At 47.0% G+C, this 115,343-nt stretch carries 112 protein-coding genes and 6 tRNA genes (2 of these 118 running past the window's edge); 94 read left to right on the forward strand and 24 right to left on the reverse strand.

Annotation, left to right across the window (positions count from 1 at the left end; translation table 11 throughout):
- From M3079_RS06275 to M3079_RS06445, 35 genes are all read left to right on the forward strand, one after another.
- Positions 1-2,044, forward strand: partial view of a translocation/assembly module TamB domain-containing protein gene (locus tag M3079_RS06275; protein WP_249078042.1) — the 3' portion only. The gene continues 2,249 nt to the left of window position 1, outside the view; the window shows 2,044 of its 4,293 coding nt (coding positions 2,250-4,293); its start codon lies beyond the left edge, outside the window; it ends in the stop codon at positions 2,042-2,044.
- A 45-nt stretch (positions 2,045-2,089) separates the two neighbouring features.
- Positions 2,090-2,725, forward strand: coding sequence for a sigma-70 family RNA polymerase sigma factor (locus tag M3079_RS06280; protein ID WP_249078045.1), 636 nt, complete (start codon positions 2,090-2,092; stop codon positions 2,723-2,725).
- 149 nt (positions 2,726-2,874) lie between these two features.
- The gene (locus M3079_RS06285) at positions 2,875-3,354 is read left to right on the forward strand and encodes a hypothetical protein (RefSeq protein WP_249078046.1); all 480 of its coding nucleotides are present in this window, start codon (positions 2,875-2,877) and stop codon (positions 3,352-3,354) included.
- Positions 3,355-3,369: 15 nt separating this feature from the next.
- Positions 3,370-5,814 carry an outer membrane protein assembly factor gene (locus M3079_RS06290; protein ID WP_249078049.1) on the forward strand — a complete coding sequence of 815 codons (2,445 nt, stop codon included), beginning with the start codon at positions 3,370-3,372 and terminating at the stop codon, positions 5,812-5,814.
- Positions 5,815-5,824: 10 nt separating this feature from the next.
- Positions 5,825-7,084, forward strand: a complete 1,260-nt coding sequence (locus tag M3079_RS06295) for a hypothetical protein (protein ID WP_249078051.1) — start codon at positions 5,825-5,827, stop codon at positions 7,082-7,084.
- Between the two features lie 74 nt (positions 7,085-7,158).
- Positions 7,159-7,644, forward strand: a complete 486-nt coding sequence (locus tag M3079_RS06300) for an OmpH family outer membrane protein (protein WP_249078053.1) — start codon at positions 7,159-7,161, stop codon at positions 7,642-7,644.
- Positions 7,645-7,702: 58 nt separating this feature from the next.
- Positions 7,703-8,617, forward strand: coding sequence for a hypothetical protein (locus M3079_RS06305; RefSeq protein ID WP_249078055.1), 915 nt, complete (start codon positions 7,703-7,705; stop codon positions 8,615-8,617).
- A 16-nt stretch (positions 8,618-8,633) separates the two neighbouring features.
- Complete coding sequence (locus tag M3079_RS06310; RefSeq protein WP_021716782.1) at positions 8,634-9,044, forward strand: OmpH family outer membrane protein; 411 nt, start codon at positions 8,634-8,636, stop codon at positions 9,042-9,044.
- Positions 9,045-9,115: 71 nt separating this feature from the next.
- Positions 9,116-10,147 carry a UDP-3-O-(3-hydroxymyristoyl)glucosamine N-acyltransferase gene (gene lpxD, locus M3079_RS06315; protein WP_349293355.1) on the forward strand — a complete coding sequence of 344 codons (1,032 nt, stop codon included), beginning with the start codon at positions 9,116-9,118 and terminating at the stop codon, positions 10,145-10,147.
- Positions 10,148-10,169: 22 nt separating this feature from the next.
- Positions 10,170-11,060, forward strand: coding sequence for a lysophospholipid acyltransferase family protein (locus M3079_RS06320; RefSeq protein WP_021716784.1), 891 nt, complete (start codon positions 10,170-10,172; stop codon positions 11,058-11,060).
- Positions 11,061-11,081: 21 nt separating this feature from the next.
- Positions 11,082-11,930 (forward strand): UDP-3-O-acyl-N-acetylglucosamine deacetylase, encoded by an 849-nt coding sequence (gene lpxC, locus M3079_RS06325; RefSeq protein ID WP_249078060.1) that lies wholly within the window; start codon positions 11,082-11,084, stop codon positions 11,928-11,930.
- Positions 11,927-12,367: a 3-hydroxyacyl-ACP dehydratase FabZ gene (gene fabZ / locus M3079_RS06330; RefSeq protein WP_021716786.1), complete on the forward strand. Its 441-nt coding sequence runs from the start codon at positions 11,927-11,929 to the stop codon at positions 12,365-12,367. The genes lpxC and fabZ overlap by 4 nt, the downstream gene beginning before the upstream one ends.
- 189 nt (positions 12,368-12,556) lie before the next feature.
- Positions 12,557-13,363 carry an acyl-ACP--UDP-N-acetylglucosamine O-acyltransferase gene (gene lpxA / locus M3079_RS06335; protein ID WP_044897016.1) on the forward strand — a complete coding sequence of 269 codons (807 nt, stop codon included), beginning with the start codon at positions 12,557-12,559 and terminating at the stop codon, positions 13,361-13,363.
- Between the two features lie 12 nt (positions 13,364-13,375).
- The gene (gene lpxI / locus M3079_RS06340) at positions 13,376-14,185 is read left to right on the forward strand and encodes a UDP-2,3-diacylglucosamine diphosphatase LpxI (RefSeq protein WP_021716788.1); all 810 of its coding nucleotides are present in this window, start codon (positions 13,376-13,378) and stop codon (positions 14,183-14,185) included.
- Between the two features lie 115 nt (positions 14,186-14,300).
- Complete coding sequence (gene lpxB, locus M3079_RS06345) at positions 14,301-15,437, forward strand: lipid-A-disaccharide synthase (RefSeq protein ID WP_249078062.1); 1,137 nt, start codon at positions 14,301-14,303, stop codon at positions 15,435-15,437.
- Complete coding sequence (msbA, locus tag M3079_RS06350; protein WP_249078064.1) at positions 15,434-17,167, forward strand: lipid A export permease/ATP-binding protein MsbA; 1,734 nt, start codon at positions 15,434-15,436, stop codon at positions 17,165-17,167. Before lpxB ends, msbA begins: the two co-directional genes overlap by 4 nt.
- A 9-nt stretch (positions 17,168-17,176) precedes the next feature.
- Positions 17,177-19,702 (forward strand): tetraacyldisaccharide 4'-kinase, encoded by a 2,526-nt coding sequence (gene lpxK, locus M3079_RS06355; protein ID WP_249078066.1) that lies wholly within the window; start codon positions 17,177-17,179, stop codon positions 19,700-19,702.
- Positions 19,702-20,439: a 3-deoxy-manno-octulosonate cytidylyltransferase gene (gene kdsB, locus M3079_RS06360; RefSeq protein WP_249078068.1), complete on the forward strand. Its 738-nt coding sequence runs from the start codon at positions 19,702-19,704 to the stop codon at positions 20,437-20,439. Before lpxK ends, kdsB begins: the two co-directional genes overlap by 1 nt.
- Positions 20,440-20,475: 36 nt before the next feature.
- Complete coding sequence (gene kdsA, locus M3079_RS06365; RefSeq protein WP_021716794.1) at positions 20,476-21,294, forward strand: 3-deoxy-8-phosphooctulonate synthase; 819 nt, start codon at positions 20,476-20,478, stop codon at positions 21,292-21,294.
- 33 nt (positions 21,295-21,327) lie between these two features.
- Entirely contained in the window at positions 21,328-22,305 is a 978-nt protein-coding gene (locus M3079_RS06370; RefSeq protein ID WP_283162450.1) for a KpsF/GutQ family sugar-phosphate isomerase, read from the forward strand.
- Complete coding sequence (locus M3079_RS06375; protein ID WP_249078070.1) at positions 22,305-22,850, forward strand: HAD hydrolase family protein; 546 nt, start codon at positions 22,305-22,307, stop codon at positions 22,848-22,850. The genes M3079_RS06370 and M3079_RS06375 overlap by 1 nt, the downstream gene beginning before the upstream one ends.
- Positions 22,850-23,755, forward strand: coding sequence for a lysophospholipid acyltransferase family protein (locus M3079_RS06380; RefSeq protein WP_249078072.1), 906 nt, complete (start codon positions 22,850-22,852; stop codon positions 23,753-23,755). The genes M3079_RS06375 and M3079_RS06380 overlap by 1 nt, the downstream gene beginning before the upstream one ends.
- Complete coding sequence (gene lptC / locus M3079_RS06385; RefSeq protein WP_021716798.1) at positions 23,745-24,290, forward strand: LPS export ABC transporter periplasmic protein LptC; 546 nt, start codon at positions 23,745-23,747, stop codon at positions 24,288-24,290. Before M3079_RS06380 ends, lptC begins: the two co-directional genes overlap by 11 nt.
- Positions 24,290-25,144, forward strand: coding sequence for an LptA/OstA family protein (locus tag M3079_RS06390; protein WP_249078074.1), 855 nt, complete (start codon positions 24,290-24,292; stop codon positions 25,142-25,144). The genes lptC and M3079_RS06390 overlap by 1 nt, the downstream gene beginning before the upstream one ends.
- Entirely contained in the window at positions 25,144-25,863 is a 720-nt protein-coding gene (gene lptB / locus M3079_RS06395; RefSeq protein WP_021716801.1) for an LPS export ABC transporter ATP-binding protein, read from the forward strand. Before M3079_RS06390 ends, lptB begins: the two co-directional genes overlap by 1 nt.
- 11 nt (positions 25,864-25,874) lie before the next feature.
- On the forward strand, positions 25,875-26,966 hold the full coding sequence (gene lptG / locus M3079_RS06400; RefSeq protein ID WP_021716802.1) for an LPS export ABC transporter permease LptG: 1,092 nt from the start codon (positions 25,875-25,877) through the stop codon (positions 26,964-26,966).
- A gap of 18 nt (positions 26,967-26,984) precedes the next feature.
- Positions 26,985-28,133 carry a DUF3084 domain-containing protein gene (locus M3079_RS06405; protein ID WP_249078075.1) on the forward strand — a complete coding sequence of 383 codons (1,149 nt, stop codon included), beginning with the start codon at positions 26,985-26,987 and terminating at the stop codon, positions 28,131-28,133.
- Positions 28,123-28,545: a RuvX/YqgF family protein gene (locus M3079_RS06410; protein WP_249078077.1), complete on the forward strand. Its 423-nt coding sequence runs from the start codon at positions 28,123-28,125 to the stop codon at positions 28,543-28,545. The genes M3079_RS06405 and M3079_RS06410 overlap by 11 nt, the downstream gene beginning before the upstream one ends.
- A gap of 75 nt (positions 28,546-28,620) precedes the next feature.
- A complete protein-coding gene (locus M3079_RS06415; RefSeq protein WP_249078079.1) occupies positions 28,621-30,117 on the forward strand; it encodes a 5'-nucleotidase C-terminal domain-containing protein in 1,497 nt (498 codons plus the stop codon).
- Positions 30,118-30,129: 12 nt separating this feature from the next.
- Complete coding sequence (locus M3079_RS06420; protein ID WP_249078081.1) at positions 30,130-30,762, forward strand: cyclodeaminase/cyclohydrolase family protein; 633 nt, start codon at positions 30,130-30,132, stop codon at positions 30,760-30,762.
- A gap of 48 nt (positions 30,763-30,810) precedes the next feature.
- A tRNA-Ser gene (locus M3079_RS06425) sits at positions 30,811-30,898 on the forward strand.
- A gap of 47 nt (positions 30,899-30,945) precedes the next feature.
- Entirely contained in the window at positions 30,946-31,593 is a 648-nt protein-coding gene (locus M3079_RS06430) for a DNA-3-methyladenine glycosylase (RefSeq protein WP_249078082.1), read from the forward strand.
- A 64-nt stretch (positions 31,594-31,657) separates the two neighbouring features.
- A tRNA-Ser gene (locus tag M3079_RS06435) sits at positions 31,658-31,748 on the forward strand.
- Positions 31,749-31,946: 198 nt separating this feature from the next.
- A complete protein-coding gene (locus M3079_RS06440) occupies positions 31,947-32,681 on the forward strand; it encodes a gamma-glutamyl-gamma-aminobutyrate hydrolase family protein (RefSeq protein ID WP_249078085.1) in 735 nt (244 codons plus the stop codon).
- A gap of 30 nt (positions 32,682-32,711) precedes the next feature.
- On the forward strand, positions 32,712-33,992 hold the full coding sequence (locus M3079_RS06445; protein WP_249078087.1) for an APC family permease: 1,281 nt from the start codon (positions 32,712-32,714) through the stop codon (positions 33,990-33,992).
- A 61-nt stretch (positions 33,993-34,053) separates the two neighbouring features.
- Here the strand turns inward: M3079_RS06445 and M3079_RS06450 are convergent.
- From M3079_RS06450 to M3079_RS06465, 4 genes are all read right to left on the reverse strand, one after another.
- A protein-coding gene (locus tag M3079_RS06450) for an IS3 family transposase (protein ID WP_249078088.1) occupies positions 34,054-35,411 on the reverse strand; the annotation gives its coding sequence in 2 pieces (ribosomal slippage) (positions 34,054-34,911 and positions 34,914-35,411; 1,356 coding nt in all).
- Between the two features lie 93 nt (positions 35,412-35,504).
- Positions 35,505-36,143 carry a hypothetical protein gene (locus M3079_RS06455; RefSeq protein WP_249078090.1) on the reverse strand — a complete coding sequence of 213 codons (639 nt, stop codon included), beginning with the start codon at positions 36,141-36,143 and terminating at the stop codon, positions 35,505-35,507.
- Positions 36,144-36,310: 167 nt separating this feature from the next.
- Entirely contained in the window at positions 36,311-36,634 is a 324-nt protein-coding gene (locus tag M3079_RS06460; RefSeq protein WP_249078092.1) for an SMR family transporter, read from the reverse strand.
- A 2-nt stretch (positions 36,635-36,636) separates the two neighbouring features.
- Positions 36,637-36,972, reverse strand: a complete 336-nt coding sequence (locus M3079_RS06465; RefSeq protein ID WP_249078094.1) for a multidrug efflux SMR transporter — start codon at positions 36,970-36,972, stop codon at positions 36,637-36,639.
- 92 nt (positions 36,973-37,064) lie between these two features.
- On the opposite strand from M3079_RS06465, the gene M3079_RS06470 reads away from it, so the two are divergent.
- The 3 genes from M3079_RS06470 (at position 37,065) to M3079_RS06480 (ending at position 40,154) form a co-directional block, all read left to right on the forward strand.
- Positions 37,065-37,898 (forward strand): MerR family transcriptional regulator, encoded by an 834-nt coding sequence (locus M3079_RS06470; protein ID WP_249078219.1) that lies wholly within the window; start codon positions 37,065-37,067, stop codon positions 37,896-37,898.
- Complete coding sequence (locus M3079_RS06475) at positions 37,876-39,468, forward strand: HAD family hydrolase (RefSeq protein WP_249078096.1); 1,593 nt, start codon at positions 37,876-37,878, stop codon at positions 39,466-39,468. The genes M3079_RS06470 and M3079_RS06475 overlap by 23 nt, the downstream gene beginning before the upstream one ends.
- A gap of 233 nt (positions 39,469-39,701) precedes the next feature.
- Complete coding sequence (locus tag M3079_RS06480; RefSeq protein WP_249078098.1) at positions 39,702-40,154, forward strand: Hsp20/alpha crystallin family protein; 453 nt, start codon at positions 39,702-39,704, stop codon at positions 40,152-40,154.
- 116 nt (positions 40,155-40,270) lie between these two features.
- Here the strand turns inward: M3079_RS06480 and M3079_RS06485 are convergent, their stop codons facing one another.
- Both M3079_RS06485 and M3079_RS06490 read right to left on the reverse strand, forming a co-directional pair.
- Positions 40,271-41,029 carry a TPM domain-containing protein gene (locus M3079_RS06485; protein ID WP_249078100.1) on the reverse strand — a complete coding sequence of 253 codons (759 nt, stop codon included), beginning with the start codon at positions 41,027-41,029 and terminating at the stop codon, positions 40,271-40,273.
- A gap of 21 nt (positions 41,030-41,050) precedes the next feature.
- A complete protein-coding gene (locus M3079_RS06490) occupies positions 41,051-41,605 on the reverse strand; it encodes a LemA family protein (RefSeq protein WP_021715714.1) in 555 nt (184 codons plus the stop codon).
- Between the two features lie 274 nt (positions 41,606-41,879).
- Between M3079_RS06490 and M3079_RS06495 the strand changes: the two genes are divergently transcribed.
- The 5 genes from M3079_RS06495 (at position 41,880) to M3079_RS06515 (ending at position 46,757) form a co-directional block, all read left to right on the forward strand.
- Positions 41,880-43,142, forward strand: coding sequence for an ABC transporter substrate-binding protein (locus M3079_RS06495; RefSeq protein WP_349293356.1), 1,263 nt, complete (start codon positions 41,880-41,882; stop codon positions 43,140-43,142).
- 70 nt (positions 43,143-43,212) lie between these two features.
- On the forward strand, positions 43,213-44,091 hold the full coding sequence (locus M3079_RS06500; RefSeq protein WP_249078104.1) for a sugar ABC transporter permease: 879 nt from the start codon (positions 43,213-43,215) through the stop codon (positions 44,089-44,091).
- Positions 44,081-44,905 carry a carbohydrate ABC transporter permease gene (locus tag M3079_RS06505; RefSeq protein ID WP_249078106.1) on the forward strand — a complete coding sequence of 275 codons (825 nt, stop codon included), beginning with the start codon at positions 44,081-44,083 and terminating at the stop codon, positions 44,903-44,905. Before M3079_RS06500 ends, M3079_RS06505 begins: the two co-directional genes overlap by 11 nt.
- On the forward strand, positions 44,905-45,990 hold the full coding sequence (locus M3079_RS06510; RefSeq protein WP_249078108.1) for an ABC transporter ATP-binding protein: 1,086 nt from the start codon (positions 44,905-44,907) through the stop codon (positions 45,988-45,990). Before M3079_RS06505 ends, M3079_RS06510 begins: the two co-directional genes overlap by 1 nt.
- Positions 45,987-46,757: a sugar phosphate isomerase/epimerase gene (locus M3079_RS06515; protein ID WP_249078110.1), complete on the forward strand. Its 771-nt coding sequence runs from the start codon at positions 45,987-45,989 to the stop codon at positions 46,755-46,757. The genes M3079_RS06510 and M3079_RS06515 overlap by 4 nt, the downstream gene beginning before the upstream one ends.
- A gap of 107 nt (positions 46,758-46,864) precedes the next feature.
- On the opposite strand, the gene M3079_RS06520 is transcribed toward M3079_RS06515, so the two are convergent.
- A complete protein-coding gene (locus M3079_RS06520) occupies positions 46,865-47,533 on the reverse strand; it encodes a hypothetical protein (RefSeq protein ID WP_249078112.1) in 669 nt (222 codons plus the stop codon).
- Here M3079_RS06520 and M3079_RS06525 point away from each other — a divergent pair.
- Positions 47,514-47,801, forward strand: coding sequence for a winged helix-turn-helix transcriptional regulator (locus tag M3079_RS06525; protein ID WP_044896734.1), 288 nt, complete (start codon positions 47,514-47,516; stop codon positions 47,799-47,801). The two genes, M3079_RS06520 and M3079_RS06525, sit on opposite strands and share 20 nt — an antisense overlap.
- 110 nt (positions 47,802-47,911) lie before the next feature.
- Here the strand turns inward: M3079_RS06525 and M3079_RS06530 are convergent, their stop codons facing one another.
- Positions 47,912-50,590 carry a cation-translocating P-type ATPase gene (locus M3079_RS06530; RefSeq protein ID WP_249078114.1) on the reverse strand — a complete coding sequence of 893 codons (2,679 nt, stop codon included), beginning with the start codon at positions 50,588-50,590 and terminating at the stop codon, positions 47,912-47,914.
- Between the two features lie 562 nt (positions 50,591-51,152).
- Here M3079_RS06530 and M3079_RS06535 point away from each other — a divergent pair.
- Both M3079_RS06535 and M3079_RS06540 read left to right on the forward strand, forming a co-directional pair.
- A complete protein-coding gene (locus M3079_RS06535) occupies positions 51,153-51,728 on the forward strand; it encodes a TMEM165/GDT1 family protein (RefSeq protein ID WP_249078116.1) in 576 nt (191 codons plus the stop codon).
- A 147-nt stretch (positions 51,729-51,875) separates the two neighbouring features.
- Positions 51,876-52,430, forward strand: coding sequence for a hypothetical protein (locus M3079_RS06540; protein WP_249078118.1), 555 nt, complete (start codon positions 51,876-51,878; stop codon positions 52,428-52,430).
- Positions 52,431-53,041: 611 nt separating this feature from the next.
- On the opposite strand, the gene M3079_RS06545 is transcribed toward M3079_RS06540, so the two are convergent.
- Positions 53,042-53,118 (reverse strand) — tRNA-Arg (locus M3079_RS06545).
- Between the two features lie 272 nt (positions 53,119-53,390).
- Here M3079_RS06545 and M3079_RS06550 point away from each other — a divergent pair.
- From M3079_RS06550 to nspC, 10 genes are all read left to right on the forward strand, one after another.
- Positions 53,391-54,779 carry a sodium:solute symporter family protein gene (locus M3079_RS06550; protein WP_021715725.1) on the forward strand — a complete coding sequence of 463 codons (1,389 nt, stop codon included), beginning with the start codon at positions 53,391-53,393 and terminating at the stop codon, positions 54,777-54,779.
- 90 nt (positions 54,780-54,869) lie between these two features.
- Positions 54,870-55,160: a nucleotidyltransferase domain-containing protein gene (locus M3079_RS06555; protein ID WP_249078120.1), complete on the forward strand. Its 291-nt coding sequence runs from the start codon at positions 54,870-54,872 to the stop codon at positions 55,158-55,160.
- The gene (locus M3079_RS06560; RefSeq protein WP_249078122.1) at positions 55,147-55,533 is read left to right on the forward strand and encodes an HI0074 family nucleotidyltransferase substrate-binding subunit; all 387 of its coding nucleotides are present in this window, start codon (positions 55,147-55,149) and stop codon (positions 55,531-55,533) included. Before M3079_RS06555 ends, M3079_RS06560 begins: the two co-directional genes overlap by 14 nt.
- Positions 55,534-56,565: 1,032 nt before the next feature.
- A complete protein-coding gene (locus M3079_RS06565) occupies positions 56,566-57,378 on the forward strand; it encodes a hypothetical protein (protein ID WP_249078124.1) in 813 nt (270 codons plus the stop codon).
- Positions 57,379-57,391: 13 nt separating this feature from the next.
- A complete protein-coding gene (locus M3079_RS06570) occupies positions 57,392-57,769 on the forward strand; it encodes a hypothetical protein (protein ID WP_021715545.1) in 378 nt (125 codons plus the stop codon).
- A gap of 433 nt (positions 57,770-58,202) precedes the next feature.
- Positions 58,203-59,672, forward strand: a complete 1,470-nt coding sequence (locus tag M3079_RS06575; protein ID WP_349293348.1) for an aminotransferase class V-fold PLP-dependent enzyme — start codon at positions 58,203-58,205, stop codon at positions 59,670-59,672.
- A 15-nt stretch (positions 59,673-59,687) separates the two neighbouring features.
- Entirely contained in the window at positions 59,688-60,542 is an 855-nt protein-coding gene (gene speE, locus M3079_RS06580) for a polyamine aminopropyltransferase (RefSeq protein WP_249078128.1), read from the forward strand.
- A 3-nt stretch (positions 60,543-60,545) separates the two neighbouring features.
- On the forward strand, positions 60,546-61,400 hold the full coding sequence (gene speB / locus M3079_RS06585) for an agmatinase (RefSeq protein WP_249078129.1): 855 nt from the start codon (positions 60,546-60,548) through the stop codon (positions 61,398-61,400).
- Positions 61,401-61,421: 21 nt separating this feature from the next.
- Positions 61,422-62,681 carry a saccharopine dehydrogenase family protein gene (locus tag M3079_RS06590; RefSeq protein WP_021715769.1) on the forward strand — a complete coding sequence of 420 codons (1,260 nt, stop codon included), beginning with the start codon at positions 61,422-61,424 and terminating at the stop codon, positions 62,679-62,681.
- Entirely contained in the window at positions 62,681-63,892 is a 1,212-nt protein-coding gene (gene nspC / locus M3079_RS06595) for a carboxynorspermidine decarboxylase (protein WP_249078131.1), read from the forward strand. The genes M3079_RS06590 and nspC overlap by 1 nt, the downstream gene beginning before the upstream one ends.
- Before the next feature lie 347 nt (positions 63,893-64,239).
- On the opposite strand, the gene lgt is transcribed toward nspC, so the two are convergent.
- Positions 64,240-65,043, reverse strand: a complete 804-nt coding sequence (gene lgt, locus M3079_RS06600; protein ID WP_249078133.1) for a prolipoprotein diacylglyceryl transferase — start codon at positions 65,041-65,043, stop codon at positions 64,240-64,242.
- A gap of 162 nt (positions 65,044-65,205) precedes the next feature.
- Here lgt and M3079_RS06605 point away from each other — a divergent pair, with 162 nt between their 5' ends.
- The 3 genes from M3079_RS06605 (at position 65,206) to M3079_RS06615 (ending at position 68,846) form a co-directional block, all read left to right on the forward strand.
- On the forward strand, positions 65,206-66,009 hold the full coding sequence (locus M3079_RS06605) for an ABC transporter ATP-binding protein (protein ID WP_021715766.1): 804 nt from the start codon (positions 65,206-65,208) through the stop codon (positions 66,007-66,009).
- Positions 66,009-67,229, forward strand: a complete 1,221-nt coding sequence (locus M3079_RS06610) for a SufD family Fe-S cluster assembly protein (RefSeq protein WP_249078135.1) — start codon at positions 66,009-66,011, stop codon at positions 67,227-67,229. Before M3079_RS06605 ends, M3079_RS06610 begins: the two co-directional genes overlap by 1 nt.
- Positions 67,230-67,358: 129 nt before the next feature.
- Positions 67,359-68,846: a DASS family sodium-coupled anion symporter gene (locus tag M3079_RS06615; protein WP_249078137.1), complete on the forward strand. Its 1,488-nt coding sequence runs from the start codon at positions 67,359-67,361 to the stop codon at positions 68,844-68,846.
- Between the two features lie 85 nt (positions 68,847-68,931).
- Here M3079_RS06615 and M3079_RS06620 read toward each other — a convergent pair whose 3' ends face one another.
- Positions 68,932-69,543 (reverse strand): protein adenylyltransferase Fic, encoded by a 612-nt coding sequence (locus M3079_RS06620; RefSeq protein ID WP_249078139.1) that lies wholly within the window; start codon positions 69,541-69,543, stop codon positions 68,932-68,934.
- 187 nt (positions 69,544-69,730) lie between these two features.
- On the opposite strand from M3079_RS06620, the gene M3079_RS06625 reads away from it, so the two are divergent.
- Genes M3079_RS06625 through M3079_RS06650 form a run of 6 tightly spaced genes read left to right on the forward strand, consistent with a single transcriptional unit; the run spans position 69,731 to position 73,468 of the window.
- Positions 69,731-70,948: a type II secretion system F family protein gene (locus M3079_RS06625; RefSeq protein WP_249078140.1), complete on the forward strand. Its 1,218-nt coding sequence runs from the start codon at positions 69,731-69,733 to the stop codon at positions 70,946-70,948.
- Between the two features lie 19 nt (positions 70,949-70,967).
- On the forward strand, positions 70,968-71,348 hold the full coding sequence (locus M3079_RS06630) for a prepilin-type N-terminal cleavage/methylation domain-containing protein (RefSeq protein ID WP_249078142.1): 381 nt from the start codon (positions 70,968-70,970) through the stop codon (positions 71,346-71,348).
- A complete protein-coding gene (locus M3079_RS06635; protein WP_249078144.1) occupies positions 71,323-71,775 on the forward strand; it encodes a hypothetical protein in 453 nt (150 codons plus the stop codon). Before M3079_RS06630 ends, M3079_RS06635 begins: the two co-directional genes overlap by 26 nt.
- Positions 71,772-72,077, forward strand: a complete 306-nt coding sequence (locus tag M3079_RS06640; RefSeq protein WP_249078145.1) for a hypothetical protein — start codon at positions 71,772-71,774, stop codon at positions 72,075-72,077. Before M3079_RS06635 ends, M3079_RS06640 begins: the two co-directional genes overlap by 4 nt.
- Complete coding sequence (locus tag M3079_RS06645) at positions 72,070-72,552, forward strand: hypothetical protein (RefSeq protein WP_249078147.1); 483 nt, start codon at positions 72,070-72,072, stop codon at positions 72,550-72,552. The genes M3079_RS06640 and M3079_RS06645 overlap by 8 nt, the downstream gene beginning before the upstream one ends.
- On the forward strand, positions 72,527-73,468 hold the full coding sequence (locus tag M3079_RS06650) for a hypothetical protein (RefSeq protein ID WP_249078149.1): 942 nt from the start codon (positions 72,527-72,529) through the stop codon (positions 73,466-73,468). Before M3079_RS06645 ends, M3079_RS06650 begins: the two co-directional genes overlap by 26 nt.
- Positions 73,469-73,526: 58 nt before the next feature.
- On the opposite strand, the gene M3079_RS06655 is transcribed toward M3079_RS06650, so the two are convergent.
- Positions 73,527-74,222, reverse strand: a complete 696-nt coding sequence (locus M3079_RS06655) for a metallophosphoesterase (RefSeq protein ID WP_249078150.1) — start codon at positions 74,220-74,222, stop codon at positions 73,527-73,529.
- A gap of 164 nt (positions 74,223-74,386) precedes the next feature.
- Between M3079_RS06655 and leuS the strand changes: the two genes are divergently transcribed.
- The 5 genes from leuS (at position 74,387) to M3079_RS06680 (ending at position 82,995) form a co-directional block, all read left to right on the forward strand.
- On the forward strand, positions 74,387-76,879 hold the full coding sequence (leuS, locus tag M3079_RS06660) for a leucine--tRNA ligase (RefSeq protein WP_249078152.1): 2,493 nt from the start codon (positions 74,387-74,389) through the stop codon (positions 76,877-76,879).
- Between the two features lie 69 nt (positions 76,880-76,948).
- Positions 76,949-77,578: a helix-hairpin-helix domain-containing protein gene (locus M3079_RS06665; RefSeq protein ID WP_249078154.1), complete on the forward strand. Its 630-nt coding sequence runs from the start codon at positions 76,949-76,951 to the stop codon at positions 77,576-77,578.
- On the forward strand, positions 77,575-79,875 hold the full coding sequence (locus M3079_RS06670; protein WP_249078156.1) for a DNA internalization-related competence protein ComEC/Rec2: 2,301 nt from the start codon (positions 77,575-77,577) through the stop codon (positions 79,873-79,875). The genes M3079_RS06665 and M3079_RS06670 overlap by 4 nt, the downstream gene beginning before the upstream one ends.
- Positions 79,876-79,884: 9 nt before the next feature.
- Entirely contained in the window at positions 79,885-80,904 is a 1,020-nt protein-coding gene (holA, locus tag M3079_RS06675) for a DNA polymerase III subunit delta (protein ID WP_249078158.1), read from the forward strand.
- 183 nt (positions 80,905-81,087) lie between these two features.
- The gene (locus M3079_RS06680; protein ID WP_249078160.1) at positions 81,088-82,995 is read left to right on the forward strand and encodes a glutamine synthetase; all 1,908 of its coding nucleotides are present in this window, start codon (positions 81,088-81,090) and stop codon (positions 82,993-82,995) included.
- A 1,301-nt stretch (positions 82,996-84,296) separates the two neighbouring features.
- Here the strand turns inward: M3079_RS06680 and M3079_RS06685 are convergent.
- Entirely contained in the window at positions 84,297-84,839 is a 543-nt protein-coding gene (locus M3079_RS06685) for an acyltransferase family protein (protein ID WP_249078162.1), read from the reverse strand.
- 167 nt (positions 84,840-85,006) lie between these two features.
- Between M3079_RS06685 and M3079_RS06690 the strand changes: the two genes are divergently transcribed.
- Both M3079_RS06690 and ade read left to right on the forward strand, forming a co-directional pair.
- Positions 85,007-85,498: a YajQ family cyclic di-GMP-binding protein gene (locus M3079_RS06690; RefSeq protein ID WP_021715748.1), complete on the forward strand. Its 492-nt coding sequence runs from the start codon at positions 85,007-85,009 to the stop codon at positions 85,496-85,498.
- 4 nt (positions 85,499-85,502) lie between these two features.
- Positions 85,503-87,224 (forward strand): adenine deaminase, encoded by a 1,722-nt coding sequence (gene ade / locus M3079_RS06695; RefSeq protein ID WP_249078164.1) that lies wholly within the window; start codon positions 85,503-85,505, stop codon positions 87,222-87,224.
- A gap of 47 nt (positions 87,225-87,271) precedes the next feature.
- On the opposite strand, the gene M3079_RS06700 is transcribed toward ade, so the two are convergent.
- Entirely contained in the window at positions 87,272-88,663 is a 1,392-nt protein-coding gene (locus tag M3079_RS06700) for an NAD(P)-dependent oxidoreductase (protein ID WP_249078165.1), read from the reverse strand.
- A gap of 232 nt (positions 88,664-88,895) precedes the next feature.
- Here M3079_RS06700 and M3079_RS06705 point away from each other — a divergent pair, with 232 nt between their 5' ends.
- Positions 88,896-89,342, forward strand: coding sequence for a hypothetical protein (locus tag M3079_RS06705; RefSeq protein WP_249078167.1), 447 nt, complete (start codon positions 88,896-88,898; stop codon positions 89,340-89,342).
- 54 nt (positions 89,343-89,396) lie between these two features.
- On the opposite strand, the gene M3079_RS06710 is transcribed toward M3079_RS06705, so the two are convergent.
- Positions 89,397-90,953, reverse strand: coding sequence for an ABC-F family ATP-binding cassette domain-containing protein (locus tag M3079_RS06710; RefSeq protein ID WP_249078169.1), 1,557 nt, complete (start codon positions 90,951-90,953; stop codon positions 89,397-89,399).
- 121 nt (positions 90,954-91,074) lie between these two features.
- On the opposite strand from M3079_RS06710, the gene M3079_RS06715 reads away from it, so the two are divergent.
- The 4 genes from M3079_RS06715 (at position 91,075) to M3079_RS06730 (ending at position 91,858) form a co-directional block, all read left to right on the forward strand.
- Entirely contained in the window at positions 91,075-91,542 is a 468-nt protein-coding gene (locus tag M3079_RS06715) for a YhcH/YjgK/YiaL family protein (RefSeq protein ID WP_249078172.1), read from the forward strand.
- An 83-nt stretch (positions 91,543-91,625) separates the two neighbouring features.
- Positions 91,626-91,701: transfer RNA gene (locus tag M3079_RS06720), tRNA-Asn, on the forward strand.
- A 3-nt stretch (positions 91,702-91,704) separates the two neighbouring features.
- A tRNA-Glu gene (locus tag M3079_RS06725) sits at positions 91,705-91,779 on the forward strand.
- Positions 91,780-91,782: 3 nt separating this feature from the next.
- Positions 91,783-91,858, forward strand: a tRNA-Val gene (locus M3079_RS06730).
- Between the two features lie 102 nt (positions 91,859-91,960).
- Here the strand turns inward: M3079_RS06730 and M3079_RS06735 are convergent.
- A complete protein-coding gene (locus M3079_RS06735; protein WP_249078174.1) occupies positions 91,961-92,656 on the reverse strand; it encodes a metal-dependent hydrolase in 696 nt (231 codons plus the stop codon).
- A 172-nt stretch (positions 92,657-92,828) separates the two neighbouring features.
- Here M3079_RS06735 and M3079_RS06740 point away from each other — a divergent pair, with 172 nt between their 5' ends.
- The 8 genes from M3079_RS06740 (at position 92,829) to M3079_RS06775 (ending at position 99,083) form a co-directional block, all read left to right on the forward strand.
- Complete coding sequence (locus M3079_RS06740; RefSeq protein ID WP_249078175.1) at positions 92,829-93,809, forward strand: glucosaminidase domain-containing protein; 981 nt, start codon at positions 92,829-92,831, stop codon at positions 93,807-93,809.
- Positions 93,810-93,813: 4 nt separating this feature from the next.
- Complete coding sequence (gene trmL, locus M3079_RS06745) at positions 93,814-94,278, forward strand: tRNA (uridine(34)/cytosine(34)/5-carboxymethylaminomethyluridine(34)-2'-O)-methyltransferase TrmL (RefSeq protein ID WP_249078177.1); 465 nt, start codon at positions 93,814-93,816, stop codon at positions 94,276-94,278.
- 10 nt (positions 94,279-94,288) lie between these two features.
- A complete protein-coding gene (gene queD, locus M3079_RS06750; protein ID WP_249078179.1) occupies positions 94,289-94,648 on the forward strand; it encodes a 6-carboxytetrahydropterin synthase QueD in 360 nt (119 codons plus the stop codon).
- Complete coding sequence (folE2, locus tag M3079_RS06755) at positions 94,648-95,418, forward strand: GTP cyclohydrolase FolE2 (RefSeq protein WP_249078181.1); 771 nt, start codon at positions 94,648-94,650, stop codon at positions 95,416-95,418. The genes queD and folE2 overlap by 1 nt, the downstream gene beginning before the upstream one ends.
- A complete protein-coding gene (folP, locus tag M3079_RS06760) occupies positions 95,415-96,599 on the forward strand; it encodes a dihydropteroate synthase (RefSeq protein ID WP_249078182.1) in 1,185 nt (394 codons plus the stop codon). The genes folE2 and folP overlap by 4 nt, the downstream gene beginning before the upstream one ends.
- The gene (gene folK, locus M3079_RS06765) at positions 96,590-97,072 is read left to right on the forward strand and encodes a 2-amino-4-hydroxy-6-hydroxymethyldihydropteridine diphosphokinase (protein ID WP_249078184.1); all 483 of its coding nucleotides are present in this window, start codon (positions 96,590-96,592) and stop codon (positions 97,070-97,072) included. Before folP ends, folK begins: the two co-directional genes overlap by 10 nt.
- Positions 97,062-98,288: a peptidase T gene (gene pepT, locus M3079_RS06770; RefSeq protein ID WP_249078186.1), complete on the forward strand. Its 1,227-nt coding sequence runs from the start codon at positions 97,062-97,064 to the stop codon at positions 98,286-98,288. The genes folK and pepT overlap by 11 nt, the downstream gene beginning before the upstream one ends.
- A gap of 312 nt (positions 98,289-98,600) precedes the next feature.
- Positions 98,601-99,083, forward strand: a complete 483-nt coding sequence (locus M3079_RS06775) for a flavodoxin (RefSeq protein ID WP_249078189.1) — start codon at positions 98,601-98,603, stop codon at positions 99,081-99,083.
- A 103-nt stretch (positions 99,084-99,186) separates the two neighbouring features.
- Here the strand turns inward: M3079_RS06775 and M3079_RS06780 are convergent, their stop codons facing one another.
- Genes M3079_RS06780 through M3079_RS06790 form a run of 3 tightly spaced genes read right to left on the reverse strand, consistent with a single transcriptional unit; the run spans position 99,187 to position 101,143 of the window.
- Complete coding sequence (locus M3079_RS06780) at positions 99,187-99,924, reverse strand: pentapeptide repeat-containing protein (protein WP_249078191.1); 738 nt, start codon at positions 99,922-99,924, stop codon at positions 99,187-99,189.
- 8 nt (positions 99,925-99,932) lie between these two features.
- Positions 99,933-100,628 carry an HAD family hydrolase gene (locus tag M3079_RS06785; RefSeq protein WP_249078192.1) on the reverse strand — a complete coding sequence of 232 codons (696 nt, stop codon included), beginning with the start codon at positions 100,626-100,628 and terminating at the stop codon, positions 99,933-99,935.
- Positions 100,629-100,681: 53 nt separating this feature from the next.
- Positions 100,682-101,143, reverse strand: coding sequence for an S-adenosylmethionine decarboxylase (locus M3079_RS06790; protein ID WP_021716037.1), 462 nt, complete (start codon positions 101,141-101,143; stop codon positions 100,682-100,684).
- A 165-nt stretch (positions 101,144-101,308) separates the two neighbouring features.
- Here M3079_RS06790 and M3079_RS06795 point away from each other — a divergent pair, with 165 nt between their 5' ends.
- Together M3079_RS06795 and M3079_RS06800 are read left to right on the forward strand one after the other, a co-directional pair.
- Positions 101,309-103,516, forward strand: coding sequence for an ATP-dependent RecD-like DNA helicase (locus M3079_RS06795; protein WP_249078194.1), 2,208 nt, complete (start codon positions 101,309-101,311; stop codon positions 103,514-103,516).
- A 15-nt stretch (positions 103,517-103,531) separates the two neighbouring features.
- Positions 103,532-104,188, forward strand: a complete 657-nt coding sequence (locus tag M3079_RS06800) for a ComF family protein (RefSeq protein WP_249078196.1) — start codon at positions 103,532-103,534, stop codon at positions 104,186-104,188.
- 267 nt (positions 104,189-104,455) lie between these two features.
- Here the strand turns inward: M3079_RS06800 and M3079_RS06805 are convergent, their stop codons facing one another.
- The 4 genes from M3079_RS06805 to M3079_RS06820 form a co-directional block, all read right to left on the reverse strand.
- Entirely contained in the window at positions 104,456-105,655 is a 1,200-nt protein-coding gene (locus M3079_RS06805) for a hypothetical protein (RefSeq protein WP_021715540.1), read from the reverse strand.
- A gap of 8 nt (positions 105,656-105,663) precedes the next feature.
- Positions 105,664-107,127, reverse strand: coding sequence for an MBOAT family O-acyltransferase (locus M3079_RS06810; RefSeq protein ID WP_249078198.1), 1,464 nt, complete (start codon positions 107,125-107,127; stop codon positions 105,664-105,666).
- 170 nt (positions 107,128-107,297) lie between these two features.
- A complete protein-coding gene (locus M3079_RS06815; RefSeq protein ID WP_249078200.1) occupies positions 107,298-107,906 on the reverse strand; it encodes a recombinase family protein in 609 nt (202 codons plus the stop codon).
- A 129-nt stretch (positions 107,907-108,035) separates the two neighbouring features.
- Complete coding sequence (locus M3079_RS06820; RefSeq protein ID WP_249078202.1) at positions 108,036-109,673, reverse strand: DUF4127 family protein; 1,638 nt, start codon at positions 109,671-109,673, stop codon at positions 108,036-108,038.
- A gap of 61 nt (positions 109,674-109,734) precedes the next feature.
- Here M3079_RS06820 and rsmD point away from each other — a divergent pair, with 61 nt between their 5' ends.
- The 3 genes from rsmD (at position 109,735) to M3079_RS06835 (ending at position 111,522) form a co-directional block, all read left to right on the forward strand.
- Positions 109,735-110,292 carry a 16S rRNA (guanine(966)-N(2))-methyltransferase RsmD gene (gene rsmD, locus M3079_RS06825; RefSeq protein WP_249078204.1) on the forward strand — a complete coding sequence of 186 codons (558 nt, stop codon included), beginning with the start codon at positions 109,735-109,737 and terminating at the stop codon, positions 110,290-110,292.
- A gap of 123 nt (positions 110,293-110,415) precedes the next feature.
- Positions 110,416-110,910, forward strand: a complete 495-nt coding sequence (coaD, locus tag M3079_RS06830) for a pantetheine-phosphate adenylyltransferase (protein ID WP_021715535.1) — start codon at positions 110,416-110,418, stop codon at positions 110,908-110,910.
- Positions 110,911-110,925: 15 nt separating this feature from the next.
- Positions 110,926-111,522, forward strand: coding sequence for a hypothetical protein (locus tag M3079_RS06835; protein WP_021715534.1), 597 nt, complete (start codon positions 110,926-110,928; stop codon positions 111,520-111,522).
- Positions 111,523-111,575: 53 nt separating this feature from the next.
- On the opposite strand, the gene M3079_RS06840 is transcribed toward M3079_RS06835, so the two are convergent.
- Positions 111,576-112,808: a nucleotidyltransferase family protein gene (locus tag M3079_RS06840; protein WP_249078207.1), complete on the reverse strand. Its 1,233-nt coding sequence runs from the start codon at positions 112,806-112,808 to the stop codon at positions 111,576-111,578.
- A gap of 107 nt (positions 112,809-112,915) precedes the next feature.
- On the opposite strand from M3079_RS06840, the gene M3079_RS06845 reads away from it, so the two are divergent.
- From M3079_RS06845 to fapR, 4 genes are all read left to right on the forward strand, one after another.
- Positions 112,916-114,124 carry an acetate kinase gene (locus M3079_RS06845; RefSeq protein WP_349293349.1) on the forward strand — a complete coding sequence of 403 codons (1,209 nt, stop codon included), beginning with the start codon at positions 112,916-112,918 and terminating at the stop codon, positions 114,122-114,124.
- Between the two features lie 69 nt (positions 114,125-114,193).
- A complete protein-coding gene (locus M3079_RS06850) occupies positions 114,194-114,697 on the forward strand; it encodes a DUF177 domain-containing protein (RefSeq protein WP_021715531.1) in 504 nt (167 codons plus the stop codon).
- Between the two features lie 34 nt (positions 114,698-114,731).
- On the forward strand, positions 114,732-114,914 hold the full coding sequence (rpmF, locus tag M3079_RS06855) for a 50S ribosomal protein L32 (protein ID WP_021715530.1): 183 nt from the start codon (positions 114,732-114,734) through the stop codon (positions 114,912-114,914).
- Between the two features lie 193 nt (positions 114,915-115,107).
- A protein-coding gene (gene fapR / locus M3079_RS06860) for a transcription factor FapR (RefSeq protein WP_021715529.1) crosses the window boundary here: on the forward strand, positions 115,108-115,343 show its beginning. The gene runs 355 nt beyond the window's last position; only the first 236 of its 591 coding nucleotides appear in the window; it begins with the start codon at positions 115,108-115,110; the stop codon falls past the right edge of the window.

The following is a 115,343-nucleotide window of genomic DNA, read 5'->3' on the forward strand; positions in this document are numbered from 1 at the left end:
CAGGTTTGCAGCCGAGCTTTCTCTGGATGCCGTTGAACGCACATTAACAGGCAATGTCGATTTTATTTACGGCAATTTGCGCTCTATTTTAAAAATGGCACGCGTGGAACTTGATATTGACGGGTTGGCAGACGGTCACCTGAAGATTAACCCGCGCGGCAGGGGCAGCGGCATTTTTGCCGACATGCGTGTTTACGAGATAAAAGTTAAAGATTTGAGCTATGATTCCATGCGCTTTAAAGGACGCCTGCAAAACGGAATTTTAAGTTTTGACGAACTGAAACTTACCGAAAGCGCTCCGGAAACAAACGGCAAAGCGGTCGTGGAAGAAACTCCTGGTTCCGTAAATGCCGGCGGCTGGGTAAACCTGCATACGCATGAACTTAATATCAGCGCTTCGGCGCAGCATGCAAACCCGGCTATAATTACGGCTTTGATGGATGCCCCGGTAAAATTAAACGGCAAAGTTGATATGTCGCTTGCTTTGAACGGCAGTTTGGAAAATCCGCAGGGCAATGCGGATATAGACCTTGTTGACGGAGATGTTGAAGGCATCGGCTTTGATGCCCTGACGGCGAAACTGAGCCTTGCCAACGATACGCTGCGCCTTGAAAACGCCCAGCTGAACAAAGATATTTATAAATTAAGCGCCAGCGGCGATATACCGCTTGATTTGCTGCGCAGCACAGAGCAGCGCCGCAATCCGGCAGCATCCATGAATATCAAGGTTAACCTTGATAATGCGCGCCTTGGGCTGCTGCACCTTTTAACCCCGATGGTTGAGTGGGGCGTTGGCGAAACCCTTGGGCAGATAACTCTGGCCGGTACGCTGGAAGAACCGCTTGTTTACGGCGAAGTAACTCTTCACGGCGGTTCAATGAAACTGAAGGATGCGTATACGGTATTTGACAATATTAATCTTGACGTTGACTTTACCGGCAACGACATTCAGCTGAATGAATTTTCGGTGCAGATGGGCAAAGGCACGGTAACAGCTTCCGGCAACTACGCCCTGCGCGCACAGGAAGATAAAACCTATATCATCAACGCCGTCTTTAAAGATGCGGAAATCGCTTCGGAAATTTTCTCGGGGCGTATTAACGGCACGGCGGGTATTATTCCGCAGCGCTATTTTATCCGCACCGATACGGAAGAAGGCATCCGCCGCGGCGGCATTGGCTACCGCCCGCATATTCAGGCAGATATCCGTCTGGACGACGTGCTTGTCAATATGCCTACGATACCGGAACTTTCAGAAGGCAGCAGCAACTACGGGCTGGATGTTAAGGTAACACTTGGACCGGATATTCACCTTTACAACAAATATTTGTACGATTTGTGGCTTTCCGGAGGATTGCATGTTACCGGCAGTACAGTGTATACTAATATAGACGGCAACGTTAAGGTGGATAAGGGAACCATAACCTATCTGCGCACGCCGTTTGAAATTCACAATGCTTCGGTGGCATGGCCGGTGCCCGGCGATGTGCTGCCGACAGTAAATCTCGATGCTACTACGCGCTTCAGGCGCTATGATATTTTCCTGCGCGTTACGGGGCCGCTTGAGCAGATGGAAATGATTCTGCGCAGTGACCCGGCGCTGACCAAAGACCAGATTATAAAAATGCTGACTTTGCAGCGCGAAGTAACCGGCACAAACCAGGGCGTAACGCAGGATGACTTCCAGAACCTGATGACGGTAGGCCTGGAAATGACGGTGCTGGGCGACGTGGAAGAAATCTTTAAGGAAACGCTTGGGCTCAATGAATTTATGATTTATTCCGGACGCCTGCGCACGGGGCACAGCCTTGGGCGTGAAGAAGGCGAGCTTACCGAGGATGAAAAAGACCAGTATAATATTCTGGTAAGCAAGTATCTGACGGATAATCTGCTTGTCGGCTATACGGTAAGTTCCGACAGCGAACATGAAAGCATTTTTGCCCAGTATGATATTTCGCGCCATATGAGCATTAACTATGAACGCAACAAAGATTACGATACCACCGAAGACTGGTATGGCGTTGAATATAAAGTTACTTTTTAAGTAAATTTTAAGAATGTTTAATTAATATTTAAGGAAGGTATGCCCATGCTGAAAGAATATCTGGCAGAGCTGCAGAAAACACCGCTGCTTTCCCGTGAGGAAGAAACGGAGCTTTGGCAGCTCTATGCCGGAGGTGACCAAGAGGCGTATAATAAATTGATGACGTCTTACCAGCCGCTGGTGTTTAAAACGGCGGCCGGGTTTAAGCTGCCCGAGCAGCAGACGATGGAGCTTGTGCAGGAGGGCATGCTTGGGCTTTTGGAGGCTGCGGAGCGCTATGATTATAAACGCGGCATTGCCTTCAGCGTATTTGCCGTGCACCGCATCCGTGGCAGAATGCTTGATTTTCTGCATGTGGAGGACGGCGCGAGAAGTTTTTCGCTGGACGATACCAATGCGGCAGGCATTGCCTGGGCTGATGTGCTGGCTGCTTCCGGCAGGACGCCGTTTGAAGAAGCCGAGCTGAATATGATTACAGACAGGGTGGCTCAGGCTTTGCAGCGTCTGCCCGCCAAGGAACAGCAGGTGCTGACGGGCATTTATCTGGAAGACCGCAGCGCTGCCGATATGGCAGACAGCATCCATGTAAGCCTCGGGCATATTTACCGTTTGCAGAAGCAGGGGGTAAAACGCATCCGCGGCATGCTGTCGCATTTTATGGCCGATTTAAAAAGAAGCTAATTGGAGAAAACAGGTATTTTTGTGCTTTTTTTAGGTTATTATTGATTTTAACGGCGGAATATGGGAAAATATAATAAATTTTGCCCTGATAAAATTTCCTGAAAAAACAGATTATATATTTATCAGTCTGTGCAGAAAGGAGTTTAGCGGTGGGAAAAGATATTTACGAAAATATAGATGATGTAAAATGCAGTCTGGACAATGCCCAGCGCAGCTTCCGCAAAAACAACGGCCTGCGCGGGGAACTTGATTTGATGCTGGCAGAGGCGTCCATCCGCTATCTGCGTGAAAAACGCGGCTTTGCCAGCGTATGGAACAGGCAGAAGCTGGCAGCGGCTTTGGCAGTGCTTTTGGTACTGGCAGGTTACGGCGGCTGGTGGTATGCAGGCATTACGCATGACGGAGAGGAAAAAACTCAGGTTATGCAGAGCGCTGCGGTGCAGCAGGCTGAACCGCAGATGCAGCAGACAGACAAGACAGATAAAACCCGGCAGGAGGATGCTGTTAAGGCAGCGGAACCTGCTGAGTCAAATATAAAAAACAATACAAATTATAAAAATTATTTAGCTGAAACAGATATGCAGCAGCTTGTCAGAACAGGCAGGCAGGTTCTGCAGGATGCTGATTAGTTAGGGAGGATTTGAATGAACAAGAGAAAATATGCACAGTTGTCCTTGAGTCTGGCAGCCATGCTGATGGCTGCGCCTGTGTGGGCTACAGAACAGAATCAGTCCGCAGCGGATGTAGTTGCCAATCAGACTATGACCATTGGCGGCAAGGAGCAGATTGTCAGCCAGAAAGCGCTGGAACAGGCAAGAAAAGCACAGGAAGAATCAGGCAAATCTTTCCCTAAAAAGGGTAAGGACGGCAAATATACTTATTATATGCATAACAATCCTTCGGAAGATATTTCTGACCCGAATTATAAAAGCGACGGTACTAAAAAATCCGGCGGCAGGATTGTAGAAATTGTTCCCGGCAAAGGCGTTGTACGTGAAGGCGGCAGCGGTATCGAAAAAGAAGATGCAGCAAAGGGCAGTGAAACTTCTGCGGCCGAGAATGCACAGAAGGGGGCAGCTTCCGAGCCTTATGAAAGCGGTGCCCAGGCAGTAACCGGTGAAACTGCTACAAGTAATGAAACTGACGGCCAGATTACCGCGGGAGAGAGCCAGCCCGCTGAAGTTAAGGAACCGATGGTGCGTGAAGCAGACGGCAGCCTGCGCCCAATGACAATGGAAGAACGCCAGAAATGGGAAGCCGAGCAGGAACAGCAGCGTACGGCACAGGAGGCAATGCAGCAAAACGCACAGACCAATGCCATGGCGCAGGAACCTGTTTTGAATATGCCTGTTGCCCAGCAGAGACGTGCCAGTGAACCGGCAGCGCCGTATATTGGACAGCTGGTAACGAAGATTTCTGTAAAAGGCAACAAAATTACCAAAGCTGAAGATATCGAAGCAGTTGTTACCACGAAGCCAGGGATGCAGTTAACTCAGGAAGGCCTTGCCAAAGATTTGCATGCAATTTACGGTTTGGGCTGGTATTATGATTTGCAGCCGGAATTTACCAAAGTTCCGGAAGGCGTTCAGCTTACCTACCATGTACTGGAAAACCCTGTTTATAAAAAGCTGGAAGTAGAAGGCAATACCAAAATTTCCACTTCCGAAATCGAAAAAATTCTCGATTTGCCGAAAGACCAGATAATTAATATTAAAGACGTTAATGTCAAAGTGCAGCGCCTTGAAGCAGAATACAACAAGCAGGGCTATATTCTGGCGCGCGTGGCTGATATCCGCATGCTGCCTGACGGCACTTTGCTTTTGCTGGTAAATGAAGGCATTGTTGAAGACTTTAAGGTTAAGGGCAACGTAAAAACCAAAGATTACGTTATTACCCGTGAAATGAAGCTGAAAAAAGGCGAGCCGTTTAACGCCAAGGATGCCCGCCGCAGCATGCAGCGCATTTATAACCTTGGTTATTTTGAAGACGTAAATATTAAACTTAACCCGGGCCAGGAACCTAACGCTGTGGAAATTGAAATTACCGTTGTGGAAATGAACACCGGTACTTTCGGTATCGGCGCAGGCTACAGCAATGCTGACGGCTTTATCGGCATGGTTTCCGTCGGCGACAGAAACTTCCGCGGCACCGGCGACAGCGTTAATGTACGCTGGGAGTTCGGCGGCGTAGATAACAAGAACTACGAATTTACCTATGTAAAACCGTGGATTGACGATAAGGAAACCAAGGCAAGCATTGTATTGTATGATGTTACCAACGAATATGCAGACTATGATATCGACGCCAACGAAATTGCGCGTTATGATAAAAAGCGCCGCGGCCAGGAACTTACTTTCAGCCGCAGAACTGATAATGAATTCATCAGCAACTATGTAACACTGAAAAACCGCGATGATATTTATAAAGGAACGGCAGACGGTTACGAACATGACCGTGACCAGTATTATGAACCTTGGTTTGAAGACAGGACTCATCACTGGAAAGATTATTACCCTGAAGACTATAAAAAACGCCGTGAAGAAAACTTCGGCCTGACACGCAGTATTACCGTTGGACGTGTATTCGATTCGCGTGATAACATTTATGACCCGCACGAAGGCAAACGTATCGGCTACAGCGTAGAATGGGCCGGCCTTGGCGGCGATTTTGACTTCACTAAATTTACCGGCGACTGGCGTTATTACTACCGTGCCGGCGGTGAAAATGTCTGGGCACTGAACCTTGGTGCAGGCTGGGCTGACGGCGATATGCCTTTGAGCCAGCGCTTCTCGATGGGCGGCAATGACGGCCTGCGCGGTTACGAAGACGACCAGTTCCGCGGCAACAGTATGTTGAAGGCTACGCTGGAATACCGCTTCCCGATTATCAAAAAAGTACAGGGCGTACTCTTTACCGATAACGGTTATGCCTGGGATAAACGTTTTGAAGACGATTTTGACCTTGGCCTTATTAAAAACAGTGTTGGTGTCGGCATGCGCATTAACTCCCCGCTGGGCCCTGTTAAGCTTGACTATGGCTGGGGCGATGACGGCGGCAGGTTCCACTTTAGCTTTGGCGGCCAGTTCTGATTAACAAGTTATGTGGTTAATAAAGCTTTTGGTGTGCTACCTGTGTATGGCTGCACTGCCTGCCTTTGCTGAGCCGGTAGAGCATGTTGATGTGCAGATTACCGATAATGGGGCGACAAGCCGGGTACTGCTTGACAGAATGGGTAAAAGCATGCAGGTTGTGGCCGAGCAGCTTTTTGTTGATAAGGACAGTGTTAATATTAATGCCGCGCGCGGCGATTATGAACGCCTGCTGGCGGAAGTAGGCGACAGAGTGCTGACAGGCTATCAGATGCAGAGCGTTTCCGTTAATGCCGGTGCCGTAACAAACATTAATATTCAGGTTGCGCCGTGGAGCGCGGCCGTGGATGATGTTTTTGTGGATCTGCAGTTTTCCGGCGTTGAGCCTGGAACAGCAGAGTGGCTGCAGCAGCGCCTGCCGCAGCTTAAAAGCAGAATTGAAAGCATATTAATGGGTTCTTCCGTTGATGCTTCGGACTGGGCGGGCGGCATTCTGCGCCGTATGGTGCGCAGCGAAGTGGAAAAAGAACTGCCGGAATTTAAGGCTGCCGTTGATGTGGTGCGTGAAGACAGCCGTACCGTTGTGCAGGTGGTAATTTATCCTGTCGGACAGCTGGTGCAGGACATAAATTATTCCATGGAATCGCAGTCAATACCCAATTTGCTGCTGCTTGATTTAAAGCAGCGTTATGCCCAGAAGGCCGAAGCGCTGCGCGGACTGCCTGTTGATTTTGTGAAAAAGCACCAGATGGAACTGGAAAATTTGCTGTTAACGGATTTGAAGAATGAAAAATCCGTGCAGAGGCATAATCTGGAGCCTTCGGTAAAACTTGTGCCTGCCAGTACGCTGGGCGTGGAAATCGGTATGGGCTCGGACAAATACAAAATCTGGTTTGAAGGCTACGGCGATATCGGCCGTAATGACGACAATATTTCCGGGCGTGCGCATATCGGCAAGTTCATTTCCGAGCAGGATGAAATTTTTGGCGAAGCAGGCGTTACGCTTGACGAAGTGGACTGGGATTTTTCCGCAGGCTATGCGCGCCACTGGGGCAAGGCAACGCTGAGTTACATGCGGCGAGGGCCGGACGGGCAGAATGTTTACCGCGGCGAGTACGATTTTACCAATAAGTGGCGGCTGCGCACGGAATATTTTTCCGGTACGGATACTATGGAAATAGCTGTCCGTTACAGAATTCACGAATTTTTGAGCGCCGAATACGTTTATTCCAACGACAAACCCTATTTCCGCATTGTGGGAAATTTATAGGCATTAGTTGAAAGATAAACGCAGGGCTGATATAATTAAAAATATAATTAAATTTGAAAGCAGGGATATTTATTATGATGCAGCAATTACGCAATCCTAAAAACGTAAAAATGATTTCCTTATTTGTTGCCGCAATCTTTGTTCTCAGCTGCTTTGCAGTAACATTGCAGCAGGGCGCTTTTACAAGCATTGCTTCTGCGGCGGCTTCCGAATCCGCAATCGGTGTGGTTAACTACCAGATGCTTCTGGCACAGTCCCCGGATATTGCCGGTGTGCAGGATGCCATGAAACAGGAAGTTGCTGCCCAGCAGAAAAATTTTGATGAAAAAAGCAAGGATATGAACGATACCGAAAAGCAGCGTTATTACCAGCAGCTGCAGGAAGTAATCGCCAACAAGGAAAAAGAGCTGATGGAACCTGTGTTCCAGAAAATTGAAGCAGCCATTAAAAAAGTTGCCGATAAAAAAGGCCTGGCGGTTGTAGTTGAAAAAAATACCGTAGTTTATGGCGGTCTCGATATTACTGACGAAGTGGCAAAAACCTTGCAAAGCGGAAAATAATTTTACGGGACCCGGCAGGGTCCTGTTTGCTGTGGGGCTATGAAAGGAAGATAGTATTATGCGCCAGCTGCAAATTTTATTACTGATATTCATAGCCGTTGTTTGCCTTAGTGCCTGCGGAAATATTCCCGGTTCCGGCGAAAAGATAGCCTATATTAACTGGGAAGAAGCTGTTAAGGCGCATCCGCGCCACGAAGCGCTGAAGCAGGGGCAGGCCGAATATGACAAGCTGCTTGCTTACCGTGACCAGCAGGCCGATATTGCCCATAAGCAAATAAGCGGGCTGGCTTTATTGCAGAAGATAAAACAGAACAGCAAAAGCAGTTATTATGAAGCAGATTACCGTACTTCGCTTTATGCAAAGCAGGCCGAAGAACAGCATGCTTTTAAAGCCGTTCTGCAAAAAGCTGCTGACGAGGCGGATGAAATTCTTGCGTCTGAGCGTGAAAGTATTGAAAACGATTATCAGCTGAGGCTGTTTAACCTGCGGCTGCGCCTTGATACCGTGCGGATGAAGCCGGAGGACCGCAAGCAGGTGGAAGCGGAGCTGAAAAGCGTACGTACCGAAATGCTGGATAAGCTGGAAGAAGTAAACCGTAGGCGCAATGAAATTATTGCCGGAAAAACCGCGCCGGCGCGTGAAGCCATGCAGCAGCGCATAGCGGAATATGCTTCCGGGCTGCGCAGTGAGCTGCACGGAAAGCTGCAGGACGACATTGCCAAAGACGATAAGGATTTGCAGCAGGGGCCGGAGGCTTTCAGCAAGGTGCTGGCTGTAATTGACGGCAGGCTTGATAAGATTAAAGAAGGCAATGATAAAATTGCCTCGGAAATAAGCCATGATATTGAAAGCAGGGTAACGCGCCTTGCCAAGGAACGCGGTTATACCATTGTTTTTAATAAAGTTAAAGTAAATGTAAAAGCAGACGATATTACCGCTGAGGTAATAAAAGAACTGAAGAAATCAAAATAACAGGAGCGGATAAAAGATGAAAAAACAAATTATTGCCGGTTTACTGGCTGCAACAGCTTTGTTGTCTTTTGGCTGCAGCGGCCGTAATGCGGAATTCGGCGTTGTTGACATGCACGCCGTTGAAAGCAAGGCTGCGGTTGTAAAAACCGTGCAGGAAGAAGTAACTACCAAAGGCAAAGCACTGCAGGATGAAATGAACACTGCCCTGGAAGGCAAAACCGGGGACGAACGCAAAAAAGTGCTGGAGGATTATACTTCCAGAATGAATGTTATCCGTTCTGAAGCGCAGAATAAATTAAAAGCCAGCCTTGATACCGCATTAAACGAAGTTGCCAAAGAAAAGGGACTTGGCGCAGTACTGATTAAAGACGCAGTGCCGCAGGGCGGCGTTGATGTTACGGAAGACGTAATTGCCAAAATGAAATAAAAAATCTGTAACCTGGCGGGCGGCACGGCCGTCCGCTTTTTAAATAAGCTGGTTATACAGGAGGCTGTATGATGGAAAAAACTGTCCGTGAATTAGCAGAATTTTTGCATGGCAAACTGGAAAACGACGCACCTGAATTAAAGGTTACCGGTGTTAACGGCCTTGTTGAAGCAGGTGCCAACGATATTTCCTTTGCCGTTCCGCCGCATGTGGAACATTGCCATTTAAGCAAGGCAGGTGTTATGGTGCTCGGGTTTGATGACCCTGTGCTTCCCGATAACCGCCCGGTAATCAGGGTGGAAAATCCGCGTGCCGCTTTTGCCGCTCTTTTGGAATTGTTCCGCCACAGGGCTGAAGTAGAACGTGTTGTAAGCGACAAAGCATATATTGCCCCCGGCGCGAAAATAGGCAAAGATGTTGCGATTATGCCGTTTGCCTACATTGATGAGGGTGCTGAAATCGGTGATGGCACCGTTATTTACCCGCATGTATATGTCGGCAGAAACGTAAAGGTCGGCGCAGGTTGCCTGTTCTATCCAAGCTCCACTATCCGCGAGGGCTGCGTGCTTGGCAATAAGGTTGTTTTGCAGTCCGGCGCTGTAATTGGCGGCGACGGCTTCGGCTATATTACCGATAAAAAGACCGGCAAACACAGCTTTGTTCTGCAGGCAGGCAATGTTGTGCTGGAGGACGAGGTTGAAATCGGCAGCAATTCCTGTATTGACAGGGCTACCGCAGGCAGCACGGTTGTAGGCGCCGGTACCAAAATTGATAACCTTGTACATCTTGGCCATAACGACGTATTGGGCAAAAACTGCCTCGTTGTTGCGCATGTCGGCATCAGCGGCAGCGTAACCGCCGGCGATAACTGCGTTTTTGCAGGTCAGGTAGGCACCGTAGGCCATATCACTATCGGCAACAACTGCCAGTTTGCAGGCAGAACGGGCATTACCCACAACATTCCCGATAATTCCGTTTGTGCCGGTTTCCCGGCGCAGCCGTACAAAGAATGGCTGAAACAGGAAGCAAGCCTGCGCAAGGTTGGCGATTTGCTGAAAAAAGTAAAAGAGCTTGAAAAGGCTTTGGCAGAGTTAAAGAAATAAGATTTTGCAGGACGTGTTGTAAGTGATTGCTTATTATATAGTTAAATTTTTCAGCTGGCTGATGTGCGTATCGCCTAAATTTGTACGCAATGGCGTGGCGCATTTTCTGGGCAGCGTTGCGGTTATGGCAACGCCTGAATGGAGGCTTAAAATGGCCGCTGCCAACGTGCATGAATGTCTTGGCGTTGACGAAGCACGTGCCAGGCAGATTGCCGAGGACAGCCTGCACCGCTTCGGCAGGATGATTGTTGAGGTTATGCGGTTTCCGTTATTGAAGCCGGATAATATCGACAAGCTCGTAACCGTTGACGGGCTGGAATATCTTGAAAAAGCCTATAAAGAAGGCAAGGGCGTAATCATGGCCACCGGGCATTTCGGCAACTGGGAGCTTTTGGGCGCGACGGTGGCACTGCACGGTTATCCGATGCTTTCCATCACTCGCAAGCAGAACAACAGCCAGATGGACCGTTTTATAAACGAATACCGAGAAATGGTTGGGCAGAAGGTGGCCTATAACCGCGGCAAAAGCGGGCTTTTGGCCATCAGCCGCATGCTGAAGGAAAAACATTTGCTCGGAGTGCTGTTTGATCAGGACACCAATGATGACGGCGTGGAAATAGAGCTTTTCGGCAAAAAATGCATTACTCCGTACGGCCCGGCGGCTTTGTCGCGTTTATACGGTTCGCCGATACTGCCGATTTTTATGCACAATAATCCGGATGGAACTTTGCGCGCCAAGATTTATCCGCCGCTTTACACGCCGCGCACCAAAGATAAGGAAAAAGATTTTTACGATGTTACCAAAGAACTGATTACGGTGCTGGAACACGAAATAATAGAAAACCCGCCGATGTGGTTCTGGGTGCATGACCGTTGGAAAGACGGACGGCAGCGTTTTGCCGGTAAAAAATAAACATCAGACAGGAGGAAAAGTATGCCGAATCAGGAATATCAGCAGACTTTGGCCCAAAAAGTATCTTATACGGGCGTTGGGCTGCACTCCGGCAAGGAAGTGCTGATGACGCTCTGCCCGGCAGAAGTAAACACAGGCATCGTTTTTGTGAGGACGGATTTGCCGGAACGCCCGGAAATACCGGCAATGGCAGAAAACGTAACTTCTACTTTAAAGGCCACAACTTTAAGCGCCAACGGCGCGGAAGTTTTTACGGTTGAACATTTAATGGCGGCACTGGCTGCCATGCAGATTGACAACTGCCGCATTGAAATGAATTCGCCGGAGCCGCCGGTAACAGACGGCAGCGCCGCAGTGTTCTGCGATTTGATTTTGCAGGCAGGGCGCGTTAAGCAGGATGCTGTGCGCAGGGTTTACGCCGTGCCTAAGTCTTTTGCCGTTTACGAAGGCGATAAATATATTACCATACAGCCATATGACGGATACCGCATTTCCTTTGTTTCCATTAATCCGCATCCGAAGCTGGGAACTCAGTATTTTGATATCGAGCTGACAGAGGAAAGCTTCTTGAAGGAAATTGCCCGTGCCCGTACAGTCGGCTTTATGCATGAAATCAAGCAGCTGCAGGCAATGGGGCTTGGCCTCGGCGGCAGCATTGAAAACGTAGTTATTTTTGATGAAGACAAGGTTTTGACGCCGATGCGTTTTGAGGACGAATTAATCCGCCATAAAATACTTGACGTTGTCGGTGATTTGTATTTGCTCGGCGCGCTGAAGGGGCATGTCATAGCCGTTAAGTCAGGGCATGCGTTTAATTCGGGGTTGGCAAAACAAATCAGGGCCTATCAGTTAAAGGAGGAAGAAAAATGACCGTATTAGAAGCAAGCGAAATTCAGAAAATTATTCCCCACCGTTACCCCATGCTTTTGGTTGACCGCATTATTGAACTGGAACCAATGAAACGTGCAGTGGGAATTAAGAATATTACCATGAATGAAATGCAGTTTCTTGGCCACTTCCCCGGCGATCCGATTATGCCCGGCGTTTTGATGATTGAAGCCATGGCCCAGGTTGGCGGCGTAGCACTGCTTTATCCTGAAGAAAACCGCGGCAAAATTGCCGTGTTCGGCAAAATTGACAATGTGCGCTTCCGCAAACAGATTATTCCCGGCGACCAGGTAATTACCGAAGCGATTATTACCAAAATCCGCGGCAACATGGGCGTTTGCGAATGTAAGGGCAGGGTTGACGGCAAGGTTGCCTGCGAATGTGAATGTACCTTTGCGATTATGGACGCTAAAAAATAATTTAATAAAATACGTTGTATTTGCTGAAAAATTAAAGAAAAACGGCGTATTTTGCAGTTAACCGCTTATAAAAGCTGATTTTGGAAAGTGAAAAAAAGATTTGATTTGCGAATATATAATAGTAAGTTGCAAATCGTTTATAAGAATTTGCAGATTAAAATGAGCGGTTAATTTTGAGGAGTGAATATGATGAATTCGGTAATAATGCCTGTACATAAAATCCATCCGACGGCGATTGTGCATCCGAACGCGGTAATAGGCAAAAACGTGGAAATCGGCGCTTATGCCATTGTCGGCGATGACGTTGTAATTGGCGACGGCTGCAAACTTTATCCGCATGCCGTTATCCATGAACATACTACGGTAGGCAAAAACTGTACCTTCTTCCCCGGCTGTTCCATCGGCGCAGTGCCGCAGGACCTGAAATTTGCCGGTGAACACAGCTCCACCATTATCGGTGACGGCTGCATTTTCCGTGAATGCACCACGGTAAACCGTGCAACCGGCGAAGGCAACAAAACAATTATCGGCAATAATCTTTTAATGATGGCTTATACCCACGTTGCACATAACTGTATTGTAGGCAACAATGTTATTATGTCTAATGTTGCAACTCTGGCAGGGCATGTAACGGTTGAAGACCGTGCCGTTATCGGCGGTCTTGCTGCCGTGCATCAGTTCTGCAAAATCGGCCGCAGTGCTATGATTGGCGGGCAGGCACATGTAAATCAGGACGTGCCGCCGTTTATGATTGTATCCGGCCAGCCGGCTTATGTATTCGGTCTGAACAGCGTTGGCCTGGCACGTGCCGGTATTCCGCAGGCTGAGCGCAGCCAGCTGAAAAAGGCCTTCCGCATTCTTTACCGCAGCGGGCTTTCTTTGCAGGAAGCAATCGCAACCATGGAACAGGAGCTTGACAGCTGCGAACCGGTTGAACATTTAATGCGTTTCCTGCGTACGGCAGAGCGCGGTATTTTGAGAACCCCGAAAAATTAAGGTGGTGGCTTGATGGAAACTGAAACCCTGGGGCTGCTTTCCGGTATCGGGCATTTGCCTGTTGATGTTGCAAAATCTGCCAAAGAACGCGGCTGCCGTATAGTTGCTATCGGCGTTGTACCGGATATTGACCCGGAACTGCCGGAGGTTGCCGATGTTTACTACGATATTCATATCGGAAAAATTGGCAAGATTATTTCTACTTTAAAAAAGAATAATGTTAAAATCGTAACCATGATTGGCAAGGTTACAAAGGAAATTTTGTATAAAAAAGGCGCTATCATTCCGGATATGCGTGCTTTAAAAATACTTTCTTCCGTGCCCGACCGTAAGGACGATACCATAATGAACGCTATCGTGAAAGAACTGGAAAGCGAAGAAATTTTTGTTATGGACCAGACTTACCTGATTAAGCCGCTGATGCCCGGACCGGGAGTGCTGACCAAACGCCAGCCTACGCCGGAAGAACTGGCCGATATGGATTTTGGCTACAAAATGGCAAAAGAAATTGGCAGGCTTGATATTGGGCAGACGGTTGTTGTAAAAAACATGGCTGTTATGGCTGTGGAAGCAATAGAAGGCACTGATGCCTGCATTTTGCGCGGCGGCAAACTCGGCAAGGACGCCGTTGTTGCCAAAACAGCCAAACCTGCGCAGGACGACCGCTTTGACGTGCCGGGCGTAGGCACCAAAACAATTCAGTCCATGATTGAATCGGGCTGCAAGGCTTTGGTTATTGAGGCAGGGCATACGCTTTTAACCGAGCGCGAAAAGGTAGTTGCCCTTGCTGATGAACATGGCATTACGATTGTTGCAAAATAATTGAAAAATTATTGAGAAAAACGCAAGGCTGGACTTAAAGTCCGGCCTTTTTGTGTTATAATATATAATGAATTGGTATGCAATAAAGTAAAACAGATAGAAGAAAGGAACCGTTATGGCCAAGATACTTATTTCTGCCGGTGAGGCTTCCGGCGATGTGCACGCTGCTGCCGTAACAAAGGCACTGAAAAAAATAGACCCTTCCTGCGAAGTGTTCGGCATGGGCGGCGACTGCCTGCGTGAAGCCGGCGGCGAGGTTTTGTTTGATATAAAAGAACATGGCGTAATGGGTTTTATAGAAGTTGTGAAAAAACTGCCGGCACTTTTCAAGCTGCGCAGTGATTTTGGCAGGGTAATGGATGAACGCAGGCCGGACTGCCTGGTTACGGTTGATTACCCTGGGTTTAACATGAAGCTTGCAAAGCTTGCAAAAGACAAGGGTATTCCCGTTGTTTCGTATATACCGCCTTCTGCGTGGGCCTGGAACAAAGGGCGCGCGCCAAAAGTGGCAAAGCTGGTTACCAAAATAGCTTCTATTTTTCCGTTTGAGTACGATGTTTATAAAGAAGCAGGGGCCGATGTGGAATTTGTCGGCCATCCGCTGATAGATATAGTAAAGCCGGAACTTGACAGAAAGCAGGCTCTGGATTTTGCTGGCAAACAAAGCGGCCGCAGGCTTATTTTGCTTCTGCCGGGCAGCCGTTTAATGGAAATACAGAAAATGCTGCCGACGCTTCTTGACGCGGCAAAGTTAATTTCTGAAAAAGAGCCCGATATTGATTTTGCCATGCCGAGAGCTTCTACAATACCTAAAGAAATGCTGGAGGGCATGATTGAAAAAAGCGGCCTGAAAGTAAAAATTGTGGAAGGGCATATTTACGATGTAATGAGTGTTGCAGACTTGGCGCTCGCCACCAGCGGAACGGTAACTCTTGAGGCTGCGCTGTGCGGGCTGGGCTGCGTTATTGTGTATAAAACTTCTCCCATATCGGCATTTATTGCCCGCAGGGTTATTAACATACCTGATATCGGACTGCCGAACATTGTGGCAGGCAGGCATATTTTGCCGGAGTTATTACAGGAGGACTTTACGCCTGAAAAAACGGCGCAGGAAGCACTGCATCTTTTGGAACCTGAACGCAATGCGCAGATGAAACAGGATTTAGAGTACGTAAGAGAAAGATTGGGCGCCCCCGGTGCGGTAAACCGAGTTGCGGAACTTGTGCTCCGCGTAGCCAAGGAGAAAAAATGAATTTATATTTAAGGCTTTTAAAATACATACGCCCGTACATGCACCGCCTGATGATGGCTATTTTGTGCACTGTAATGGCATCGGCTTGCAATTTGTACCTGCCGTGGATTATTAAAGATGTGGTAGATAAGGTTCTGGTGCAGAAAGATACTTTTATGCTGTACGTAATAGCTATCAGTATAGTAGTAATCTTCATTATCCGCGGATTGTTCTTTTATGGGCAAAGCTATTTGATGAGTTGGGTAGGACAGAAGGTTGTTATTGATATACGTGGTGAAATTTTCCGCAAATTACAGCGTTTGAGCCTGGCTTTTTATGATAAAAATAAAACCGGAACTATTATGAGTTATGTTACCAACGACGTTGCCGCTTTGCAGACGGCAATGGTAGAAAAAGCTGTAGAGCTTGTAACGGAAGGGCTGGTGCTTATCGGCAGTATCGTAGCTATGCTGTGGCTGGACTGGAAACTGACGCTGTTTACCTTCTGTACATTCCCGGTTGTTTTGTGGTTTATGGATTATTTTGGCAAGAAAATCCGTAAAAACGGCGGTGAAATTCAGGAGTGCACGGCAGAACTGACTTCCGTTTTGCAGGAAACCGTATCTTCGGCGCGGGTTATTAAATCTTTTGTGCGCGAAGACTACGAAATTGACAGATTTGATAACCAAAATAAAGAAAACTTTTATGCCAATATGAAAAATATCAAGCTGAACGCTTTGCTTACACCGACAGTTGAATTTGTTGCTGCCGTTGGAGTAACCATTGTTATGTGGTACGGCGGGCGCAGCGTTATTGACGGCGATATTACGGCAGGTGCATTGGTAGCGTTTTTGGTTTATGCAGTTAATATTGCCAACCCTATCAAGCGCCTTACAAAAGTAGCGGCAAGTATTCAAAAAGCACTTGCTGCCGGCGACCGTGTTTTTGGCATACTTGATTTGCCGGAAGCTATTAAGGAAATACCCAATGCCAAAGTTCTGCCGCCTGTTAATGGCAAGGTTGAGTTTGATAATGTAAAATTCTCCTACAATCCGCAGGAAGAAGTGCTGGACGGTTTGTCCTTTACCGTTAACCCCGGTGAGGTAATTGCGATAGTCGGTCCTTCCGGCGCAGGCAAATCTACCATTGCCAGCCTGCTGCCCCGTTTTTATGATGTTACCGGCGGCGATATCCGCATAGACGGATACAGCATTAAAGATGTAACGCTTGATTCCCTGCGCGGGCAGGTTGGCATAGTGCCGCAGGAAACCATGCTTTTTAACGGCAGCGTTTATGATAACATTTTGTACGGGCGGCTTGATGCAACGCCCGACGAGGTAAAAGCCGCTGCCAAAGCGGCTAATGCCGATGAATTTATCAGCCAGCTGCCGCAGGGTTATGCAACCATGCTCGGCGACCGCGGCGTGAATATTTCCGGCGGCCAGCGCCAGCGCATTTCTATTGCCCGGGCAATACTTAAAAATCCGCGCATTTTAATTCTGGATGAAGCGACATCCGCACTTGATACGGAAAGCGAACGCGTTGTACAGGATGCCCTTGACCGTTTGATGATAGGGCGTACCTCCTTTGTAATTGCACACCGCCTTTCGACTATTAAAAATGCCGATAAGATTCTGGTGCTTGAACATGGCGCGCTTGTGGAAGCAGGCACGCATGATGAACTGATTGCCAAAAACGGGCTGTATGCCCATCTTTATCAAATCCAGTACCGCAGCAAGGAAACGAAATGAGGGTAGCCGATGTATATAATTTATAACTTACTGATGATTGGCGCATTTTTCCTCGTAATGCCGTATTTTATCTACCGTTCGATATGTGAAAAAGGCTTTACACGCAGGATGCGCCAGAGCCTTGGCGGTATCCGCGATGAAGAAATTGAAGCCGTTGCGCTTAAGGGCTGTATTTGGATTCACGGTGCGTCCGTTGGCGAAATTGTAGCAACCAGCCCGCTGGTAAAGGAAATCCGCAAGGCAATGCCGGAAATTCCGATTCTGGTTTCGGCAGTTACGGTTGGCGGTTATGATATGGCACGCCAGATTATTCCGGAAGCAGATGCCATTATTTATTTCCCGCTGGATTTGCCTTTTGTGTCTGAATCCGTTGTAAAACGAATCCGCCCGCGCATTTTTATGCCGGTAGAAACAGAACTGTGGCCTAATCTTCTGCGCGCACTGCGTGAACGCAATATTCCGGTAATGATGGTTAACGGCCGTATTTCCGAAAAATCGGTAAAAACCTACCGCTATTTGTACGGCATTTGGGATGATATGCTGAATACTGTAAGCCGCTTCTGCATGCAGTCCAGTATTGACGCCGATTATATCCGCCATTTGGGCGCAGACCCCAGCAAAATTTATGTAACTGGCAACACCAAGTTTGACCAGACCTATGCGGAAGTTACGCAGCAGGATTTGGATAATTATAAAAAAGAACTGGGCATCGAAGGGGCGTATCCGGTTATTGTGGCCGGTTCTACGCATCCTACCGAAGAAAAAGCCATGCTGGAGGCTTTTAAAACCATTAAGGAAACTTATCCCGAGGCGCGTCTTGTTATTGCTCCGCGCAAGCCGGAACGCACTAACGAAATTGTGCGCCTGGTTGGGCATTTCGGTTATGAAGTTGGGCTCCGTTCCAAGCTTTTGAAAATTGATGGCGTACGTCCGCAGTACCCGGTACTTTTGATTGATACCATCGGTGAACTGGGACGCATTTATTCCGTCGGCGATGTGGTATTTGTGGGCGGTTCTTTAATTAACCACGGCGGCCATAACGTACTTGAGCCTGCCGCTCATGCCAAACCTATTCTGGTTGGCCCGAGTATGCAGAACTTTAAAGATTCCTATTCGCTTTTGAGCAAGGTTGGCGCCTGCAAAATGGTGAGCGGTATACCCGAGCTTACCAAAGAACTGCTGGATATTATAAACGATGATAAACGCCGTGCCAAAATGGGCGCAGCGTCTTTGCAGGTTATTAAGGAAAACCGCGGTGCTGCCGTGCGCAGTATTGAATATCTTGAAGATTTGCTGCGCATTACTACTGTTCCGGCAACTATTATGTCGCGTTACCCGACCAATATCCGCAATCTTAATGATGAGGGCGGCATCAGCATGAGCCACTCCGATTATATCATCCAGTATGTGTACCAGATGGCGCACGGCACGGAAACGCCTTTTATGGGCAGCGTGCTTTTAGTGGTGCTGCGTTTCTTCTCTTATTTGTACGAATTTGGCGTTTGCAGCAAATTGTGGCTATATAACGTGGGCTTTTTTAAACAGACAAAACTTGATTGCTGCGTAATTTCCATCGGCAATATTACCGTTGGCGGCACGGGCAAAACCCCTACCGCGCAGAAAGTTGCGGCAATGATTAAAAGCATGGGCTATAATGTTGTTATCTTAAACCGTGGCTACCGCTCTCACTGGGATAAAGAGCTGGGCGTGGTAAGTGACGGCAAGAAGATTTTCATGACGGCTTATGAGGCAGGCGATGAAGCTTACCTGATGGCGAAAACCCTGCCCGGCATTCCCGTTATTATCGGTAAAAACCGTGCCGTTACCGGCCAGTTTGCCGTAGATAAAATGAAGGCCGAAGTAATTATCATGGACGACGGCTATCAGCACTGGCATTTGTACCGCGACCTTGATGTAGTGCTGGTAGATACTTACAATATGTTTGGCAACGGCTGCCTGCTGCCGCGCGGCACACTGCGCGAACCGCTGAAGCATCTGGACAGGGCAGGGCTCTTTTTGCTCACCAAAACCGACCAGAGCTCGCAGTTCAGCCGTATTAACCTCCGCAAAAACCTTGCAAAATATAACGACCGTGCCCCGGTTATCGAAAGTATCCATCACCCGAAAAACTTTGTCGAAATTGCCGACTGGTACAAGGGCATTCATGAAAATACGCTGGAACTTTCCGAACTGGAGGGCAAAAAAGTTATGGTCTTTTCCGCTATCGGCAACCCGTCCTCTTTCGAGCAGACCCTTGCCGGCATTGGCTTGGAAATCCTCGAAGCCATCCGTTACCCGGACCATCACGATTACGGTATGCTGGAAATGCAGTACATCAGCGAGCGCGCGGCCAGCAAAGAAGCGGTGGCGCTTATTACAACCGGTAAAGACGCGGTTAAAATTCCGACCGAATTTATTTATTTCAACAGGGATTTGCCGCTGTACATATTAAACATGGATATTATGATTACCGAAGGGCAGGACTTGTTTGAAAAAGCAATTGTCAATGCCATTAAAAAGGAGACGAAGAAGTAATGAAGGTTTTATGTGTAATTCCGGCCCGCTATGCTTCCACCAGGCTGCCGGGCAAGCCGCTTGCGTTGATTGCCGGTAAGCCGATGATTCAGCATACTTATATGCGCGCCTGCGAAGCGGAAGAACCGGATGATGTAATTGTAGCAACGGATAACGAAAAAGTTTATGATACCGTTACAGGCTTCGGCGGCAAGGCCGTAATGACTTCGCCGGACCATCCGAGCGGAACTGACCGCCTGGCGGAAGTTGCCATGCAGTATCCTGATGTTGATGTAATTATTAACGTGCAGGGCGATGAGCCGATGATTGACCCGGATATTATTGACCGTCTGGCCAAAGCCTTTGAAGGCAATGACGATTTAAAAATGGCAACCATGAAGGTGCCGATGAAGGAAAGCGAATACAACGACCCGGCTGCCGTAAAAGTTGTAACGGATGACAACGGTTATGCGCTGTATTTTTCGCGCAGCCTGATTCCTTATCCGCGCAACGATATTGAAGGCATGCGCGTTTATAAACATGTTGGCGTTTATGCTTACCGCCGTGACTTTTTACTGCAGTACGCAGCGCTTGAACCTACCATGCTTGAAAAGGTGGAAGGGCTTGAACAGCTGCGCGCGCTGGAAAACGGCTATAAAATAAAAGTGCTTGAAAGCGATTTTCAGGGTATCGGCATTGATACTCCCGAAGATTTGGAAGCAATCAACAAGCTCTTTGCGGCAAAAAACAATAAATAACTAAAAAATAACTATCAGTAAATAAAGGAGGCAGACATGAATATAGTAACAGTTGGCAATTATAAAGTTGGGCAGGGCTGCCCCATGCTGCTTATGGCAGGTCCCTGCGTACTGGAAGGCTATGAACGCAGCCTGATGATTGGCCAGCGTGCCAAAGCAATTGCAGATAAACTCGGCATGCCCTATGTTTTTAAGGCATCTTTCGATAAAGCAAACCGTTCTTCCTATAATTCTTTCCGCGGGCCGGGATTAAAAGAAGGTTTGGCCATTCTGGCCCAGATTAAAAAAGATTTGGGTGTACCCATTGTAACGGATATTCACGAACCTGCGCAGGCAGAACCCGTTGCGGAAGTTGCTGATATTTTGCAGATTCCGGCATTTTTGTGCCGCCAGACTGACCTTGTTTACCAGGCTGCAAAAACCGGCAGAACCGTTAACGTAAAAAAAGGCCAGTTCCTTGCCCCGTGGGATATGAAAAACGTTATCAAAAAAATTGAAGAAGCCGGCAACCACAACATTATGCTTACAGAGCGCGGCGCAAGTTTCGGCTATAACACTCTGGTGACGGATATGCGCGGGCTTGCCATTATGCGCGAACTCGGTTATCCGGTTGTAATGGACGCAACCCACAGCGTGCAGATTCCCGGCGGGCAGGGTACTTCCTCCGGCGGCCAGAGCCAGTATGTGCCGCATATGGCAAGGGCTGCTGCCGCAGTAGGCATCGACGCTTTGTTCCTTGAAGTACACGATAACCCGGCTGAAGCTCTTTCGGACGGGCCGAACATGGTAAAACTGGATAATTTGGAAGCACTCTTGAAAGACGTGCTGGCCATAGATAAAATTGTACGCGGCTGATTGGCTGCCTGCATTTAAAGGAGTGATTTCCTGATGGAAGATGTAATGCTGGAACAGGCGCGGCAGGTTCTGCGTATGGAAGCGGAAGCCGTGCTGGAACAGGTTGAACGCATAGACGAACATTTTAAAGCAGCGGTTGAAATGATTATGGCCTGCCCCGGCCGCACCGTTATTACCGGCATGGGCAAATCGGGCATTATCGGGCGCAAAATGGCAGCAACGCTTGCCAGCACCGGTACGCCTTCTTTTTACCTGCACCCGGCAGAAGGAATTCACGGCGACCTGGGCATGGTAACCGAAGGCGACGTTGTTATTGCGCTTTCCAACAGCGGTGAAACCGGCGAAGTGCTGCATATACTGCCTTCGCTGCGCAGAATAGGTGCTAAATTAATTGCTATGGTGGGCAATCCCAATTCCACTTTGGCCAAAAATTCTGATATCGTTTTAAATGTCGGTGTCACGAGAGAAGCCTGCCCGCTCGGGCTTGCGCCTACTTCAAGCACAACCGCGGCGCTTGCTTACGGCGATGCGCTTGCACTGGCGCTGCTTTCAAAACGCAAATTTACGGCCAGCCAGTTTGCGGTATTCCATCCGGGAGGCTCTCTGGGGCGCAAATTGCTTCTTACTGTTGAAGATATTATGCACAGCGGCACGGAAAACCCGCTTGTTAAGGCAGATATCAGCGTGCAGGACGCACTTTTTGTTATTACCGACAAGGGCCTTGGCGCTGTTTCCGTCGTTGATGACGACAACAAAATGCTGGGCGTGCTGACAGACGGCGATATCCGCCGCGGACTCAGCAAAGGCGTGGACTTTTTAAAACGCCCGGTAACGGAACTTATGACGGCCAGCCCGAAAACCATTACCAAAGAAAAACTGGCTGCACAGGCTTTGCATATCATGGAAAGCAACCGTCCGAAACCGATTACGGTACTGCCGGTTGTAGATACTGAAAACCATGTTATCGGGCTTTTGCATATGACTGACCTTGTACGTCAGGGCGTGGTATAATGGAAAGAAACGTAAAAAATGCCTCCAAAATAAAACTGCTGGCCCTTGATGTGGACGGCGTACTGACGGACGGCAGCCTGAATATCGGCGCGGAAGGCGAACTTTTTAAAGCCTTCAACGCGCGCGACGGGCTTGGGCTGAGCTGCCTTCTGCGCAGCGGTGTGCGTGTGGCAATTATTACCGGCCGCAAAAGCGCCATTATTCACCGCCGGGCGGAAGAACTGGGCATTACAGAGCTTTATGAAGGCATTAAAGATAAAAGAAAAATACTGGCAGACCTTGCCGCAGCAGGAGGGCTTGAGCAGGATGAAATTGCCTATATGGGCGACGATTTGAACGACCTGCCTGCACTTTTATATGCCGGGCTAGCCTGTGCCCCGGCAGACGCAGCGCCGGAGGTAATTTCTGCCAGCAGCTTTGTTGCCGCAAATAACGGCGGGCGCGGAGCGGTGCGCGAAGCGGCCGAACTTATTTTAAAGGCACAGGGCAAATGGAATGAAATTGTAAATGCTTATATGAAGCAGGGACAGGGAGATTCACAATAATGTGGCTTTACTATTTATTAAAAAGCATGAGCTGGATAATCAGCCACCTGCCCTATAAGCTGGTTGTAAAAATCGGCCTGGGGCTTGGCAGGCTTTATTACATAATTGCCAAAAAACAGCGCATAAGGGCGGAAGAAACAATAAAAGAACGCCTCGGCTATTCGGACGAACAGGCGAAAGCAACCATTCGCAGCCTGTTTATCAAGCTGGGCGCAACTTTTATGGAAATTATGTATATGCCGGCATTAAATAAAAACAATATCCGCGGGCTGGTAACCTTTGACCGCCCAGATGTTTTATGGGAAGCACTCGGCGAAGGCAAAGGCGTTGTAATGCTGGCCTGCCATATGGATAACTGGGAATGGCTGGGTGCGGCGCTGGCGTTATCGGGCTTTCCGCTGAGCGCGGTGGAAAAACCGCAGCCGAACCATATTTACAGCGATTTTATGAACGAACTGCGCAAGGGCGTAGGGCAGGAAATTTTTTCGCGCGGTACCAGTGAAATTCTGGGCTGTGCCCGCGCCATGAAGAAAAAACGCATGTTGGGGCTTATTGCCGACCAGGACGGCGGCTATGACGGTATTTTTGTTCCGTTCCTCGGCAAAATGGCTTCAACGCCGACCGGGCCTGCTTATTTTTCCAGAAAGTTTAACGCGCCGATTGTGCCGATATTTATTGTGCGCAAGGAAGGCAATTACGGGCATCTGGCGATTGTTAAAGACCCCATTTACTACGAAGACACCGGCGACCGCAAGGCCGATGATTATAACGTAACTTTGAAAATGACGCAGATTGTTGAAGAAGTTATAAAAGAATACCCGGATAACTGGCTGTGGTTCCAGCACCGTTGGAATACCCCGTACACACCGCCGGAAGAAAAGGAGCTGAAGCAAGGTGAAAAATAAGGGGCTTTTGCTGATTGCAGGCGGCATTGCCATTGCAGCAGCAATAATTGCCTGGCTGATGTTTGGCGGCGAGGCGCCGAAGAACCCGGAAAATACCGCTTCCAATGCGGTAAGCGCAGTAGTAAAAAATACTACCGTCAGCCGCGAGCAGGACGGCAGACGCCTGTGGGAGTTTTCGGTTGAAGCGCTGGAAAGCATTTCCGGCAGCGGCGAAGCTGTAATGAAAGGCGTTAAGGGCAAAATTTACCGCGAGGATGGTTCTGTAATTGACGTTACGGCCGGCGGCGGCAAAATTAATAACGACGATAAGAACTTTGCTCTCGACCGCGGCGTAAAAGCAACGCTTTCTACCGGCGGGGAGATAACTGCCGAAGAAATCAGCTGGAACCAGAAGGACGATATTATTACGGCCACCGGCAAAGTAAAGGTTGTTAAAGATGAACATACGGCTTTGGCCGATAAAATTGTTACCAGCAGTAAATTTGACCATTTTAAATTAAGCGGACATGCCGAAGTACAGAAAGGGGAACTGTAATGATGAAAATAAAATCAGTAGCGGCGCTGGCAGCGGCTTTTATGCTGTTAGGTTCATCTGCTTTATATGTGCCGGCATTTGCGGCTCAGGGCAGTGGTTTTAATGTTAAAGCCGACGAAATTGAATATGATATGACCAGCGGCAACGGTACTGCCAAAGGCAATGTGGTAATTTTGCATGACGGCGGCAAGGCTACGGCCGCAGCTGCGGAATTTAACAGCAAAACCATGAGCGGCAAACTTACCGGCGGCGTTGTTGCCGATAAAGACGATGCCCATATTACCTGCGCAACCTTTGTAATGCATAATGAAGATTTTGTTTCCGCAGTAGGCGAAGCATCCGTTACCAAAGAAGATAAAACGCTTACGGCAGAGCAGATTGACTATCACAGCGATGCTGAATACGCTGAAACCATCGGCTCCTGGGGCCAGTTGACTTCTACCGATGGCAGTGTGCTTACGGCAGCGCAGATTACCTATAACGGCAAAACCGGCCTTGCAGAAGCTACCGGCAATGTCGATATCGTAAGCCCGCCGCGTAATTTAACCGCAAAGGCGGATAAAGCAATTTACGACACCAATAACGACGGCAAAGTAGAACTTATCGGCAATGCAACCGCAACGCAGGACGGCAATACCGTTTCCGGCAACCGACTGATTATGAATAATGCAGGCAATGCCGCAGCAGGACAGCGTGCCGAAGCATTTGGCAATATTAAGATTGTGTATGTTCCCGAAAAGCAGCCAGCACAGGCTGAGGCAAATACTGCCGCAGCAGGCAGCGAAGGAACGCAGACAGAAGCTGCAGCCCAGAACGCAGCAGCAGAAACCACCGGACAAGTGGAGGCAGCATAGTGGTAATTGAAACAGCTAATCTTGTAAAAGAATATGCGGACAGACGCGTTGTAAACAATGTCAGCATCCGTGTGGAGCAGGGCAGCATTGTTGGTTTGCTCGGCCCTAACGGCGCCGGCAAAACTACTACCTTTTATATGATAGTAGGCATCATCAAGCCGGATTCCGGCACGGTAACGCTGGACGGGCAGGATATTTCCGGCCTGCCGATGTATATGCGCGCGCGCGCCGGTATCGGTTATCTGCCGCAGGAGGCTTCCATTTTCCGTAAAATGACAGTGGAAGAAAATATTCTTGCCATTTTGGAAGCCAACAATGTGCCGGAAAAAGCGCGCTATGAAAAAATGAACGCACTTGTTGAAGAATTCCATATCGACCATATCCGCAAAAACAAAGGCACGGAACTTTCCGGCGGTGAACGCCGCCGCGTGGAAATTGCCCGCGCTTTGGCAACAGACCCGGCGTTCATTCTGCTGGATGAGCCTTTTGCCGGTATCGACCCGATTGCCGTTGCCGATATTCAGAATATGATTGCCCATCTTGCGCAGCGCGGCATCGGTATTCTGATTACCGACCATAACGTGCGCGAAACGCTGAGCATTGTTGATAAAGCATACATCCTTGCCAATGGTGAAATACTGCTGCACGGCGACAGCGAGACCATTGCCAACGACCCGGTAGCGCGCAAATACTACCTTGGTGAAAACTTTAGCATGTAGGGGGGAAGAAGATGCGTTTACGTTTGTTAGACAGATATGTACTGAGCGAATTGCTGTATCCGTTCATCTTCGGTATAGCCTCCTTCTCAAGTATTTTTATCGCCAGTTCCATGCTGTACCGCATTACGCAGTACATGACCAAATACGGCGCCAGCTGGGACAGTGTGGCATGGCTGTTCTTTTACAGCCTGCCGGAAGTAATTAACTACACTTTCCCGATGTCGATGCTTCTGGCATCACTTATGGCGTTCGGCAAATTGTCCGGCTCAAGTGAAATTATCGCCATGAAATCCGGCGGCATCAGCTATTACCGCATTGTAGCGCCGGTGCTGATAGTGGCGTTTATTGTCAGCATGTTCTCGGTTGTATGGGCCGAAAAAGTTGTGCCTGCTTCCAAAGTGCAGTACACACGCGTTTTGGAATACCAGATTAAAAAGAACACCAAGCCGAAAACGCAGGACAATGTTATCATTAAAACCATGAGCGGCGACACTCAGCGTTTAACTTACGCCCGCCGCTTTGAAGAAGAATCCGGCAGAATGATGGACATTACCATCGAGGAATTTGACAACCATAAACTGGCACGCATCCAGACTGCCAAAGAGGGCCGCTGGGAAAACGGTTCCTGGCGTTTGATTGACGGCACGGTGTATTCCGTGCATGATGAGGCAGGCCTGCAAAGCACTGCCAAATTTGATGAGCAGATAATTCCTCTGGATATTGCCCCGGAACAAATTTCCTGGGAACAGAAAGAGCCGGAAGAAATGACCATCCGCGAACTGCGCGAATACATACACATGCTGGAAATGCAGGACCAGCCGACTGCGCGTCACTGGTGCGAAATTTACATGCGTATCTTTATACCTATGGCCAGCTTCTTCTTTGCCATGATAGGCGCGCCGCTGGGAACGCAGAAACAGCGCACAAGTTCGTCCATCGGCCTGGGGCTGAGCATTATAGTTATTTTTATTTACTACGCGATTATGACCTTTACAACGGGTCTTGGCAAAGGCGGGGCAATGAATCCTTTTCTGGCCTGCGCACTGCCGAACATTATTTGCCTGATGGTAGGTATTTATCTTTTACGGCAGAAAAATGCGTAAAACCAATGGGGTGAGTTTATGTTTGGGTTGCGCCTGATAATTATTCTGGCTGTTGTCGGCGGCCTGATTGCATTTATTGGCGATAAACTGGGCAGTAAAATAGGTAAGAAAAAATTGTCTGTTTTCGGGCTGAGGCCGTACTATACCTCGGTGCTGATGACGGTAATTACCGGCGTGCTGATTGCGGCGACGACCATTATCGTGATGGCAATATCTTCGGACAGCGCCAGGACGGCAATGTTTGGCATGGAACGTTTGCAGGACGAACTGAGCAGCCTGAACAGGGAAAAGGCCATAGCGGCGGAAGAAATGGATAAAGCCCGTGCTGCCCTTGCTGACCGCAACAGGGAAATACAGGACCTTGACGGAGAAATTGAGGCCATTAATGCCGAAAAAGCACATCTCCAGAATGAGGTTAACAGCAGCCGCGAAGAGCTTGGGCGTGCCCGTGCGGAAGTAAACAGCCTTTCGGAATCGAAGGCAACACTTGAAAAAGAAGTTAATTCGCTGGAGGCTACTACCGAACGCCTGCGCCGCGGCATTGTTGCCATGCGTGAGGGCGACGTTGTATACCGCAGCGGCGAAGTAATTTATGCAGGAGTTTTAAGCAGCAAGCTTGCCGATGCTGAAAATACCAAACAGCTTGAAATGTTCCTGAGCGCGGCTAACGAAGCGGCCATGCAGCGCATGGGCATCCGCAGCGAAGAACCGGTAGGCGTTTTATGGCTGCCTAATGAACTTATCCAGGCGGCTTTAAAAGAAATTCAGGCGGCAGACGGCAATGTGTTTGTAAGGCTGCGCGCCGTGGCAAACATTATAGCCGGTGAGCCTGCAATCTGCACTATTGAACTGGTGCATAACGAATGTGTATATAAAAACAACGAGCTGATTTACAGCAAAGTTATAGATGTAAGCGGCATTAAATACGGTTTGGACCGTGAAATTTTGATGTTCCTGAATTCCGTTAACCATACGGCTGTAAGTGCCGGCGTAATGCCCGACCCGCTTACCGGCAAGGTAGGCAACCTTGATGCGGGAACTATGGTGCAGACCGGCGAAAAAATGGCGGCGCTTGGCGGCAAAGTTATGCTTAAGGCTTATGCCCGCGGCGATATTTATACCTCCGGCCCGGTGCTGCTGCGTTTAGAGGTTGAAGATGCTGAATAACGGTTTTTTGCTTGGCATAGACCCCGGCAGCTTTAAAACCGGCGTGGCGCAGGTAACGCCGCAGGGCGAAGTTTTAAACGCAGAATGGGTGGAAACAAAAAAACTTGCGGAAGCACTGAACCTGCTTTGCAGCGATAAAGGGCTGCCGCAGGCGGTAATTATCGGCAACGGTACCAATACGCAGCCGGTGCATAAAGTGCTGGCGCAGATTTTTACTGCCGTGCCGGTAATAGAAATTGACGAAAAACACAGTACGGAACAGGCACGTACTTTGTACTGGCAGCTTAACAAGCCGCACGGTTGGCGTGCGCTGCTGCCGGAAGGGCTGCGTGTGCCGCCGGAACCGCTGGACGGTTATGCAGCGGCAGTGCTTGTAAAAAGATATCTGGAGCAAAATAAAAGCAGGGATTAACGCCCTGCTTTTTTTGCAGGTATTTTGCCAAGCGGCAGCGAATAATGCAGGCAGAATTATTTTGTTGGTGATATTATGAAACGGCTTATAAATTTATTTTTTGTAATGCTGCTGTGCTGTGCGGCCTTTTTGGCAGAGGCTGCGCCGATACAGATAGATATTTACAGCGTTAACGATTTGCACGGCAGGCTGCGTGCCGCAGAAAATGCGCCCGGCGCTGCGCGTTTGGCTGCTGCGCTTAATTTACTTACGGCAGCCAATCCCAAAGGCACGCTTATTGTTGGCGGCGGTGATATGCTGTCCGGCAGCATCGACGCAGACAGCTTTGACGGTTTGAACGCTGTGGAAGCCATGAATATTATGAGGTTTGCCGCAAATTGTGCAGGCAACCATGCTTTCGATTATAATTTCCCGGCTATTGTGCGTCAGGCCAAAGCCGCTGATTTTCCGCTTTTGGCGGCTAATATTACAGATGCAAACGGCAATATTCCCGCACCGTTTGCGCCGTATGCCGTGGTTAAACGCAATGGCATAAAAACAGGCATTATAGGCGTGCTTGACGAGCAGGCGTTTAAAAAAGTAAAGCCTGACCATGTGGCAGGGCTGAAACTTACCTCTCCGGCAGAAGCGGCAAATAAATATGCCGCGCAACTCCGCAGAAACGGAGTGCAGGTAGTTGTGCTTTTGGCGCATATCGGTGGGCAGATGGAAAACGGCATGCTGACAGGCGCAATAGTGCCTGTTCTGGATAACCTGAAAGGCATTGACGCTGTGGCGTCAGGCGACAGCCATACAGTGTTTGCCTGCTCTTATAAGGGCATTCCGGCAGTGCAGGCAGGTGAATACGGCAGGCAAATAGGGCATATAAAGCTGTTTTATGATGCGGATGCCGGCAAAATTACACAAGCTGAGGCCAATGTTTATGAAACCGGCGCTTTAACACAAGAACGCGACAGCAAAGCAGCAGCTTTTTTACAGCCGTATTTTGAACGCGTCGATGCTGTTTACAGCAAGGTGCTGGCTTATAATACGCAGTATCTTGCTAACGAAAAGTACGGTGAATCGCCGCTGGCTGATTATTTTATGGATTTAATTAACAGCGAACTGCAAACGGACATAACTCTTTATAACGGCGGGGCAATCCGCTCCAATCTGCCTGCGGGCAATGTTACGCTGAGAGAGCTGAAACAGATTTTTCCGTTTAACAATACCTTATATGTTTTGAGGCTGCGCGGCAGCGATATTTTAAAAGCTTTGGAGCACGGGCTGGGCAGTAAGGAAATTGCCAGGGTGCGTTTTGCCGGGCTTACCGTAACGGCAGATTTAACTGCGCCGGAAGGGGAAAGGTTAATATCTGCGCAGTTAGCAGACGGCAGTATACTGAACCATGAGAGATATTACAGCGCTGCTGTTAATGATTTTCTGCTTTCCGGCGGAGACGGTTATACATCTGTAAAAGGGGCGGAAATTATCCGCGAAAGCGGCAAGGACCTTGATGTTTTAAGCACGGCGCTGAAAAAGGCATGGCAAATAAATTTTGATTATAATAATAAGCGTTTGATTTTAAAGTAACGGGAGGTTAATATGGAAAATTTAAGCACTATAACTTGCGGAACTTTTTTGGAAGAACTGGCGTCAAAAGCGCCGACACCGGGCGGCGGTGCGGCTTCGGCACTTTGCGGGGCTGTTGCGGCGGCGCTTACGGCCATGCTTGCCAATTTAACTGTGGGCAAAGCAGGCAGCGAAGAAAATGAGCAGCAAACTGCACAGATTATTGTCGCTGCCGGTAAACTGCGTGAAGAATTGACGGCGCTTGCAGATGATGATGCGGCTGTATTCGGCAAATTTATGGCAGCGTATAAAATGCCCAAAACAACGGATGAAGAAAAAGCGGCGCGTACGGCTGCAATACAGCAGGCTGCGGTTGCGGCGGCTGATGTTCCCATGCAGATTGCCGAAAAGAGTATGGAGGTACTGCTCTTGGCCCGCAGAATTATTGTAATCGGCAACCCCAATGCCATCAGCGACGGAACGGTATCGGCTATTGTGGCAAGAGCAGCGCTGCGCAGCGCCTTGTATAACGTAAAAATTAACCTTGGGCTTATTAAAGACGCCGCTTATGTGGAGCAGGCAGCGGCCAAAATGCAGACGCTGGAGGCCAAAGCACTGGAAACAGAAGCCTTTGTGCTGGCGCGCACTGATGAAATTTTAAAGTAATGACGCTTGACTGATAAGCACATTTATCATATAATAAAAAATTAGCAGGGAGAGGTGGTCGAGTGGTTTAAGGCTCTGGTCTTGAAAACCAGCGAGGTGCAAGCCTCCGTGGGTTCGAATCCCACCCTCTCCGCCACGATTTTACCGCGCCTTTTAAGGCGCGTTTTTTATTATGGGAGCGCTATGCTTTATTTTGAATACGGCGAAAAAGAACTGAATTATTTAAAAAAGAAAGACAAGCGTCTGGCTGCCGTTATCGAAAAAGCCGGGGTCATTCAAAGAGAATTATACCCCGATATTTTCGTATCGCTTGTTAATTCCATTGCGGGACAGCAAATATCGCGCCACGCCAAAGCAAGCGTATGGCGGCGCTTTACGGAATTGCTGGGCGGTGTTGTTACGCCGCAGGCAATTGACGCAGTAACGGAGGAACAGCTGCGCAGCTGCGGGTTATCCGGGCGCAAGGCTGTGTATATTAAACAACTGGCGCAAAAAGTGCTTAATGGCGAAATTGATTTTGGCGCTTTTGCGGCTATGGCTGATGAAGAAGTTATTGCAGAACTGGTAAAACTGGATGGCATCGGCAAATGGACGGCGGAGATGCAGCTGATTTTTTCGCTGGGGCGCAAAAATATATTGAGTTTTGGCGATGCAGCCATTCAGAACGGGCTTAAAAGGCTGTACGGGCATAAAAAAATAACCCCGGCGCTGGCAGAAAAGTACCATAAACGTTACAGCCCGTATGCTTCGGTAGCCAGTTTTTACCTGTGGGCGCTGTCCAACGGCGATGTGGAATACGAGCGGCCGTGCAGAAACGCAGAAAAAATTTAAAATTGTTGCTTTAAATACTTGCCAAACAGCAAAACATAGTGTATACTAATTAAGTAAGTCAATTGGAGTGGTACTCAAGTGGCTGAAGAGGACGGTTTGCTAAATCGTTAGGGGGGGCAACTCCCGCCAGGGTTCAAATCCCTGCCACTCCGCCAGTTAAAAATTAAGACCCTTTAGGCAGATGCCCGAAGGGTCTTTTATTTTTGTAGTAAATTTTTATAAAATATGTGCAGTGAGCAGAACTTTAGTTAAAAATTTTTAACTATTAAATTCAATTTTTTATAATTTTGCGGTATAATAGTTTCTGCTGTAATTATTGTTTCAGCAAAATGTTTTAATTTCAGGAGGTTTATATGTCTAAATTACGTATTGCCATTACTGCCGATACTTACCCGTACGCCAGTGATGTAACTAACCTTGTGCGCGCGCCGTTTACCGCACGCGGGCTGGTTGATATTATTAACGAGCTGGGCGCGCTGCCCATTGTGCTGCCGGATGTTCCGGGTGCTAAAGGCGAAGATTATGCAGAAATGTTTGACGCGCTGATTATTCCCGGCGGGCCGGATGCCGACCCTTCGTTTTTCGGCGAAGAACCATGGATGCATATCGGTATGACCAATTACAAACGCGATGTGTTCGAAGCAGAAATTTTTAAAGCCTTTTACAAGGCAGGCAAGCCTATTTTCGGCATCTGCCGCGGCTGCCAGTTTATTAATATTATGATGGGCGGCAGCGTATATCAGGATTTGGCAACGCAGAACCCTGATGCTTATATCCGCCATTCGCAGGGTGCAAACGGCTGCTATCCTACTCACTACGTAACGGTGGAAGAAGGCAGCTGCCTGTATGAAGCGCTGGGCGGCAAAGCGTATGTAAATTCCCGCCATCATCAGGGCATTAAAAAAGTTGGCGAAGGCTTAAAAGTTACGGCCAAAGCTCCGGACGGAGTTATTGAAGCAATTGAAAGCGCCGAAGGCAGCCAGATTGTTGCCGTACAGTGGCATCCGGAAAATATGTGGCAGGAGCACCCGGAAATGCGCAGAATTTTTGCCGGTTTTATCGACAGGGTTGCCGCATCTAAAAAATAAAGTTTAATTTAAAATAAGGGAGAAGTTACTATGAGTAAAGGTAAAATGGGCTTTTGGACGATAGTGCTTTTCGGTATTAACAGCATTATCGGCTCGGGCATTTTTCTTTTGCCTAACAACGCCATGAGCATTATCGGCCCGGCAAGCCTTGGCGTACTTTTGTTTGATATGCTGCTGGTATTGGCAATGACTTTTTGCTTTGCCGAAGCCAGCGGTCTGTTTAAAGATAACGGCGGTCCGTACATTTATGCCAAAGAGGCTTTTGGCAATTTTATCGGCTACGAGGTTGGCTTTTTAACGTGGATTACCCGCATTATTGCATTTTCTACCATGGGTGTTGGCTTTGCTACTGCTTTGGGCGGCATTATGCCGGAGTTAAGCACGCCGCTAATGAAAAACATTATTGTAACCGTAATTTTTGCACTGCTGGCAGTTATGAACCTGTTTGGCGTGCAGCTGTTTAAGGTTATCCAGAATATGGCAACCGTTGCCAAAATTCTGCCGTTTGTATTGTTCATCGGCATGGGCGTTTTCTTTATCGACAGCGCCAATTTTACGCCGCTGTTCCCCGGCGGTGAATACACTCCCGGCAGCTTCGGCACGGCGGCTGTAATGCTGTTCTTTACTTTTACGGGCTTTGAAAGTATCGCCGTTGCCGCTTCCGAAATGGAAAACCCGCAAAAGAATTTGCCGAAAGCCATTTTGGTTGTTATCTGTATTGTAGCAGCAATTTATTTTATGCTTCTGGCCTGCGCTATCGGCATAATGGGTTATGACCTTGCCAATACAACGGTTCCCGTGCAGGAAGCTTTCGGGCGTATTGCAGGCAGTTTCGGTGTGGGCATTGTTGCTTCCGGCACGCTGGTTTCTATCGGCGCGCTGTGCATTAGTTCGTCTTTTGTTACTCCGTACAGCTGCCTTGCTTTGGCAGAAAAAGGCATGCTGCCTGCCGCTATGACGAAGCGCAACCGCTTTAACGCTCCTTACTGGTGCATAATTGCTTCTACCGTTATCGCGCTTTTAATTGCCTATACCGGCAGCTTTACATTCCTTGCTTCCATCAGCGTGGTATCGCGTTTTTCGCAGTATATTCCAACCTGCCTTTCCATACCGGTATTCCGCAAAAAAATGCCGGATGTGCCGCGTGCGTTTAAAATTCCGTTTGGCCCTGTTATTCCGGTTATTGCCGTGCTTACCAGTTTATGGCTTCTGGCACAGGCTAAGCCCCAGCAGCTGATTATGGGCCTTGGCGCAGCCGTAATTGCCGTGCCGTTCTATTACTTTGTTTATAAAAACAAAAAAGAAGAATAAAAACCAAAAACAAAAGGAGAAGGTTTTAAGTGATATGCACCCAAAAAGTTGGACAAAATAATTAAGCTGTTCTTAAGGACTTGGTTCGGTATTCTACCGGGCTGAGTCCTTTTAACTTTGCCTTTATCCTCCGGTTATTGTAATAATCTATATATTCATCTAACTTCTCTTTAAAATCTTCTATTGACTTAAACTTCTCAAAATAGAATAATTCTGACTTCAGCAGCCCAAAGAAATTCTCTATTACGGCATTATCCAAACAGTTTCCTTTCCTTGACATGCTTTGGATTATGCCATTTTCTTTTAATATCTTTCGATATGCCTTATGCTGATATTGCCATCCCTGGTCACTATGCAGTATTAAGCTGTCTGTTTTTCCTATACGCGTGACAGCTTCTTTTACCATATCCGTTACCTGTTTTAATACAGGACGCTCTGAAACTTTATAGCTTATTATCTCACCGTTATACAGGTCTATAATCGGCGACAGGTACAACTTCCTGCCAAATAACGAAAACTCTGTTATATCTGTTGACCATTTCTTATTTGGCTTGTCTGCCTTGAAATTTCTTTGCAGAATATTAGGCGCAGCTTTCCCATGTTCACCTCTATATGATTTATATTTCTTTAATCTTACTTTGCAGGTTAGACCGGTTTGCTTCATCAGCTTCATTACTACCTTATGGTTTACTTTAAAACCTTTTCTTCTAATCTCTAAGGTTACGCGCCTGTAGCCGTACCTGCCTTTGTTATCTGTGCAGATACGTTTTATTGCTTCTTTCAGCTCACTATACTTATCGCCTTGATTTATGCTTTTCATAGCGGCATAGTAAGTGCTTTTAGCCATGCCTGTATATTCCAATAACTTTTTCAGAGGATATTCTGCCCTTAATTCAGAGATTATTAACGCTGTCTTTTGCGTCTTTCTTCTTCCTCTTCCTGCTGAATCAAGGCGTTGTACTTTTTTAAGAAGGCGTTCTCCATTTTAAGAAAAGCATTTTCTGCTTCCAGCTGTTCAAGATAAGTAGGTTCAGGTTTCTGTTTGCGCTTTTTAGGTTTATATTTCATTGACGGCCTGCCTTTCTTTTTAGGCAGCAGTCCTGATTTACCGTAGGCAAGGTATTGTTTTTCCCATTGATGGATAGTTGAATTATTGGGGATAGCAAAAAGGGCTGCCGTTTCCTTTAATGATAACCCATGCTGCCAGCGGTGCTCAAGGACTTTTTGTTTAAAATCTGGGGAATATGAACGGTTTTTATGAAGGAGCTGGTTAAAGCCGCCGTGTTTGTAGTGGGCGAGCCAGTCACGTAAGGGACGGCTGTCTGGTATTGCCAATATTCTGCAAACATATTTTATGGCATTACCGTCTAAAACCATTTGTACTGCTTTAATTTTAAATTCGTCTGAGTATTTAGTCATGAAAAAACTGCACCTCCAAAAGTTTTTGTCTAACTTTTAGGGTGCAGTTCATTATCCGATGGTTTTTTATAATAATTTATTTACAACTTTATATCAAGGTCTTAGTTTTTCCATTTCCAAACGTACCTGGTACATCTGGTCTTCGGTAATGCCAAGCTGCGTGGCAACGGCGTCCCAATCAGTTGCGGGCGGGTTGTGCATTTCAACAATCTGCGCTGGGGTGCTGCTGCAATATTTAGCCATCAGCACTGCGTGGGCAACGTCGCCCATGCCAAAGTTCTGTTCAAACAGCGGCAGGCTTACGGCGGTGTCAACGCCAAGCACGGTGCTTAAATATTCGGCATCGTTTTTATCGTGCGCGGCTTTAATGTCGTTAGGGGTCAGCCCCAGCATATATTCAACGCGCGGCCATCTGTTGTATTCGGTTTTCAAATCAAGTACGGCGCCCATGTCCTTGCCGGTGGCATAGCTTAAAAAGGCGGCGTGGCGCAGTTCTTTAAAGCCCCAGCCCTGGTTGTAAAATTTTTTCACGGTGCTTTCGGCTACGCCAAAGCGCGCGCTGATGGAATCAATTTCGTTATCAATGCGTACCTGATGCGGCACAAGCCCTTCGCGTGCAGCAGGGCGCGGCGGCAGCGGTTTTGCTTCGGCGGTGCTGCTTAAAATATCGGTAGTAAAAGGTGCAGCAACAAGGCCAAAGGCGAGTGCGAGAGTTAATAAGGATTTTTTCATACGTTACCACCCTTTCGTAATCAATAATAATTCTATATTACTCATTGTATCATAGTTTTATGCGTTTTGCATTAAGTAAGTTTAAAATTTTATATGAAAATTATAAAAAAAGCCCCCAAAGCTTAAACTTTGAGGGCAACTGCTCTGGCAGAGCAGAGAGGGGGTTGTTATACCATTTTTAAAAGCACGATGCCGCTGATCATGGTGGCAATGCCTGCAAAACCGAGCGGTTTAATCCGCAGGCCGAAAAAGGCTTTATCCACGCAAGTGGTTAATAGTATGCCCAGTGCGCCCCAGACGGCGTAAGCTATGCTTAAGTCCAGCGTTACCAGCGCTTGTGCCATAAGCAAAAAGGCAACGCCGATAAGGGCAAGCGAAGCAAACCCGTATTTTTTGTTGTGGAAACCATTTGATTTTTTAAGAAAAATATTAGCGATAACGTCAGTTGCAACAGCAAGCAATAAGTATATAATGCCGGTTGTATAAGCCATTTTTATTCACTCCCAGTGCGGGCTGTGCCGTTTTTAACCATTGTCAGCCCTATTAGTATAATTGCAAAAGCAAAAAGCTTTTGCGGCGGCATTGCTTCGTTAAAAATAATCCAGGCAATAAAGGCGGTGCCCATAAGGCCAATGCCTTCCCAAACTGCGTAGGCAACGCTGATGGGTATTTTTTTTACTGCCTTGCTGAGGCAGAAGTACGAAAAGCCCATTAATAAAAGCATTACCGGATAACCGATAAGCCATTCGTGCATAACGGAAAACTTCATAAAAGTTGTGCCTGTAACTTCCAGTGCAATGGCCGCAAACAGCATATAAACATGTTTCATGATAATTCACCCTTTCACTTGCAGCAAAGTAATTTTGCCGCTATAATAATAGTAAAGTATGGTGCAGCACCATAGTCAAGGGGGTTTTAAAAATTTCGCAGAGGCTTTTAAAAACGGGCGAATTTGCCGCCTTTTGCAATACAACCAAAGATACTTTATTCCATTATGATGATATTGGGCTTTTAAAACCGGTAAAAACAGCGGCGAACGGTTACCGCTATTATTCGCTGAACCAGATTTATATGTTTGACCTTATAACTACTTTAAAAGAAGTGGGGCTTTCGCTGGAAGAAATAAAAAATTACATGGATGAGCGCGATGCCGATGCCTTTATGGAGCTTTTAAAAGAGCAGGACAAGCTGCTGAAGCAGAAAATTGAGGTGCTGACGCGCCGCCGCCGCCTTTTGCGCAATACATTAAAAATGACAAAAGAAGCGTTTGATGTGCAGGAAAATACCATAAGCATTGAAGACGCCGGAGAAGAATATTTTATAATTAGCGACAGACCAAAAAATAACAGTGAAAAAGAATTATTTGCTGTTGTTTCGCGTTTATGGGATTACTGTACAAAGCATAATGCGTATGATGATTTTGTTACTGGGGAGATAATTCCTTACGAAAATATTGTAAACGGCAGTTTTGCTACGGGATGGTTCTCCTCGCGGGTTGATAAAAAAGCAAAAAGCCGCTATTTGCACGTTAAACCGGCAGGATGCTATGCCGTTAAATATATACGTTCATCATACTATGCCTTGCAGGAGGAATACCGCAAGTTTTGCTGCGAGCTGCATGAACTTGGCTATGAACCAAACGGCAGTATTTATCAGAATGATATAACCAATTATTTATCGGAGCGTTATGCCGATGATTATTTAATGAAAATAGAGGTAAGTGTTAAACGGCATGATGAAAATGGCTGCAAATAAAAATTTAACCAAAAAAGAACTTTATATTTGCCTTTTGCTGACGCTGGCCTTATGCGTTTTGGCTGCCGTGCCGCTTTTTGTAACGCTTACGGACTGGCGTTATAAGGCAGCCTTGGCGGCGGTGCAGTTTGTTTTGCTGCTGCCGCTTGTTTATTATTCGCAGCTTGTTTTGCAAAGCGGCAGAAAAACTTTGTTCGGCGGCGTACCGGCAATGGAAGGGCTGGTATTTGTTTGCTGCGTGATTGGAATAATCAGCAGTGTAATTGTAAGCGTAAATGCGGTACATGGATTTATCAGTGCCGCAGCGGCAGGTTTTGCACCGCTTGCCGTTTTACTGTTTACTGTTTTGGTAAATTGTTATTTTAAGCAAAACCGTTTAATTTTTAGTGACGCGGAGCCTGATGACAGCATTACAGCCGATAAAACAGCGGCGTTTGTCCTGCCAGCAGTATTTGCCCTTGCACTTGCAGCGGCGTTAAGCTGGTGGTTTTACGGGCTTGGCGCGGCTGCTTCGTGGCAGGTTTTAAGCAGCGTGCTTATGGCAGCCGGGGCAGGTGCGTTTATGCTGGGTAATACTCTGCCGTATTATTTTGCCTTGCAGAATGCGCAAAACAAAAATTATTCGTTTGAAAACAAAAAAACATTAAATAACAGCCGCAAAATAAGCATGGCAGTTTTTGATGAAAGTTTTGCCGGTGGCAGCGGAGTGGAAATAACAGATATTATTACGGCAGCTGTCAGTGAAGCGCAGCTTTTGGCGTTGGCGGCATCCGTTGCGGAAACTGCCGGGCATCCGCTGCGCAAAGTATTGAAAAATGCGGCAGCTGGGCTTAACCTGCCTGTATGCAGCGGCGTTGTAATGCTGCGGGGCGGCATTGCGGCTCAGTGCAGCCGTAAAAATATCCGCATGGGCACATTGGCGTTTGTGCGTACTGTGGCGGATGTTCCTGCTGCTTTTGCCAAATATGAAGCAGAGCTGCAAAAACAGGGCAAAACTGCCTATTATTTAACCTGCGGCAGAAACTTGCAGGGGATTATAGCGGTTGGAGAGAAAGTCAATACCAATCTTGCCCCGGCGTTGCAGAGCCTGCAAAAACTCGGCGTGCGCACGGTTATGTTCAGCAGCGGCACTAAGCACAGGGCAGAATACATCGGCAGTAAGGCTGGTTTTGATAAAACCGTGGCGGAACTTAGTGCGGAACACCAGAAAGAACTTGCCGAAACCTTTTGCAGAACCGGGGAATTTGTTGCCGTAATTAAGCGTTGCGATGACGGCACAGCCTTGCGGGCAGATATTTACAGCCCCGGTGCCGTTAAAGAAGGCAGCGTTGTTTTTAATGATGGCAATGCGGAAAACCTGGCAGAGGCGATAAAGCTGAGTAGAAGGCTGCAAAAAATGTGCAGGCAAAATGAAAAAGCTGCTCTTTGGGCAGCCGTGTTATGGGCTTTTGGCGCTGCCTGCGGATGGCTGCTGTTGTTTAAAACAGCACTGCCGGGCGTTGTGCTTGCGGCCATGCTTGTAATACAGGCAGCTGCTATATGGCTAAACAGCCGGAGGCTGCAAAAATGAATAGTAAGAAACTGCTGTAAAGAAATTTACGGCAGTTTTTTAATTATAAATAAAAAAAGATAAAAAATTTTTTAAAATTTTAGCACTCATCTATTGACGGTGCTAACAACAAGTGGTATATTATATTCAGAACGAAGGAAGGCCCCGATAAGGGGCGGAACCCTTAAGTTCAGAAGCGACAGCCTTTAAAGCTGCTGATATAAATTGCAAGTTTTGAAAGGAAGTCTTTTATTATGATGTTACCTACCATTTTTGGAGAAAACTTATTTGATGATTTTATGGACGATGCTTTTGAAAGAAACTTCTTCGGCGGCAGAAACCCGTTGTATGGCAAACACAGCAAAAACCTTATGAAAACTGATGTTAAAGAAACCGAAACAGGTTATGAACTTGATATTGACCTGCCGGGCTTTAAAAAAGATGAAATCAGCGCTCATCTGGAAGACGGTTATCTTACCGTTTCGGCTGCTAAAGGCGTTGATAAAGACGAAAAAGATAACAAAGGCCGTTATATCCGCCGTGAACGTTACAGCGGCAGCATGACAAGAAGCTTCTATGTTGGTAACGCCGTTACCGAAGAAGATATTAAAGCTAAATACGAAGACGGTATTTTGAGCCTGAGCATTCCTAAAAAAGACCCGAAAGCCGTTGAAGCTAAAAAGTATATCGCCATTGAAGGCAAATAAGTTGATAGCTTAAATTAAAAGCTGCGGCACGATTTGTGCCGCAGCTTTTTTGCTGTTTAAACTAAAAACGCACCATGTTTTTACATGGTGCGTTTACTTTTTACTTATTTATTTACTTACCATCTTCTGGAGGAGCCGCCGCCACCGCCGCTGCCGCCTCCAAAACCTCCTCCGCCGCCGAAGCCGCCGCCTCCTCCGCGCCGGAAGATTGATAGAATCAGCATTTGGGTAATAAAGCCGCCCAAAAATACGTTATCTATTACGAGAAGCAGCACTATGCCGATGCCGATTGCAAGTTCTGCCCACAGCGGCAGGCTGTCATTCTGCTTCGGTGTCGGTGGGGTATAGCTTACTCCCTCCAGCTTAACATTGTATTCTTTGGCAACTGTCGCTGCAGTTGCGGCATAGCCGTTAACAATGCCTTTATCGTACTGTCCCTGTTTAAAGTAGGGCAGCATGGTATCGTCCTGCAAGCGTCCGGTAAGCCCGTCAGGCAGTGCGCCTTCCAGTCCGTACCCAACTTCAATACGGCTTTGCCTGTCCTGTGTGGCAACAACTATCAGCACGCCGTTATTTTTATCACGGCTGCCGATGCCCCAGCCGCGCAGCACTTTAAGCGCATAGCTTTCAATGGGCTCGCCGTCAAGCGTAGGCACAGTCAGCACGGCAACCTGTGCCGTTGTTTTGCTGTCAAGCTCACGGCCGATAGAATAAATTATTTTTTCGGAAGCCGGTGAAATAACATCAGCGTAGTCCTGCACATATATATTGCTGCCTGCCTGCGGTTTAGGCGGTATTTCCGCTGCTTCCAGCCCTGCTGCGGCATAAAGGGTTTGTGCCAGTACCAGAAGCAGAAGTAAAAAATGCTTAATCATGGTTTAAATCCTTAACGCATTTTAAAATTGTACCTGCGGCACTGCTTTGGCGCTTTCGGGCACTTCAAAGTAATCGCGCTGGCTGAAGCCCAAAATGCCTGCATACAATACGGTTGGGAACTGTTTGATGCTGGCGTTGAATTCCTGCACGGCGTTGTTGTAATCCTGGCGGGATACGGCAATGCGGTTTTCGGTGCCTGCCAGTTCATCCTGCAGCTGCGTAAAGTTGGCATTGGCCTTAAGCTGCGGATAGTTTTCGGCTACCATTAACAGGCGGCTCAGTGCGCCGGAAAGTTCGCCGTCAGCCTGGCTTGCTTCCTGCACGGTTTTGGCTCCGCCAAGTTTGGCGCGCGCGTCGGCAACAGCTTTAAACACATCGCTTTCGTGTGCAGCATAACCTTTAACGGTATTAACAAGGTTGGGGATTAAATCGTTGCGGCGCTGCAGCTGGTTTTCAATCTGCGACCATTTGCCGTTGATGTTTTCATTCATGCCTACAAGGTTGTTGTAACCGCTCATTACAAGCCCGAAAATAACGAGCAGTGCGGCGATAACAATCATTAAGTTTTTATTCATTGTGTAAGTTAACCTCCTTAATTATATTAACTATATTTTAACGAAAACTCTGTGCCGGTGTCAACTTTATCATAGCGGCGGAGTGTGAATTTATTGTGTAGAAAATTTTACATAATTAACAATTTCTTAATGAAATTTAAAGTTTTTTAACCAATACTTAACCTGATGAACACATTGCATTTTAAATTTTAATGTTAAAATGAAGAAAATCAAAATCACGGAGGTTCTAATAATGAGTTTAAAGAAAAAAATTGCCGGTGTTCTGCTGGCAACCATGTGTACCGCATTCTTTGCCGGCTGCGGCGGCGATAACAAATCTGCCGACAGTACCAGCGGCAAAAAAGTACAAATTGAATATTGGCATGTAGCGTCTGAAAGCTTCGGCGGCCAGACCGTTAAAGAACTTGTAAAAGATTTTAACGAAAAACATCCCGATATTGAAGTAGTTGAAAAATACAACCCTGATATGTATAAAGGTCTTACCCAAAACCTGCAGGCAGCCATTGCTTCCGGCAAAAATCCGGACGTAGTGCAGATGGGCTGGTCCTACCTTAACTATGCTGCCGAAAACCTGAAATACCAGGACATCAACCAATCCTTTGAAAGCGCCAAAGACCCGAACTTCTTAAAAGACAACTTCCTGCCTAACGTACTGGCGCTGGCGCAGACCGACGACGGCAAACAGATTGGCGTGCCGTACTCCATCAGTGTGCCGGTGCTGTACTACAACCCGGAAATTTTTAAAGCAGCAGGGCTTGACCCCGCTAACCCGCCCAAAACCTGGGACGAAGTTAAAGCGGCTGCGAAACAGATTAAAGACAACACCGGCAACATGGGCTTCTTTATGCAGGAATATGCCGATAACTGGACTCAGCAGGCTATCATCGAATCCAACGGCGGCAGCATGCTGAAGAAAGAAAACGGCAAAACCTTGGCAGGCTTCGATACCCCGGAAGCTGCCGAAGCATATCAGCTGCTGGCTGACATGGTACAGGAAGGCACCGGCCTGCATGCTACCAACGAAGAAGGCTTCCAGGCTTATCTCAGCGGCAAGCTCGGCATGGTTTGCACAACTATCGGCAAACGCGCCAACTTTGAAAAGAGCGCTAAGTTTGAAGTAATGGCTGCTCCGTTCCCGAAATTTGAAGGCAAAGAGCTGAAAGTTCCGGCAGGCGGCAACTTCTTGATGATTTTCAGCAACGACGATGCTAAAAAAGCAGCAGCCGTTGAATTCATTAAATATCTGGAATCTCCGGAAGCACTGCTGAAATGGAGTACCGGCACCGGTTACCTGCCGCCGCGTAAAGGCGTAGAAAACGACCCCAACGGCTTCAAGAAACTGGTTGACACCAACAAAAACGTGCAGGTTGCACTTTCCTTAATGCCTAACCTTGTACCTTGGGCAAGCTTCCCCGGCGCTAACGGCTTACAGGCTGAACAGCTTCTCATCGACGCCCGCGACATTATCCTGAGCGGCAAAGAAAGCGCTGCACAGGCTCTGCACGAAACCGCAGAAAAAATTAACAGCCTGATGTAATAAGGGCTGATGAACTTTCAGGCTGCTGCTTGCTGCGGCAGCCTGATTTTTAACTAAAGGAGAAATTAAGATGGAAAAGAATAAATGGCACGCGTTTTTGTTTCTGCTGCCAAGCATCTTCTTTTTTGTAGTATTTTCATACTGGCCGCTGCTGCAAAACCTGTATTTAAGCTTTTTCAGCTGGAATATGGTCAGCCCAAACATGACGTTTGTCGGTATCGAAAACTACACCGCCGTGCTGGGCAGCGAGGAGCTTATCAAAATACTTGCCAACACTGTTGTGTTTGTAGCCATCATGCTGGTGCTGAATTTTGTGCTGCCATACCTGTTTTCGTTTGTGCTGGGGCACTTAATTGAACGCGGCAAGGGCTTTTACCGTTCAACCCTTTTCATGCCGGCAACGCTTTCACTGGCAGTTGCCAGTATTTTGTTCCTGTGGATTTACAACCCGCTGGCTGGCCCGTTAAGCATTGTGCTTTCGTGGTTCGACTTGGAATCGCCGCGATGGTTTAAGGAAAACTGGCTGGTAATTTTTGCTATCTGCACCATCATCGGCTGGAAGGTTTTCGGTTACAACCTGATTGTAATGCTGGCCGCCATGCTGGCAGTGCCGAAAGAAATGATTGAAGCAGCCAAACTTGAAAACGCCAGCAACTGGCAGATTTTTAAACAGATTATCGTGCCGATGACGTCTTCCACCGCTATTTACGTATTTACAATAACTGTGGTGTTCGGCTTGCAGTATGTGCTGGTGCCGGTAAACATGCTTACGCAGGGCGGGCCGGACCAGGGCAGCTCCAACCTTGTGTACATCATTTACCAGTATGCGTTTGTATTCTTCCAGACCGGCAAATCCGCAGCCTTTGCCATAATTACGATGATTTGCTATATCGCGTTCCTGCTGTTTAGGACCAAATATTTAGAGAAGAAGGTATATTATGAAAACTGATAAAAAAGAATTAATGTGGCATATCCCGCTTTTAATTGCAGTTTTTATTCAGCTGTGGCCGATAGTTTTTATGATATCCACTTCTTTAAAGGATATGGACCAGATTTTCCAGGCTACGCTGAACCCGCTGCCGTTTCCTCCTACTTTTGACAATTACACAACGGTGCTGGAGGACTTCCCACTTTTAACCTACATCTACAACACCTTCATCATCGCCGCGGGCACAACCGCGATGAAGGTTATAACAAGCGTCCTGGCGGCGTTTGCCTTTATCTACTACGATTTTAAATACAAAGAAACGATTTTTAACAGCATGCTGCTGACGTTCTTCATCCCAGTAACGGTGCTGATTATGCCTAACTACCTGCTGATGAGCAAGCTGAACCTGTTAAACCACCCGCTGGGTGTAATGCTGCCCGCTTTCGCGGATGGCATGGGCATTTTCCTGATGCGCCAGACGATGCGCGGCATACCGAAGGCGCTGCTGGAGGCGGCCATCCTTGACGGCGCCAAGCCGTTTGTCATCCTGCGCCGCGTTATTCTGCCGCTGATTAAACCTTCCGTTATCGCGGTGGCGATTCTGTTCTTCATCAACTCGTGGAACGAATACTTCTGGCCGCTTTTGGTTTTGCAGGACAAAGATATGTACACCCTGCCGCTGGCTTTGCAGATGTTTATCAGCGCCGAGGGCGGCAGCGAATGGGGCATTGCTATGGCGGTTGCCGTGCTGACAAGCCTGCCGCCGTTGATTCTGTACGTGTTCTGCCAGAAGTTCATCCTTAATACATTTATGCAATCGGGGGTTAAAGGTTAATGAATAGCATAGTTTTTAAAGACGTCTGCAAATCCTACGGCGACGCTAAAATCGTTAAATCGTTAAATCTTGAAATTAATGAAGGCGAAAGGCTTATCCTGCTCGGGCCTTCCGGCTGCGGCAAAAGTACAACCCTGCGCATGATTGCGGGTTTGGAAGAAATTACCAGCGGCGAGCTGATTATGGGCGGCAGGGTTATTAATGACGTGCCTCCCGGAGAGCGCAACGTGGCGATGGTTTTCCAGAGCTACGCGCTGTTCCCGCATCTTTCCGTTTGGGATAATATTGCCTTCGGCCTGAAAATCCAGAAATTAGGCGAGGACGAAATTAAAAGACGTACCATGGAAGCGCTGAAAATTCTGAACTTGCAGGGCTATGAAAACCGCAAGCCGAAAGACCTTTCCGGCGGCCAGAAGCAGCGTGTTGCTTTGTGCAGGGCGCTGGTAAAACAATCGCCTTACTTCCTTCTGGACGAACCTCTTTCCAACCTTGACGCGCAGCTGCGCCAGCAGGCAAGGACTGAGCTTGTCCGTATCCACGAAATTTACAAACCGACCATGATTTACGTAACGCATGACCAGATTGAAGCTATGACCGTTGCCAACCGCATCGTCGTTATGCGCGATGGTATTTTGCAGCAGGCAGCTACGCCGGACGTTATTTACCACCATCCGGCCAACACCTTCGTTGCAGGCTTCATCGGCTCGCCCGCGATGAACATCATCAGCGGCTATTACAGCAGCGGCAAGCTGAAAATCGGCGACGTGGTAAGCGATGTGCCCGAATTGTGGCAGAAACTGCTGGAAGGCCATACTGATGTGCTTATCGGCATCAGGCCGGAGCATTTAAAGCCTGCGGCTGACGGCAAAATTAAGGGCTGCGTAAGCTACCAGGAAAACACCGGTAACCAGCGTACCGTGACCGTTAATGTCAATGGCGAAACGGTGTTTGTAACGCTGCCGGGCACTGGCGCGGAAATTAGTGGCAACATCGGCCTTGATTTTAACTGGGACGAGGTAAGCCTGTTTAACGCAGAAACCAAAGAAAATATCGGTTATGTACAAAAGGGTGAGATTGTAAGATGAAATTTTCGGTAAGCGATTTGCCTTTCGGCAGCTTTAGCAAAGCCTTTTTAAAGGACTTGCCGATGCAGTATGATATTGAAATTTTTTATGAGTTCGGCACCGACCATTACTGGGATTATGTGCTGAAGGATTTGAAGGAAAAGGACGGCATGACCCGCCGCTTCAGCATCCACGGGCCGTGCGTGGCGGTAAACCTTGCCGACCCGAATGATACGGCATATCTGGAAGTGTACGAAAAAACTTTTGCCTATGCTGCCAAAATTAATGCGGCTTTTGTTGTTGTACACAGCAACGAAGCATGGCATTTTGCCGGAGAAAAACTGGCCGTTCAGGAGCTTGTGTGCAGCCGCATTGAAAAACTGCTGCAGCTGGCAGGCAAATACGGCGTAACTGTTGCTTTGGAAAACGTGGGCCTGCGTACAACCGGCACGCTCTTGTTTGAATATGAGGAATATCTTGGCTTGTTTAAACGCTTTCCCAATGCTGCTGCACTGCTTGATACAGGGCATGCGCATGTTAACGGCTGGAAATTAAGCGATGTTCTGCGCGATTTGAATAAAAAATTAGTTGGCGTACATATTCACGATAATGACGGTACGGCAGACGCTCATTTGCCGGTTGGCTGCGGCAATATAGACTGGAACGATTACTTTGCAGCGCTTAAGGAATACGCGCCGCAGGCCGTGCAGGTATGCGAATATGCTGCTATTAACCAGTATGCCATGGTAACGGAAAGTTTGGCAAAACTGGAAAAAGCAGTGAAATAAATAAACTTGTAATATTTGGTAAAGCCTTACACAGTTAAGTAATAAGACTTAAAAAACAGCGGACAGGATTAACCTGCCCGCTTGTTTTGCGTTAATACCGTTTTTAGTCATTTATACAAAAAGCCTGCTGTCATATCAAGGTAGTTTTCGCCGTCATAATCAGGGAAGGCAGCTTTCATATTTGCTTTAAATTCATCGGCGGTTTTGCTCTGCTGCATAATTTCTTTGGTTTTGTTAAGGTAGGCAATTTTTTCGGCAACGGCATCCTGCCCTTCCGGCCCGCCGTGCGAGGTTAAAATCATTTCGTAGCCTGCTGCCTGATATTCCTTTAACATTTGCAGAAAGGCTTCAATATGTGCCGCACTGGTTAAAATGGAGTGGGTTGTTTTGCCAAGCATGTGTGTGTAAATAACGTTCAGCGAAGGAATTGCCAGGTCGTAGCTTTCGCCACGGTCAATAACTTCAAAATCTACACCGGCAAGTTGTACTTTGCCGCTTACGGTATCGGTAATTGCCGCCGTATCGTCTCCGCCGTGAAAATCAGCCCCGAAAGCTGCAAACAGGCCTTGCGTGGTTGCACCGGTGCTGCCGGAAACAATGAATTTTTGCGCGCCTTCCGTGCCGTAAACGTTCATGCCTTTAATATAGCTTGCTCCTGCAGGATGGCAGACGATAAAGATATCGTTCATGGGTTTGCCGAGCGATTCAACATAATCTTTCCAGGCATCAAGCCCGGCCTGCCCGGTAGCTACCACGGTGGCTTTAATTGGCAGCAAATGGAAGCTTTTGATTATGCGCAACCTGCAAATGCGTACCTGGCGTTTTAACGAACTTAAAAAAGATTTGGAGGGAATCAGCCAGAAGGTACTTACCGACAGCCTGCGCTCAATGGAAAAGGACGGCATTGTTGTGCGCACGGTTTATGCGGAAGTGCCTCCGCGCGTGGAATATTCTCTGAGCGAGCTGGGCAAATCCATGCATCCCATTATAGACGCTATGGCGGATTGGGGCAGGGCCTATCAGCAAATGGTTAACAAACAGTAAAACTGTGCTATATAAATAAAACCCGCACGGCAAAAAAAGCAGTGCGGGTTTTGCATAATAAAAGCGGTATGGCGTTTGCCATACCGCTTTAAGTTTTTGTTAATCAGCCATTAGGCTTGATGACGCATTTTGCGCTGAATGAATTTTACGATTTCTACAATAGGAATTACGGAGAATGCCATACCCATTGCAACTACGTATTCTTCAAAGGAGATATGCTGGAATTTGAACATATCGGAGATAACCGGCATGTAAACGATACCGGTGCTGAGTACCCAGCTGAATACCATGGAGCCGTACAGATATACGTTATGGCCTTGTACGGAGAAGATGGAAGCGTGCTGAGTACGCATGTTGAAGGAGTGGAAGATTTCAGCCATTGCCAGGGTAATGAACGCCATGGTCATACCGTCAAGGCTGTCAACAATTTCCCAACGCCCGGATTCCAGATAATGGCCTACGAAGTAGGATACCAGCGTTACGCCTGCCAGCATAATGCCCTGGTATGCGCAGTCGAAGCCCATGCCGCCGGCAAAGATGCCTTCGTTGGAGGAACGCGGTTTGCGTTTCATAATATCGGCTTCGCCTTTTTCCATGCCCAGTGCCAGTGCCGGGAATGCGTCGGTAATAAGGTTAATCCACAGAAGGTGAATCGGCAGCAGGATGGTAAAGCCCATCATGGTCGATACGAAAATACTGATAACCTCGGAAAGGTTGGAAGAAAGCAGGAACTGAATGGATTTACGGATGTTGTCGTAAATGCGGCGGCCTTCTTCAACCGCTGCAACGATGGTTGCAAAGTTATCATCGGCAAGTACCATATCGGCAACGTTTTTGGTAACGTCGGTGCCGGTAATGCCCATGCCGATACCGATATCGGCGTTTTTAATGGAAGGAGCGTCGTTTACGCCGTCGCCGGTCATGGCGGTTACTTTGCCGCGTGCCTGCCATGCTTTTACGATACGAACCTTATGTTCAGGCTGTACACGTGCATATACGGAGTATTTTTCAACAGCGCCGCCGTTGAATTCAGCTTCGCTGATTTCGTTAAGCTGTGCGCCGGTAATTGCCTGCGAAGCATCTTCAACGATACCGAGCTGTTTAGCAATGGCAACTGCTGTGTCGATATGGTCGCCGGTAATCATAACCGGGCGGATGCCTGCGCTGTGGCATTCTTTAATAGCGTCTACAACTTCGGGGCGAACCGGGTCAATCATGCCGGTAATGCCAACGAAGATTAAATCATGTTCCAGTGCTTCCGGGCTGAAGTCCGTAGGCGGTTTTTCATATTCGCGTTTAGCGCAGGCAAGTACGCGCAGTGCGTTGTTTGCCATGCGGCGGATATGGCTCTGGATAAGTTCGCGTTTGTTGTCGGTCAGCGGTTTGATAACGCTGTTTTCATCAAGGTAATGGGTGCAGAGGTTCAATACTTCGCCCGGTGCGCCTTTGGTGAACTGAACGTAATCACATACGCCCGGCAGTTTTAAGTATTCTTTATTCAGGCGTTCGTGAACCGTACTCATCATTTTTCTTACGGAGTCGAACGGAGCTTCGCCGATACGCGGATATTCCGGAACGAGTTTGTTTTTCGGGTTGCCTACGGTGTAGGAGTAGGTAACGAGCGCTGCTTCGGTAGGCTCGCCGGTAACGTTGCCGTTATCGTCAATTTCGGCGTCGCAGCACAGGCTCATGGCTTTAGCCAGATACGGACGGTCTTTGGTGAAATGGAAATGGTCAACAACCGTCATTTTGTTCTGCGTTAAAGTACCGGTTTTATCGGAGCAGATAATTTCCGTGCAGCCGAGGGTTTCTACCGCGGTGAGCTTACGGATTACTGCATGGCGTTTGGACATTTTGGTAACGCCTATGGAAAGTACAATGGTAACAACGGCTGCCAGGCCTTCAGGAATAGCTGCAACAGCAAGGCTTACTGCAACCATGAAGGATTCCTGTACCAGACGGGTGTCGATAGCGTCGGCGCGCCATACGCTGAAAGCAAAGATAAATGCGCAGATGCCCAGTACCATGTAGGTAAGGATTTTACTGAGCTGGCTCAGTTTTTTCTGAAGCGGGGTTTCGCCTTCGCTTGCTTCTGTAATAGCGGTTGCGATTTTGCCCATTTCGGTGTCCATGCCGGTGCCAACAACAACAGCCTTGCCGCGGCCGTATACAACGGCGGTGCCGTTATAAAGCATGTTTTTGCGGTCGCCCAGCGGAACGTCTTTCTGGTCGCCAAGTGCAAGGGTATCAACCTTTTTGTTTACAGGCACGGATTCGCCGGTGAGGGCTGCTTCTTCAACCTTCAGGCTTGCACATTCAATAATGCGCGAATCGGCAGGAACAGCGTCGCCTGCTTCAAGAGCGATAACGTCACCGGGAACGAGGTCCTCGCTTTTTACGGTAACAAGGTTGCCGTCGCGGTAAACTTTAGAAGTTGCGGCGGACATTTCTTTCAGTGCTTCAATGGCTTTTTCGGCTTTGCTTTCCTGAATAACGCCGAGCACCGAGTTTAAAATAACAACGAACATGATGATAAATACGTCAACCGGGGATTCACCGGACAGATAGTTGGTGATGCCCGATACAACGGCTGCTACCATCAAAATAATCAGCATCGGATCAGACAGCTGCTCTAAAAAGCGCTGCAGCAGGGTAACTTTCTTCCCTTCGGCAAGTTTGTTTTTGCCGTACTTTTGCAGTCTTGCTTCGGCCTCCTGTGCTGAAAGACCGTGTGGGTCTGAAGAAACTTCTTTAAAAGTGTTTTCCACAGATTCCAGATAGAATTTCATTCATTTTGCCTCCCTTAAAATTTTTTGAAGATCTGCGCAAGTTCATAGCTTTATGGCATTTACGCATGAGTCTCGTTAATTAAGGCAAACCAGGCAAATTGCTTCCGTGTTTGTTGAGATGCCCCGCCTTCATAGGACGGTAACTACTCCCTCATCATTCAGTCATACAGCTATATATAACTTTGAAAAAAGTATATCATTTTTTTAAGAAAATATCAATAATTATCTATGTTTTGGTAGTTGTTTTGTTTTTCTCCTGTGTACATTTTATAAATTAGTGCTTGACAAAAAGAAGCGCTTCTGTTAAAATTTTCTACATTCCTAAAGGGGAGTAGTTCCCGGCAATAAGTCAACATACTAGCCGCCCAGCGGTTTGGCTTATTCTTTAGCAATCAAGCTAAAAACGAGACCTTTAGTACAGATGGCATAAGTCTGTACTAAAGTGCCTCGTTTTTTTATTTTTTATAGATATATTTTTATGAGGGATGTGGTATACAGGCAGATACGCCATAGCGCTGACTATTTATTAATAATATGTATGAAATTTAGGAGGGTATTTTTCATGACAGCGTTTATGACAGCATGTATTTTTGTAGTATTGGCGGAGATGGGCGATAAAACCCAGCTTCTGGCAATGGCGTTTGCCACAAAGTATAACTGGAAAACAGTTATGGCAGGCGTTTTTGCGGCAACTGTTTTTAACCATCTTTTTGCGGTAGCGGTAGGTTCTTACTTAACCGAGTTTGTACCGATGAGCACAATTCAGCTGGCCGCTTCTGTTTCGTTTATTATTTTCGGTTTGTGGACCATCCGCGGCGATAAACTTGAAGGCGAGGACAAGGAGCGTGGCATGAGCCCGTTCTGGACTGTTGCGGTTGCCTTTTTCCTGGCGGAGATGGGCGATAAAACCCAGCTGGCAACTGTTGCACTGGCAGCGCAGTTCCAAAGCCTGATTCCGGTTTGGCTGGGCACCACTACCGGCATGATGATTGCCGACGGCATCGGCGTTATTGTTGGCAACGTGCTTGGCAAACGTATTCCGGAGCGTACCGTTAAATGGGCTGCGGCAACGATTTTCATTTTGTTCGGCCTCGTAGGCATTTACGACTGGTACACCGGCGGCAGCCTTATGGGCTGATTGCGGGCGGTATATAAGTAAATAAAAACAAAATCCCGGTTCAGCGCCGGGATTTTTTATTTGCAGGAACAAAATAATTGATAATTGTTTTTTTTGAGTTTGCCTTATAATTAAAAGTAGATAACATATATTTAAGGAGGCGGTTTTATGAAGAAATTATTAATGCTGGCAATTGTTCTGGTAATGTTTGCAATTGTTGGCTGCGGCGGAGGCAGCAGCAAAAATATGTTTACCGAGCAGGGCGAACTTGTGCGCATTATGGACGAGCTGAAAAACAAAGACGGCTTTAAAGGGAATGACCTGCTGGTATTTCAGGATATTTCTTTAATGTATGTAGATGAAGAAGCAGTTGGCAACACTATTGACATCTATATTGTAAAACCCGGCACGGAAGATGTTGATAATTATAAATACAGCAATGGTAAGTGGGAAGGCCCTAACCCTGTGCAGCTTACCGGTGACGGTCGTATGGAAGATAACGTAACGCCTATGAGCAAAATAGATTTTTCCAAAGTTCCTGATATGTATAAACAGCTTGAAGCCAAAGCCAAGGACGTTGAAGGCGGTAAAGTAAGCAACCTTCTTGTTTATATTTTAGGCAGGGACGGCATGTATGCAAGCTGGGGCGTTGAAGGAACGCGCGAAAAATACAATGCTGATTTTGATTTGAACGGTAAATTAACCAGTTACGAAAAACAATAACTGTTAATATTGTGTAACGATAAAAGGACGGTAAGCGTAAGCTGCCGTCCTTTTATAATAAGATTTTATTTTGTGAAGTTATGTTGTTAACCGCCAAGAACGGTATATGCTGATGCGGCTCTGCAAAAATGCTGCGGTTGCATCGATTCCGTCCGGGCGTGGCACAGAACTCTCGTACATAGGCATTTTGATTTTAGCCGCCGCAGTTTTTGTCTATCGCCTTGCAGCATATACTGTTCTTGGCTTTTATATTGTTCTGCTGTAAAGCATAAAAAAGATCACTGGGTGAAGTTTTGAAAATTTAAAGACAAAACAACGGCGGCTTCATGTTATTAGTAAACTTCATGCGCCAAACCGCTACGAAGTCGTGTTTGCGCACGGTGAAGCCGTTGCATTTTGCTAAATTTGAAAAACTTTATCCAGTGATCTTTTTGGTCAAGTATGCTAAGTTTTTTATAATAAATGTAGGATTACAAATTTTGCTCATTGTTCAATCGCAAAATTAGCATAACTTCGCTGACACAATTATTGCCTTCGCTGCTGCTTGGCACTAATTGGCGGCTCAGTAAAAATAAAAAAACACCGCATATTCTGCGGTGCTGATTTTTAATTGGTGGCCCCGGCAGGATTCGAACCTGCGACCTTTTGATTCGTAGTCAAACGCTCTATCCAACTGAGCTACGGAGTCACATTTGTCATCGCTCTCGCTGCTGACAAATGATATTATACTGGTTATTGGCGGAACTGTCAAGCATAAATTTAAAAATTTTTTAAAATTTTTTTAGCGGCGGCAGCATGGCTGTTTTGTGTACATTATTTTACTGTTTACAAAAGACGGCAGGTATTTTTATGCATAAATTAACACAGCCTGCTGCATATTCTATTGACTTTAGTGCATACTTTGCATAAAATTAAAATGTTACAATTATTTTGAAAGCTGTAATAAGGGGAGGATTTTAAATGTCAGTTTCATTAGCAATATTAATATTGTATATTGCGGCTCTTTTTGCAATCAGCTGGTATGCTAAAAAACGCAGCGAAGGCGAAGCGGAAAACTATGCCCTTGCCGGGCGCAAGCTCAACACGCCGCTGATTGCCGTAACCATTATCGGCCTTGCCGTTGGCGGCGCTTCAACCATCGGCGTTTCGGAACATGCCTTCCGCGTTGGCCTTTCCGCCGGATGGTACACCATTGCCTGGGCGCTTGGCGCCATTGTAATGGGCATGTTCATGGCAAAAAAATACCGCGAACAGAACATTACCACCATTTCGGAACTTATTGAACGCCATCACGACATGAAAGCTGTTGTGCTGGGCGTATTCTGCCAGATTGTCATTCAGCTGGTTATTATTTCGCTGCAATACATTGCGGGCGGCAGCATTCTGCACGCCATTATGCCGGATGTATTTGACTTTAAAAGCGGCATGATAGTAAGCGCCATAGTATTCATCGGCATTACTTTCATCGGCGGCATGTGGTCTGCTTCTCTTTCCAATGTTATGAACATTGTATTAATTTACGTTGGCATTTTAATTGCAACGGTAGTGCAGTTTTACCGCGTCGGCGGAATGGAAGGGCTGGCTGCATCGCTGCCTGCCGGTGTGCCCTGGTTCAGCTTTACGGAAGGCGTTGGCATGGTAACCATTACCAGCTGGGTAGTAACCTTAATTACCGTAAACCTTTCCTTGCAGAGCATTTTGCAGATTTCGCTCGGCGCTAAAGACGCAGAAACGGCTAAAAAAGGCTTTGTGTGGGGCGGCATTATCATGCTGCCGGTAGGCGTTTTGGCGGCGTTCCTCGGCATTTGCGCCAAGGCAATGTACCCGGATGCTCAGGCTGCGCTTGCACTGCCCGAGGTTATTGTAAGCTTGCAGCCGCTTCTTGCCGGTATTACCCTTGCGGCGCTGTGGGCAGCCGATGTTTCCACCGCGTGCAACCTGCTTTTATCTGCCGGTACGCTGTTCAGCAACGATATTTACAAACGCTTCATTAACCCTGCGGCAGACGGCAGCAGGCAAATTTTAATGACGCGCCTGTGCGTAATGCTTACCGGTTTAATGACACTCGGCCTTGCCATGACGGTATCGAGCATTTTGGGCACTATTATGATAGGCCTGAGCCTGACGGCGGCGTTTACGGTAATTGTTATCGTGGCGCTGTTTTTCCCGCAGCACAGCTGCAAAGAAGCAGGCTTCTGGACACTGCTTGCCGGTTTTGTAATGCTTATTTTGTGGCAGTTCTTCCCGGCAGTGCGCATTCTGCCCAACATCATTTACATGGAGTGGCTGGTGTGCATTATCGCTTATGCGCTTGTGGCTGTTATTAAGCCCGGCAAAAAAGCGGCGTAAAACTGTTTAACGGCGGCGGGGCCTACCCGCTGCTTTTTTATTTCTGCGGCGTATGGTATACTAATATCAGAAATTTTTTGGGAGGCTGCTATGAAAAATACCGGCATCAATCCTGTTGTAATAAAAGAAATACGCCAGATGGCACAGCAGTGCGGGCTTGTGCGGGTAATTCTTTTCGGCTCCCGCGCGCGCGGAGATTTTACCAAAGTAAGTGATATTGACCTTGCCGTTACGGGCGGCAACACTGCGCGGTTTGCGTTGGATATTGAAGAAACGTCAACGCTTTTGTGCTTTGATGTTGTTGATTTGGATAAACCGGTACAGAAAGAACTTCGGCAGGCCATTGCTGATGAAGGGATAGTGTTGTATGAAAAAGTATGAAAATTTTAAAGCCGCACTGAAAAACCTTAAAGATATTTATGATTACGAAGAACCGTACAATAATGTTGTGCTTACGGGGCTGGCGGCATTATACGAAATTTGCTTTGAACAATCATGGAAAGCAATGAAAGAACTGCTTGTAAACGAAGGCGTTAGCGAAGCGGCAACAGGTTCGCCCAAAAGTATTTTAAAAGCAGCCTATAAGGCCGGGCTGATTGATAATGAACAGCTGTGGCTGGAAGCTCTTGCCACTCGCAACAATGTGGCGCACGCTTATAACAGCGCCATTGCCCTGCAAATAGTGCGCGATGCCAGGGAAAAATATTACGATATGTTCTGCCGTTTGGACGAAGTGCTGGCAGGCAGAATTTAATCAGCAACGCAAAAATTTATAGACACATAAAAAACGCATCCGTGCCCGTTAAAGGATTGGATGCGTTTTTTTATGTATAAAGTTTTCGTGAAATTTTACATTAAAAGATTTTTTTGATGGTTTGTGTTTTTGAATTTAGGTTATTATATTTTTATTTACTTTTTTATTCATGTTACTTTTAATTTTGTTTTCGTCTTTGATTATACGTTATCAATTTTTATTTCTTTTTATTATTCATCTTCATTCTTTTGAATGAGCAAAAGAACGAAGCAAGAAAACTCACGCGGCTGAAAAAATTTAAACGCGGCACACCGAAAGCAATAAAATTTTCCGCGGAACTCGCTTCGCTCAAACACCGGTAAAATTTTATCGCTTTTCAGTAAATACCGCTAAATTTTTAATGCCGCGCTCTGGCGTAAATCGTACTTTTTAATTGCTTAATTTAGTATATTTTGACATTATGCCGTACTTCTCAAATGCTTATTATAAAAAATATAAAAAATGGAACTTATAATTTTTTACTCTTAAAGCCTGCGGCAACATTGCTGTTGTTCATAACAATTTGCCCAAAGTACGAATTTGGGCGGAGCGCGACTTTCAAAAAAACAGGCGAAAACTTAAAGTAAAAAGGCACTTGCAGCATTTGCCGGAGGGTGTTTGAGCGAAGCGAGTTTCCGCAGGCGCTGCAAGTGGCAAACTGATTTGATACTGAGCCGTTAAGTTTTTTGAGGAGCGAAGGCTTTGGGCTGAGTCGCCAATTAGTGCCGAGTTATAGCGAAGGCAATAATTGTGTCAGCGAAGCTACGCAAATTTTGCGATTGAATAAGGAGCTAAATTTACGTTACCTTAATATTTTGGCCTACAAAAAGTAATATGAATAAAACCGTAAATCAAAATATAATAACGTAAATACAAAGACGTAACGTAAACAAAAATTAAAAGATAAAAGTAAAATTTTCGCCGCCAGGCAGGTAATAGCAAATTTTTGCCTAAATAAATAAGTACATTATATTGCATTGGCAGGTGTTTGAAATGGCCAAACAAAGTAACCAGAAAGCAAAATTATTATATTTACAAAAATTTTTAACGGAAGAAACGGATGCACAGCACGGCATTACCATTGCCGGGCTTGTTGACAGGCTTGCAGAAGCAGGCATTGCCGCAGAGCGCAAAAGCCTTTATGACGATATTGAGGTGCTGCGCGCATTCGGCCTGCAAATTGAAACCGTGCGCGGGCGTGCCAACAGTTATAAATTAACCGGCCGCGTATTACAGGCGCAGGAGGTTGTTAAAACCGGTTTGGCATTAAAAGCCGCGGGCGTGGAAGGCGCCGAAGCAATTATTGAAAGTTTGTGCGGCTTGCTGAGCAAATATGACGCAGAAAGCGTTAAAAACGAACTTGCTGTCGCCGTTATGCCGCAGCAGGATAACTCCACCGGCGCAGAAGCGCAGGAAGCACCGGCAGAAGTGCTGCCCGAAACCGTACCCGAAGCAGTGACGGCAGAAAACGTAAAAGAAGCTGCGCAGCCGGAAAATGACAAAGCGGAAGAAAAATCTGCACCGGAAGCGAAAAAAGCAGCTGCCGCTAAAGACGCCAGCGCCGCCGAAACCATTGAGCTGAAATGCGCTGCGGACTTGCAGGACGCTGTGCTGTCTTACCTGGGCGCAGGGGCTAAAATTGTAAAAGTAAAAAGCAGCGGCGTTGTTATAAAAGCAAAAACCGTAATTAACGAAGATTTTTATGCGCAGCTTATTAAATGGGGGGGCGTAAAATTAAGCGAGCCTTCGGAACGCCGCAAAGAATTTAAAAAATACTGCAAGAAAATCATCAGCCAGTATAAATAACGGAGAGTGAAAAATGGAATTTATTGAACCGGACCGCAGTAATTATATTGTATCGGCGCATAAGCCCAATGACGAAGGCGTGCGCGACATAGGCTTTGTTAAGGGCACGTTTTTGGACGGCAGGCCGTACAGGCTGGAATGCTGGTGCATGGACGAGCTTATTATGGCAAGTGTTTTTTTTGACGAGCGTTATTTGACGGCGTGGAAGCGCCTTGATTTTGCGCTGCTTTTGGAGCTGGAAGGCGTTTTGCAGTTTAAGGACGGGCCTTATTTGCAGGCAGGGCGCATGAAGGACGGCAAGGGGCGCGGCATTTGGGCCGTTACCGTTATGCTTAAAGATGATGATGGGCTGCACGCCGAAGTTTTAACGCCCGTGCAGCGTTACAGGTAGCTTAGCAATTACAGGCAATAATTTTCTTGTTTTAATTGACAAGTTAATATACTACAATTCTTACAATTTGAAAGGAAAGTTAAAAGAGTCTTTTCAAAGCGATTATTACGGACCACTCTTTAAGAGTTAAGGCCATACGGACAGCCGGGTCCACTGCCGATTGACTGCTTTGGGCAGTCCTATTGATTGAGTTAAAAGCTCGAATTTTATAAGTTGGTTATCCATAACTGAAATGCGCCAGTGCGCAAACTTGTGAAACGGTCAATACGAGTAGTAAAAGTATAATTGCTATATAGACTCTGACTTAATCCGAAAGCATATACGCCTTTTTTGCCTTTATACTTGTTGGCAGAAGGGCTTGAATTTTGGCTGAGAACGCAAGTTGTGCATTAGCACGGCTTGCGTTTTTTTGTTTTGCGTAACCGCCGGGAGGGTGAAAAGATTGAGGAATAAACGTAACGGTTTAGACCAGAGCCGCGCGCCGATTTACGAAGCGCTGGAGAACTTCCGCCGGATGAGGGTGGTGCCCTTTGATGTGCCGGGGCATAAGCGCGGGCGCGGCAACCCGGAGCTGACGGCGTTTTTGGGGCAGGCCTGCGTGGGCGTGGACGTGAACAGCATGAAGCCGCTGGATAACCTGTGCCATCCGGTTTCTGTTATCCGCGAGGCGGAGGAGCTGGCGGCGGATGCTTTTGGCGCAGCGCACGCCTTTTTAATGGTAGGCGGCACTACAAGCTCGGTGCAGAGCATGGTGCTCTCTTCCTGCAAACGCGGGGATGAAATTATTTTGCCGCGCAACGTGCATAAAAGCGTTATTAACGCGCTGGTGCTGTGCGGCGCGGTGCCGGTGTACGTTAACCCGGAGGTAGACCAGCGCTTGGGCATATCGCTCGGCATGAAGCGCGAACAGGTAGCCAAAGCGATTGCCGAACATCCCAAAGCCGTTGCGGTTTTGGTGAACAACCCAACTTATTACGGCATTTGCAGCGATTTGCGCGCTATTGTAAAAATGGCGCACGACGCCGGTATGCTGTGTTTGGTGGATGAAGCGCACGGCACGCATTTTTATTTCGGCAGCGGCCTGCCGGTATCGGCCATGGAAGCCGGTGCGGATATGGCGTCGGTATCCATGCACAAAAGCGGCGGCAGCCTTACGCAGTCCAGCCTGCTGCTGACGGGGCCGAACATTCACGCCGGTTATGTACGGCAGATTATTAACCTTACACAGACCACTTCGGGCAGCTACCTTTTAATGTCCAGCCTTGACATCAGCCGCCGCAACTTAGCTTTGCGCGGACGCAAGGTGTTTCACCAGGTGGCGGATATGGCGGAATACGCCCGCCGCGAGATTAACGCCGTGGGCGGCTATTATGCTTTTGGGCGCGAGCTGATGAACGGCAATTCCGTATTTGATTTTGACACCACCAAGCTGAGCGTGCATACGCTGGATATTGGGCTGGCGGGCATTGAAGTGTATGACATTCTGCGCGACGAGTATGACATACAAATTGAGTTCGGCGACATCGGCAACATTTTGGCTTATCTTTCCATGGGTGACAGGCCGCAGGAGCTGGAACGCCTGGTGAGCGCGCTGGCGGAGATACGCCGCCGCTACCAAAAGGACGCCACCGGCATGCTGACGCAGGAATACATTGAGCCGGAGGTTGTTACCAGCCCGCAGGAAGCGTTTTACGCGCCGAAAATCAGCGTGCCGCTGGCAGAAAGCGAAGGGCGCGTGTGCAGCGAATTTGTAATGTGCTATCCGCCGGGTATACCTATTTTGGCGCCGGGCGAGCGCATTACCGGCGAAATTTTGGAACATATCGGCTATGCCAAGGAAAAAGGCTGCAGCATGACGGGTTCAGAAGACCCGGATTTAACACGGATTAACGTGCTGGAATAAAGGAGGCGGCAAAAAATGGAAATGTGGTTCAGTGAGTTTCATACCCCGGACGTAAAGCACAGTATTAGGGTTAACAGGCATTTATATTCCAAACAGAGCGATTACCAGCGCATAGACATTTTTGAAACGCCGGAGTTTGGGCGCGTGCTGACCCTTGACGGCAACGTGATGCTGACTGAAAGGGACGAATTTATTTACGATGAGATGATTACCCATGTGCCGATGGCGGTGCATCAGGGCATTAAAGATATTTTGGTTATCGGCGCGGGCGACGGCGGCGTTGTGCGCGAGCTGACGCGCTACGACCGTGTGCGCCGCATTGACTTGGTGGAGATGGACCCACAGGTGGTGGAAGCCTGCCGTACCTATCTGCCCAGCAATGCCTGCCGCATGGATGACCGCCGCGTGCATATTTATTTCGGCAACGCGCTGAAATTTATCCGCCGCTGCGAGGAAGAATACGATTTGATTATTGTGGATTCCACCGACCCGTTCGGGCCTTCGGAAGGGCTGTTTACGCGTGAGTTTTACGGCAGTTGCTTTAACGCGCTGCGCGAGGACGGCATTATGGTGAACCAGCAGGGCAGTCCGTTTTATGCGGAGGACGCTGCGGCTATGCAGCGCAGCCATAAACGCATTGCCAGCACCTTCCCCATCAGCAAGGTGTACCAGGCGCATATCCCTACTTATGCCGCCGGTTACTGGCTGTTTGGCTTTGCCAGCAAAAAATACCACCCCATGGACGATTTGGACAGCGAGGCGTGGAACGCTTTGAATATGCACACCCGTTACTACACTACGCGGCTGCATAAAGGGGCGTTTTGCCTGCCCGCATTTTTGGAAGAAATGCTGAAAGAAGTGGAGGACTGAGCCATGAAGCCTAATGTGGATAATTTTATCGGCTGTGACAGCGATTATGCCGCTGCGAAAATAGTGCTGTACGGCGCACCTTTCGATTCTACCACCAGCTTCCGCCCCGGGGCGCGCTTTGGCCCGGCGTCGATGCGGCACGAAAGCTTTGGACTGGAAACTTACAGCCCTTACCAGGATGCCGATTTAACGGACTGCGCCGTGTTTGACAGCGGCGATATGGAGCTGTGCTTCGGCAGTTCGGAAGCCGCTTTGGCGGATATTGAAGCGCGCGCGGCAGAGATTTTGGCGGACGGAAAGCTGCCGCTGCTGTTGGGCGGCGAGCACCTTGTAACGCTGGGCGCTGTGCGTGCCGCCGTAAAAAAATATCCTAACCTGCATATCATCCATTTTGATGCGCATGCCGATTTGCGCGACAATTACCTCGGCGCAAAATTAAGCCATGCCTGTGTTATCCGCCGCTGCCACGAGCTTGTGGGCGATGGGCGCATCCATCAGTTCTGCATCCGCAGCGGCGAACGCGAAGAATTTGCCTTTGCCAAAGAACATACCCAAATGCAGAAATTTACTTTTGACGGGCTGGAAGAAACCGTGGCGCAGCTTAAGGCTGACGGCACGCCCGTGTATTTTACGATAGATTTGGATTGCCTTGACCCTGCCGTTTTTGCGGGCACCGGCACGCCGGAAGCTGGCGGCGTAAGTTTTGTACAGCTGTTGGCTGCACTGCGCTGCGTGTGTACGGCCAACGTAATCGGCGCGGACGTAAACGAGCTGGCACCGATGCTGGACGCCAGCGGCGTATCGACCGCTACGGCCTGCAAAGTTTTGAGGGAATTGCTTTTAGCATTGCATAAATAAAATTTAAAGGAGAGTTGTAAAATGAGTAAAGTTCTTGTTATCGGTTGCGGCGGCGTTGCTACCGTTGCCATCCACAAATGCTGCCAGGTGAGCGAAATTTTTACGGAGCTGTGCATTGCCAGCCGTACCAAAGCCAAATGCGATAAGCTCGCGGCAGAACTGCAAGGCAAAACCGCCACCAAAATTACCACAGCGCAGGTGGATGCCGACGATGTTGAACAGCTGAAAGCGCTGATTAATGAATACAAACCCGACCTTGTAATGAACATTGCCTTGCCGTACCAGGATTTAACGGTTATGGATGCATGCCTAGCCTGCGGCGTAAATTATATGGATACCGCCAACTACGAACCGGAAAACACCGATGACCCCGAATGGCGCGCCGTTTACGAAAAACGCTGCAAAGAAGCAGGCTTCAGCGCCTATTTTGATTACAGCTGGCAATGGGCATACCGCAAAAAATTTGAAGAAGCGGGCCTTACCGCGCTGTTGGGCTGCGGTTTTGACCCGGGCGTAACGCAGGCTTACTGCGCTTATGCCAAAAAACACGAGTTCGACACCATCGATACTATTGATATTTTGGACTGCAACGGCGGCGACCACGGTTATGCCTTCGCCACCAACTTCAACCCCGAGGTTAACCTGCGCGAAGTATCTGCCCCTGGCAGCTATTGGGAAAACGGCAAATGGGTAGAAATTCCTGCTATGAGCATTAAGCGCGAATATGATTTTGACCAGGTTGGGCATAAGGATATGTACCTTCTGCACCACGAAGAAATTGAAAGCCTGGCGCTGAACATTCCCGAAGTAAAACGCATCCGCTTCTTTATGACCTTTGGGCAGAGCTACCTTGACCATATGCGCTGCCTGGAAAACGTAGGCATGCTTTCTACAACGCCGGTAATGTTTGAAGGGCACGAAATTGTGCCGATTAAATTTTTGAAAGCCCTGCTGCCCGACCCGGCAAGCCTTGGCCCTCGTACTAAGGGCAAAACCAATATCGGCTGCATTTTTACCGGCAAAAAAGACGGCAAAGATAAAACCTACTATATTTACAACGTGTGCGACCACGAAGAATGCTACAAAGAAGTCGGCAGCCAGGCAGTAAGCTACACCACCGGCGTACCTGCTATGTGCGGCGCAATGATGCTGCTGACCGGCAAATGGAACAAACCCGGCGTGTACACCGTGGAAGAGTTTGACCCGGACCCGTTCCTGGACGCGCTGGATAAATACGGCCTGCCCAGAAGCGAAAGCTATGCCCCGGTGCTGGTAGACTGATGGGCGTTTTAACTAAAGACAGCCGCCCGCAGTTTGCCGGGCTGCGCGGTAAGCTGCCGCAGGAAGTTTTTGGCAGCCTGCCCACGCCCTGTTATATTTTGGACGAAGTGATGCTGAAGCACAACGGCGAAATTTTGGCGGGCGTGGCGGCGCGTACGGGCTGTAAAATTTTGCTGGCGCAGAAGGCGTTCAGCAACTACGATTTATACCCGGTGCTTGCGTCTTACCTTGCCGGTACGGAAGCCAGTGGTTTGTACGAGGCACGCCTTGGCGCGGAAGAAATGCCCGGCAAGGAAGTACACGTTTTTTGCGACGCTTACCGTGAGGACGAGTTTTACGAACTGTTAAAATACGCGGGGCATATCGTGTTTAATTCTCCGCGCCAGCTGGCAAAATACGGCGCCGCTGCCAAACAGGCGGGCAAAAGCGTGGGCCTGCGCATTAACCCGGAATGCTCTACGCAGGAAGGGCACGCCATTTACGACCCCTGCGCTCCCGGCAGCCGCATGGGCACCACCCGCGCGCAGTGGGATGAGCAAATGACGCCGGAGCTTGCGGCGATGCTGGATGGCTTGCATTTCCACACGCTGTGCGAGCAGGATGCCGGTGACTTGGAAATAACTTTACAAGCCGTTGAACAGCGTTTCGGCGATGTGCTGCCCAAAATGCAGTGGCTTAATTTTGGCGGCGGGCACCATATTACCCGCCCCGGTTATAACATCAGCCTGCTGGAACGATGCATTAATTATGCGCAGCAAAAATGGGGTGTAACCGTGTACTTGGAACCTGGCGAAGCCTGCGCTTTAAACGCCGGTTACTTGGCAACGCGCGTACTGGATATAATCAAAAACGGCAGCACCAATATCGCGATACTTGATACCAGTGCTGCCTGCCACATGCCCGATGTTTTAGAAATGCCCTACCGTCCGCCGCTGTACGGCGCAGGCGACGCCGCAGAAAAAAGTTATACCTGCCGTTTGGGCAGCCAAACCTGCCTTGCGGGAGATGTTATCGGCGATTACAGCTTTGACGCGCCGCTTGGCGAAGGCGATATGCTTTTGTTTGGCGATATGGCAATTTACACTACCTGCAAAAACAATACCTTTAACGGCATGCCGCTGCCTGCCATTTATTCATATACGGCATCAGGGCAGCTTAAGCTGATTAAAAAATTTAACTATAACGATTTTAAAAACCGCTTGGGCAGATAATTGAATAACGGCAAAAGAAAACCTCCGCAAAAATTTTCTGCGGAGGTTTTTGCGTACCGGCATTTTTAAACGGCTGTGGTAAAATGCTGCGGCCTAATAAAAAAAGCTGCGCTCCGGCGGCATTTTAACGTAAAGAGAAACAGCGCTTGCAGGGGATTAGTGCAAGCGCCGCTCTCTAGGAAAGCTGTTTATGATGAATTTGATGGGAAGGGTTTAGCAAGTTCTCACTTGCTATGGCTTTATTATACAAAATATATTTGACATAAAAAGGGCAAGAATTTGAACAGTTTGTGAACATATAAAAATTTTTAATCATTCGTCATTTATAATAAGTTTAATATTTTTTATTATTTTTTTGATGCAGTTTTGGAAGCGGCTGTTTGCTTTTTATCCTTTACGCCGCAGTAAATAAAGGCGGCAAGCGCAATTAAAAAGAATATCAAGCTTGTTGCCTGCGCCGATTTTAAGCCGAACAGGAACGGTTCCACGTAGTCGCCGCGCAGCATTTCCAGCCCAAAGCGCACGGCGGAATACAGCATAACATACAGGCACATAACCTGCCCTCTGGCGTGGCCGCAGGCGCGGAAGATTAATAAAAGGGCAAAAATGACAACGTCCAGCTGGCCTTCCCAAACTTCCGCAGGCCAAAGCGGCTGGCTGCCGTAGGTTTTGTGTGCCAGCGTGCCAACGGGGTACAAAATGCCGAAGTTGCCGCCGGTAGGGGTGCCGAAGGCATCGCCGTTCAGCAGGTTTGCCATGCGCCCAACCGCCTGCCCTATAAGAATGGAGGGCGTAACGATATCGGCAAAGGCAACCCAGTCGATATTACGGCGCTTGCAGTACCAAATGCCGGTAAGCACGCCTGCAATAATGCCGCCCTGCACTGCCATGCCGCCCTGCCATACAAAGGGAATTTCCAGCAGGTGGTGCTGGTAGTAATCCCAGTCGAAAAAAAACACATCCCACAGGCGCGCGCCGATAAGTCCGGCAAAGCCGCCGTAAATGCCGATATCAAGAACGTGCTGGTGCCAGCGTCCGTCCTGCTTGGCTAAAAAGTAGGCCACGCCCGTTGCCAGAAAAATGCTCATACATAAAACAAGCCCGTACATACGGATTGGGAAATCGCCGATGTAAAAAAGATATTGATGCATAGTTACCTCCTGCTTATAATAAAAGCGTTGTTATTATTGTAGCACATGTATAAATAAATGGCTATGGAGAAATTCCTACAAAAAAAGTATGGAATTAATTTAGAAGCTGTGTTATAATGATAACGCAATCAAAGCAAATCCTGAAGAAAGAAGGTAAATTAAGTGTTAAAAATAGAGCATTTGTCCGTGGCTGTACGCGGGCGTAAAATACTTAACGATATTAATTTGCATATTAAACCCGGCGAAGTCCATGTGCTGTTCGGGCCTAACGGCACCGGCAAATCCACCCTTATAGGTGCGATTATGGGCTTTAACCGTTACGAAATTTTAGAAGGTAAAATTTATTTTAAAGGGCAGGACATTACAGATATGAGCTGCGACGAAAGGGCAAGGCTCGGCGTTGGCGTAATGATTCAGCGCCCGCCGACGATTCGCGGGCTTTCGCTGCGCAAAATGGTGGAAATTTGCGGCGCAACCAGTGAAGAAGCCGAAACAATGGCTAAATGGATGGGGCTGGATAATTTCCTCGACCGCAGCGTTAACGACGGCTTCAGCGGCGGTGAGTTAAAACGCTGCGAGCTTTTGCAGCTGATGGCGCAGAACCCCGACCTGCTTTTGCTGGATGAACCGGAAAGCGGCGTTGACCTGGAAAACATTGCCCTTGTCGGCAAAGCCGTAAACTATATTCTGCATACCGAACCGTGCGGCGGCGCGGGCTGCGATAAGCCGTGCTGCATTAAAAACCAGGGCTGGGAAAACTGCAATCCGCTGGAAAGCAAACGCAGCGGGCTGATTATTACCCATTCCGGCCATATTTTAAAATATGTGCCTGCCAGCCATGCGCATATTCTTTATGAAGGAAAAATGACCTGTGCCTGCGGTGACCCGCTGGACGTACTGAACTGCATTGGGCAGGCAGGTTATGAAACCTGTGTGAAACGCGGCAAATGCGAGGTGAAAAAATAATGGATAATAAAAAACTTACTGCTGCACTTGAGAAAAAAGCCGTTTACGGCAATGACATAGATTTAAACTCTTACAGCGACAGCGATAAGGGCAGCCTTAAAAGCGTGGATGACCTTTCGGAAGCAACGCGCGGGCGCCTGGAATACGTTGGCATTGAAACCGGCGCGGCGGAAGAAGAAAGCCGCAGCGCTTCGTTTGTGCAGCTTGATAACAATGCTGTGGAAATTAAAGTAAAAAAACAAACTCCGCTGGAACTGATGAGCACCGGCAAAGCTGCCGAAAAATATCCGGAGCTGGTGGAAAAATACTGGTGGAAGGCTGTGCAGCCCGATACCGATAAATATACAGCAAGAACCGCCCTTGAAAAAGAGCAGGGTTATTTTATACGTGTAAAGGCGGGCGAAAAAATTACCACGCCGCTGCAGGCCTGCATGTGCATCAGCCATGACCAGCAGCTGCAGCATGTACACAATGTTATTATTGTTGAGGACGGCGCGGAACTGAGCATTATTTCCGGCTGTACTTCGGCACATGAAGTTGAAAACGGCATGCATATCGGCATCAGCGAAATGTATATCGGCAAAAACGCCAAGCTGAGCTTTACCATGATTCACAGCTGGGGCGAGAACGTTGTGGTGCGCCCGCGTACTGTTGCCATGGTGGAAGAAGGCGGCCAGTATATCTCCAACTATGTTTTAATTGAAAAAGCAAAGGATGTACAGATGTACCCGACCGTTAACTTAAACGGCAAAAATGCCGTTGCACGCCTGAACTCCATTTTGGTTGCGCCGGAAGGCTCGCACCTTGATATTGGCGGCAGGGTTGTGCTTAACGCGGACGGCTGCCGTGCCGAATCTATTACCCGCACCATTTCTACCGGCGGCGAAGTTATTAACCGCGGCTGCATGATTGGCAAGGTTGAAGGCGTGCGTGCCCATCTGGAATGCGACGGCCTGATGCTGAGCAATAAAGGTTATATTCTGGCAATTCCGGAGCTTGACGCACAGACCGGCAACGCCGAAATGAGCCACGAAGCTGCCGTTGGCCGCATTAACCCCGAAGAAATTGAGTACCTTATGGCGCGCGGCATGAGCGAGGACGATGCTACGGCAACCATTGTGCGCGGCTTCCTGAACGTTAATATTGAAGGCCTGCCCGACAGCCTTGCCAAAAAAATTCATACAACACTGGACAGCTTTAAATATAACAAAGGAATGTAACAATACTTACAATAAAAACTATTGTCCTTCTGGCGTGTAAGTGTTATAATTTATTTAAGCAAAGAGGCTTGCGTTTTAATGCGCAGGCCTCTTTTTTATTTTAATTTTTGTTTGAGGGGATGTGTTTTTATGAGAAAGGAAACTGCTTTAAAACAGGCTCAGCCGGGTTTTATAAAACGCTTTGGGTTTTATATTGCGCTTGCTGTTCTGGCTGTTATTGTGCTTCTTCCCACGCCGGAAGGCCTGTCTGTAGCAGGGCACAGGATGATTGGGGTTATGGTGTTTTCTGTAATTGTGTGGGCAACAACGGCTATTTCGTACCCTGTAAGCGCGGGCGTGATAATGGTTTTAATTGCCCTTCTGGTTGGGTTTGCGCCTAACGAGGCAACCGGCAGGCTGTATGGCACAAGTGCCGGGCTCGGCATGGCGCTGAAAGGGTTTTCGTCAACGGCCTTCTGCCTTGTGGCGGCGGCTATGTTTCTGGCGGCGGCCATGACCAAAACCGGGCTTGATAAACGTATTGCCCTGATGATACTTTCCAAAGTAGGGGCCAAAGCAAACCGCGTTTTGCTGGGCGTTATTTTGTGCGGCTTTATTTTAAGCTTTTTTGTGCCGAGCACAACGGCGCGCGTTGCCTGCCTTGTCCCCATTGTTATGGGAATGATTAAAGCCTTCGGTGTACCGCTGAAAAGCCGTTTTGCAGGCATGTTGATGATTACCGTGGCGCAGGTTGACAGCGTATGGAATGTAGGCATAAAAACCGCGGCGGCGCAGAACATGGTTGCTGTAAACTTCATCAGCCAGACGCTTGGCGTTGATATTTCGTGGCTGGACTGGTTTATTGCCGCTGCCCCGTTTGCCGTGCTGATGTCGGCCGCGCTTTATAAGCTGATGCTGCACATTATGCCGCCTGAAATTGATGAAATTGCCGGCGGGCAGGCTACGGTAACACGCCTGCTGAAAGAAATGGGAAAAATAAGCGCCGATGAATTAAAGCTTTTGGTAATTTCGCTGTGTTTGCTGTTCTTCTGGACTACTGAAAAAGTTTTGCACAGCATAGATACTTCTACCAGTACCATGGTGGCGATAACACTTTTAATGCTGCCAAAAATCGGCGTAATGCACTGGAACGAAACCGTAAATAAAATTAACTGGGGCACGGTTGTGCTGTTTGGCGTGGGCATTTCGCTCGGCAGCGCGCTGCTTTCCACAAAAGCTGCAACCTGGCTTGCCAACCAGATAGTTTCTATCTTTGCGCTGGAAAGTTCTACCACTTTAATGGTGCTGGCTATAATGACCGTTTTTCTTATCGTCATCCACATGGGCTTTGCCAGTGCCACCGGCCTTGCATCGGCCATTATACCGATAATAATTTCCGTACTGCAGCAGCTTAAAACGCCGGGCGTTAACGTAGTAGGCATGACGATGATTTTGCAGTACGTTGTAAGCTTCGGCTTTATACTGCCTGTAAATGCACCGCAGAACATGATTGCTTACGGCACCGATACTTTTGAAGTTAACGACTTTGTAAAATCGGGCATACCGCTTACGCTTATAGCTTTTGCGCTGATAATGCTTTTAGGCGCGACATACTGGAAATGGATGGGTTTGGTGTAAAAAGCAGCTCTGGCTACAAATTAGTTAAAACAGGATAATAAAAATAAAATCTCCGGTTTGGCATATTGCTTTCCGGAGATTTTGTTTATTTATTTAAGTTTTCAGTTTTATAAGTATTATAACCTTCGTAGTTATAGCTGGCGTCGATACCTTTCATATAAACGTCTCGGTCATTAATTTTATCAGTCAGGGCAGATTTTAACAGCAGTTTTATTTCAGTATCTTTTATGGGGCTGCGTTCCATGGCGAGCAAATAATCTTCTTTGTCAATTTTGCTCCAGTCAATTACAAGTTGCAGCTCTGTTTTTAAAATATGGTCCAGCCATATCCGCGTGCTGCGCCCGTTGCCTTCGCGGAAGGGATGGGCAACATTCATTTCCACATATTTGGCGATAATTTCATCAAAAGTATTTTGCGGCATTTTGCTGATGCTTTCAAGTGCATCCGAAAGGTACAGCGCCGGTACAAAACGGAAGCTGCCTTTGGCAATATTTACTGTGCGTATCTGCCCTGCAAAATCGTAAATGTCTTCAAACAAAAATTTGTGAATGACTGCAAGCGCAGAAAAGGTGCCTGCTTCAAGGCCGTTTAAAAAGCCGGTTTCAAAAAGCAGCAGTGCCTTGCGTTTGGTAATTTTTTCTTCTTCGTTTGCAAGCTGCAAGGAATTGGAAATGCCAAGTTTATTATCAAGAGTCATTGTAGTTCTCCGTAGTTTATTTTTGTTTCTATTATAAAACGGCGTACGGCTAAAAGTAAATAAAAATTGCAGCTGATAATAAGCAGCACGGAAAAGTAAAGTCACAAATTTTTCACAAATAAAAACAGAATTTGTGGGAAAACTTTCTGCACCGGCGAATATCAATTACCCGGAAAGGGGTGCAGCGGTGCAGCAGTACAAGTGGAAAGCGGTAGATTCTTCCGGCGTGAGCCGCAGCGGAGTTTACAGTGCTGCCAGCGAATTTGAGGCAGCGGCTTTTGTGCGCAGTAATTATGGTTATTTAACCCTTTTACAGGCGGAAAAGCCTGCAAGTGCCCGGGTAAAAAAGCAGGGGTTGTTTAAGTTTAGCAAAACTAAAAACGGTTTAAGCGATGAAGAAAAAACGGTGTTTTTCAGCCAGCTGGCATTGATGCTTAACAGCGGGCTGCCGCTTTTAAAGTCGCTTAGCGTATTGGCAGAGCGCCTGCCGCCAAAAACGGCGCAGCTTTGCCTTGGCATTGAGCGCGATTTAAAAAAGGGCACGAGTTTTGCAGGCTGCATAAAAAACAGGCAGGAGGTATGGGGCGCACTGCCTGCGGCGGTGGCCGAAGCAGGTGAAAACGGCGGCATTTTATGCGAAATGCTGGAAGAACTGGCAGAATATTATAAATTGCAGGTGCAGATGAAGCGTTTTCTTAAAAATATATCTTTGTATCCGCTCTTTCTTTTTTCAGCTTCATTGGCAACGGCAGTTTTATTTATTGTGCAGGTTCTGCCGCTGTTTAAAGATTTGTATGCTTCAATGAATGCCCAGCTTCCGCCGTATTTAAAGCTGCTTTTTGCCGTGCAGGAATTTTTAGCCGCCAACATGCCGGCAGCGTGCGTATTACTGTCTGTTGTTTTGGTAATTGCGGCGGCGCGGCGCAGGTGGCTGCTTGAACTTGTGTTTAAAATACCGTTTTTTAAAGCGCAAAAAGAACTGTATCTGGAAATCCGCTTTAACAAAGTGCTGGCGCTGCTTCTGCACGGCGGCATACCTCTGCCGCAGGCGGCGCAGATTGCAGGTTCGGCGTTGGGGGATGCCGGGCTGTGCCGCAGGGCGGAAGTTTTTGCCGCTGACGTGCTGCGCGGCGTAAACCCGGCAGAGGCGGCATTAAAGGCAAAACCTTTATTTGGCAGTTTAAGTGCGGAATTTATCGGCGTGGGGGCCGAAACGGGACGCCTGCCGGAAATGTTAATGCGTGCCGCAGAAATTTTGCAGTACCGTTTTGACGATACACTGAAAAATTTAAAAACAGTGCTGGAGCCGCTGCTTTTAACAGTGGCGGCCGGGGTTGTTTCAGCTGTTATTCTGGCTGTGGCTGCACCAATGTTTTCCTTATCGGGCGCGCTGCCCGGATTTTGATTATGGAAGGGGTTATAATTTGCTTAAAAAATTACGCGGCAATGCCGGGTTTACTTTATTGGAAGTTTTGGCGGTGGTGGCTTTGTTAGGCGTTTTGGGCGCCATGCTTTTGCCGTCGCTTGACAGCGCTGCCGGACGCGCTAAAAACGCCCGCCTTGAAAGCGACCTGGCAACAATTGATAACGCTATTTTGCTTTATAAAATGGATAAAGGCACCTGCCCGAGCGCTTTAAGCGACCTGGTGGATGAATACATTGCCAAAGGCAAGAAGTTTGAGGATGCCACCGGAACGGAGCTGGTGTACACTCCTTCTGGCGACAAGCTGACCTATACTTTGAAAGGCAAAAATGCGGACGGTGAACCGGTAACGTCCGATGGCAGCAGTGACGCTGAAGAATAAGGGCTTCGGGCTGGCAGAGTTTTTGGCAGCGGTAGGGCTTACGGCAATGGCTGCTGCTTTTTTGGTGCCTGCTTACGGCGGCGTGCAGAAGTATCTACTGAAAATGCAGGCAGAGCGCGCCGCCCAATGCCTTGCCGGTGATATTGCAGCTTTGCAGCAATATTCTTTTTACGATATGAGCGGCAAAAGCCGTTTGGAAATGGACGCCGATAAAGGCGGCTACCGTATTTATTACGGCGGCAAGCTTGCCGTTTTAAGAAAGCTTGAAAATGGGCTATATTTTGACCAGCATTTTAACGCGCTGAAATTTTCCGGCGAAGGAGCGCCTTCGGCAGCCAATAACTATATTATTAAATGCCGCCAGGATAGAACCATCAGCAAATGGCTGCAGGTACAGCCTGTTACCGGAAGGGTTGTGTTTAAATGAAGGGCAGCAAAGGCTATTTGCTGGCGGAAGTTTTAGTGTGCCTGGCAGCGGCAGTAATTATCTGCCTAAGCGCGGTTGGCGCATATACAAGCGGCATAAAGTTAATGGTGCAGCGCAACGCGGCAGCAGATGCGTTTAATGCGGCAGCTGGTGCTTATGATGAAAACGCTTTGCGGCAGGCAGGGCTTGCCGTTGAAAAAACTGAGTTTTACTGCCCCGGCCTTACAGGGCCGTTTTATTATGTAACGGTTAAAAACAGCAGCGGGAAAATACTGGCAAGCGTGGTAACCGGCGGTGAATAACAAGGGCTATTTACTTGCGGAAACCTGTGCGGCACTTGCCGCTGCCGGTATTTGCGCCGTTATTTTTTATAACGGGCTTTCTGCCTTTGCTGTTTCGTGGCAAAATTTAAAAAGCGACTTGCTTTTATATCGTGCCGCACGTTACAGCCAGAGTTTTATTGAACACGAACTGCTTTTAAACAGCAGCAGGTTAAAAATAACAACGGGCAGCAATGATAAAATTGTTTGCACTGAAGTGTACGGCAACAGGCAGGTAACTTTTTACCGCAGCGGCGGTGCGCTGGCACGCGAAATTAAATATAATTCCACGCGCGGCGTAAACCCGCTTTCTCTGGCGGAGGTTACTTTGCAGTCCATAAAAGCGGAGCAGCTTGCCGCAGATAAAATTAAGGTAACTTTGGAATTTAAAGATAATGCAAGCGGACGCAGCAAAAAATTTACGGAAGTTTATGTTTTGGCAAATGGCAGTTTTTAATAAAATTTTGAAGGATTGCCGCGGCAGCATAGGCACAGCAGTGCTGGCAGGTATTTTGTGTGCGGCGGTATGCCTGCATGCGGCGGCGTACTGGGTGCGCCAGGAAGCGGAAGAAAACAGCAGGCGCATTTTGCGACGCCAGCTGCAATTTGCGGTGCAGGCACTTGCAAAAGCCGGTTTTGAAAACGGCAGCCTGCCTGAAGGCGGAATTAATTTGCCGCCGCAAAAGCTGTACCCCGGCAATTACACGCTTAAAGCAGGAATATTTGAAGAAAACACTTCCGGCGGCATAAAAAAATACACCATACAGGCAGAAGCAGGCGGCGAAACTTTTGCTTTGCAGCAGCTTCAAATAGCTTTGCATCAGCAAATTGCGGAACTTGGTAAACGTTATACGCTTGCTGCGGGTAAAAGTTTGCAGGGCGCGGAAAATCTGCCGGAAGGCATTGCTTATGCCGGTGAACTTGGTGAAATTTTACAAAGCCTTGATGTGAAAAATTTTGCCGCATTTAAGGAAATGGATTTCCCTAGCAAAAGCACATTTGAAGAATACGGGCTTGGCGGTGCGCTGTATTATGATGACGGCAATTACAGCAAAAGCATTGCGTCAAGTTCCAAAAACATCAGAGGCGAAGGCGTGCTTGTTTCCAAAATGAGCATTTTTATTGCTGACAGCACCCAAATGCCGGATTTTTGCGTTATTATCAGCGACGGGCAGATTGAAATAGGCAAAAATGCCGTGCTCGGCAAAGCGCTGCTGCTTTCAAAATACGATATTACCGTTAAAAGTGGTGCTTCCATAAACGGCATCGCCCTTTGCGACGGCAGGCTGATTGTTGAGGACGGAGTTACGTTTATGCGTGATGAAAGTGTTTTGCAGCCTTTTATAACGGCATACCGCTTAAAACAGCAATAAAAAATCCGCACCCGTATGAGTGCGGAATAAGGTTTAAGATAAAATTTTATGGCGGCTCTTACGGCAGTACAAGCTGTGGCATAAAGTTCTGCGTATCGCAGCTTACAAGCTTATAAGTTACGCCGCGGGTTTCGCCTTCAAAAATATTGCCTGCGTCCTGCCCGTGGATATGCCCGAAAACGCAGTGCTTAACGCCGTATTTGGAAAAAAGTTCCGTAAATATGGTTTCTTCGTCCGCTTTATACAGCGGCGGGTAATGCAGGGCGGCAACAAATTTGTTAAAGCCTGCGTTTTTGGCGGCGGCAAGCGAATTTTCCAGCCTTATGCCTTCGCGCTGGTAAATGTGCCTGTCATCATCCGTAAACGCTTCCGACGACGGCAGAATCCAGCCGCGCGAACCGCACACTGCAACATCGCCGCAGGGAAAAAAGTTGTTCTGTAAAAACATAAATTTGCTTTCCGTGGCCTGCTGCATTTTTTTCAGCGAAGTCCACCAGTAATCGTGGTTGCCGCGCAGAATTATTTTTTGCCCCGGCAGGGCAGCAATGCGGTTTAAATCCTGCATGGCAGCCTCCAGCGACATGGCCCACGAGGTGTCGCCGCAGATAATTACGGTATCTGTTTCTGTAATTTTAGTAAGCCAGTTACGGCGTATTTTTTCAAAATGGTTTTCCCAGTTCGGGCTGAAAACCTCCATTGGTTTGGCAGGCGGTTCGCCCGATAAATGAAAGTCACCGATAGCAAAAAGGCTCATGCTGTCTCCTTCTTATGTAAAATCTTCTTTGATTGTATCATATTTTTTACACTTTGGCGATATTAATGCAGGTGCAGAGTATTTATAATTGACTTTAAATCCTGTAAGCTATATAATTTTAAGGGTATTATCTATAAATAGCTTTATTTGCGAGGTTGAAAAATATGATTCAGGAAAAGTATAATCCCCATGAGATTGAAGCCAAATGGCAAGCTTATTGGGAAGAACACAAAACTTTTAAAACAGAGATGGACAGCAGCCGTCCGAAATCTTATGTGCTGGAAATGTTCCCGTATCCTTCCGGCAATCTGCACATGGGCCATGTCCGCAACTATTCTATTGGCGACGTTGTAGCCCGTTTCCGTACCATGAACGGTTTTAACGTGCTGCACCCCATGGGCTGGGATTCCTTCGGTATGCCGGCGGAAAACGCCGCTATTAAACACGGCATTCCGCCGAAAAAATGGACGATGGAAAACATTGCCAATATGACGCGCCAGCAGAAACGCCTCGGCCTTTCTTACGACTGGGACCGCGAAGTAACTACCTGTAAACCCGATTATTATAAATGGACCCAATGGTTCTTTGAACTGTTCTACAAACGCGGCCTGGCTGTTAAAAAGAAATCGGCCGTTAACTGGTGCAACACCTGCAACACCGTACTTGCCAACGAACAGGTTATTGACGGCAAATGCTGGCGCTGCGACCACGAAGTAGTAAAAAAAGACCTGGAACAGTGGTTCTTTAAAATTACCGATTACGCAGACGAGCTTTTAAAAGACCTTGACCTTCTTGAAGGCTGGCCGGAACGCGTTAAAACCATGCAGCGCAACTGGATTGGCCGTAGCGAAGGTTTGGAATTCAGCTTTGATTTTCCGGAAATCGGCGAACGCATTCCTGTTTATACCACCCGCCCGGATACGATTTACGGCGTTACCTATGTTGTACTTGCCGCAGAGCATCCGCTGGTTGAAAAACTGTGCGTAAACAACCCGAAAGCCGAAGAAATTAAAGCTTTCTGCGACCGTGTAAGAAACCAGTCCGATATTGAACGTACTTCCAGTGAATCTGAAAAAGAGGGCCTGTTTACCGGCTGCTACTGCATCCATCCGCTTACCGGCAAAAAAGTGCAGGTTTGGATTACCAACTATGTACTTTACGATTACGGTACCGGCGCGGTTATGGGCGTACCTACCCATGATGCCCGCGACTGGATGTTTGCGGATAAATACGGCCTTGAGAAAATTGTTGTAATTAACCCCAAGGATAAAGAGCTTAAATTAGAAGATATGACCGACGCCTATGAAGAAAAGGAAGGCGTGCTTGTTAATTCCGGCGAGTTCAGCGGTATGGAGCTGCATGCCGGTATGGAAGCAATTAAAGACAAGATTGAAGCAATGGGCATCGGCAAACGCCGTGTAAATTACCGCCTGCGCGACTGGTTAATCAGCCGCCAGCGTTACTGGGGCGCACCGATTCCGGTTATTTACTGCCCGGACTGCGGGGAAGTGCTTGTGCCGGAAGACCAGCTGCCGGTTATGCTGCCGGAAGATGTTAAGTTTGACGCCGGCGCCGTATCCCCGCTGGCAACTTCCGAAAGCTTCGTAAACTGCACCTGCCCGAAATGCGGCAAGCCTGCAAGACGCGAAACCGATACCATGGACACCTTCCTGTGCTCCTCCTGGTATTACCTGCGCTATACCGACCCGAAAAACGATAAAGCACCGTTTGCGAAAGACAAAGTAAATTACTGGTCTCCTGTTGACCAGTATATCGGCGGTATCGAGCATGCAATTCTGCATCTTTTGTATTCCCGCTTCTTTATGAAAGTTCTGCACGATGCAGGCCTTGTAGATTATAAAGAACCGTTTACCAACCTCCTGACTCAGGGCATGGTTATTAAAGACGGCGCCAAAATGAGTAAATCTCTCGGCAACGTTGTTTCGCCGGAAGAAATTATCGGCAAATACGGCGCAGATACGGCAAGGCTGTTTATTATGTTTGCCGCACCGCCCGAAAGAGAACTTGAGTGGAGCGACCAGGGCGTTGAAGGCTCCTTCCGCTTCCTGGGCAGGGTATGGCGTATAGTTTATCATTATCAGGATCTGCTGGCAGAAAAGGTTACGCAGTATAACCCGGCAGAACTGAGCGAAGCAGGCAAAGAACTGCGCCGCGTACTGCATACCAGCATTAAAAAGGTAACGGATGACATTGAGCAGCGCTTTAACTTTAACACTGCCATCAGTGCTATGATGGAACTGGTTAATGCCTTGTATGCTTATAAAGAAGCAGAAAAAACTCCGCATGCCGGCCTTATTTACGAAGTTGTTTCCAACCTGCTGAAATTGCTCTCTCCGTTCGTTCCGCATATTACGGAAGAACTGTGGCACGGCGTAATTTCCGAAGAAGGCAGCATCCACGAAGAAAAATGGCCTAAATATGATGAAGCAGCCATGAAAGTGGATAATATTGAAATTGCTTTGCAGGTTAACGGCAAACTTAAAGGGCGTCTCGTTGTTCCTGCCGCTGCTTCCAAAGACGAGCTGGAAAAACTTGCCCTTGCCGAACCGCATATTGCAGAAACTGTTGACACTTCCAAAATTGTTAAAGTTGTCTGCGTACCGGGCCGTCTGGTTAATATCGTTGTAAAACCGTAACAGGTTAAATTTATAAAAACTCCTTTGATTTAATCCGGGGAGTTTTTTATTTTGTCAGGAGTTGAACAGATGGCACAACTGAATAAAAAAATAATGGCCGTTGCCGTGGCAGTGGTTTTTTGCTTGCTGGCTGCTTTTTGGCCGCATGAGCGTGAAGCTGATGTTTTAAAAATTGAACAGCAGGCCGTAACGGCAAGCGAAAAAGAAGAAGCGAAAATAACGGTTTACGTAAGCGGCGCTGTGGCAAACCCGGGCCTGCACGAAATTGCGCCCGGAAGCAGAGCCGTGGAGGCTATTGCCGCCGCAGGCGGAATGACGGAAGAAGCCAATAAGGACAAAGTAAACCTTGCAAAAATCTGTAAGGACGGTATGCAGGTTAATGTGCCCCGCCTGAGCGCAAAAGAACGGCGCAGGCTTGCCGCTGCAAATACATCTGCAAGCGGTGCGGAAGCGCCAGAGCAGAGTGGCGCTTCTTACAATGCTGCGCAGGAAAGCGAAGCCGCTTTAACCGGCAAGGTGAATTTAAACACTGCTACGGCGGAAGAACTGGAAACACTGCCGGGCGTTGGCGCGGTAACGGCGCAGCGCATTGTGGAATACCGCTCTGCCCACGGCTTTGCCAGAATTGAGGACCTTATGAACGTAAAGGGCATAGGGCAGGCAAAGTTTAAGAAAATGCAGCCCTGGCTTGATTTATGAAAACATGGTTTGCGGCAGCAGCCGCGCTTTTTGCAGCCGGTGATTACGCCGGTATTTTAATGCCGCAGTATTTTAGTGTTTATGCCGCGCTGGCAGTAGTTTTTGCAGTGCTTATGGCAGCGGCGGCAAAATTTAAGCCGCAAACTTACGGTGCGGCCATATTAGCCCTTATATTTTTTACCTTGTGCGGCATGGCGGCAGGCAGTAAGGCTATGCAGCCGCACACTGCGGATATTAAAAATTATATCGGGCAAAAGGTAACGGTGTACGGCAAGATTGATTTGCTGACGCTGAAAAAACAGGAAAAAGGCACCGGGTTTATACTTGAGTGTACTGCGCTGCAAACAGGCAGCGGTAATTTGCATAAAACTCGCGGCAATATACGCGTGTTTGTGCAGAATGCCAAAGTTAAAAATTTTACGGCTGGCAGCATTGCCGTTACCGGCACATTAAAAAGCCTTAACGGTTTTGCCAATCCCGGCAGCTTTAACAGCGAAAACTGGAATTTACAGCAGGGCTTACAAGGCAGAATGTCTGTAAAACAGGCGGCTTTGCAGGTTATGGGTGAAGCTGATATCAGTGATAAATTCTTTTTATTTGCACTGGGACTGCAGCATAAAATAACAGATACGGTTGACGGCGAAGCAGGGGCAGTGCTGTGCGGCATGGCGCTCGGCGGTTATGACGGTTTAAGCGAAGCAACTCGCGAAGCATTTTCCGTAACCGGCCTGGCTCATATATTGTCGGTATCGGGCACGCACATGGCGCTGGTGGCAGGCTTTTTAATTTTAATTATCGGCAGGCGCGGCAAAGCGCAGATAATAACAGTGCTGCTTTTGTTATTTTTGTATGCGCTGTTATGCGGCGGCAGCGCACCGGTATGGCGGTCATTCATTATGAGTGCGGTTGCACTTGCCGGTGCCGGTACTTACAAAAAAGCGCAAAGCGGCAATATTTTTTGTGCGGCGGCAGTGCTGCTTTTAATATATAACCCGTTATGGCTGTTTGATGCCGGGTTTCAGCTTTCGTTTGCGGCAACCGGCGGGCTGATATTTATTTACCCGCAGCTTAAGGAGCGGCTGCAATTTTTAAAACCCGTGCTTGTGCGCGAAGGGTTTGCCATTACGCTTGCGGCGCAGCTTGCCTCTCTGCCGCTTTTATTATGGCATTTTAACCAGCTTTCGCTTGTAACTTTTGCCGCTAATATTCTGCTTGTGCCTGCTATGGAAATTTTGGTAATAGCCGCGCTTGCCGGGTTGTGCTTGCCTTTTGCCGGTACATATTTAATTTATGCTGCCGGAATTTTCATGCAGCCCCTGCTTAACGCCGTCAGTTTCCTCGCGGTGCTGCCTGCGGCGGCAGTTAATGTTCCGCACTTGCCTGCGGCGTGCTTTGTGCTGTATTACATAATGCTTGCCATACTGTTTAATAGTAACTGGTTCAGCAAAACGGAGCGCAGGTATACAGCTGCAATTTGTTCGGCCGGAATAATTGTTTTGGCGGTATACAAAATTTTTACGCCGCAGCCGTTTACCGCGCATTTTATGGATGTGGGGCAGGGGGACGCCGCTTTGGTGCAGACAACGGACGGGCATAATATTATTGTTGACTGCGGCGGTTTGCAGGGAAACTTTGATACCGGCAGCCGCATTATTGTGCCGTATCTGCGTTATCTCGGCGTGGAGGAGATTGACCTTTTGGCACTCAGCCACGGGCACCATGACCACGCCGGGGGAGCGGCAGGGCTTGCACGCCTTGTAAAAGTTGATAAGCTCCTGCTGCCGCAGGAAAAACCTTCGGAAGATGTACAAAAACTGCTGCATTATATTAAGCCGCAAGATATTTTAGAAGCGGCGGAGGGCAGTGTATATACGCTTGGCAAGTGCCGCATTGAAGTTCTGGCGTCAGGAAAATCCGAAGGCGGAGGCAACGAAAGCAGCGTAATTATGCGCATAGCCGAACCCGCAGGCAGCATTTTGTTTACCGGCGACGCCGATGAAAACATAGAATTTGCGGCAGCTGGCAAAATAAAACCGGCCGATGTTTTAAAAGTTGCCCATCACGGCAGCAATTATTCTTCGTCGCCGCTGTTTTTAAAACAGGCCAAACCGCGGCTTGCGGTAATTTCCGTTGGTGCGGATAACCGTTACGGGCACCCGGGGCGTGATGCCGTGCAGCGTTTGCAGGCCGCCGGGGCCAAGGTGCTGCGCACGGATAAACTGGGCGCGGTAAAAGTATGTTTTGACGAAGGACGCCTGCAATGGTATAGTTATAGGTACGACAAAGAATTTTTTTAAGGTGATTTTATGGAACTGGCACCGGAAAAACTGATAGAAATGCTGGAAAAAGGCGAAAGCCTGCCCAACGTTATTTTAATGTACGGCGAAGAAAACTATTACCGCAGCAAAGCCGCAGCCTGCATAAAAAAATATGTTTTTGGCAGCGCGGCGGATGAAGATATGGAAATCAGCGTTTTCGACCGCGATACGGATTTAAAAAGGCTTAATGCCGCTGTTAACACTTATCCGTTCTTTGGCGGTAGCAGCCTCGTCATCATCAGCGACGATAAAATTTTTGCCGCTGAAAAAAAACAGAAAGAAAATCTGGAAGTAATTTTGGCGAACATACCGGAGTTCTGCCATGTGTTTATCAGCGTAAGCAAAATAGATAAGCGCGGCCGCCTTTATAAAATGCTGGCGGCAGAAGGCGCTGCCTGCGAATGTAAACCGCTGAAGCCGTACCAGCTTAAGCCGTGGCTTGACGCCGAAGCCAAAAAACGCGGCTGCCGTTTTGAATATGATGCGGAACAGACGGTGATGGAATATCTTTCTGCGGCCGATACCGCACCGCTGCTTTTGCTTGAGCAGGAAATAGAAAAGCTGTACGTTTACGGCGGTAAACGGCGCATCTGGACAAAAGCCGATGTTGAAGCTGTATTTTCTTCCCTGCCGGAAGTTTCGCGCTTTGCGCTTTTAAATGCCATTGCCCAAAAGAACCTGCCCGAAGCACTGGAGCTTTTGCAGAACGAAAAGAAACACGGCGGCAGTGCGATAGCCGTCAGCGGTTTGATTGCCTTTCAGGTACGCCGCCTGGCGCAGGTTAAAGAACTGGCGGCGCAGGGAATGAATCAGCAAACGGCGGCTTCCGCTTTAAAAATGTCGCCCTATGCCGTAAAAAAATTAATGGAGCAGTGCCGCAATTTTACTGCGCACGGCTTATCGGAATTTATGCTGGCGCTGGCAGATTTTAACGCCAATATCCGCTACGGCGGCAGGCAGTTTGAAATGCTGGAGGAAATACTCATCCGTTTTTTGGGCAAGCGTTAAAATTTTTACAAAACCGGAAAGATTTTACTGGACGCGGAGAAGATTATTTGTTATAATACAAACGTGGTCAATGGAGACCCTGCTATTTGTATGCCCAAGTAGCAGGGTCTTTTGTATTTTATTTTTGTTTTAATTATTTTAATTAAATGAAAGGAGCGCGGCGCAAAGCCGCAGGTGACCGAAATGATGAACCCCGATATGCTTTATGTTATCAGCCCCGAAGAACAGAACAGAGAAACACTGACCGAGATTTTAACAGCGCACCCGGAAATTAAATTCGTTTCCTTTATGGGTGTGGATTTTGCAGGCAACGATACCGACGAAAAAGTGCCTATCAGCCTGTTTTTGAAAGATATTGACGGCTTTCTGGAAGGCATGGCTGCCCAGACCGACGGCAGCTCCGTTGTGCTTACCGGCATTGCTACTTTAAATAACGCCCGCGTCGATATGAAAATCGACAGCAGCGTAAACTGGTATATTGACTATAACTACGAACATTTCGATTCCGCAACCGGCAGAATGGTTGGCACGCTGCGTATTCCGTGCTTCCTTGTACACAATAACGTACGCGTTGACTCCCGCTCTATTCTGCACGATACGCTGGATTATGTTGAAAAAGAATTGCTGGAGCTCTTTAAAAAGCATCCTCAGGTTGCAGGTTTGGAACATATCAGCGGTGAAGACATTGAAAAAATTATTTTCACCTGCGCAACCGAACTGGAATTCTGGGTAAAATCCCCGCGTGAAGATGCTCCGATTGAAGCATTAAGCTCCTCGCAGATGATGCAGGAACAATACTGGCAGCGCTGCCGCGGCAACGTGCGCACCGCCTTGGAACAAACCGTGGAAATGCTGGAAGCCTACGGCCTTGGGCCTGAAATGGGACATAAGGAATGCGGCGGCGTACGCGGGCAGATTGACGACAACGGCCATATGACCCACGTTATGGAACAGCTGGAAGTAGACTGGAAATACAGCTACGGCGTACAAACTGCCGATAACGAACTTCTGGCGCGCATTATCGTTAAAGAAATTTTCCGCCTGAACGGCCTTGAAGTTTCCTTCCAGGCAAAACCCGTTCCGGGCGTTGCCGGCAGCGGCGAACATACCCACGTTGGCATTGCCGCCAAAATGAAAAACGGCAAAGTTGTTAACCTGTTCGCACCGAAAGATATGCACACAGAATTCCTCTCTGCCGTTGGTTACGGTTCCATGATGGGGCTTTTGAAAAACTACGAAGTAATCAACCCCTTCATTTCTTCCACCATCGACTCTCTGAACCGTTTGAAACCCGGCTTTGAAGCACCTGTCTGCATTGTAACTTCGCTCGGCCTCAGCCCGGAAGTCCCTTCCCGTAACCGTACCATTCTGGCAGGCTTAATCCGCGACATCGACAGCCCGATGGCAACCCGTATTGAAATGCGTTCCCCGAACCCGTATACCAATACCTACCTTGCCATTGCAGCTTTCTATATCTCCATGCTGGACGGCATTAAAGCCTGCGTGGAATCCGGCAAAACGCTTAAGGAAATGGAAAACGAGCTGTCCAAAAAAGCGGGCGACGAAGGCTTCTACCTTGAAAAAGACAGAGAATACCGCAGCGAGCATGACGTATTTGAAGACTACAACGAAGAAGAACGCGCCCACCTGTTTGGCAAACCGCCCGCAACCGTTTGGGAAAACATGTGCGCCATTAAAAACTATCCGGAAAAAATTGCCGTGCTTACCACCGGCAATATTCTTAAAAAAGAATTTATCGAATCCTTCGCCAAAGGCGCTTTGATCCGTTGGCAGACGGAACTTCTGAACAGAATTATTCCTGAATATCATAAGGAAATCTGCCTGATGAAAAAACTGCATGACGACGATAACCATACCACGCATGATGCGGCAATGTGGGAAAAAATCGCCGCAATGCGCAACACCATGGCTAAAGACGTTACCGAGCAGCCGAGCCTGTTTACCATGACCCGCGAAGCATTTGCAAGAGGCGACTTTGACGCAGCTTCCAATTTGCAGCTGGAAATGGCAGAAATTATGCAGAAACTGAAAGCTCAGTACAACGAATATCAGCACAACATTATCGACTAATGGCCAAATGAGGGAAGGCTGTTTAAACCCCCGGTACTTTATGTATCGGGGGTTAGTTTATGCGATTGACAGGACATAAAAATATAGTGGAATAATAACACAGATAAATAGTTCTGTATGGCTAGAGTGGAAACTCTGGTGGCACCGTAGACGGGGACATTTCCCCGTCATATTTATTTTGAAGACTTTATGAGTATATTAAGTATTTTTATTGATAAGTCGGGAGATTTTGGCGAAAAGACAGACTAAAAATCATATTATCTTGTTACAGATGATGCTCTTTTTAATTGCACTTTTAAAGATAATTGTTTTCATACTGGTCCTATTATAAGGCATGAAGAGGCATATAAAAATTTAATGATAGATTAACGCAGAAAATATTATATTGCTTAAGAAGTTTTATGTTGGCTTGCAAATTAAAGCAGCATACCTTTGTAATAGAAAAGTATATATTCGGAACGAAAATGGAATTATTCACTTTATTGGCAAGAGAGTTTTCTAAGTTTATTAGAGATAATTTAGAATGGCTGCAAAGTTATGATGAAATTATAGTTTACTATAATAATGGATAAATTAAGTTAAGTATCATTTTAAATGCCATTTTTAATACTCTTTTATTTAATGTTAAATTTAGAAACGCTAAACCGGCAGAATATAAATTACTGTAAGTTGCCGATTTTATTTGTAGCATTGAACTTTTGAAGTTGAAATATGATGATAAACATTTATCAAAATCTGAAGAAATGTTCTTTTATAAGCCGCAGGAATTGAAAAAGAGTTTTATAAAGCCAGTTATAAAGTTAATCGTATAAAAACAAACCATAGGCACTTATCATCAGTGCCTATGGTTTGTTATCTAGCAGATTATTTTGATGGAAAAAGAGTTTTTAAAGTATTTAAAGGAGCAAATGGGAAATTTAATAATGCGTTTTTACTGCAAAGTTTTCCGATTATGATGGGGATAGTAAGACTTAATATTAAACCGATTATTGCAAATAATGGAAAATTTTCAAGATTATGTCTTATAAAAAGCATTCTTGTTCCTGCCACTAAAAAATCATGTGTTACGTAAATATGGAGTGAGTAGAAACCAAATAGATTAAATAATTTAAGCTGTTTATAACTTGTAAAAATATAATAACAGATTATTATTGCGGCATTTGATAGTATAAAATCTTTAATTATTTGTATTTCAGAAGACAATATTATTTGATTTATATATAAATAAATGTTGATTAAAGTAATTGCAGTGCAAGGTATCAAAATATATTTATTTAGTTTTTTATAATTTCCCGAGTTAATTAAGTACCCCCCAATGCAAAGAAATACGCAAAATAAACAGCTGAAGTTACAATCCCTAAATTTGGAAGCAGAAATTTTGAACTACAAGAAATGACTGCTAAGGGTAAAAGAGCTTTAATATCTATTTGTTTTATTTTAGTTATTGAGTAAAATAAGTACATTAACATTAAAGCATAAAGATACCAATATATAAATGTTGGATTATAAATGTTAGTCAATAATGTTTGAAAAGTTACAGGATAATTAATAGAATTTCCTGCAAAATATTTCATTAACCATGTAATAATTGTCCAAAAAGCATACATTAAAGCTAAGTCTAAAACTTTTACTTTGTATTTGTTATAACTTTTGGTTAAATAAAACAAAAAACCACTTGCAGAAAAGAATAACGGCATATGAAACGAATATATAAAATTATGAATTGCTAATATCATATCTTTATTATCAATATTATCAATAAATGCATGTGAAGCTAATGCGCCTCCGGTACAATGTCCTAAAACTACTGTAAATATTGCAAATCCTTTAATGCATCTATCCATTCAATTCTATTAACCATTTTAACACCCCAATAAGTTAGTATACATTGCTAATTATAACATAAGTAATTACTTTTTTATAGATTATGCATTATAAAAGCAAAAAGGTGCCAAATTGAACATGTTATGATAAAATATAAGCACAATACAAGAATGGAGTGATTATATAAATGGCTAAAGACAGTTCTTTTGACGTTGTTTCTCAGGTGGATATGCAGGAGATGGACAACGCAGTTAACCAGACCAAAAAGGAGATTGCCCAGCGTTACGATTTCCGCGGCAGCGACGCCAGCATTGAGCTGGAAGAAAAATGCATTAAACTTGCCGCCGAAGACGAGTACAAACTGAATGCGATTATCGACATTCTGCGTGCGCGTATGGCTAAACGCGGCATTCCGCTGCGCTGCCTGGAACTGGGCAAGGTTGAGCCTGCCACCAAAGGCACTGTAAGGCAGACTCTGAACATTTTGCAGGGTATTCCCAAAGAAAAGGCCAAAGCTATTATTGCCGCCGTTAAAGCTACCAAATTAAAAGTAACTGCACAGATGCAGGATGACCAGGTCAGAATCAGCGGCGCTAAAAAAGATGATTTGCAGGCCGTAATACAAACTTTAAAAGCGGGAGATTTCGGCGTAGATTTGCAGTTTATTAACATGAGGTAAGATTATGCGTGACGCAGAATTTGAACAAAGGCTGCTGCGTGTTGCCCGCGGGCTGGAAAAGGCTGACCTTGTTTTAAAGGGCGGCAATGTGTTTAACAGCTTTACCGGCGAGTGGGAAACGGCCGATGTTGCCGTGTGCGGCAGCGTGATTGCCGGTATCGGCAGCTACAAGGGTGCGGAAGAATACAACATGGCGGGCAAATATTTAACGCCGGGCTTTCTGGACGCGCATATGCACATTGAAAGCACAATGCTTGCTCCGCGTGAGCTGGCGCGCCTGCTGCTGTTAAACGGCGTTACCGGCATTTTTGCCGACCCGCACGAAATTGCCAACGTGCTTGGCACGGAGGGTTTGCAGTGGATGCTTGCGGAAACGGAAGATATGCCGCTTGATGTATTCTTTATGCTGCCCTCGTGCGTACCGGCAACGGGCATGGAAACAAGCGGAGCAGTGTTGGAAGCAGATGCTTTGCAGCCGTTTTTAAGCCATCCGCGTGTGCTTGGTTTGGGCGAGATGATGAATTACCCCGGCGTTTTGTACGGCGATGAGGGCGTAATGAAAAAAATGGCGCTGGTGCGCGGCGGCATTTGCGACGGGCACGGGCCTGGCATCAGCGGCAGCGATTTAAACGCCTACCTTGCTGCCGGTGTAACAAGCGACCACGAGGCTACAACCTGGCAGGAGGGCATTGAAAAAATATGCCGCGGCTGCTATTTAATGCTGCGTGAGGCAAGCGGCGCGCACAACCTGCTGGAACTTTTGCAGTGCGTTACACCGCTAAACAGCCGCCGCTGCTGCATGGCAACGGACGACCGCCATTTGGATGAACTGGTAACGCAGGGCAGCATTAACTATATGCTGGAAATTGGCGTTACGCACGGCTACCCGGCAGAAATGCTTTTGCAGATGGCAACCTTAAACACGGCCGAACGTTTCCGCCTGCATTACAGGGGCGCTTTGGCGCCGGGGTATCTGGCAGATATTAACGTGCTGACTAATTTACAGGACTTTACGCCGCAATTTGTATTTAAAAACGGCAAAAAAGTTGTACAGAACGGCAAATTGCTGTGGGAGAGCGAGCCTTATCTTAAACCCGCCGCTGCGGGAACAAACATTAAGGATTTGGACAGCAGCAGGCTGAAAATCATGGCAGAGCCTGATAAAAATATTAAGGTTATCCGCATTGTGCCGGAGCAGATTTTAACCGAAGCGCGGCTGGAAAAGCCTTTGTGCATTAACGGCGAGGCTGTAAGCGATACTTCGCGTGATATTTTAAAGCTGGCAGTGTTTGAGCGCCACCATGCAACAGGCAATGTTGGGCTTGGCTTTGTACAGGGGCTTAAATTAAAACGCGGGGCAGTTGCTTCTACCGTTGCACACGATTCGCACAATTTAATTGTGGCGGGCACTAACGATGCCGATATGCTTACGGCTGCCGCAGCGCTGCGCAAAGAAGGAGGCGGCATTGCCGTGGCGCTGGACGGCGAGATAAAAGCCATTTTGCCGCTGCCGTTTGCAGGACTGATGAGCGGCCAGCGCATGGAATTTGTTAACAGGCGCTTAAAGCAGCTGCGCTACTGGACGGCGGAGCTTGGCGTGCCGGAAGGGCTGAATGTGTTTATGGTACTTTCGTTCCTGGCATTACCGGTTATACCGCATCTGCGCTTAACCGATAAAGGCCTTGCTGATGTAGATAAATTTGCCTTAACCGGTTTATGGGCATAAAAAAATACCACATTGGGCGCTAACGCTCAATGTGGTTAATTTTTTGCTTATTTTAAGTTTTCGGGTACTTCTTCACATTCGGCCAGCAGCTTTTTTGCGTCGATATACTGCGCAATGCCTGCCGCAACTTTTTTAGATTCCTTCATGGCAAGTACTACGGTAGCAGGGCCGTGTACCACATCGCCGCTGCTGAATACGCCTGCACGTGTTGTCATGCCGTAGGGGCGCTCACGCGTAATAACAAAGCCGCGGTCATCAACCTGAATGCCTTTGGTGGTAGAAACAATTCTTGCCGCCGGGCGCTGGCCGATAGCCAGAATTACGCAGTCGCACGGCAGGGCAACCTGTCCGCCTTCTTCAATAAACTGCCCGTCTTCCGTTTTAACAATGTTCTGTACCAAAAGCCCTGCAAGTTCAGTTTCATCGCTTTCGGAAGCTTTCTGGCGCATGGCGTTAAGCGCGCGCATTTGTTTTTTGTTAAGGTAGGCAATGGGCTGCTGCAAAAAGTTAAACTGCACGCCTTCTTTAACGGCTGCTTCGTATTCGGAGGGGAAGCAGGAAATCTCGGCTTCCGTTTTATGGTAAACAACCGTAACATTTTTAGCGCCGCGGCGGATTGCCGTGCGTGCGGCGTCCATAGCCACGTTGCCTGCGCCGATAACGATAACGTTATCGCCGACATGCAGCAATGTTTCGCTTTCGTCCAGTTTGCCGCTGTCGGAAAGAACAACCATGCGCAGGAAGTAGGTGGCGGTTAAAATGCCGGTAAGTTCTTTGCCGGGAATGTTGAGTGTACGCGGCAGGGAAGTGCCGGTGCCCATGAATATTGCATCATAGCCCATATTAAACAAATCGTCAACGGTGTAATCGGGGCCGATGAGGGTATTTGTTTTAATTTCCACGCCAAGGTGCAGCAGTTCTTTAATTTCACGGCGCACTACGTCTTTGTTCAGGCGGAATTCCGGAATGCCGAACAGTAAAATGCCGCCGGGTTCGGACTGGCCTTCAAAAATGGTAACGGCAAAATTCATTTTGGCAAGGTCGCCTGCAACGGTAAGGCCTGCCGGGCCGCTGCCGATAACGGCTACTTTACCGCGTTTGCCGGTAGAAGGCGGCAGCGGTTTTAAATTGTTTTCGTGGGCAAAATCGGCAATGAACATTTCCAAACTGCCGATTTCAATGCCGTGTTTGTTTTTGGCCAGAACACAGTGCGCTTCACACTGGCGTTCATGCGGGCATACCCTGCCGCAAATGGCAGGCAGGTTGCTGCGCTCGGAGATAATTTCGTAGGCAAGCCCGATGTTGCCTTCGCTTAAAGCGCGGATAAATTGCGGAATATTGTTTTCTATCGGGCAGCCCGTGCGGCAAAGCGGACGGGCACAGTTTAAACAGCGCCTTGCTTCGTTGATTGCTTCGGAAGTGGTCATGCGCCTGCTCATTAGTCTTCACCTCGTATTATTTGCGTTAAAAACCCGTAAACGGATATTTTGGATGGTTTTACAATCAGTTGCTAATTTATTTTAGCATAGGATATAGCAAAAGTGCAAACAACTTTACAAAATAAAAGCACAAAAATTATATTAAAGCGGGCATAAAAAATGCTGTGCATATTGAATTTGGCGCGTGGATAAAGTACAATAAAAGATATTAAGTGATATGGAGGTAAAAACTATGTCCGAAGTTTTGGCAACTGCTGAATTTTCCAGCGTTATTCATAATAACGAAGTCTGCGAAGAAATTGTAAAATGGGGCAACAAAAACGGCTATCCGCTTACCAAAGCAAAGCTTTATAATTCGCTTGGCGGCGCTTATGTTGGTTTTGCACCCGGCTATTTAATTAAAGCTACGCGCCGTCCGCCAGTACCAGGCGGCTGGGATGTTACCGTTGAAACCTATGATGCCGAAACACGCATCATTCCGCTTAACGTTAACAAAGAAACCGGCGAAGCCAACCGCTTTATTTTAAAAATGATTGAAGAATACAAAAAAGAAGGCCTTACCATGGAAATGGAAGAAAAATGGTATGAATCTTACGGTACTTACCTGCGCGATTTAAAAGTTACGGGCCATCCGATTTTGATTAACTCCTTTGAAGACTTCATCGAAAACATGAGATAAAAAATTAACCGGAGTAATTAAGGTTACTCCGGTTTTTCTTTGCCGTTTTTAGTTTTAAATTATTTTTGTGGTCCAGTCCTCAATGTTCCAGACGCTTGTAACCCAGTCTTCGTAAAACTCCGGCTCGTGCGATACTAAAAGCACGCTGCCCTTAAAATCAATCAGCGCGCGTTTAAGCTCGGCTTTGGCGTCAACATCGAGGTGGTTGGTAGGTTCGTCCAGCACCAGCCAGTTAACGTTTTTCAGCATCAGCTTGCACAGGCGTACTTTGGCAGCTTCGCCGCCGCTTAAAACAAATACTTTGCTGGTAATGTGTTCGTTGGTCAGCCCGCAGGCGGCAAGGGCGGCACGTACTTCGTAATTGGTCATGCCGGGGTACTCGTTCCAAACATCTTCCAGCGCGGTGTTTTCGTTCTTTTCGCGTTCTTCCTGCTCAAAATAGCCGGGTTCCAAAAACTGCCCCAGTTCTATTTTGCCGCTGATGGGCGGAATAATGCCCAAAATGGTTTTTAAAAGCGTGGTTTTGCCAAGACCGTTTACGCCGCGGATGGCGATTTTCTGTCCGCATTCGATTTTAAAGCTGACAGGGCGGGTAAGCGGCGTGTCATAGCCAAGCACCAAATCTTCGGCAACGGCAAGGTAACGGCTCGGTGTACGTGCTTCCTTAAACTGAAAATGAGCTTTGGGTTTTTCGCGCGGCTTTTCAATCATTTCCATTTTGTCCAGTTTTTTCTGGCGGCTTTTTGCCATGTTGGTTGTGGCTACGCGCGCCTTGTTGCGGGCAATAAAGTCTTCCAGCTTGGCAACTTCCTGCTGCTGGCGTTCATAAGCCGCTTCTTTCTGTGCTTTGTAAATGGCGTACATTTCCTGGAATTTGTCGTAGTTGCCGGTGTAACGGGTAAGCTCGCAGTTTTCCAGGTGGTAAATAACATTAACTACTTTATTTAAAAAGCTGATGTCGTGGCTGATTAAAATAAAGGCGTTTTCGTAGTTCTGCAAAAATTTTGTCAGCCATTCAATATGTTCAACGTCAAGATAGTTGGTAGGTTCGTCCAAAAGCAGAATGGAAGAATTTTGCAGAAGAAGCTTGGTTAAAAGCACTTTGCTGCGCTGCCCGCCGCTGAGTTCCGCTACGTCACGGTCGAGCCCTATGCTGCCAAGCCCAAGCCCGTTGGCGGTTTCTTCAATTTTGCTGTCCAGCGAATAAAAACCGCCGTGTTCCAGCTCGGTTTGTATTTCACCGACGGTTTCCATCATTTTGTCCATTTCTTCGGGAGTCGCGTCGCCCATTTTTTCGTACAGCTCCAGCATTTCGGCTTCCATTTTATACATGCCGTCAAAAGCGGTGCGCAGCACTTCGCGGATAGTCATGCCCTTTTGCAGCGTGCTCTGCTGGTCAAGGTAGCCCACGGTTACTTTGCCGGGCCATTCCACTTTGCCTTCATCCGGCAGCGTATGGCCGGTAACAATGTTTAAAAAGGTAGATTTGCCTTCGCCGTTGGCGCCGACAAGACCTACATGCTCGCCGCGCATTAATTTAAAAGACACATTCTCCAGAATCTGGCGGCCGCCAAAAGAATGTGATACGTTGGTAACATTTAAATAGCTCACGGTTTCGTCCTTTCTTTAAATAGCGATATGCACAATTTTATAATAAAAGCAGGCTTTTTGCAAAGGATTTTTAGTGCCGGCGCAGAATATAACAAATATTTAACGAAAGAAGGTTGAGAAGATGATATTTGGACATAAAAACGATATTGAAAAACTGCTTCCTTATGTAGGCGAAGACCTCCGCAAAGCGCTGGAATATCTGGCAGCTACTGATTTCAGCAAAGTTGCGGATGGCAGATATGTGCTGGACGGCGAAAAAATGTATGCCAATGTTGAAAACTACACCACGGCAGACCGCAGCACCAAAAAGCCGGAAGCGCACAACAAATATATAGATGTGCAGTACCTTGGCAAAGGAACGGAAAAGATTTATTTTGCGCCGCGCACTGCTGATGTAAAAATAGTTGAGGATTATGCAGAGAAACGCGACCTGCTGTTTTTTGAAAACATTGAAGAAAATGACTATGTTGTTTTAAACGCAGGCGACTTTGCAGTGCTGTTTCCGTGGGAGCTGCACCGCCCCGGCTGCAATGTGGAAAATGAGCCTTCGGCAGTGCAGAAAATAGTTGTAAAAATTGCTGTAAAATAATTTTAAAAAATTTTTAAAAAAAGTGTTGACAAGAACGCATTAAAAACGTATAATAGCATATGTGGTCAGCACCACAGTGAAATTCCCCGATAGTTCAGCCGGTAGAACACCTGACTGTTAATCAGGGCGTCGTAGGTTCGAGTCCTACTCGGGGAGCCACCTGGCCGGTTGGTCAAGCGGTTAAGACACCGCCCTTTCACGGCGGTATCGGGGGTTCGATTCCCCCACCGGTCACCATTCGGGCGCTTAGCTCAGCTGGGAGAGCGTCTGCCTTACAAGCAGAATGTCAGCGGTTCGATCCCGTTAGCGCCCACCATGTAAAATCAGCAGTCTTCAAACGAAGGCTGCTTTTTTTATTTCTGCATACTAAAAAACGCCAAAGCAGCTGCTTTGGCGTTTTGCCCATCAATATTAAACTTTATTCCAGTTCAATGCTTTCGCCGGGTTTTACAATCAGTACTTTGGCGCTGCCGTCAGCTTCCACTTTGGCTTTGTAGGCTTCGGGGTCCTGGGCAATCAGCGGCCAGGTGTTGTAATGGATAGGAATAACGTATTTTGCTTTTAAAAATTCTGCGGCAATGGCAGCATCGGCGGGGCCCATGGTAAAGTTGTCGCCGATAGGCAGTACGGCGTAATCAAACGGGTCAAGGCGCTGCAAAAGCTGCATATCGCTGTAAAGCGCGGTGTCGCCGGCAAAGTACAGTTTGGTGCCGTAAAAATCTACAATAAAGCCGCAGGCATGGCCGCCTGCTACGCCGCTGCCGTGGAAGGCAGGCGTAATGCGTACATGGCCAAAATCAAATTTATGGGTGCCGCCAAGGTGCATACCGTGTGCTTTAACACCGGCTTCACCGGCAAGGCCGCAAACTTCTGCGGTAGAAATTACCGTGGCATCGCAGGCTTTGGCAATTTCAAAAGCGCTGCCGATATGGTCGAAATGTGCATGGGAAATTAAAATATATTCTACATTCAGGCCCTTTAAGGCTTCGGTGTCGCCCGGTTTAAATTTGGGGCATCCTTCCAGATACGGGTCGAAAATAATGTTGTGGCCTTCGTGGCACAGCATAAAGCAGGCATGGTTAATATACTTAAAAGTGGTTGACAAAGTAATCATCTCCTTTTTCATATGCTTGTTTTTATTATAACACATCTCTTTTAATTATAGTAATTGTGAATTGTAATGAAACAAAAGTAAAACGCCTTTACAGTTTGCCCGTGCATGATGTAAAATTTATTTGTATATTTGCAGTTAATTAAAATTTTTAATACAGGCAAGGAGAATGAATGTGAAATTAAAAAAACGTACCATGACAGCGGTTGCCATTGCATGCTTAACGGCTTTTGCAGCCAATGCCCAGGCCTCGCCGCGTGCCGTAACAGTTCCTAAAAACGCCAAAAGCACGGTTGCAACGGCAGCGGCTAAAATAATAAAAAACAATTTAAAAAAGGGCAAGTCTGCCAAAGCAGATGATAAAACCATTTCTTCAAAAAGCGTTACAATGCCAAACGCAGCGGCTAAAAAAACTACTGCGGCCCAGCGGGCAAGAAAACCGGCGGCAAAAGTAAACATGGCGGGGCTGCCTAAGGATTATAAAAAAATAGGTATTTTTGGCGAGGCCAAAGCAACGCAGGAGCAGGCTGCCGCACTTATTTACCTTAATAATACCGACCCGCAGCTGAACTGCTCCGTTGATGAGCTGGTTGATTTGTACTGGACTGAGGCCGGGCGCGAAGGCGTGCGTGAAGACATTGCGCTGGCGCAGGCCATTATTGAAACCGGCTTTTTCAGCTTTACCGGCGATGTAAAACCGGAACAGAATAATTATTGCGGGCTTGGCACAACCGGCGGCGGTGTGGAAGGCGAATATTTTGACGAGCCGGAAATCGGCGTGCGCGCGCACATTCAGCATTTGCTTGCCTATACTACCAAAAAGCACCCTTCAACAGATATTGTTGACCCGCGTTATGAACTGGCACATGCCATCCGTATGGAACGCGGCATAGTTGACAAATGGTCGGGCCTTAACGGCACCTGGGCTATGGGCAGCCAGTACTGCGAAAAAATTATGCGTATTTACCAGAGCATGCTTACTTTAAGCGATAAGGATTTAAAAGAAGCGGAAAAAGCCAAGGCCGAATATCTGAAAAATTATATGGGCAGCCATAAAGACGAGGACAAGAAAGACAAGAAGGATAAGGAAACCAAGCCGGAACGCAAGCTGACGATGCGTGAACGCGTAGAAAAGATTTTGAGAGAAGGAAGGTGATTTAATGCATATCGTATTGGTTGAGCCGGAAATACCGGGCAATACAGGCAATATTGCGCGCCTGTGCGCAGCTACGGGCTGCCATCTGCACCTGGTGCGCCCGCTCGGTTTTTCTGTTGAAGATAAATATTTAAAACGTGCCGGGCTGGATTACTGGCATTTGGTTGATATTCATTATTATGACAGCGTATACGAAGTTTTGGAAAAATATAAGGACAACCCGCGTTATTTACTGACGACGAAGGCTCACAAGCGTTATACGGATGTGCAGTACGCGCCGGACAGCCTGCTTATTTTTGGCAAAGAAACGGCAGGGCTGCCGGAAAAACTGCGCAATGAGTACGCTGACTGCTGCGTGCGCATACCGATGATTGCCGAAGCAAGAAGCCTGAACCTTTCCAATTCGGTAGCGGTTGTGGCATATGAGGCTTTGCGCCAGCAGCCTGATTTTGGCGGGCTGATTGTTTAACGGAGGATATATGATAGTTTTAAAAGAATTTGAATTTGACGCGGCGCATTACCTGCCGGAATATAACGGCAAGTGCGAAAGGCTGCACGGACATACTTATAAACTGGTGGTTAAGGTACAGGGCACGCCCGACCATGAAGGTATGGTTATTGACTTTATCCGCCTTAAAAACATTGTAAAAGAAAACGTGCTGGTGCATCTGGACCATGCCTGCATTAATGATATTCTGCCGCAGCCCTCGGCAGAAAACATCAGCATATGGGTATGGAACAAACTGAAAGATTTGCTGCACGGCGATAATTATAATTTATATGAAGTTGAAGTTTGGGAAACCAAAACAAGCGGCTGCATTTACAGGGGTGATTTATAATGAAAGATGTACAGTCTCAAACTGATATGCGCCGCATACCTCTTAAGCATGTAGGCATCAAAAATCTGCGCTGGCCCGTTATTTTAAAGGATAAAGAGCAGGGCGAGCAGCACAGCGTGGCAACCATCAGCCTGGCGGTGGATTTGCCGCACGAAATACGCGGAACGCATATGAGCCGCTTTGTGGAATGCATGCAGACTGTTGGCGCCATCAGCCCCACAGGGCTTGAAGAAGTGCTTGACAAGCTGAAAGAGCATTTGCAGGCAGAAAAAGCCTTTATTCAAATGGAATTTCCGTATTTTATTTATAAAACTTCGCCGGTAACGGGGCAGCGCGCGCCGATGGATTTAAACTGCGTGCTGACGGCAGAAAAGAAAGACGAGTTTAAACTGCGCATTATGGCAGAAGTGCCGGTGCAGACTTTATGCCCGTGCAGCAAGGAAATAAGCGACTACGGCGCGCATAACCAGCGTGCGCTGGCGCGGATTGAAATTGAAGCTGACGGCCTTGTCTGGATTGAAGAGTTGGCAGAAATGGCAGATGCAGGGGCAAGCGCGCCCGTGTACAGCCTTTTAAAACGCCCGGACGAAAAATTTGTAACAGAAAAGGCTTACGATAACCCGCGTTTTGTTGAAGATGCCGTGCGTGAAATTGCTTTGCGCCTGGAGGCTGACAAACGCATTAAATGGTATGAAGTAACGGTAGAAAGCATTGAGAGCATCCACAACCATAATGCTTTTGCCTGCGTGGAGAAAGGCTGGCAGGCATGATTATTAAACTTAACGAACATAACCTTGTACATGAAATTGCCGCGCTGGGGGTGCATCCTGCCAGCGTTGGCATTTTTACGTCCAAAAGCAGAATTATTCCCTTAAAAATTACGGCGGTGCGTACACCGGCTGCCAATATTTTAAAGCAGGAAATGCTGGCTGCCGGCGGCGACTGTGCTGTTCCGGCAAACTGCATTTTAAACAATACGGAGCGCATGGATGTTGTTTTGCTTGGTACGGTTAAGCATTACCGCATTCTGGCGCGCAAGCTGGCGCAGATGAACTTTTTCGGGCTGGCAGCGCTGCAAAAGGAACTGCAAACTTTTCTTGCCGGGCAGCAGCCTGTAACAGTTTTGTCGGACGGCAGAAAAATTACTTACGAAAAAATGCGCATTATGGGCATTTTAAATGTAACGCCCGATTCGTTTTACAGCGGTTCGCGCTTAAGCGGCGAAGATGCTGTATTGCAAAAGGCGGAGCAAATGCTGAATGACGGCGCGGAAATTTTGGATATAGGCGGCGAAAGTACGCGCCCGGGCAGTGATGCAGTAACCGAAGAAGAAGAAGTGCGCCGCGTTGTGCCTGCAATAACGGCAATAAAAAAACGCTTTCCGCACAGCATTGTTTCCATTGATACGTATCATGCGCTTACGGCGCAGGAAGCCGTTAACGCCGGAGCCGATATTATTAACGACGTTACGGCGCTGACCGGTGATGAGCGGATGGCGGAAGTTGCGGCTGCTGCCAAGGTGCCGGTAATTTTAATGCATATGCGCGGCACGCCTAAAAACATGCAGCAGCAGTGTGAATATACCAATGTTGTAACGGAAGTGGCGGCTTATTTAAAACAGCGCGCAGAAGAACTTTCGGAGCTTGGCATAGACGCCGGTAAAATTATTTTAGACCCCGGCATCGGCTTTGCCAAAAATACGGAGCAGAACCTTGCGCTGCTGCAAGGTCTGAACGCTCTTACGGGGCTTGGCTATCCGGTACTTTTAGCGGCTTCGCGCAAAACAGTTATCGGCGAAACGCTGGGCGGGCTGCCGCCGCAGGAAAGGCTTGAAGGAACGATTGCTTTAAGCTGCCAGGCCGTGTATGCCGGTGCGCAAATGGTGCGCGTGCACGACGTTAAGGAAAACGTGCGCACTGTGCGGATGCTGGAGGCGGTTTTATGCAGGTAACAGCGTATGTGGCATTGGGTACAAACCTTGGCAGTTTAAGGGAAAACATTGACGGAGCATTAATGCGCCTGCGCGAAAAGGGCTTGCAGATAACAAAGGTTTCTTCGTATATCGATACCGACCCTTATGGCGTTACCGACCAGCCGCGCTTTTTAAATGCGGTATGCGAAGTGCGGACGGAGCTTTTGCCGCGGCAGCTGCTTGAAATGCTGCTGCAAACCGAACTGGAAATGGGCAGGGTGCGCCTGCGCCGCTGGGGTGAGCGCATTATAGATTTGGATCTGATTTTTTACGGCATCGAAATTATTAACGAACCCGATTTAACCGTGCCGCATCCCGATATGCAGAACCGTGATTTTGTGCTGCGCCCGCTGGCAGAAATTGCGCCGGACAAAGTACATCCGCTTCTGCATAAAACTATCAGCCAATTATGGCAGGAATATTTGGAAAAGAAGGATACAAATGAAGTATGAATTTAATGCGGAACACCTTGTAAAAAGGTTTACTGCGTATGCGAAAATCAATACCGCTTCCGATGAAAGAAGCGCGCAGCTGCCAAGCAGCGAAGGCCAATGGCAGCTTGCGGAGCATTTAAAAAACGAGCTTACGGAACTCGGCCTTGCCAATGTGCAGGTAACGGATAAATGCTATGTGCTGGCGGAACTGCCTGCCAATACAGAAGAAGCAGCGCCTGTTATCGGGCTGATTGCCCATATGGACACCAGCAGCGAGGCAAGCGGCGAAAACGTACAGGTTACCCTGCACAAAGCGTGGGACGGCAGCGATATGCAGCTTGCGCCCGGCTGCGTACTGAGCGTAAAAGAGTTTCCGGAAATGGCGGCATACCGCGGGCAGGATATTTTAACAGCCGGCGGCACAACCTTGCTTGGCGCGGACGACAAGGCCGGTATTACGGCAATAGTAAGTGCCTGTGAATATCTTTTGCAGCACCCGGAAATTAAGCATGGCAAAGTTTTGCTGGCCTTTACTCCGGATGAAGAAATAGGCTGCGGTACGGACGGTTTTCCGTTAGCTGATTTTAAGGCTGATTTTGCCTATACTGTGGACGGCGGCGCGTTGGGTGAACTTAATTACGAAACCTTTAACGCCTGCAATGCCAAAGTAATTTTTAACGGCGTATCCGTACATCCCGGCAGCGCCAAAAACAAAATGCGTAATGCCGTAACTATGGCCGCGGAATGGCAGCTTGCCCTGCCGCAGGGAGAAAAACCGGAATATACAGACGGTTACGAAGGTTTTTACCACTGCCTGCGCATTGAAGGCGGCACCGACCGCGTGGAACTGGATATGATTTTGCGCGACCACGATAAGAACATTCTGGCAAAACGCAAACAGCTTTTGCTGGATTTGGCAGAGTTTATGAATAACAAATATGGTGCCGGCAGCGTGGAATGCAGCTTGCAGGATATGTACTGCAACATGAAGGAATATATAACGCCGGTGTTTGAAATTGTTGAGCGTGCCGAAAACGCCATGCGCGAAGCCGGTATTGAACCGCAGCTTGTGCCTGTGCGCGGCGGTACGGATGGCTCGCGTTTATCTGAAATGGGGCTGCCCTGCCCCAATATTTTTACCGGCGGGCATAATTTCCACGGGCGCTACGAATATCTGCCGGTGCCTTCGCTTGTAAAATGCACCGAAGTTTTGCTGAATATTGTAAAGCTGTAATGCTTACACCTAAAAATCAGGACGGCTGCTTTATTTGAGCAGCTGCCCTGATTTTTTATTATACCTAAAAGTAATGAAGTATCAGGTTTTATAACTATTTGTTGTTTTAACTGCACAGAATTATAATAAAACTAACAGGAATAAAATTTTATAATGCTGCGGCGGTACAGGATAGTGTTATAATTAAATGTGTGGATGGGATTGCAAAAACACATGGCGCAAAATACGGCACAGGCTGCCGGGGCTGAACATGTATGGTCTGCCGGAGAGCAGAAAATATAAATTTAAATTTATTGAGAAAGAGGGATAATTATGCAGAAAGTATTAGTTGCTTATTTTTCGTGCAGCGGTGTAACAAAAAAGCTGGCGCAAACGCTGGCAGACGTTGTTAAAGGCGATTTGTATGAAATTACGCCCGCGCAGCCCTACACGGCGGCAGATTTAAACTGGCAGGACAAAAATTCGCGCAGCTCGGTAGAAATGAGAGATAAATCTTCGCGCCCTGCCATCAGCGGCAGCGTAAAAGATTTTGCGCAGTATGACACCGTTTTTGTGGGCTTTCCGATTTGGTGGTATGTTGCGCCGACAATTATTAATACCTTTTTGGAAAGCGAAGATTTTTCCGGCAAAACCGTTATTCCGTTTGCAACAAGCGGCGGCAGCGGCGTAGGCGATACGGATAAATTTCTGCATCCTTCCTGTTCCGAACAAACGGCATGGCGTCCGGCAAAACGCTTTGCAGGCAGCACAGGCGCGGCAGAGCTGCAAAAATGGGTGGAAGGCTTAAAACTATAAGCATTTAAAAATTAAAATCAACAAAACAAAAACTCCGCAGTTTAATGCTGCGGAGTTTTGCTGTATATACGTAGTTTATGTTGTTATGCTTTGATTGTGCTGTTTAAAATTTGGCGTTATCCTTAAAGGCACGGCCAAAATCAGTAAGTGTTAAATCGGCGTAGCTGAAATCGGCATCGTCAAGCATGGCACGGTCGAGCCGGGCGCCGTTAAGCTGCGCGTGCTGCAAATTGCTGCGCGAAAGGTTGGCAGAGGTTAAATCGGCATTGGTGAGCACGGCGTTTTGCATTTTGGCATTGTATAAATTGGCGTGTGTTAAAACAGCGCTAGTTAAATCTGTTTTATACAGCCAGCTGTAAGACATTCCGGCGTAGCTGAAGTCAGCATTCTGCGCATTTGCTTTGTCCAGGGTTGCTTCCTGCAATTTGGCATAGGCAAAGCTTGCATAGTTTAAATCTGCGCCGCGCAGGCCTGTGCGGTACAGTACGGCGTTATTTAAAACGGCTTTGTCCAGCTTGTTTCCGTTTAGGTTGGCATAGCTTAAATCCGCGCCGCTTAAATTGGCTTTGGTTAAAGTGCAGTTTTTAAATACTGCCCTGTGCATGTTTGCGTTTTGTAAGTCTGCGCCGCTTAAATCGGTGTCTGCCAAGCGCGCGCCGTTAAGGCTGGCACCGCGCAGGTTAATGCCGTTAAGGTTAAGCCCGCTTAAATCCGCGCCGCTTAAATCCGCACCGGGGCAGCTGATGCCGCTCTGCACCTGCTGCACGTCGTTTGCGTTGTAGGCAAATGCCGCTGCCGGTAAGGCAAGGCAGCAAATAAATGTTAATAAAAATTTTTTCATAATTCCTCTCAGGCTTCGTTAAAAAGTTGAACCAGTTTCTGCGGTTCGTCAGGCAGTTTATCGATAATTTTCCACGGTTCGTGCTCCGCAAGCTGCTCTTTGGTGTATGTGGAGCCCGCCAGCACGGCAAGGCAGCGCGCCCCTATGGCTTTGGCGCAGATAATGTCATTGGGCGTATCGCCGATAAGAAAAATATCGCTGCCGCTGATTTCTTCTTCCGGATGCATTACCTGCAAACGGCGCAGGGCGATTTTGGCAAGTTCGCTGCGGTCTTCGCTCAGTTCGCCGCAGACGGCGTAGTGGCTGTCGAAGTATTTGTCGATTCCGTACCGCTGCAATTTTAAATAAGCACCGGTAGTGGTGTTGCCGGTTAAAAGGCAGGTTTTAAATCCCTCAAGGCCTTCAAAATAAGCCAGCGTTGCGGTTACATTAGGCATTAAATGCCCCTGGCGTTCTTTTAAAAATTTTGGCAGCAGGCGGTGGTAGTTAATTAAAATGTTTGCGGCATCAAAAGTGCGGCAGCGCCCTTTAATATCAATACAAATTTGTTTGATAATCTGTGAATCCGTTGCGCCTGCCAGCGGATGCGAAAACTGGAAATTTTCGACGCCGAACAGTTCCCTGATTGCCGCGCGCAGCGCATCTGCCCCTGCAAGTCCTGTCAGAAGCAGCGTGCCGTCAATATCCCAAAAAATATATTTCATAAAATCCTCCGTTTAAATGCAGGGTAAAAGAAAAAGCTGCCTTTTGGCAGCGTTTAAATTGATTTAGGACGCATCATCAGTTTAGATAATTTTTTGCCAAGGGTTTTGGCTTTGCGTATGATTTTTGTATGCGATTTGCGGCGCGGTTTCATATCGCTTTCGTTGCCGAAATCGCCGCGTTCCAGATAAGTGATTTTGGATTTGTCGGGATTGAAGTATTTGCGCATAAAGCGTGCCAGCCCGTCGGGGTCGGCTTCTTTAAAGCAGGTAAAAATATCAATCGTGGCAAAGCCCATATCCGGATAAACGTGCATGGTAATATGCCCCTGCTTGCAGTGCGCAAACACGGAATATTCGTCAATGCCGTCCTCGTCGTTTACATAAACGCCGCTCGGCTCCATGCCGAAACGCGCTGCGGCACTGCTGAGCATGTGCTCGATGCCGATAACGTCATCCAAAAGTATATCGCTGCAATTATACATATCAATGGCAATTTGTGTGCCGATGGATTTCAAAGCGGAACCTCCTGCCTTTTTGGAAAAAGGCTAAAACGTATTTAATTAATTATAGCTAATTTTAAACCTGTTGTCAAAAAATAATAGCCTGCGCGGCCGAGGTTTATTAACTTAAAAAAACATGCTATAATTAACTGAACATTTGTTTTGTACGGTGGTGAGCATTTGGAACAGCTGCAGGGAACACTGGAAAATGTTATATATCAGAGCGGCGACGGTAGCTTTTGCGTGCTGCGCGTTAAAGCGGCAGCCGGTTTGGCAACGGTTACCTATAAAGGCATGGCGCCCTATATGGGCGAAAACATTGCCATGGAAGGCGAATGGTGCGAGCATGTGCGTTTTGGGCGCCAGTTTCGGGCCGATACTTTGCGCGTAGTTAAGCCTTCCACCACGGATGGCATTGAGCGCTTTTTGGCATCCGGCGCGGTTAAGGGCATTGGCAGAACCATGGCGGCGCGTATTGTGGAGCATTTTGGCAGCCGCACGCTGACAGTTATGGAAAGCGAGCCGGAAAGGCTGACGGAAGTTGCAGGCATAGGCCGCAAAAAGGCCGAAAGCATTGCGGCATCTTACGCGGAACTGAGCGAGATGCGCGAACTGATGCTGTTTTTGGAGCAGCACGGCGTAAGCGCCAACTATGCGCCCAAACTGGCAGCGCGCTATGGCAGCACGGCACTGGTGCGCGTGCAGGAAAACCCCTATGCCCTTGCGGGCGAAGTAACGGGCATAGGCTTCAGGACGGCCGACAAAATAGCGCTGGCACTGGGGTGCAGCCGCAGCGACAGGCGGCGCATAGAAGCAGGGCTTGTTTATGCGCTTAACATGGCGGCATCTGCCGGGCATACCTGCGTGCCGGAAGAACTTTTGGTGCAGGAAACGGTTAAACTTTTGCAGACTGACCCGGAGCCGGTAAAAGAACTTTTTAAAGAACTGATTGACGAAGACCGCCTGCGCACGGAAGAAGTGGGCGGGCTGCGCCTTATTTACCCGGAATATCTGTATCAGGCGGAAACGCAGACGGCAAAACGTTTGATAGCGTTGCGTGATGCGCCGGGAAAAATTAAAAGCGTTGATGTTGAAAAAATTATCGGTCAGTGGGAACGGGAGGCAGGCATACAGCTTGCCGTAGCGCAGAAAGAAGCCATCCATGCTTCGCTTAAATACGGCGTATTTGTATTAACCGGCGGGCCGGGCACAGGCAAAACCACCGTTGTTAAGGGCATTATAACGGTGCTGGAAAAAGCGGGCTGCCGCATTTTGCTGGCGGCGCCTACGGGCAGGGCGGCCAAGCGTCTGGCAGAATCAAGCGGGCATACGGCGCAGACGGTACACCGCCTTTTGGAATATCAGCCGGACGGCAGCGGCTTTAACTTTGGCAAAAACGACAGCGACCCGCTGGACGCGGAAGCAATTATTATCGACGAAGCCTCCATGCTGGATATTACTTTAATGCATCATCTGCTGAAAGCAGTGCCGGGCGGCTGCCGCCTTATTTTTGTCGGCGACGTGGACCAGCTGCCTTCGGTAGGGCCCGGTTCGGTATTAAAAGATATTATCCGCAGCAAAAAAATGCCGGTAGTAAGGCTGGAAAATGTTTTCCGCCAGGCGGAAGTAAGCCCCATTGTGCGCAACGCTCACCGTATTAACCATGGGCAGATGCCGGAATTTGCCGAACACAGTGATTTTGAATTTGCCGGTTTTGACAACGAGTTTATGGCGGCGGATTTTGTGGCGCAGCTGTACGGAAAGATAGCGGCCGAACACGGCCTGCAGTATGTGCAGGTGCTTTCGCCAATGCACAAAAACCCCTGCGGCGTGCAGAACTTAAACAAAGTTTTGCAGCAGCATTTAAACCCGCCCGCGGCAGACAAGGGCGAACTGACGCTGCCGGGAGGAGCCGTGCTGCGCGAAGGCGATAAGGTAATGCAGATTCGCAACAACTACGAAAAAGAAGTGTTTAACGGCGACATAGGGCGCATAATACGCATCGACGGAGGCAATGTAACGGTTGTGTATGACGACGGCGGCAAACCGGTTTTTACCGCGTTTGAAGATGAATATGCTTATGCCGGTATCAGCGGCAACAAAATTGTTTACACTTCTGCCGAAGTAGATGAACTGCAGTTAGCCTATGCCATGAGCGTGCATAAATCGCAGGGCAGCGAATACCCGGTGGTAATACTTTTAATGGTGCCGGGGCATTATATAATGCTGCAGCGCAACCTGTTTTACACTGCGGTAACAAGGGCGCGGCAAAAGGTTGTAATAGTCGGCAGCAAAAAAGCCGTGCAGGCAGCTGTTTTAAACGATAAAACGCGCAAGCGCTATTCGCTTTTGGCAGAACGCTTGCAGGAACAGGCTGACGTATTTTAATAAAATGGTGATAATTTGAATTATATAAAAGAATGGTGGCGGACGCTTGTAAGCGTGTTTTTTGCGCAGAGCTGTGCCGTATGCAATGCGGAAACCGAAAGCGGTGTGTTTTGCCCTGTTTGCAGGCGCAGTGAACTTTTGCTTGAAGCAATGCCGGGGCTGTTAAACCTTGACGGCGCGGTAATGGGGTATAAATACAGCGGCGCGCTTAAAGAAATGCTGCACAAACTTAAATTTGAAGGTGAAAGCAAATTTTTGCAGCCGCTGGCGGAAGAAGCCGTATTTTTAGCACAGGCATATAGCGAAAGCTGCTTTGATATGGTGGTGTCCGTACCGACGGACGCGGCAAGGCGCAGACAGCGCGGCTTTGATATACCTGAAAGTATTTTTGCCGGAGCACTTGCCGTTAAAGGCGTGTGGCAGCCGCAGGTTTTGACGCGTATAAAGGCAACAGCGCCTCAGTACGGCCTTGCGCCGGATAAACGCCGCAGCAATGTGCTCGGCTGTTTTGAGGTGCGGGGCAGCGTAAGCGGCGCTAAAATTTTATTGGTAGACGATATTTTAACCACCGGCGCGACGCTGGACGAAGCGGCAAAAACCTTAAAGCAGGCAGGCGCTAAAAGCGTTTATGCTTTGACACTGTGCGGCAGTCTGGAAAATTTTAAGAAATAAAAATATAGTAGTATAGAAATAAGCACAAAATAAAAGTCGAAAAAATATTAAATTAGAAGGAAAAGTGCATTGACAAATATTAAGAATAATAAAATTTATTATAAAAAATATTTTTTATACATTTAATATATACAATAATATAAACTTTGGAAAATTTGATACTTTATTTTAGTAGAAAAGTTAAATTTTATTATAAAAAAAGCAGTTTCAGCTTTAGGCGAAACTGCTTTTTAAGTCAAATGCGATATTAATACACTTAATAAATTTTTAATATGTAAATTTACCAAACAAGTCTTTATTACTACCAGGATAAAAAACTCTATCAACTATTTCTAAAACTACAACATCTGGATCATATCTTTTCAAAAGATATTTCATATCAGTTTTTGTTTTTTTCTCAGCGTATCCATTATAATGGGTGATAATTGTTTCTTTTGCAAATTGTGCTAAATACGGGGCCATAAAGGTTGTATAAGAATCTGATAAAACTAAAATTTTAATATCAGATGTAGATTTATTGTTTTTTAAAATTAGTTCTCCGTTATGTATTTTTTCCCAATAGTTTATTTTTGATAGTAGCCCACCAACTTGCAAGGTTTCTCCTGTATAACAATCAGTAAAAAATATTTCATTAGTATATTTTTCACTCCAAGGAATGGTATCCTTATTTTTGTTCGGATCAAAGCCAAGCATGGATAAATAATCACCAGGATGCACTGTTTCTAAAAACGTTCCGTCTAAATTAAGGCCCTCGTAAAATTTTGTTTTATGTTCGTTAGAAATTTTTTGTAGTAGCTTATCTGCGCCGAAAGATGCTCCATGATAATTCCAGTGGCTATCTACTGGTATATATAATATATGAGATGATTTTAATTTTTCTTCTTTTAAATTTTGAGTAATTGATAGGTAATTTATATTATTATTTTTTAATAATTTTTCAGATTGAATAAAAAAGGAATCAGGTTTTTTGTATGTATTACGAATTTGTTCTGGGAAAAATTCACGATACATTGTTTCTTTGCTTGGAGGGATAAACAAAATAAAATTTTTACCTTTTTCATTACAATAACTTTGTAAATGTTTGATGCTGTTAATTTTTTGTTCAGGTTCATTAAAAGATGTTATAATCATATCTTTATGAAAAAGCCAGTTGTTTTTACCTCTAAATATTTTTGGGTGATTTAAAACGCCAATATTCAGATTAAAATCGCTCCATCTTTTTATCGCTTTGTCCCTGTACCTTAATCTGTCTTGATACCATTTTTCAAATTGTTCATAAAACTCTTTTGATTTTAAAGATTGAGTTGGGCGGGGAGTGATTCTTCTATTTTCTGTTTGGGCAATAAGGCGTGCGTTTTTTTCACCTCTGTATAAGCCAGTATTAGGTATTGCCAAAAATGTTGCAAATACTACTATAAAACTTATAGGTATTATCTTCTTCAGTTTGCTGATGTTTTTATTATTCATAATCTACCTCAAAATCTAAAGTAAATAAATGGATTATAAGTATTGCTCATAACACTCATTACGGACAGGATGAAAAGCAAAAATGCGCAAATATAACCTGCTGTTTTAAAAACTAAAAAACGTAAATGTGTTTTGCTGCGGCAAACCAGTTTTTTATAAGGTGTACGCCAGTCGATAGAAAATATAATGCCGAAAATAATTGCAAGTATGACGTCATTTTGTAAAAATTCCTGTGTTAATTCTAAATTCAGCATATTTATTTTAAACATTTGCATCCAGTAATGAACAGCATAGTTAATACTGTCTGCTCTAAACATAACCCATCCGAAAATTATGACAAGCAAAGCATAAAAGTGCGATAGCAATTTTTTGTTTTGTAAAAAGTCTTTAAGAAATAAGCTTTCGATAATAATAAAAATCCCATACCAGATACCCCATAAAACAAAAGTAATGTTAGCTCCGTGCCATAGACCGGAGCACAAAAATACAAATAAAATATTAAAATAATACTTAAGTTTTCCGCTGCGGTTGCCTCCTAAATTAATATAAACATAATCTCTTAACCATGTAGACAACGATATATGCCAGCGATGCCAAAATTCTCCGACTGTTTTGGAAATATACGGATAATTAAAATTTTCTTTATATTTAAAACCAAATAAAGCCGCTAACCCTATAGCCATATCAGAATAACCACTGAAATCAAAATAAATTTGCAATGTATAACAAATAGCACCAAGCCATGCGGTTGCAAAATCAATTTGTTCAGGTGGAAGTGCAAAAATTTTATCTGCCGCTTTGGCAACGGTGTTGGCAATTAAAACTTTTTTGGCAAAGCCAAAACAAAAACGGCGAATGCCATTGCTGAAACCGTTTATAGTTATTATTCGATGTTCAAATTGTTTTTGAATGTCTATATATCTTACTATTGGACCAGCAACAAGCTGTGGAAACATTAACACATAGGTGAAAAAGTGCAGTATATTTTTATCGGCTTTCATTTTGCCCATATAAACATCAAATGTGTAGCTTAAAACGTGAAAGGTATAAAAACTAATACCTAAAGGTAAAAGAATTTTATCAACCTGTGATAATTGATAATTTATTCCTAACAAAGCAGCTGTTTTGTTAAAAATATCAATGGAAAAATGCCAGTATTTAAAATACCATAATAATCCAATACAAATAGCTACGCAGATAATTAATGCGATTTTTTTTATTAAGAATCCTCGTTCTTTTATAATTAAACTGTTATTAATTTTATTATCTATATTTGAAAATAAAAGTGCTGTGCAATAATTAAGCAAAATAACGCTATACATTAAAAACAACATTTTCTGCTCGCCAAAAAAATAAAAAGCAGAACTCATTAAAAATAAAAAAGCGTTGCGAAACCGTTTCTGCATTAAAAAGTACATCCCTAATGTGAAAGGTAAGAATAAAAATAAAAATACAGGTGTTGTAAAAACCATAAAACCATCCTTTAATATAAAATTTGAATTTGCTAAAATGTGTACTTTTTTGTATTTAACATTACTGTTTTATTATATCATCAAAAACTCTATTTTCAAGATTTCAACAGTGATTAAAAGTCCCTAAAATCTGTTTGCCACAAAGTACACTTTATAGCAACTTTGATGCATTACAAAATTACTCCTTTTTCGTATTGATTGGCACGGTAGCGAAAGCTTGTCAGCGGCATACAGCATTCTTTGGCGGCTGTTATGCCGGTAATTTTACCTGCTTTCCATTTTTGGTAAACAGCATGGAAATTTGCCGGCAAAGGTTTTGGCGGCCTGCCGAAGCGTATGCCTTTTGCTTTGGCTGCTGCAATGCCTTCTGCCTGCCTTTGGCGGATATTGTTGCGTTCGTTTTCGGCGGCGAAGGACAGCACCTGCAAAACAATGTCGCTTAAAAATGTGCCCATTAAATCTTTGCCGATACGGGTATCTAAAAGCGGCATATCCAAAACTACAATGTCTATCTTTTTTATTTTTGTTAAATAGCGCCATTGTTCTAAAATTTCGCTATAATTTCTGCCTAAGCGGTCAATGCTTTTAATGTAAAGCACATCATCTGCTTTTAATTTACGCAGTAGTTTTTTATACTGCGGGCGGTCAAAATTTTTACCCGATTGTTTATCGGTATATAAATTTTTGGAAGGTATCTGCATTTTTTTCATTACAATAACCTGCCTGTCTTCATTTTGGTCATAGCTGCTTACGCGGATGTAGCCGTAATTTGTACTCATTTTATCCTCCTGTAAATATCTTTCTAACCATAAAACGGTATTTTGGCATAATTTATTTACCTTTTAATATAAAAAAGCATAAAAAAACAACCGTGAGTTGTATCACGGTTGCTTAAAATCTTATGTCTGCTATTGTGCAGATTTTTTTATGCCGTATTCACAATTTGTTTTTAATTCTATTTCAAAAATTCTGTTCCACGGAAGTTTTGTTTCGGCGTTAATGCCGGTAAGGTAATATTCATCTGCGCCGTCGCTGTAAAAGGGTGTAAGGCCTAAATTGGTATATAAAAGGCTGCGTTTTTCGTTATAAATAAAGCCTTCTATAATATTTTCGGCAAAAGTTTTATAGCTGTCATTCAAATTTGCAGGGTCCTGTCCGCGCAGGTTAAGTATGGTGCTGAGGCGGTGGTGCAAAAGTTTTTGGTAGCTGTAATCATCCAGCAGGCGGGCAACGGTAAAGTTAAGATTTTGCGCGTAAAGCGCAGGCAGCAGATATTTTGGCAGGCGTTTAAGCTGCCCTGTAAATATTGCGCTTTGCGCCATGGCTGTACCTGCCGCGTTGCCGAAGGTGTTCCAGGCCGAGTAAGAAACAAGTTTGTTTATGGTTACGTTGTTTGCCAAAAGTACGGGCAAAAGCATCTGGCTGCTTTCATAATCTTCACTGGCGTCGATAACGGCAACATGCTTGCCGCTGTTAAGCAGTGTTTGCAGTTTCTGCGCCATTTTTTCGTTAGCAGGTTCTTTGGCACTGCCGCAGTGTACATATAAAATAATGTCGGCTTCATTAAGGTTTTGCGTCAGCGTGCCGCCGGTAAATTTAATTTTGTCAAGCAGGGCGGCTTCGGCAGTAACTGCCATGTATGGCATAATGGCGGTGGCTGCGCTGCCAGTGGTATATTCAATATAAAATTTGGGTGTATAGTTATTAATCTGGCAAAAGCGGCGTGCCGTAAGCATCTGCGCTATTTCGTCCGCGCCGCAGGTGGTTGTGCTGGCGCTGCTTAACCCTGCCCGGCGCATATAGGCTTCGGCGTGGGTGCGGTTGCGGTTGGGCAGGCCAAATGGCTGGGCGTCATCCTGCCCTATTACAAGCGTATAATTTTTGGCGGCGCACAATGCTGCAAGCTGTTTGTTAAAACTGTCGTTAGTGCTGTACAGCACGTTATATTTTTGCAGTATTTCCTGCGGAATTTTATTTTTAATTTCTTCCAGCTGAGCTGTGGAAGGGTAGTCGCCAAACTGTTCTACAATATCGCGCAGGGTGGAATAACGCATTAAGTGCCACTGGTACCAGGCGTCCGGCAGCAGGTTATCGCTTACAAGCAGGCGCGGAATAATCGAAAAAACGGTAATATCTTCGCCTGAAGGCATAGTTTGCAGCAGTTTAAAAAAGTTCTGCTCGTCGTTAACGGTTCCCTGCGGCAGGCGTGAAGCAAGCAGCCCGCCGTGAATTAAAAGGTCGCCGGAAATAACCGCCGGGCAGTTGCCTGCGTTATGGCTGAGCCATGAGGATAATTTTTCGCGGTTTGCCGGTGTGCGGTAGTTGTCAAGAAGTTCTTTTGGGGGTAAAATTACATCTATGGAAGCAAGCCTGCCCAAATCCTGCGCTATTAACGTACAGGGCGGGCGGCTGTCAAGCGGCACAAGCAGCAGCTGTTCCTGCACCGGCAGGGGCGGCGGTGTGTAAGGCGTGCTTGGCGGCAGGCTGAAAAAATAAAAAATATAGCTGCACAGGGCGGTTAAAAAAAGCCATAAATACTTTTTCACGGTAAGCCTCCTTTGCAGCGTATAGTTACAAATATTATATTACAAGTACGGAGTTTTTAAAATGAGAATTATTACTGGCAGAGCCAGAGGGCTGAAGCTGACTACGCCCAAAAACTGGGATGTGCGCCCTACTGCCGACAGGGTGAAGGAATCGCTGTTTAATATTATCGGCAGCAAAATTATCGGCGCGCAGGTGCTGGATTTATTTGCCGGTACGGGTAACCTCGGGCTTGAAAGCTGGAGCCGCGGCGCGGAGAAAATTGTTTTTACCGATACAAGCAAAGAATCGCTGCGGCTGGTGGAAAGCAATATTGCCAAATGCCGGGCGCAGGAAGATACGGAAACAATTTGCGGAGATGCCTGCCAGCTGATAGGGCGGCTGCATAAAAAGGGCATGAGTTTTGATTTTATTTTTGCCGACCCGCCTTATAACAAGGGGCTGGTGCAGAAGGTTATTGCCGCGCTGGCGGAAAGCCCTCTTTTAAACGACGGCGGCTATTTAATTGCCGAACATTCGGCACATGACGAGCTTGGAACACTGCCGCCGCAGTTTGAACTTGTGCGCTGTGAAACTTACGGCGAAACAAAAATTAGCTTTATACGTTTTGCAAAAGTGTGAAAACATGTTACAATAGATAAAAGGTGCGGCAATTAAAGGAATATTACATTTTGTGTAGAATAAAGCTTTTAGAATATTGCCAAAATTTACCGTCTGCAAAGCAGATTTTAGGAGGTTAATAAAGTGCGCAGAGCAATTTGCCCGGGGAGTTTTGATCCGGTAACCAATGGCCATTTGGACATTTTTGAACGGGCAAGCCAGATGTTTGATGAGATTGTCATCAGTGTTTTTCACAATCCGGGAAAGGAAAAAGCAATGTTCAGCATGGAAGAACGTGTTGAAATGCTGCGTATGGCAACAGCGCATATCCCCAATGCCAGGGTTACCTGTTTTTCGGGTTTGCTGAACGAGTTTTGCAGGCAGGAAAAAGCTCCTTTTATTGTCAGGGGCCTGCGTGCATTTTCCGATTTTGAGTATGAATTTCAGCGTGCGCTGCTGATTAAAAAAATTGATAATAATCTGGAAACTGTTTTTATCATGACCAATGCCAATTATTCGTTTTTAAGCTCTTCCGGCGTGCGCGAACTGGCTACGTTTGGCGGCTGCATCCACGGTTTGGTGCCCGATAACGTTGAGGTGCGCATTAAGGAGCTGCTGGCGGAAAAACACTTGTTATAGAAAGAGGATGTTACGATGATAGACAAGAGTACCAGTGCTGCTTTAGACAGAATTTTTGATGAAATGTATAATCTTATTTCTGCGGCCAGCAGAATTCCGCTGACTGATAAAATCATTGTGGAAGAAAGCGATTTGGCTGAAATTCTGGATGATTTGAAGGAAGCCATTCCCCGTGAAGTAAAAAGTGCCGCCAAGCTTTTGGAAGAGCAGAAAGCCATAATCAACAAGGCCCACGAAGATGCCGACAATATTGTTGTGCAGGCCAAAACCGAGGCGGAACGCATTGTGGAAATTGCCAAGGCGGAAGCAGAACGCCTTGTACGCCAGGAAGAAGTTGTGCAGCAGGCACAGGCTTTTGCCGAGGATATTAAAAATACGGCTCTGCGCCATGAACAGGAAGTTAAGGAAGAAGCAGACGCTTATGCAGAGCGCGTAAAAATGGATGTGCTGCAATATGCCGATGATATGCTGGCGTATTTAAGCGGCAATTTGCAGTCTGCCCTGCAGGGCCTGAACGATAACCGCAATTCCGTTAACGACGAACGCCGCAAACTTGCAGCGCCGCAGGAATATTACGGCGATGAAATTCAGGACGACGAAGAAGAAAAATAATCAGGCAAAAATTTAAGCCGTTTACTCTTACGGGTAAGCGGCTTTGTTTTTTATCATGCCTGCTGAAAAGGCTGCGTTAAAAAATCGCTGTTATAGGTTTGGCAATAGTTTTGGCTGCGGTTTTGCAGTAATGCCAGCAGATTGGCGGCGTTAATATCCGTTTGCAGCTGGCGTATAATAAGTTCGTCTTTTGCGGCGTTGCCGGTGAGGCAGTTTTTAAAATTGCGGCCTATTTTGGTAATAATCGGCATCGAGGCCGTTTTGCGCATTTGTGCAAGCAGGCTGCGCCCGCGGCTGTTAAAAGCCAGCACGCGCAGGTATTGCGGTTTGGCTTCGGTAAAAATGGTTTTGTCGTTGCCAAGCAAAAGCTGCATTAACAGGCGGCGGATGCGCGATTTTGTATAGCGTTTACTGCTAACGCTGTTTACAACGCTTTGCATATCCGGGCAGGCAGCTGCTGCTTTTAACCGGTGTTCAAGGCCTTCGGTGCATTCGCAGGCAGCGGCAATTTGCTGCTCCGTAAGCATACAGAGCTTGTATAAAACAAGCGCGTCAAGTTTTGCTGTATTCCAGCCAAGCAAATTTAAAGAATGGAGCGTTTCCAGTAACTTGTGGCTGCGTTCCGGGATTTGTTTTAAAATTCTGCCGGAAAGCCCTGCGGCGGCGTATTCCGTACGTATGCCGCTGGCGCTGGCGTATTCGGCGCTTATATCGCTGCTGTTGTAGCCTGCACCGCAGCGGCGTATAACAAGCGGCTCAATTTGCGGCGCGTATTTTTGCAGGCAGCGGCAGTATTCAAGCGCCAAAATATCGTTTGCTTCCGCTGCGGCAAAAGTAAACCCGGCATTTTGCAAAAGCGTGGACTGGGCTGCGGCGTAAGAAGCGCCGCTTTTTATAATCGCGCGCAGTTCTTCCTGATGAGTGTTGATGAAGTGGGCGGCAGCTGCAAGCGTTTGTGTTTCCGCGGTTTCCGCGCCAAAAGCGAGGTAACCCGTAATTCCTGTCGCCGCCAAAAGCTGCACTGCGCCTGCGGCAAAAAATTCCGCGCTGCGGCACGAAAATACGGCAGGCAGTTCCAGTACAAGGTCTGCGCCGTTTTGCACGGCCATCTGCGCCCGCGCCCATTTATTGCAGAAAGCAGGTTCGCCGCGCTGCACAACGCTGCCGCTCATAACGGCAATAACGGGCAAATGGCCTCCGGCAAGGCGGCGCGCTTCGGTAAGATGCAGCAAATGCCCATTGTGGAATGGATTGTATTCGGCTATAACGCCGATAGATTTTTTCATAGGTTCACCTCAGAAAGTTTTACTGGCGGTTAAATGTCAAATAGTGTATACTAATAGTATATTAAAATTTACCCGGAAGTGCAAAACTAATTTTAGGGGTGAATACTGTGATTGTTTTTGTTGTTAATTGCGGCAGTTCTTCAATTAAATACCAGCTTATAAATATGAACGGCGAAAAGGTGCTGGCCAAAGGCTTGATTGAGCGTATCGGCATGGACGGTTCTGTTTTAAAGCATACTCCGGAAGGAAAATACACGGTGGATATTAACATCGACGTGCCCGACCATAACTTTGGCATAAAGCTGGCGGTGGATGCACTGGTAAATCCCGATTACGGCGTTATTAAAAGCATGAGCGAAATTGACGCTGTAGGGCACCGCGTTGTTCACGGCGGCGAACGCTTTTCCGATTCCGTGCTTGTAACGCCGGATGTGCTTGAAGGCATTGCTGCCTGCGCCGAGCTTGCGCCGCTGCACAACCCGCCCAACTTAAACGGCGTTAAGGCTTGCATGGCGTTAATGCCGCAGGTGCCGCAGGTTGTTGTTTTCGATACGGCGTTTCACCAGAGCATGCCTGAAAAAGCCTATTTATACGGCCTGCCTTATGAACTGTATGTAAAATACGGCGTGCGCCGTTACGGTTTCCACGGCACTTCGCATAAATACGTGGCTCAGGAAGCCGCCAGAATGATGGGCGGAGAAGTTTCGGATTACCGCATTATTACCTGCCATCTGGGCAACGGCTCAAGCGTGGCGGCTGTTAAATACGGCAAATCCATTGATACCAGCATGGGCTATACCCCGCTGGACGGGCTTGTTATGGGCACGCGCTCCGGCGAGATTGACCCGGCGATTATTCCGTTTTTAATTGTTAAAGAAAATATGGATGCCGAGCAGATTGACGAATATCTTAACCGCCGCAGCGGCGTTTTGGGCATCAGCGGGCTTTCCAGCGATTTCAGGGATTTGGAAAGCGCGGCGCACCGCGGCGATGAACGCAGCCAGCTGGCGATTGACGTTTTTGCTTACCGCGTAAAAAAATATATCGGCGCTTATACGGCGGCGATGGGCGGCGTGGATGCCATTGTGTTTACGGCAGGTCTAGGTGAGAATTCTTCTTCCATGCGCGAGAAAATCTGCGAAGGGCTGGAGTATCTTGGTACCGGCATCGACCCAGTGAAAAACAAGGCGCGCGGCAAAAACCAGGAAATTAATGTTGACGGCGCAAAGGTAAAAATTTTTGCAATTCCTACCAACGAGGAGCTTGTAATTGCGCGCGACACTGTAAATATCTGCCGCCGCATTATAAAATTGTAAGCCTGCGGGCGATAACTATTACTTGACAAAGCAGCTTCACATAGCTATAATTGATACGATTGGTGAAATATGATAAGAATAAATGTCGCAGAAATCAAAAAAAGACTTGTCGGAAGCAAAGAATTTTCGTATGAACTGACGCCTGATGAGCTGGGAATTACAGAAGCCGATTTAAAAATTACCGCGCCTGTTGTTTTAAAAGGCATGGTTGAAAATGCGGGCGACGTAATTTTGCTCAAGGCCGAAGCAGCAACGGAAATTGAACGCACCTGCGGACGCTGTCTTAAGGTTTATACCGAAAAGCTGAACGCCCAGGTGGTTGAAAAATTTTATCCGGCAGGAGCAGAAAACATTGAAAATGATGCTTTTATCTATGAATCAGATCTGCTTGATATAACAGAGCCTGTTCGAGAGAGCCTCCTTTTGGCAGTTCCTTTGCAAGCACTTTGCAGGGAAGATTGCCGTGGGCTGTGTCCGGTCTGCGGGGCTGACAGAAATGAAGGCGACTGCGGCTGTGATACAACTTCGGTTGATCCCAGACTGGCGGCATTAAAGCAATTCATCAAAAATTAAATTTTGCCTTACAGCTTGAGGAGGTGTACCAACAATGGCAGTACCAAAAAGAAAAATGTCTAAAGCGCGCCGTGATTCCCGCCGTGCAAACTGGAAGCTTACCGCTCCCGGCTTAGTTGAATGCCCGCAATGTCACGAAATGAAAATGCCGCACCGTGTTTGCCCCGAATGTGGTTACTACAATGGTAAACAGGTTGTAGCAAAAGACGCTGAGTAAAAAATACCCCCTAAGCCTCAGGCTTGGGGGTTTTTGCTTTTAACCGGATATTTGTTAAAGAGGCTTTGCAGCCTCTTTTTATTTTGCTGTTTTAAGGATGAAAAGCAGGTAAAAAATTTTGCTTGCTTTTTTTTATTTGTACTATTATAATAAATCCAGATATTAGGAGTAGGTATTAAAATAAGGTGATGTTATGAATTCTGCTAAAAAAGTAATACGGCATGAGCGCTTGTTTAAAATGCTGCAAAGAAACCCTTTTTTAACGGATGAGCAGCTTGCTAAAAATCTGGCGGTCAGCATTCAGACTATCCGTTTGGACAGGCTAAGCCTTAACATCCCGGAACTGCGCGAGCGCACGCGCCAGATGGCCGAGAACGCGCAGGTAAAGCTGAAAGCCATTGACAAAAAGGATATTGTCGGTGACCTGAT

Source organism: Phascolarctobacterium sp. ET69 (assembly GCF_023336935.1).
In the GTDB taxonomy this organism is placed as follows: Bacteria; Bacillota; Negativicutes; order Acidaminococcales; family Acidaminococcaceae; genus Fusicatenibacter_A; species Fusicatenibacter_A intestinipullorum.

Excerpts from the sequence above, each read along its gene's own strand:
- M3079_RS06370 (WP_283162450.1), top strand. The coding sequence starts at position 21,328 with ATGGAAGATGTAATGCTGGAACAGGCGCGGCAGGTTCTGCGTATGGAA.
- M3079_RS06700 (WP_249078165.1), bottom strand. The coding sequence starts at position 88,663 with ATGAGCAGGCGCATGACCACTTCCGAAGCAATCAACGAAGCAAGGCGC.
- M3079_RS06840 (WP_249078207.1), bottom strand. The coding sequence starts at position 112,808 with ATGAAAAAATCTATCGGCGTTATAGCCGAATACAATCCATTCCACAAT.
- M3079_RS06565 (WP_249078124.1), top strand. The coding sequence starts at position 56,566 with ATGGCCAAACAAAGTAACCAGAAAGCAAAATTATTATATTTACAAAAA.
- lpxD (WP_349293355.1), top strand. The coding sequence starts at position 9,116 with ATGGAAAAAACTGTCCGTGAATTAGCAGAATTTTTGCATGGCAAACTG.
- M3079_RS06690 (WP_021715748.1), top strand. The coding sequence starts at position 85,007 with ATGGCTAAAGACAGTTCTTTTGACGTTGTTTCTCAGGTGGATATGCAG.
- nspC (WP_249078131.1), top strand. The coding sequence starts at position 62,681 with ATGGGCGTTTTAACTAAAGACAGCCGCCCGCAGTTTGCCGGGCTGCGC.
- M3079_RS06835 (WP_021715534.1), top strand. The coding sequence starts at position 110,926 with ATGATAGACAAGAGTACCAGTGCTGCTTTAGACAGAATTTTTGATGAA.
- queD (WP_249078179.1), top strand. The coding sequence starts at position 94,289 with ATGATAGTTTTAAAAGAATTTGAATTTGACGCGGCGCATTACCTGCCG.
- M3079_RS06775 (WP_249078189.1), top strand. The coding sequence starts at position 98,601 with ATGCAGAAAGTATTAGTTGCTTATTTTTCGTGCAGCGGTGTAACAAAA.
- M3079_RS06670 (WP_249078156.1), top strand. The coding sequence starts at position 77,575 with ATGAAAACATGGTTTGCGGCAGCAGCCGCGCTTTTTGCAGCCGGTGAT.
- M3079_RS06785 (WP_249078192.1), bottom strand. The coding sequence starts at position 100,628 with ATGAAATATATTTTTTGGGATATTGACGGCACGCTGCTTCTGACAGGA.
- M3079_RS06490 (WP_021715714.1), bottom strand. The coding sequence starts at position 41,605 with ATGAATAAAAACTTAATGATTGTTATCGCCGCACTGCTCGTTATTTTC.
- lpxK (WP_249078066.1), top strand. The coding sequence starts at position 17,177 with ATGTATATAATTTATAACTTACTGATGATTGGCGCATTTTTCCTCGTA.
- msbA (WP_249078064.1), top strand. The coding sequence starts at position 15,434 with ATGAATTTATATTTAAGGCTTTTAAAATACATACGCCCGTACATGCAC.
- lpxA (WP_044897016.1), top strand. The coding sequence starts at position 12,557 with ATGAATTCGGTAATAATGCCTGTACATAAAATCCATCCGACGGCGATT.
- M3079_RS06480 (WP_249078098.1), top strand. The coding sequence starts at position 39,702 with ATGATGTTACCTACCATTTTTGGAGAAAACTTATTTGATGATTTTATG.
- M3079_RS06405 (WP_249078075.1), top strand. The coding sequence starts at position 26,985 with ATGTTTGGGTTGCGCCTGATAATTATTCTGGCTGTTGTCGGCGGCCTG.
- kdsB (WP_249078068.1), top strand. The coding sequence starts at position 19,702 with ATGAAGGTTTTATGTGTAATTCCGGCCCGCTATGCTTCCACCAGGCTG.
- M3079_RS06465 (WP_249078094.1), bottom strand. The coding sequence starts at position 36,972 with ATGAAACATGTTTATATGCTGTTTGCGGCCATTGCACTGGAAGTTACA.
- M3079_RS06560 (WP_249078122.1), top strand. The coding sequence starts at position 55,147 with ATGAAAAAGTATGAAAATTTTAAAGCCGCACTGAAAAACCTTAAAGAT.
- holA (WP_249078158.1), top strand. The coding sequence starts at position 79,885 with ATGGAACTGGCACCGGAAAAACTGATAGAAATGCTGGAAAAAGGCGAA.
- M3079_RS06495 (WP_349293356.1), top strand. The coding sequence starts at position 41,880 with ATGTGTACCGCATTCTTTGCCGGCTGCGGCGGCGATAACAAATCTGCC.
- M3079_RS06635 (WP_249078144.1), top strand. The coding sequence starts at position 71,323 with ATGGCAGCAGTGACGCTGAAGAATAAGGGCTTCGGGCTGGCAGAGTTT.
- M3079_RS06655 (WP_249078150.1), bottom strand. The coding sequence starts at position 74,222 with ATGAGCCTTTTTGCTATCGGTGACTTTCATTTATCGGGCGAACCGCCT.
- speB (WP_249078129.1), top strand. The coding sequence starts at position 60,546 with ATGAAGCCTAATGTGGATAATTTTATCGGCTGTGACAGCGATTATGCC.
- M3079_RS06850 (WP_021715531.1), top strand. The coding sequence starts at position 114,194 with ATGATAAGAATAAATGTCGCAGAAATCAAAAAAAGACTTGTCGGAAGC.
- lpxI (WP_021716788.1), top strand. The coding sequence starts at position 13,376 with ATGGAAACTGAAACCCTGGGGCTGCTTTCCGGTATCGGGCATTTGCCT.
- M3079_RS06380 (WP_249078072.1), top strand. The coding sequence starts at position 22,850 with ATGTGGCTTTACTATTTATTAAAAAGCATGAGCTGGATAATCAGCCAC.
- M3079_RS06475 (WP_249078096.1), top strand. The coding sequence starts at position 37,876 with ATGATGAAAATGGCTGCAAATAAAAATTTAACCAAAAAAGAACTTTAT.
- M3079_RS06290 (WP_249078049.1), top strand. The coding sequence starts at position 3,370 with ATGAACAAGAGAAAATATGCACAGTTGTCCTTGAGTCTGGCAGCCATG.
- M3079_RS06420 (WP_249078081.1), top strand. The coding sequence starts at position 30,130 with ATGGAAAATTTAAGCACTATAACTTGCGGAACTTTTTTGGAAGAACTG.
- M3079_RS06445 (WP_249078087.1), top strand. The coding sequence starts at position 32,712 with ATGAGTAAAGGTAAAATGGGCTTTTGGACGATAGTGCTTTTCGGTATT.
- M3079_RS06440 (WP_249078085.1), top strand. The coding sequence starts at position 31,947 with ATGTCTAAATTACGTATTGCCATTACTGCCGATACTTACCCGTACGCC.
- folP (WP_249078182.1), top strand. The coding sequence starts at position 95,415 with ATGATTATTAAACTTAACGAACATAACCTTGTACATGAAATTGCCGCG.
- folK (WP_249078184.1), top strand. The coding sequence starts at position 96,590 with ATGCAGGTAACAGCGTATGTGGCATTGGGTACAAACCTTGGCAGTTTA.
- M3079_RS06650 (WP_249078149.1), top strand. The coding sequence starts at position 72,527 with ATGTTTTGGCAAATGGCAGTTTTTAATAAAATTTTGAAGGATTGCCGC.
- lpxB (WP_249078062.1), top strand. The coding sequence starts at position 14,301 with ATGGCCAAGATACTTATTTCTGCCGGTGAGGCTTCCGGCGATGTGCAC.
- lptG (WP_021716802.1), top strand. The coding sequence starts at position 25,875 with ATGCGTTTACGTTTGTTAGACAGATATGTACTGAGCGAATTGCTGTAT.
- M3079_RS06665 (WP_249078154.1), top strand. The coding sequence starts at position 76,949 with ATGGCACAACTGAATAAAAAAATAATGGCCGTTGCCGTGGCAGTGGTT.
- M3079_RS06305 (WP_249078055.1), top strand. The coding sequence starts at position 7,703 with ATGCGCCAGCTGCAAATTTTATTACTGATATTCATAGCCGTTGTTTGC.
- folE2 (WP_249078181.1), top strand. The coding sequence starts at position 94,648 with ATGAAAGATGTACAGTCTCAAACTGATATGCGCCGCATACCTCTTAAG.
- M3079_RS06620 (WP_249078139.1), bottom strand. The coding sequence starts at position 69,543 with ATGACTCTTGATAATAAACTTGGCATTTCCAATTCCTTGCAGCTTGCA.
- fabZ (WP_021716786.1), top strand. The coding sequence starts at position 11,927 with ATGACCGTATTAGAAGCAAGCGAAATTCAGAAAATTATTCCCCACCGT.
- M3079_RS06540 (WP_249078118.1), top strand. The coding sequence starts at position 51,876 with ATGAAGAAATTATTAATGCTGGCAATTGTTCTGGTAATGTTTGCAATT.
- trmL (WP_249078177.1), top strand. The coding sequence starts at position 93,814 with ATGCATATCGTATTGGTTGAGCCGGAAATACCGGGCAATACAGGCAAT.
- M3079_RS06530 (WP_249078114.1), bottom strand. The coding sequence starts at position 50,590 with ATGAAATTCTATCTGGAATCTGTGGAAAACACTTTTAAAGAAGTTTCT.
- M3079_RS06505 (WP_249078106.1), top strand. The coding sequence starts at position 44,081 with ATGAAAACTGATAAAAAAGAATTAATGTGGCATATCCCGCTTTTAATT.
- M3079_RS06550 (WP_021715725.1), top strand. The coding sequence starts at position 53,391 with ATGTCAGTTTCATTAGCAATATTAATATTGTATATTGCGGCTCTTTTT.
- M3079_RS06680 (WP_249078160.1), top strand. The coding sequence starts at position 81,088 with ATGATGAACCCCGATATGCTTTATGTTATCAGCCCCGAAGAACAGAAC.
- M3079_RS06805 (WP_021715540.1), bottom strand. The coding sequence starts at position 105,655 with ATGAATAATAAAAACATCAGCAAACTGAAGAAGATAATACCTATAAGT.
- M3079_RS06410 (WP_249078077.1), top strand. The coding sequence starts at position 28,123 with ATGCTGAATAACGGTTTTTTGCTTGGCATAGACCCCGGCAGCTTTAAA.
- M3079_RS06390 (WP_249078074.1), top strand. The coding sequence starts at position 24,290 with ATGATGAAAATAAAATCAGTAGCGGCGCTGGCAGCGGCTTTTATGCTG.
- M3079_RS06570 (WP_021715545.1), top strand. The coding sequence starts at position 57,392 with ATGGAATTTATTGAACCGGACCGCAGTAATTATATTGTATCGGCGCAT.
- M3079_RS06715 (WP_249078172.1), top strand. The coding sequence starts at position 91,075 with ATGATATTTGGACATAAAAACGATATTGAAAAACTGCTTCCTTATGTA.
- rpmF (WP_021715530.1), top strand. The coding sequence starts at position 114,732 with ATGGCAGTACCAAAAAGAAAAATGTCTAAAGCGCGCCGTGATTCCCGC.
- M3079_RS06460 (WP_249078092.1), bottom strand. The coding sequence starts at position 36,634 with ATGGCTTATACAACCGGCATTATATACTTATTGCTTGCTGTTGCAACT.
- pepT (WP_249078186.1), top strand. The coding sequence starts at position 97,062 with ATGAAGTATGAATTTAATGCGGAACACCTTGTAAAAAGGTTTACTGCG.
- M3079_RS06455 (WP_249078090.1), bottom strand. The coding sequence starts at position 36,143 with ATGAAAAAATCCTTATTAACTCTCGCACTCGCCTTTGGCCTTGTTGCT.
- M3079_RS06375 (WP_249078070.1), top strand. The coding sequence starts at position 22,305 with ATGGAAAGAAACGTAAAAAATGCCTCCAAAATAAAACTGCTGGCCCTT.
- rsmD (WP_249078204.1), top strand. The coding sequence starts at position 109,735 with ATGAGAATTATTACTGGCAGAGCCAGAGGGCTGAAGCTGACTACGCCC.
- M3079_RS06640 (WP_249078145.1), top strand. The coding sequence starts at position 71,772 with ATGAAGGGCAGCAAAGGCTATTTGCTGGCGGAAGTTTTAGTGTGCCTG.
- M3079_RS06810 (WP_249078198.1), bottom strand. The coding sequence starts at position 107,127 with ATGGTTTTTACAACACCTGTATTTTTATTTTTATTCTTACCTTTCACA.
- M3079_RS06310 (WP_021716782.1), top strand. The coding sequence starts at position 8,634 with ATGAAAAAACAAATTATTGCCGGTTTACTGGCTGCAACAGCTTTGTTG.
- ade (WP_249078164.1), top strand. The coding sequence starts at position 85,503 with ATGCGTGACGCAGAATTTGAACAAAGGCTGCTGCGTGTTGCCCGCGGG.
- speE (WP_249078128.1), top strand. The coding sequence starts at position 59,688 with ATGGAAATGTGGTTCAGTGAGTTTCATACCCCGGACGTAAAGCACAGT.
- M3079_RS06815 (WP_249078200.1), bottom strand. The coding sequence starts at position 107,906 with ATGAGTACAAATTACGGCTACATCCGCGTAAGCAGCTATGACCAAAAT.
- M3079_RS06535 (WP_249078116.1), top strand. The coding sequence starts at position 51,153 with ATGACAGCGTTTATGACAGCATGTATTTTTGTAGTATTGGCGGAGATG.
- M3079_RS06510 (WP_249078108.1), top strand. The coding sequence starts at position 44,905 with ATGAATAGCATAGTTTTTAAAGACGTCTGCAAATCCTACGGCGACGCT.
- lgt (WP_249078133.1), bottom strand. The coding sequence starts at position 65,043 with ATGCATCAATATCTTTTTTACATCGGCGATTTCCCAATCCGTATGTAC.
- M3079_RS06515 (WP_249078110.1), top strand. The coding sequence starts at position 45,987 with ATGAAATTTTCGGTAAGCGATTTGCCTTTCGGCAGCTTTAGCAAAGCC.
- M3079_RS06280 (WP_249078045.1), top strand. The coding sequence starts at position 2,090 with ATGCTGAAAGAATATCTGGCAGAGCTGCAGAAAACACCGCTGCTTTCC.
- leuS (WP_249078152.1), top strand. The coding sequence starts at position 74,387 with ATGATTCAGGAAAAGTATAATCCCCATGAGATTGAAGCCAAATGGCAA.
- M3079_RS06415 (WP_249078079.1), top strand. The coding sequence starts at position 28,621 with ATGAAACGGCTTATAAATTTATTTTTTGTAATGCTGCTGTGCTGTGCG.
- M3079_RS06300 (WP_249078053.1), top strand. The coding sequence starts at position 7,159 with ATGATGCAGCAATTACGCAATCCTAAAAACGTAAAAATGATTTCCTTA.
- M3079_RS06430 (WP_249078082.1), top strand. The coding sequence starts at position 30,946 with ATGCTTTATTTTGAATACGGCGAAAAAGAACTGAATTATTTAAAAAAG.
- M3079_RS06780 (WP_249078191.1), bottom strand. The coding sequence starts at position 99,924 with ATGAAAAAATTTTTATTAACATTTATTTGCTGCCTTGCCTTACCGGCA.
- M3079_RS06500 (WP_249078104.1), top strand. The coding sequence starts at position 43,213 with ATGGAAAAGAATAAATGGCACGCGTTTTTGTTTCTGCTGCCAAGCATC.
- M3079_RS06485 (WP_249078100.1), bottom strand. The coding sequence starts at position 41,029 with ATGATTAAGCATTTTTTACTTCTGCTTCTGGTACTGGCACAAACCCTT.
- M3079_RS06610 (WP_249078135.1), top strand. The coding sequence starts at position 66,009 with ATGGATAATAAAAAACTTACTGCTGCACTTGAGAAAAAAGCCGTTTAC.
- kdsA (WP_021716794.1), top strand. The coding sequence starts at position 20,476 with ATGAATATAGTAACAGTTGGCAATTATAAAGTTGGGCAGGGCTGCCCC.
- M3079_RS06705 (WP_249078167.1), top strand. The coding sequence starts at position 88,896 with ATGTCCGAAGTTTTGGCAACTGCTGAATTTTCCAGCGTTATTCATAAT.
- lpxC (WP_249078060.1), top strand. The coding sequence starts at position 11,082 with ATGCCGAATCAGGAATATCAGCAGACTTTGGCCCAAAAAGTATCTTAT.
- M3079_RS06295 (WP_249078051.1), top strand. The coding sequence starts at position 5,825 with ATGTGGTTAATAAAGCTTTTGGTGTGCTACCTGTGTATGGCTGCACTG.
- M3079_RS06685 (WP_249078162.1), bottom strand. The coding sequence starts at position 84,839 with ATGGATAGATGCATTAAAGGATTTGCAATATTTACAGTAGTTTTAGGA.
- M3079_RS06555 (WP_249078120.1), top strand. The coding sequence starts at position 54,870 with ATGAAAAATACCGGCATCAATCCTGTTGTAATAAAAGAAATACGCCAG.
- M3079_RS06590 (WP_021715769.1), top strand. The coding sequence starts at position 61,422 with ATGAGTAAAGTTCTTGTTATCGGTTGCGGCGGCGTTGCTACCGTTGCC.
- M3079_RS06735 (WP_249078174.1), bottom strand. The coding sequence starts at position 92,656 with ATGATTACTTTGTCAACCACTTTTAAGTATATTAACCATGCCTGCTTT.
- M3079_RS06615 (WP_249078137.1), top strand. The coding sequence starts at position 67,359 with ATGAGAAAGGAAACTGCTTTAAAACAGGCTCAGCCGGGTTTTATAAAA.